The organism is Streptomyces tsukubensis, assembly GCF_003932715.1.
In the GTDB taxonomy this organism is placed as follows: Bacteria; Actinomycetota; Actinomycetes; order Streptomycetales; family Streptomycetaceae; genus Streptomyces; species Streptomyces tsukubensis.
Map to the genome: position 1 here is coordinate 1,684,914 of NZ_CP020700.1, position 113,257 is coordinate 1,798,170.

General features: G+C 71.7%; 96 protein-coding genes and 1 tRNA gene (2 of these 97 only partly in view). 38 read left to right on the forward strand and 59 right to left on the reverse strand.

Features of this window, described 5'->3' with window-relative positions; all coding sequences use genetic code 11:
- Positions 1–676, forward strand: partial view of an endonuclease/exonuclease/phosphatase family protein gene (locus B7R87_RS06065; protein ID WP_006349962.1) — the 3' end only. The gene continues 1,199 nt to the left of window position 1, outside the view; 676 of the gene's 1,875 nt are visible here — the last part of the coding sequence; its start codon lies off the left edge, out of view; it ends in the stop codon at positions 674–676.
- A 54-nt stretch (positions 677–730) separates the two neighbouring features.
- Here B7R87_RS06065 and B7R87_RS06070 read toward each other — a convergent pair whose 3' ends face one another.
- From B7R87_RS06070 to B7R87_RS06125, 12 genes are all read right to left on the reverse strand, one after another.
- Positions 731–1,525: an antibiotic biosynthesis monooxygenase gene (locus B7R87_RS06070; RefSeq protein WP_006349961.1), complete on the reverse strand. Its 795-nt coding sequence runs from the start codon at positions 1,523–1,525 to the stop codon at positions 731–733.
- Positions 1,526–1,758: 233 nt separating this feature from the next.
- Positions 1,759–2,748, reverse strand: a complete 990-nt coding sequence (dapD, locus tag B7R87_RS06075; protein WP_006349960.1) for a 2,3,4,5-tetrahydropyridine-2,6-dicarboxylate N-succinyltransferase — start codon at positions 2,746–2,748, stop codon at positions 1,759–1,761.
- An 88-nt stretch (positions 2,749–2,836) separates the two neighbouring features.
- Positions 2,837–3,397 carry a TetR/AcrR family transcriptional regulator gene (locus B7R87_RS06080; RefSeq protein ID WP_006349959.1) on the reverse strand — a complete coding sequence of 187 codons (561 nt, stop codon included), beginning with the start codon at positions 3,395–3,397 and terminating at the stop codon, positions 2,837–2,839.
- Positions 3,397–3,717 carry a DMT family transporter gene (locus tag B7R87_RS06085; RefSeq protein ID WP_006349958.1) on the reverse strand — a complete coding sequence of 107 codons (321 nt, stop codon included), beginning with the start codon at positions 3,715–3,717 and terminating at the stop codon, positions 3,397–3,399. Before B7R87_RS06085 ends, B7R87_RS06080 begins: the two co-directional genes overlap by 1 nt.
- Before the next feature lie 199 nt (positions 3,718–3,916).
- A complete protein-coding gene (locus B7R87_RS06090; protein ID WP_006349957.1) occupies positions 3,917–4,255 on the reverse strand; it encodes a metal-sulfur cluster assembly factor in 339 nt (112 codons plus the stop codon).
- Entirely contained in the window at positions 4,252–4,737 is a 486-nt protein-coding gene (gene sufU, locus B7R87_RS06095; protein WP_040916637.1) for a Fe-S cluster assembly sulfur transfer protein SufU, read from the reverse strand. Before sufU ends, B7R87_RS06090 begins: the two co-directional genes overlap by 4 nt.
- A 14-nt stretch (positions 4,738–4,751) precedes the next feature.
- Positions 4,752–6,011: a cysteine desulfurase gene (locus B7R87_RS06100; protein WP_006349955.1), complete on the reverse strand. Its 1,260-nt coding sequence runs from the start codon at positions 6,009–6,011 to the stop codon at positions 4,752–4,754.
- Complete coding sequence (gene sufC / locus B7R87_RS06105; RefSeq protein ID WP_006349954.1) at positions 6,008–6,772, reverse strand: Fe-S cluster assembly ATPase SufC; 765 nt, start codon at positions 6,770–6,772, stop codon at positions 6,008–6,010. The genes B7R87_RS06100 and sufC overlap by 4 nt, the downstream gene beginning before the upstream one ends.
- Before the next feature lie 7 nt (positions 6,773–6,779).
- On the reverse strand, positions 6,780–7,097 hold the full coding sequence (locus B7R87_RS06110) for a non-heme iron oxygenase ferredoxin subunit (protein ID WP_006349953.1): 318 nt from the start codon (positions 7,095–7,097) through the stop codon (positions 6,780–6,782).
- Entirely contained in the window at positions 7,094–8,275 is a 1,182-nt protein-coding gene (gene sufD / locus B7R87_RS06115; RefSeq protein WP_006349952.1) for a Fe-S cluster assembly protein SufD, read from the reverse strand. The genes B7R87_RS06110 and sufD overlap by 4 nt, the downstream gene beginning before the upstream one ends.
- A 96-nt stretch (positions 8,276–8,371) precedes the next feature.
- The gene (gene sufB, locus B7R87_RS06120) at positions 8,372–9,793 is read right to left on the reverse strand and encodes a Fe-S cluster assembly protein SufB (protein ID WP_006349951.1); all 1,422 of its coding nucleotides are present in this window, start codon (positions 9,791–9,793) and stop codon (positions 8,372–8,374) included.
- The gene (locus tag B7R87_RS06125; RefSeq protein WP_040916636.1) at positions 9,790–10,560 is read right to left on the reverse strand and encodes a helix-turn-helix transcriptional regulator; all 771 of its coding nucleotides are present in this window, start codon (positions 10,558–10,560) and stop codon (positions 9,790–9,792) included. Before B7R87_RS06125 ends, sufB begins: the two co-directional genes overlap by 4 nt.
- Positions 10,561–10,864: 304 nt before the next feature.
- Here B7R87_RS06125 and B7R87_RS06130 point away from each other — a divergent pair, with 304 nt between their 5' ends.
- From B7R87_RS06130 to B7R87_RS06140, 3 genes are all read left to right on the forward strand, one after another.
- Entirely contained in the window at positions 10,865–11,788 is a 924-nt protein-coding gene (locus tag B7R87_RS06130; protein ID WP_006349949.1) for an ABC transporter ATP-binding protein, read from the forward strand.
- Positions 11,788–12,564 (forward strand): ABC transporter permease, encoded by a 777-nt coding sequence (locus B7R87_RS06135; RefSeq protein WP_006349948.1) that lies wholly within the window; start codon positions 11,788–11,790, stop codon positions 12,562–12,564. Before B7R87_RS06130 ends, B7R87_RS06135 begins: the two co-directional genes overlap by 1 nt.
- A gap of 78 nt (positions 12,565–12,642) precedes the next feature.
- The gene (locus tag B7R87_RS06140) at positions 12,643–13,614 is read left to right on the forward strand and encodes a COX15/CtaA family protein (RefSeq protein ID WP_187144577.1); all 972 of its coding nucleotides are present in this window, start codon (positions 12,643–12,645) and stop codon (positions 13,612–13,614) included.
- Positions 13,615–13,701: 87 nt separating this feature from the next.
- Here B7R87_RS06140 and B7R87_RS06145 read toward each other — a convergent pair whose 3' ends face one another.
- Complete coding sequence (locus tag B7R87_RS06145) at positions 13,702–14,022, reverse strand: hypothetical protein (protein WP_006349946.1); 321 nt, start codon at positions 14,020–14,022, stop codon at positions 13,702–13,704.
- A gap of 168 nt (positions 14,023–14,190) precedes the next feature.
- Positions 14,191–15,171, reverse strand: coding sequence for a heme o synthase (locus B7R87_RS06150; RefSeq protein ID WP_161269886.1), 981 nt, complete (start codon positions 15,169–15,171; stop codon positions 14,191–14,193).
- Positions 15,172–15,543: 372 nt separating this feature from the next.
- On the opposite strand from B7R87_RS06150, the gene tkt reads away from it, so the two are divergent.
- From tkt to pgl, 5 genes are read left to right on the forward strand one after another with little or no spacing between them, the layout of a single operon-like run.
- Positions 15,544–17,631, forward strand: a complete 2,088-nt coding sequence (gene tkt / locus B7R87_RS06155) for a transketolase (RefSeq protein WP_006349944.1) — start codon at positions 15,544–15,546, stop codon at positions 17,629–17,631.
- Between the two features lie 35 nt (positions 17,632–17,666).
- The gene (gene tal / locus B7R87_RS06160; RefSeq protein WP_006349943.1) at positions 17,667–18,788 is read left to right on the forward strand and encodes a transaldolase; all 1,122 of its coding nucleotides are present in this window, start codon (positions 17,667–17,669) and stop codon (positions 18,786–18,788) included.
- Positions 18,789–18,793: 5 nt separating this feature from the next.
- Positions 18,794–20,326, forward strand: coding sequence for a glucose-6-phosphate dehydrogenase (zwf, locus tag B7R87_RS06165; RefSeq protein ID WP_006349942.1), 1,533 nt, complete (start codon positions 18,794–18,796; stop codon positions 20,324–20,326).
- Entirely contained in the window at positions 20,323–21,417 is a 1,095-nt protein-coding gene (gene opcA, locus B7R87_RS06170) for a glucose-6-phosphate dehydrogenase assembly protein OpcA (RefSeq protein ID WP_006349941.1), read from the forward strand. The genes zwf and opcA overlap by 4 nt, the downstream gene beginning before the upstream one ends.
- Positions 21,414–22,199, forward strand: a complete 786-nt coding sequence (gene pgl, locus B7R87_RS06175; protein WP_006349940.1) for a 6-phosphogluconolactonase — start codon at positions 21,414–21,416, stop codon at positions 22,197–22,199. Before opcA ends, pgl begins: the two co-directional genes overlap by 4 nt.
- 70 nt (positions 22,200–22,269) lie before the next feature.
- Here the strand turns inward: pgl and B7R87_RS06180 are convergent, their stop codons facing one another.
- From B7R87_RS06180 to B7R87_RS06250, 15 genes are all read right to left on the reverse strand, one after another.
- Entirely contained in the window at positions 22,270–23,142 is an 873-nt protein-coding gene (locus B7R87_RS06180; RefSeq protein WP_006349939.1) for a poly-gamma-glutamate hydrolase family protein, read from the reverse strand.
- A gap of 36 nt (positions 23,143–23,178) precedes the next feature.
- The gene (locus B7R87_RS06185; RefSeq protein WP_187144576.1) at positions 23,179–24,837 is read right to left on the reverse strand and encodes a PH domain-containing protein; all 1,659 of its coding nucleotides are present in this window, start codon (positions 24,835–24,837) and stop codon (positions 23,179–23,181) included.
- Positions 24,838–24,841: 4 nt separating this feature from the next.
- Positions 24,842–26,494 (reverse strand): glucose-6-phosphate isomerase, encoded by a 1,653-nt coding sequence (gene pgi / locus B7R87_RS06190; RefSeq protein ID WP_006349937.1) that lies wholly within the window; start codon positions 26,492–26,494, stop codon positions 24,842–24,844.
- A gap of 405 nt (positions 26,495–26,899) precedes the next feature.
- Positions 26,900–27,187 (reverse strand): RNA polymerase-binding protein RbpA, encoded by a 288-nt coding sequence (locus B7R87_RS06195; protein WP_019984039.1) that lies wholly within the window; start codon positions 27,185–27,187, stop codon positions 26,900–26,902.
- A 193-nt stretch (positions 27,188–27,380) separates the two neighbouring features.
- Positions 27,381–27,611, reverse strand: a complete 231-nt coding sequence (gene secG, locus B7R87_RS06200) for a preprotein translocase subunit SecG (RefSeq protein ID WP_040916633.1) — start codon at positions 27,609–27,611, stop codon at positions 27,381–27,383.
- 115 nt (positions 27,612–27,726) lie between these two features.
- Positions 27,727–28,503: a triose-phosphate isomerase gene (tpiA, locus tag B7R87_RS06205; RefSeq protein ID WP_006349934.1), complete on the reverse strand. Its 777-nt coding sequence runs from the start codon at positions 28,501–28,503 to the stop codon at positions 27,727–27,729.
- 8 nt (positions 28,504–28,511) lie between these two features.
- Positions 28,512–29,723 carry a phosphoglycerate kinase gene (locus tag B7R87_RS06210; protein WP_006349933.1) on the reverse strand — a complete coding sequence of 404 codons (1,212 nt, stop codon included), beginning with the start codon at positions 29,721–29,723 and terminating at the stop codon, positions 28,512–28,514.
- Positions 29,724–29,891: 168 nt separating this feature from the next.
- On the reverse strand, positions 29,892–30,899 hold the full coding sequence (gap, locus tag B7R87_RS06215) for a type I glyceraldehyde-3-phosphate dehydrogenase (RefSeq protein ID WP_006349932.1): 1,008 nt from the start codon (positions 30,897–30,899) through the stop codon (positions 29,892–29,894).
- A 213-nt stretch (positions 30,900–31,112) separates the two neighbouring features.
- Positions 31,113–34,073, reverse strand: a complete 2,961-nt coding sequence (locus B7R87_RS06220) for a M14 family metallopeptidase (RefSeq protein ID WP_006349931.1) — start codon at positions 34,071–34,073, stop codon at positions 31,113–31,115.
- A gap of 222 nt (positions 34,074–34,295) precedes the next feature.
- A complete protein-coding gene (gene whiA / locus B7R87_RS06225; RefSeq protein WP_006349930.1) occupies positions 34,296–35,285 on the reverse strand; it encodes a DNA-binding protein WhiA in 990 nt (329 codons plus the stop codon).
- Positions 35,276–36,343: a gluconeogenesis factor YvcK family protein gene (locus tag B7R87_RS06230; RefSeq protein ID WP_006349929.1), complete on the reverse strand. Its 1,068-nt coding sequence runs from the start codon at positions 36,341–36,343 to the stop codon at positions 35,276–35,278. Before B7R87_RS06230 ends, whiA begins: the two co-directional genes overlap by 10 nt.
- Positions 36,340–37,278 (reverse strand): RNase adapter RapZ, encoded by a 939-nt coding sequence (gene rapZ, locus B7R87_RS06235; protein WP_078902403.1) that lies wholly within the window; start codon positions 37,276–37,278, stop codon positions 36,340–36,342. Before rapZ ends, B7R87_RS06230 begins: the two co-directional genes overlap by 4 nt.
- Positions 37,275–39,362: an excinuclease ABC subunit UvrC gene (uvrC, locus tag B7R87_RS06240; protein WP_006349927.1), complete on the reverse strand. Its 2,088-nt coding sequence runs from the start codon at positions 39,360–39,362 to the stop codon at positions 37,275–37,277. Before uvrC ends, rapZ begins: the two co-directional genes overlap by 4 nt.
- Before the next feature lie 367 nt (positions 39,363–39,729).
- The gene (locus B7R87_RS06245) at positions 39,730–40,629 is read right to left on the reverse strand and encodes a hypothetical protein (RefSeq protein ID WP_233168774.1); all 900 of its coding nucleotides are present in this window, start codon (positions 40,627–40,629) and stop codon (positions 39,730–39,732) included.
- A gap of 5 nt (positions 40,630–40,634) precedes the next feature.
- Positions 40,635–41,264 carry a papain-like cysteine protease family protein gene (locus B7R87_RS06250; RefSeq protein WP_130584534.1) on the reverse strand — a complete coding sequence of 210 codons (630 nt, stop codon included), beginning with the start codon at positions 41,262–41,264 and terminating at the stop codon, positions 40,635–40,637.
- 371 nt (positions 41,265–41,635) lie between these two features.
- Between B7R87_RS06250 and B7R87_RS06255 the strand changes: the two genes are divergently transcribed.
- A complete protein-coding gene (locus tag B7R87_RS06255; RefSeq protein WP_040916632.1) occupies positions 41,636–42,559 on the forward strand; it encodes a hypothetical protein in 924 nt (307 codons plus the stop codon).
- A gap of 217 nt (positions 42,560–42,776) precedes the next feature.
- On the opposite strand, the gene B7R87_RS06260 is transcribed toward B7R87_RS06255, so the two are convergent.
- Positions 42,777–43,199, reverse strand: a complete 423-nt coding sequence (locus tag B7R87_RS06260; RefSeq protein ID WP_006349925.1) for a Rieske (2Fe-2S) protein — start codon at positions 43,197–43,199, stop codon at positions 42,777–42,779.
- A 195-nt stretch (positions 43,200–43,394) separates the two neighbouring features.
- Between B7R87_RS06260 and B7R87_RS06265 the strand changes: the two genes are divergently transcribed.
- Complete coding sequence (locus B7R87_RS06265; protein ID WP_130584535.1) at positions 43,395–44,297, forward strand: carbohydrate kinase family protein; 903 nt, start codon at positions 43,395–43,397, stop codon at positions 44,295–44,297.
- Between the two features lie 150 nt (positions 44,298–44,447).
- Here B7R87_RS06265 and uvrA read toward each other — a convergent pair whose 3' ends face one another.
- Positions 44,448–47,447, reverse strand: a complete 3,000-nt coding sequence (gene uvrA / locus B7R87_RS06270) for an excinuclease ABC subunit UvrA (protein ID WP_006349924.1) — start codon at positions 47,445–47,447, stop codon at positions 44,448–44,450.
- 263 nt (positions 47,448–47,710) lie between these two features.
- On the opposite strand from uvrA, the gene B7R87_RS06275 reads away from it, so the two are divergent.
- A complete protein-coding gene (locus B7R87_RS06275) occupies positions 47,711–48,430 on the forward strand; it encodes a maleylpyruvate isomerase family mycothiol-dependent enzyme (RefSeq protein WP_006349923.1) in 720 nt (239 codons plus the stop codon).
- Positions 48,431–48,497: 67 nt separating this feature from the next.
- The gene (locus tag B7R87_RS06280) at positions 48,498–49,154 is read left to right on the forward strand and encodes an MBL fold metallo-hydrolase (protein ID WP_006349922.1); all 657 of its coding nucleotides are present in this window, start codon (positions 48,498–48,500) and stop codon (positions 49,152–49,154) included.
- Positions 49,155–49,182: 28 nt separating this feature from the next.
- Here B7R87_RS06280 and B7R87_RS06285 read toward each other — a convergent pair whose 3' ends face one another.
- Entirely contained in the window at positions 49,183–50,535 is a 1,353-nt protein-coding gene (locus B7R87_RS06285; RefSeq protein ID WP_130584536.1) for a sensor histidine kinase, read from the reverse strand.
- Entirely contained in the window at positions 50,532–51,188 is a 657-nt protein-coding gene (locus tag B7R87_RS06290; RefSeq protein ID WP_006349921.1) for a response regulator transcription factor, read from the reverse strand. Before B7R87_RS06290 ends, B7R87_RS06285 begins: the two co-directional genes overlap by 4 nt.
- 350 nt (positions 51,189–51,538) lie before the next feature.
- Between B7R87_RS06290 and B7R87_RS06295 the strand changes: the two genes are divergently transcribed.
- The 4 genes from B7R87_RS06295 (at position 51,539) to B7R87_RS06310 (ending at position 55,416) form a co-directional block, all read left to right on the forward strand.
- Positions 51,539–52,108 (forward strand): hypothetical protein, encoded by a 570-nt coding sequence (locus B7R87_RS06295; protein ID WP_006349920.1) that lies wholly within the window; start codon positions 51,539–51,541, stop codon positions 52,106–52,108.
- Complete coding sequence (locus B7R87_RS06300; protein WP_233168775.1) at positions 52,101–53,417, forward strand: efflux RND transporter periplasmic adaptor subunit; 1,317 nt, start codon at positions 52,101–52,103, stop codon at positions 53,415–53,417. The genes B7R87_RS06295 and B7R87_RS06300 overlap by 8 nt, the downstream gene beginning before the upstream one ends.
- Entirely contained in the window at positions 53,414–54,130 is a 717-nt protein-coding gene (locus B7R87_RS06305; protein ID WP_130584537.1) for an ABC transporter ATP-binding protein, read from the forward strand. Before B7R87_RS06300 ends, B7R87_RS06305 begins: the two co-directional genes overlap by 4 nt.
- A 95-nt stretch (positions 54,131–54,225) precedes the next feature.
- Positions 54,226–55,416 carry an ABC transporter permease gene (locus B7R87_RS06310; RefSeq protein ID WP_130584654.1) on the forward strand — a complete coding sequence of 397 codons (1,191 nt, stop codon included), beginning with the start codon at positions 54,226–54,228 and terminating at the stop codon, positions 55,414–55,416.
- Between the two features lie 149 nt (positions 55,417–55,565).
- On the opposite strand, the gene B7R87_RS06315 is transcribed toward B7R87_RS06310, so the two are convergent.
- The 5 genes from B7R87_RS06315 to B7R87_RS06335 all read right to left on the reverse strand — a co-directional run bounded on the left by B7R87_RS06315 (position 55,566) and on the right by B7R87_RS06335 (position 62,910).
- Complete coding sequence (locus B7R87_RS06315) at positions 55,566–56,597, reverse strand: TerC family protein (protein ID WP_078902401.1); 1,032 nt, start codon at positions 56,595–56,597, stop codon at positions 55,566–55,568.
- 221 nt (positions 56,598–56,818) lie between these two features.
- The gene (locus B7R87_RS06320; RefSeq protein ID WP_130584538.1) at positions 56,819–58,792 is read right to left on the reverse strand and encodes a TerD family protein; all 1,974 of its coding nucleotides are present in this window, start codon (positions 58,790–58,792) and stop codon (positions 56,819–56,821) included.
- A gap of 226 nt (positions 58,793–59,018) precedes the next feature.
- Complete coding sequence (locus B7R87_RS06325; RefSeq protein ID WP_006349913.1) at positions 59,019–59,597, reverse strand: TerD family protein; 579 nt, start codon at positions 59,595–59,597, stop codon at positions 59,019–59,021.
- Positions 59,598–59,736: 139 nt separating this feature from the next.
- A complete protein-coding gene (gene uvrB / locus B7R87_RS06330) occupies positions 59,737–61,887 on the reverse strand; it encodes an excinuclease ABC subunit UvrB (protein ID WP_006349912.1) in 2,151 nt (716 codons plus the stop codon).
- Between the two features lie 90 nt (positions 61,888–61,977).
- Positions 61,978–62,910 carry an MHYT domain-containing protein gene (locus B7R87_RS06335; protein ID WP_006349911.1) on the reverse strand — a complete coding sequence of 311 codons (933 nt, stop codon included), beginning with the start codon at positions 62,908–62,910 and terminating at the stop codon, positions 61,978–61,980.
- A gap of 348 nt (positions 62,911–63,258) precedes the next feature.
- On the opposite strand from B7R87_RS06335, the gene B7R87_RS06340 reads away from it, so the two are divergent.
- The 3 genes from B7R87_RS06340 (at position 63,259) to B7R87_RS06350 (ending at position 66,314) form a co-directional block, all read left to right on the forward strand.
- Entirely contained in the window at positions 63,259–63,807 is a 549-nt protein-coding gene (locus B7R87_RS06340) for a methylated-DNA--[protein]-cysteine S-methyltransferase (RefSeq protein ID WP_006349910.1), read from the forward strand.
- 143 nt (positions 63,808–63,950) lie between these two features.
- A complete protein-coding gene (locus tag B7R87_RS06345) occupies positions 63,951–65,369 on the forward strand; it encodes an MFS transporter (protein ID WP_006349909.1) in 1,419 nt (472 codons plus the stop codon).
- Between the two features lie 42 nt (positions 65,370–65,411).
- A complete protein-coding gene (locus B7R87_RS06350) occupies positions 65,412–66,314 on the forward strand; it encodes a pseudouridine-5'-phosphate glycosidase (protein ID WP_006349908.1) in 903 nt (300 codons plus the stop codon).
- A gap of 48 nt (positions 66,315–66,362) precedes the next feature.
- Here the strand turns inward: B7R87_RS06350 and B7R87_RS06355 are convergent, their stop codons facing one another.
- Positions 66,363–67,016, reverse strand: coding sequence for a nucleoside/nucleotide kinase family protein (locus tag B7R87_RS06355; protein WP_006349907.1), 654 nt, complete (start codon positions 67,014–67,016; stop codon positions 66,363–66,365).
- A 123-nt stretch (positions 67,017–67,139) separates the two neighbouring features.
- On the opposite strand from B7R87_RS06355, the gene B7R87_RS06360 reads away from it, so the two are divergent.
- Positions 67,140–67,673, forward strand: coding sequence for an HAD domain-containing protein (locus B7R87_RS06360; RefSeq protein WP_006349906.1), 534 nt, complete (start codon positions 67,140–67,142; stop codon positions 67,671–67,673).
- A gap of 23 nt (positions 67,674–67,696) precedes the next feature.
- Here B7R87_RS06360 and B7R87_RS06365 read toward each other — a convergent pair whose 3' ends face one another.
- The 3 genes from B7R87_RS06365 to B7R87_RS06375 form a co-directional block, all read right to left on the reverse strand.
- Positions 67,697–69,016: an SWIM zinc finger family protein gene (locus B7R87_RS06365; RefSeq protein WP_130584539.1), complete on the reverse strand. Its 1,320-nt coding sequence runs from the start codon at positions 69,014–69,016 to the stop codon at positions 67,697–67,699.
- Entirely contained in the window at positions 69,013–72,045 is a 3,033-nt protein-coding gene (locus B7R87_RS06370) for a DEAD/DEAH box helicase (protein ID WP_130584540.1), read from the reverse strand. Before B7R87_RS06370 ends, B7R87_RS06365 begins: the two co-directional genes overlap by 4 nt.
- A gap of 162 nt (positions 72,046–72,207) precedes the next feature.
- On the reverse strand, positions 72,208–73,179 hold the full coding sequence (locus B7R87_RS06375) for a slipin family protein (protein WP_006349901.1): 972 nt from the start codon (positions 73,177–73,179) through the stop codon (positions 72,208–72,210).
- Between the two features lie 153 nt (positions 73,180–73,332).
- Here B7R87_RS06375 and B7R87_RS06380 point away from each other — a divergent pair, with 153 nt between their 5' ends.
- The gene (locus tag B7R87_RS06380; protein WP_006349900.1) at positions 73,333–73,638 is read left to right on the forward strand and encodes a DUF6343 family protein; all 306 of its coding nucleotides are present in this window, start codon (positions 73,333–73,335) and stop codon (positions 73,636–73,638) included.
- Positions 73,639–73,656: 18 nt separating this feature from the next.
- Here the strand turns inward: B7R87_RS06380 and B7R87_RS06385 are convergent, their stop codons facing one another.
- From B7R87_RS06385 to rpsA, 4 genes are all read right to left on the reverse strand, one after another.
- A complete protein-coding gene (locus tag B7R87_RS06385; RefSeq protein WP_006349899.1) occupies positions 73,657–74,070 on the reverse strand; it encodes a tetratricopeptide repeat protein in 414 nt (137 codons plus the stop codon).
- An 83-nt stretch (positions 74,071–74,153) separates the two neighbouring features.
- Complete coding sequence (gene coaE / locus B7R87_RS06390; RefSeq protein WP_006349898.1) at positions 74,154–74,762, reverse strand: dephospho-CoA kinase; 609 nt, start codon at positions 74,760–74,762, stop codon at positions 74,154–74,156.
- A 93-nt stretch (positions 74,763–74,855) separates the two neighbouring features.
- Positions 74,856–75,794, reverse strand: a complete 939-nt coding sequence (locus B7R87_RS06395; RefSeq protein WP_040916619.1) for a PAC2 family protein — start codon at positions 75,792–75,794, stop codon at positions 74,856–74,858.
- 189 nt (positions 75,795–75,983) lie between these two features.
- A complete protein-coding gene (gene rpsA / locus B7R87_RS06400) occupies positions 75,984–77,474 on the reverse strand; it encodes a 30S ribosomal protein S1 (protein ID WP_006349896.1) in 1,491 nt (496 codons plus the stop codon).
- 383 nt (positions 77,475–77,857) lie between these two features.
- Between rpsA and B7R87_RS06405 the strand changes: the two genes are divergently transcribed.
- Positions 77,858–78,751 carry a class I SAM-dependent methyltransferase gene (locus B7R87_RS06405; protein ID WP_006349895.1) on the forward strand — a complete coding sequence of 298 codons (894 nt, stop codon included), beginning with the start codon at positions 77,858–77,860 and terminating at the stop codon, positions 78,749–78,751.
- Positions 78,752–78,853: 102 nt separating this feature from the next.
- Positions 78,854–81,403, forward strand: a complete 2,550-nt coding sequence (gene hrpB, locus B7R87_RS06410; protein WP_130584541.1) for an ATP-dependent helicase HrpB — start codon at positions 78,854–78,856, stop codon at positions 81,401–81,403.
- A 47-nt stretch (positions 81,404–81,450) separates the two neighbouring features.
- Here hrpB and B7R87_RS06415 read toward each other — a convergent pair whose 3' ends face one another.
- From B7R87_RS06415 to polA, 4 genes are all read right to left on the reverse strand, one after another.
- On the reverse strand, positions 81,451–82,413 hold the full coding sequence (locus tag B7R87_RS06415) for a DUF3068 domain-containing protein (protein ID WP_006349892.1): 963 nt from the start codon (positions 82,411–82,413) through the stop codon (positions 81,451–81,453).
- A gap of 10 nt (positions 82,414–82,423) precedes the next feature.
- Positions 82,424–82,561 carry an SPW_0924 family protein gene (locus B7R87_RS06420; RefSeq protein WP_006349891.1) on the reverse strand — a complete coding sequence of 46 codons (138 nt, stop codon included), beginning with the start codon at positions 82,559–82,561 and terminating at the stop codon, positions 82,424–82,426.
- 169 nt (positions 82,562–82,730) lie between these two features.
- Positions 82,731–84,512, reverse strand: a complete 1,782-nt coding sequence (locus B7R87_RS06425) for a lytic transglycosylase domain-containing protein (RefSeq protein WP_006349890.1) — start codon at positions 84,510–84,512, stop codon at positions 82,731–82,733.
- A 240-nt stretch (positions 84,513–84,752) separates the two neighbouring features.
- A complete protein-coding gene (gene polA / locus B7R87_RS06430; protein ID WP_006349889.1) occupies positions 84,753–87,491 on the reverse strand; it encodes a DNA polymerase I in 2,739 nt (912 codons plus the stop codon).
- A 218-nt stretch (positions 87,492–87,709) separates the two neighbouring features.
- On the opposite strand from polA, the gene B7R87_RS06435 reads away from it, so the two are divergent.
- The 7 genes from B7R87_RS06435 to B7R87_RS06465 all read left to right on the forward strand — a co-directional run bounded on the left by B7R87_RS06435 (position 87,710) and on the right by B7R87_RS06465 (position 97,233).
- Positions 87,710–89,989, forward strand: coding sequence for an FdhF/YdeP family oxidoreductase (locus B7R87_RS06435; protein ID WP_006349888.1), 2,280 nt, complete (start codon positions 87,710–87,712; stop codon positions 89,987–89,989).
- 130 nt (positions 89,990–90,119) lie between these two features.
- Positions 90,120–90,617 (forward strand): PaaI family thioesterase, encoded by a 498-nt coding sequence (locus B7R87_RS06440; protein ID WP_006349887.1) that lies wholly within the window; start codon positions 90,120–90,122, stop codon positions 90,615–90,617.
- 970 nt (positions 90,618–91,587) lie between these two features.
- Positions 91,588–92,823 (forward strand): branched-chain amino acid ABC transporter substrate-binding protein, encoded by a 1,236-nt coding sequence (locus tag B7R87_RS06445; RefSeq protein ID WP_040916612.1) that lies wholly within the window; start codon positions 91,588–91,590, stop codon positions 92,821–92,823.
- 96 nt (positions 92,824–92,919) lie between these two features.
- A complete protein-coding gene (locus tag B7R87_RS06450) occupies positions 92,920–93,852 on the forward strand; it encodes a branched-chain amino acid ABC transporter permease (RefSeq protein WP_006349885.1) in 933 nt (310 codons plus the stop codon).
- 5 nt (positions 93,853–93,857) lie between these two features.
- Positions 93,858–95,591 (forward strand): branched-chain amino acid ABC transporter permease, encoded by a 1,734-nt coding sequence (locus B7R87_RS06455; protein WP_006349884.1) that lies wholly within the window; start codon positions 93,858–93,860, stop codon positions 95,589–95,591.
- Between the two features lie 5 nt (positions 95,592–95,596).
- Entirely contained in the window at positions 95,597–96,520 is a 924-nt protein-coding gene (locus B7R87_RS06460; protein ID WP_040916614.1) for an ABC transporter ATP-binding protein, read from the forward strand.
- On the forward strand, positions 96,517–97,233 hold the full coding sequence (locus tag B7R87_RS06465; RefSeq protein WP_006349882.1) for an ABC transporter ATP-binding protein: 717 nt from the start codon (positions 96,517–96,519) through the stop codon (positions 97,231–97,233). Before B7R87_RS06460 ends, B7R87_RS06465 begins: the two co-directional genes overlap by 4 nt.
- Before the next feature lie 187 nt (positions 97,234–97,420).
- Here the strand turns inward: B7R87_RS06465 and B7R87_RS06470 are convergent, their stop codons facing one another.
- On the reverse strand, positions 97,421–98,074 hold the full coding sequence (locus B7R87_RS06470) for an ANTAR domain-containing response regulator (protein ID WP_006349881.1): 654 nt from the start codon (positions 98,072–98,074) through the stop codon (positions 97,421–97,423).
- A gap of 99 nt (positions 98,075–98,173) precedes the next feature.
- Between B7R87_RS06470 and B7R87_RS06475 the strand changes: the two genes are divergently transcribed.
- A tRNA-Leu gene (locus B7R87_RS06475) sits at positions 98,174–98,246 on the forward strand.
- A gap of 93 nt (positions 98,247–98,339) precedes the next feature.
- On the opposite strand, the gene pyk is transcribed toward B7R87_RS06475, so the two are convergent.
- The 4 genes from pyk to pepN form a co-directional block, all read right to left on the reverse strand.
- Complete coding sequence (pyk, locus tag B7R87_RS06480; RefSeq protein ID WP_006349880.1) at positions 98,340–99,770, reverse strand: pyruvate kinase; 1,431 nt, start codon at positions 99,768–99,770, stop codon at positions 98,340–98,342.
- Positions 99,771–99,926: 156 nt separating this feature from the next.
- Positions 99,927–100,634, reverse strand: coding sequence for an SIMPL domain-containing protein (locus B7R87_RS06485; protein ID WP_006349879.1), 708 nt, complete (start codon positions 100,632–100,634; stop codon positions 99,927–99,929).
- Positions 100,635–100,759: 125 nt separating this feature from the next.
- Positions 100,760–102,148, reverse strand: coding sequence for a lysine N(6)-hydroxylase/L-ornithine N(5)-oxygenase family protein (locus tag B7R87_RS06490; protein WP_006349878.1), 1,389 nt, complete (start codon positions 102,146–102,148; stop codon positions 100,760–100,762).
- Between the two features lie 529 nt (positions 102,149–102,677).
- Positions 102,678–105,257 (reverse strand): aminopeptidase N, encoded by a 2,580-nt coding sequence (gene pepN, locus B7R87_RS06495; RefSeq protein WP_130584542.1) that lies wholly within the window; start codon positions 105,255–105,257, stop codon positions 102,678–102,680.
- A gap of 390 nt (positions 105,258–105,647) precedes the next feature.
- Here pepN and B7R87_RS06500 point away from each other — a divergent pair, with 390 nt between their 5' ends.
- Complete coding sequence (locus B7R87_RS06500; protein WP_006349876.1) at positions 105,648–105,965, forward strand: hypothetical protein; 318 nt, start codon at positions 105,648–105,650, stop codon at positions 105,963–105,965.
- A gap of 133 nt (positions 105,966–106,098) precedes the next feature.
- Here B7R87_RS06500 and B7R87_RS06505 read toward each other — a convergent pair whose 3' ends face one another.
- Together B7R87_RS06505 and B7R87_RS06510 are read right to left on the reverse strand one after the other, a co-directional pair.
- The gene (locus tag B7R87_RS06505; RefSeq protein WP_006349875.1) at positions 106,099–106,431 is read right to left on the reverse strand and encodes a chorismate mutase; all 333 of its coding nucleotides are present in this window, start codon (positions 106,429–106,431) and stop codon (positions 106,099–106,101) included.
- A 148-nt stretch (positions 106,432–106,579) separates the two neighbouring features.
- The gene (locus B7R87_RS06510; protein WP_006349874.1) at positions 106,580–107,338 is read right to left on the reverse strand and encodes a S1 family peptidase; all 759 of its coding nucleotides are present in this window, start codon (positions 107,336–107,338) and stop codon (positions 106,580–106,582) included.
- Positions 107,339–107,676: 338 nt separating this feature from the next.
- On the opposite strand from B7R87_RS06510, the gene B7R87_RS06515 reads away from it, so the two are divergent.
- On the forward strand, positions 107,677–108,594 hold the full coding sequence (locus B7R87_RS06515) for a hypothetical protein (protein WP_006349873.1): 918 nt from the start codon (positions 107,677–107,679) through the stop codon (positions 108,592–108,594).
- Positions 108,595–108,617: 23 nt separating this feature from the next.
- Entirely contained in the window at positions 108,618–109,346 is a 729-nt protein-coding gene (locus B7R87_RS06520; protein WP_006349872.1) for an ankyrin repeat domain-containing protein, read from the forward strand.
- Positions 109,347–109,401: 55 nt separating this feature from the next.
- Here B7R87_RS06520 and B7R87_RS06525 read toward each other — a convergent pair whose 3' ends face one another.
- Together B7R87_RS06525 and B7R87_RS06530 are read right to left on the reverse strand one after the other, a co-directional pair.
- Positions 109,402–110,283 carry an SDR family oxidoreductase gene (locus B7R87_RS06525; protein WP_006349871.1) on the reverse strand — a complete coding sequence of 294 codons (882 nt, stop codon included), beginning with the start codon at positions 110,281–110,283 and terminating at the stop codon, positions 109,402–109,404.
- Positions 110,280–111,056 carry an SDR family oxidoreductase gene (locus tag B7R87_RS06530; protein ID WP_006349870.1) on the reverse strand — a complete coding sequence of 259 codons (777 nt, stop codon included), beginning with the start codon at positions 111,054–111,056 and terminating at the stop codon, positions 110,280–110,282. Before B7R87_RS06530 ends, B7R87_RS06525 begins: the two co-directional genes overlap by 4 nt.
- A 54-nt stretch (positions 111,057–111,110) precedes the next feature.
- On the opposite strand from B7R87_RS06530, the gene B7R87_RS06535 reads away from it, so the two are divergent.
- The 3 genes in view from B7R87_RS06535 to B7R87_RS06545 are tightly spaced (each overlapping or abutting the next) and all read left to right on the forward strand, a layout consistent with a single transcriptional unit that may run on beyond the window.
- Entirely contained in the window at positions 111,111–111,938 is an 828-nt protein-coding gene (locus B7R87_RS06535; protein WP_006349869.1) for an enoyl-CoA hydratase family protein, read from the forward strand.
- On the forward strand, positions 111,935–112,777 hold the full coding sequence (locus tag B7R87_RS06540; RefSeq protein WP_006349868.1) for a CoA transferase subunit A: 843 nt from the start codon (positions 111,935–111,937) through the stop codon (positions 112,775–112,777). The genes B7R87_RS06535 and B7R87_RS06540 overlap by 4 nt, the downstream gene beginning before the upstream one ends.
- Positions 112,774–113,257, forward strand: the 5' portion of a protein-coding gene (locus B7R87_RS06545; protein WP_006349867.1) for a CoA-transferase subunit beta. The gene runs 269 nt beyond the window's last position; 484 of the gene's 753 nt are visible here — the first part of the coding sequence; it begins with the start codon at positions 112,774–112,776; its stop codon lies beyond the right edge, outside the window. Before B7R87_RS06540 ends, B7R87_RS06545 begins: the two co-directional genes overlap by 4 nt.

The window sequence follows — 113,257 nt, forward strand, 5'->3', positions numbered from 1 at the left end:
CGACCCGGAGAACAACAAGGACGGCGGCCAGCCCGGCGGCAATATCCGCCAGGTCTTCCTCTTCAACCCGGAGCGGGTGTCCTTCACCGACCGTCCGGGCGGCGACGCCACCACGGCGACCGGGGTGGTACGGGAGCGGGGCAAGGCGGCGCTGACGCTCTCCCCGGGCCGGGTGGCCCCGGGCCACGAGGCGTGGACGGACAGCCGCAAGCCGCTGGCGGGCGAGTTCACCTTCCGCGGCAAGCGGGTGTTCGTGATCGCGAACCACTTCGGCTCCAAGGGCGGCGACGAGGCCCTCACCTCGCACCGCCAGCCGCCGAACCGTTCCTCCGAGGTCCGGAGGCTCCAGCAGGCGCAGACCGTGAACGCCTTCGTCAAGGACATCCTCGCGGTCGACCGCAAGGCCGATGTCCTGGTCGTCGGCGATATCAACGACTTCGAGTTCTCGGCGGCCACAGAGGCGCTCACGGACGGCAGGGCGCTCTACCCGGCGGTGAAGTCCCTGCCGCGCGGCGACCGCTACTCGTACGTCTTCCAGGGCAACAGCCAGGTGCTGGACCAGATCCTGACCAGCCCCGGGATCGACGACTTCGAGTACGACAGCGTCCACATCAACGCCGAGTTCAACGACCAGAACAGCGACCACGACCCGCAGCTGCTGCGGTTCCGGCCGTAACCCTGCCCGAGCGGCGGCGGGGGCACGTCCATCGCGCCCCCGCCGCACCTCTTTTCAGCCGCCCGGCCGCAAGCTCACCCCGGGAGTAAAGCGCCGCACCTGCCCGGAGCGGACCCCGGGGAACGCATGCACCTTCCGCCACTCCTCGGTGTCCGATCCGATGCCCTCGCCCGGCCCGGCGAGCGCGGCGGCATGGGCCTCGGCGCTCTCCCACTCGGCGTAGTTGAGCATCCGGCTGCCGTCGGCCGTGAGGTGGAACCAGCCGGAGATCCCGCCGGAGTGCGGCCGGTCCGCGACGGCCGCGCCGCCCCGGATCCCGGGGTCGGAGGCCAGGGCGGCGAGCACCCCGTCCACCCAGGCCTCCGCCCGCTCCCGGTCCGGTCCGTCGAACTCGGCCTCGACGGCCACGACGGCCCCCGGAATCCTGCTGTCGGCCGGATCGGAGAGGCCGCCGCGGTACAGGTCGTACGTGTACAGGGCCACCCGCTCGATACCGGGGACGGCGGCGTCGATCTCGGCGTTGCGCTCGTCGCGGTAGTCCGCGCAGAACCGTTCGTACGCCTCCTCGTCGGTCCACTGCGAGTAGTGGAGCAGGGTGCGGCCGTCCTCCCCGATGTGGACGGTGTACGACAGCAGTCCGACGGCGGGCCAGGCGCGGGAGGTCCACGCGGTCTCGACGGCGGCGAGCGCGGCACGCTGCCGCTCCGGCGTACCCACGTCCCAGGTGGATATCTTGACCGCGCCGACACCGTCCCGTCCCGGGTCGGGGCGGGCATGGGGCACGGTGACGGCCTTCGGGGCCGCCGGGCGGGTGGTGGTACGAGCGGTGGTACGGCGCTGCTCGGCCATGGCGCTGCTCCCCTTCCGGTACGGCGGCCCGGGGCGGGCCGCCGTGGATCACCATCGTGGAACGTCAAGCGCGCTTGAGGTCAACTCCTCCGTCGGGTCCCGGGGCAACGCGCCGGACGCCATCGGGCGCCACCGGCTGCCGCGGGGAACGGGGGGACAAGCACGGCCCCGGCGCTCGCCGCCCGTCCGGACGTACGAGAGCCGGGGCCGCGGAGGATCCGCCCGGACCGTGCTCAGTTGTGGGCGTGCAGGATCTCGTTCAGCCCGCCCCAGACCGCGTTGTTCGGCCGGGCCTCGACCGCGCCCGTCACCGAGTTGCGGCGGAAGAGGATGTTGCTCGCGCCGGACAGCTCACGGGCCTTGACGATCTCGCCGTCGGGCATGGTGATCCGGGTCCCGGCGGTGACGTAGAGACCGGCCTCGACGACGCACTCGTCGCCCAGCGCGATCCCGACGCCCGCCTCGGCGCCGACCAGGCAGCGCTCCCCGATGGCGATGACGACATTGCCGCCGCCGGACAGGGTGCCCATGGTGGAGGCGCCGCCGCCGATGTCGGAGCCGTTGCCGACGACGACACCGGCCGAGATCCGGCCCTCGACCATGGAGGTGCCGAGGGTGCCCGCGTTGAAGTTGACGAAGCCCTCGTGCATCACGGTGGTGCCTTCGGCCAGGTGGGCACCGAGCCGGACCCGGTCGGCGTCGGCGATCCGGACGCCCTTGGGGACCACGTAGTCCGTCATCCGCGGGAACTTATCGACACCGACCACCTGGAGGTGCAGGCCCTCGGCCCGGGCGTTGAGCCGTACCTTCTCGATATCGTCGACGGCGACGGGCCCCAGCGACGTCCACGCCACATTGGCCAGCAGGCCGAACAGGCCGTCGAGGTTCTGGCCGTGCGGCCGGACCAGCCGGTGCGAGAGCAGGTGCAGCCGCAGATACGCGTCATGGGCGTCGAGCGGCTTGTCGTCGAGGGAGGCGATGACCGTACGGACGGCCACGACCTCGACACCGCGACGGGCGTCCACACCGAGCGCCTTGGCGGCACCGGCCCCCAGAAGCTGCACGGCACGGTCCGCGTCCAGCCGCTCGGTCCCGGCGGGGCCGGGCTCCGAGGTGAGTTCGGGGGCGGGGAACCAGGTGTCGAGAACGGTCCCGTCGGCGGCGATGGTGGCCAGGCCGGCCGCGACGGCTCCGGAGGTGCGAGGGGTGGTGGTATCGGTCATGAGGAGAACCTAACCGGCGCCGCCCTCCTCGGGCGAACTCGTCTCACCCGAAGGCCCGCGACCACCCGGAAGACCCCGCTCCGCGCCGCTACAGGGGATCCACCGGAGCCGCCGGGGCGACGAGCCGCGCCAGCATCGCCCGCGCGTACTCCTCGTCGTACGGCCGGTCGGTCAGCAGGACTTCCAGACAGAGGCCGTCCACCAGCGCGGCCACCGCCCGCGCGGTCCCCTCGTCCACCCGGTGGGCGAGCGCGCCGACGACCTCGTCGATCCACTCCCCCGCCACCGGACGCAGGGCGGGTCGGCGCAGGGCGGCGAGATACAGCTCGTAGCACCGCTCCACCTCGGCCCGGTCCGAGGTCAGCCAGTGGCCCACGATCCGGGCCAGCTCGGCCGCGAGGTCGCACTCCGGGTCGGTGAGGACCCGGGAGCCCATCACCGTCGCCCCGAAGCCCTCGTTGCTCTGCCGCAACGCGGCGACCAGCAGTTCGTCGAGGGAGGAGAAGTGGTACGTGGTGGAGCCCAGCGGCACATCGGCCTCCGCCGCCACCGTACGGTGACTGAGCCCGGCGATCCCGTCCCGGCCGACGACCCGGATCGCGGCGTCGATGATCCGGCGGCGGCGGTCGGGGTCGTAGCGGCGGACCATCAGTGCGCACCCCCCACGTTGAGCACCACGACCCCGGCGATCACCAGCGCTATGCCCGCGAACTTGGCGGCGCTGGTCGACTCGTTGAGGAAGATCATGCCGATGGCCGCGACCGCGGCCGTGCCGACGCCCGCCCAGATGGCGTAGGCGGTACCGACCGAGAGGGTCTTGAGCGTCTGCGCGAGCAGGCTGAAGGCGATCAGATATCCGGCGACCGTCAGCAACGACGGCCAGAGCCGGCTGAAGCCCTCGCTGTACTTCATGGCGGTGGTGGCGGCGACCTCGGCGACGATGGCCCCGGCGAGCAGTCCGTATCCCATGCGTACGACTGTACACAGTGATGCGTACGCGCGTACATATCACTGGGTGAAGGCGAGGGAACTCGGGGGACGCCAGGGGAAGACCGCAGCGGGAGCGTCCGCGGACGGAAAAACGGCCGTGCCCGCCGGAATCACCGGCGGGCACGGCCGCACTGTCGGAGCGCAGGGAAACGGCTCCGGAACCGCGAGGAACGAAGGCTCAGACGTTGAACCCGAGCGCGCGCAGCTGCTCGCGCCCATCGTCCGTGATCTTGTCCGGGCCCCACGGCGGCATCCAGACCCAGTTGATCTTCAGCTCGTTGACCAGGCCCTCCGTCGCCGATTTGGCCTGGTCTTCGATCACATCGGTCAGCGGGCAGGCCGCCGACGTCAGCGTCATGTCCAGCGTGGCGACATTGGTGTCGTCGACGTGGATGCCGTAGATCAGTCCGAGGTTGACCACGTCGATGCCCAGCTCGGGGTCGACGACGTCGTACAGCGCCTCGCGGATCTCTTCCTCGGAGGCCGGCTTCAGCGCGGCTCCTGCGTTCTCGGTCATGCCGTCTTCCTCTCGGTGGCACCGGCGGTGGCACCGGATCCCTCGCCCAGCGCCTGGGCGGTCGCGTCCTTCCAGGCCATCCAGCCGAGCAGCGCGCATTTGACCCGGGCCGGGTACTTGGAGACACCGGCGAACGCGACCGCGTCCTCCAGCACCTCCTCCATGGCGTCGTCCGGCTCGATCCGGCCCCGGGACTGCATCAGCTCCAGGAACGTCTCCTGGATCTTCTGCGCCTCGGCCAGCTCCTTGCCGACCAGGAGTTCGTTCAGTACGGAGACGCTGGCCTGGCTGATGGAACAGCCCTGGCCCTCGTACGAGACGTCCGCGACCCGCGTGCCGTCGTACTTCACCCGCAGCGTGATCTCGTCGCCGCACGTGGGGTTGACGTGGTGCACCTCGGCGTCGCCCTCGCGAAGACCCCGGCCGTGCGGGTTCTTGTAGTGGTCGAGGATGACGTCCTGGTACATCGAATCAAGCTTCACGAAAGGCTCCGCTTCTACCCGAAGAACTGACGGACATGCTCCAGCCCGTCGATCAGCGCATCGACCTCTGCGGGCGTGGAGTACAGATAGAACGACGCCCTGGTGGTCGCGGGAATTCCGTAGCGCAGGCAGACCGGCCGTGCGCAGTGGTGCCCGACACGGACCGCGATGCCCTGTTCGTCGAGGACCTGGCCCACGTCGTGCGGGTGGATATCACCCAGGGTGAACGAGATCGCGGCACCGCGCTCCTCGGCCGAAGCAGGGCCGATGATCCGCAGATCGGGGACGTCCGCGAGCCGCGCCAGAGCGTACTCCGTGATCGCGTGCTCATGAGCGGCGATCTTCTCCATGCCGATGGCGTTGAGGTAGTCCACCGCCGCGCCGAGGCCGACGGCCTGGGCGATCGGGGGCGTACCGGCCTCGAACTTGTGCGGCGCCGGGGCATAGGTGGAGGAGCTCATCGAGACGGTTTCGATCATCTCGCCACCGCCGAGGAACGGCGGGAGGTCCTCCAGCAGCTCCTGGCGTCCCCAGAGCACGCCGATACCCGTCGGTCCGCACATCTTGTGGCCGGTGAAGGCCACGAAGTCGGCGCCGAGGGCCTGCACGTCCAGCGGGGCGTGCGGAGCGGCCTGGGAAGCGTCGATCAGCACCAGCGCGCCGACCTCCTGGGCGCGGCGGACGATCGCGTCCACCGGGTTGATCGTGCCCAGGATGTTGGAGACCAGCACAAAGGAGACGATCTTGGTCTTCTCGGTGATGATCTGCTCGATGTTGCTCAGGTCGAGCCGGCCGTCGTCGGTGAGGCCGAACCACTTCAGCTTCGCGCCCGTGCGCTGCGCCAGCAGCTGCCACGGAACGATGTTGGAGTGGTGCTCCATCTCCGTGATGACGATCTCGGTGTCCTGGTCGACCCGGTAGGGCTCGTCGGCCCAGCCGAGCATGTTCGCCACGAGGTTCAGCGACTCCGAGGCGTTCTTGGTGAAGATCACCTCGTCGCGGCTGGGCGCGTTGATGAACTCCGCGACCTTGGTCCGGGCGTCCTCGTAGAGCGCCGTGGCCTCTTCGGCGAGCACATGGACACCGCGGTGCACATTGGCGTGGTGCTGCTCGTAGTAGGTGCTGACGGCCTCGATGACCTGGCGCGGCCGCTGCGAGCTGGCAGCGCTGTCCAGATAGACCAGCTTCTTGCCGTCGTGGATCACCCGGTCGAGGATCGGGAAGTCCTTGCGGATCGCCTCGGTGTCGAGTAGCCCCGGCGAGGAGAACGTCACGTGGTGGCACCACCCTTCACATACGCCTCGTAGCCCTCGGCCTCCAGCTTGTCCGCGAGCTCGGGACCGCCGGACTCGGCGATCCGGCCGGCCGCGAAGACATGCACGTGGTCGGGCTTGATGTACCGCAGGATGCGGGTGTAGTGGGTGATCAGCAGGGTGCCGACCTCACCGCTCTCGCGGATCCGGTTGACGCCCTCGGAGACCACACGCAGCGCGTCGACGTCCAGACCGGAGTCGGTCTCGTCGAGGATCGCGATCTTCGGCTTCAGCAGTTCGAGCTGGAGGATCTCGTGGCGCTTCTTCTCGCCGCCGGAGAAGCCCTCGTTCACATTGCGCTCGGCGAAGGCGGGGTCCATCTGGAGCCGCTCCATGGTCTCCCGGACCTCCTTCACCCAGGTGCGCAGCTTGGGCGCCTCGCCGCGGATGGCGGTGGCGGAGGTGCGCAGGAAGTTGGAGACGGAGACACCGGGGACCTCGACCGGGTACTGCATGGCGAGGAAGAGACCGGCGCGGGCGCGCTCGTCGACGGACATCTCCAGCACGTCCTCGCCGTCCAGGGTGACCTGGCCGCCGGTGATCGTGTACTTGGGGTGACCGGCCAGCGAGTAGGCGAGGGTGGACTTGCCGGAGCCGTTGGGGCCCATGATGGCGTGGGTCTCGCCCTGCTTCACGGTCAGGTCGACGCCCTTGAGGATCTCCCGGGAGCCGTTCTCGGCCTCGACGGAGACGTGCAGATCGCGGATTTCAAGCGTTGCCATGGGTAGCTCAGGACTCCTGGGTGAGGGAGACGAGCACATCGTCCCCTTCGATCTTTACGGGGTAAACGGGGACGGGGCGCGTCGCGGGCAGTCCGGACGGCTTGCCGGTGCGCAGGTCGAAGCTGGAGCCGTGCAGCCAGCACTCGATCCGGCAGTCCTCCACCTCGCCCTCGGAGAGCGAGACGTTGGCGTGCGAGCAGATGTCGTAGATCGCGAAGACCTCGCCCTCGGTGCGGACGACCGAGACCGGCAGGCCGTCGAACTCCACCCGCTTGGGGGTGTCCTCCTCCAGCTCGCTCAGCGCGCAGGCACGGACGAAGCTCATGCGACCGACGCCTCCAGCTCCTCTTCGATCTTGGTGATCAGACGCTCTTCGACATCGGGGAGGCCGATCTGCTGGACCAGCTCGGCGAAGAAGCCGCGGACCACCAGGCGGCGGGCGTCCTGCTCCGGGATACCGCGGGCCATCAGGTAGAAGAGCTGCTCGTCGTCGAAGCGGCCGGTGGCCGAAGCGTGGCCGGCGCCGACGATCTCGCCGGTCTCGATCTCCAGATTGGGTACGGAGTCGACCCGGGCGCCGTCCGTGAGGACCAGGTTCCGGTTCATCTCGTAGGTGTCGGTGCCCTCGGCCGCGACCCGGATGAGGACGTCTCCGATCCACACCGCGTGCGCGTTCTCGCCCTGGAGCGCGCCCTTGTAGACCACGTTGGACTTGTTGTGCGGCGCGTTGTGGTCGACCAGGAGACGGTGCTCCTGGTGCTGCCCGCGGTCGGTGAAGTAGAGGCCGAACAGCTCGGCCTCGCCGCCGGTGGCCGCGTAGGTGACCCGGGGGTGCAGCCGGACCAGATCGCCGCCGAAGGTGACGACCACGGACTTGAAGGAGGCGTCCCGGCCGACGAGCGCATCGTGCTGGGCGACGTGGACGGCCTTGTCGTCCCAGTCCTGGACGGAGACCACGGTCAGCTTGGCGCCGTCGCCGAGGACGTACTCGACATTGGCGGCCAGCACCGCGTCGCCGCTGTGGTCGATCACGACGACGGCCTCGGCGAACGCGCCGAGTTCGATCACCTGGTGGCCGTAGGCGACCCCGCCCTCGCCGTGGACGGTGATCCGGACGGGCTCGGTGAGCACGGTCTCCTTGGGCACGGTGACGACCGTCGCCTGCTCGAAGGAGCTGTACGCCTGGGCCGCCACCCGGTCCACGGGCTTGCCGGCCCGGCCGAGCCGGGCGTCGTCCCGGCCCACGGTCTCGACCGTGACGCCCTCGGGGGCCTCGACGGCCACCTTGACGCCGCCGGAGGCGACGGCGGTGCCGTCGTGGAGTCCCGCGAGCCGCTCCAGCGGGGTGAAGCGCCACTCCTCCTCGCGGCCGTGCGGCACGGGGAAGTCCGCCACGTCGAACGACGGGGGCGCACTCATACGAGTGGCTACGGTCGACTCGGCGGCCACCGCGATCGCGCCGGCGGTCGTGGAACCCGCCGGGATGTTCTGAGCCTCAGCCATGGCTGTCGTCGTGCTCTCTCTCTGCCTGTCGGTCAGGAAATCTGTCGGGGAGCGGGCGGGCACGGGCGTGCCCGCCCCGGGGGTGCGGCGGCCGGGTCAGCCGACCGAACCCTCCATCTGGAGCTCGATCAGCCGGTTGAGCTCCAGCGCGTACTCCATCGGCAGTTCCTTGGCGATCGGCTCGACAAAGCCGCGGACGATCATCGCCATCGCCTCGAACTCGGTCATGCCCCGGCTCATCAGATAGAAGAGCTGGTCCTCGGAGACCTTGGAGACGGTGGCCTCGTGGCCCATGGAGACGTCGTCCTCGCGGACGTCGACGTACGGGTAGGTGTCCGAACGGGAGATCGTGTCCACGAGCAGCGCGTCGCACAGCACGTTGGACTTGGCGCCGGGGGCGCCCTCACCGATCTCGATCAGACCGCGGTAGGAGGTGCGGCCACCGCCCCGGGCCACCGACTTGGAGACGATGTTGGAGGAGGTGTTGGGCGCCATGTGGACCATCTTCGCGCCGGCGTCCTGGTGCTGGCCCTCGCCCGCGAAGGCGATGGAGAGCGTCTCGCCCTTGGCGTGCTCGCCCATCAGATAGACGGCCGGGTACTTCATGGTGACCTTGGAGCCGATGTTGCCGTCGACCCACTCCATGGTCGCGCCCTCGTACGCCACGGCGCGCTTGGTGACCAGGTTGTAGACGTTGTTCGACCAGTTCTGGATGGTCGTGTAGCGGCAGCGGCCGCCCTTCTTCACGATGATCTCCACCACGGCGCTGTGCAGCGAGTCCGAGGAGTAGATCGGGGCCGTACAACCCTCGACGTAGTGGACGTACGCGTCCTCGTCGACGATGATCAGCGTCCGCTCGAACTGGCCCATGTTCTCGGTGTTGATCCGGAAGTAGGCCTGGAGCGGGATGTCGACGTGCACGCCCTTGGGGACGTAGATGAAGGAGCCGCCGGACCAGACCGCGGTGTTCAGCGAGGCGAACTTGTTGTCACCGACCGGGATGACGGTGCCGAAGTACTCCTGGAACAGCTCCGGGTGCTCCTTCAGCGCGGTGTCCGTGTCGAGGAAGATGACACCCTGCTCCTCCAGGTCCTCACGGATCTGGTGGTAGACCACCTCGGACTCGTACTGAGCGGCGACACCGGCGACGAGACGCTGCTTCTCCGCCTCCGGGATGCCCAGCTTGTCGTAGGTGTTCTTGATGTCCTCGGGGAGGTCCTCCCAGGACGCCGCCTGCTTCTCGGTGGAGCGGACGAAGTACTTGATGTTGTCGAAGTCGATGCCGGAGAGGTCGGAGCCCCAGTTCGGCATGGGCTTCCGGTCGAACAGCCGCAGACCCTTGAGCCGCAGCTTCAGCATCCACTCGGGCTCGTTCTTCTTGGCCGAGATATCGCGGACGACCTCCTCGGACAGGCCGCGCTTGGCCACGGCACCGGCCTCGTCGGAGTCGGCCCAGCCGAATTCGTAGGTGCCCAGACCCTCCAGTTCGGGGTGAGCAGTCTCCGTGGGGAGAGTCATGCGGGGTTCCTCCCGGCCGTACTTGCGGACGCTGATGATGTGGTGGTCGGTGTCTGCGGGGGCGGTGCCGCCGGTGGAGCGGCGCCCCGCGGGATGAACGTCGTGCACACCCCGTCGCCGTGGGCGATGGTGGCCAGACGCTGCACATGGGTCCCGAGGAGCTCGGAGAAGATCTCGGTCTCCGCCTCGCAGAGCTGCGGGTACCGCTCGGCGACGTGGGCGACCGGGCAGTGGTGCTGACAGAGCTGCTCGCCCTGCTGGGCGCCCGGCGCACTGCGCGCCACAGCAGCGTACCCGTCGGCACTGAGCGCTTTCGCCAGGGCTTCGGTGCGCTCCTCGGGGGGTGCCGCGGTGACGGCCTCGCGGTAGCTGTCGGCCTGGCTGCCGAGCCGGTCGCGGGCGAAGGCGGTGACCGCCTCCCCTCCCGCGTGCCGTTCGATCCAGCGCAGGGCGTCCACCGCGATCGCGTCGTAGGCGTGGTCGAAGGCGTCCCGGCCGCAGTCGGTCAGGGCGAAGACCTTGGCGGGACGGCCACGGGCACGGGCGCCGTAGACCCGCTTCTCCCGGGCCTCCACCGTCTTCTCCGCAGCCAGGGCGTCGAGGTGGCGGCGGACCGCGGCCTGGGTGAGGCCGAGGCGGCCCGCCAGATCCGCCACGGTGGACGGACCGTGGTCCAGGATGGAGCGCACGACCCGGTTGCGCGTCGATCGGTCCGACCGCACCCCGGCCGCGAGTTCCTCCCGAGGAGCCTCGCCGACGTTTTTCACAACGCCATTGTTGCGTAATTCACGGAGGCGTGACAACCGCCGCCCGGGGGTCCCTGCGGTGCCGTTCATCACTTAGGGTAACCTAAGCCGGTTGACCTCCTAAGCTCCTTCGTACCGCCTCCGACCAGGCAGAACGCCCCAGAGAGCGGCCTCGCGACCGGGTCCGTACACCCCCGTACACCCCCTTTTCCTGTCACCACCCGCCCCATGTACCAAAAACACCCGGATCCCCGGGCGCCCTACTTCGGCCGCCGCCGGGGGGTACGCCCCCGGGCGGCCGGGCGGGCCACTTAGACTTCGCGGCATGCAGAGCGAGCCCGCCGTCCGGATCCAGGGCCTGGTCAAGCGGTACGGATCCAAGGCGGCCGTGAACGGCCTCGACCTGACGGTCCCCCGGGGGACCGTCACCGCCGTCCTCGGCCCCAACGGAGCCGGTAAGACCACCACCATCGAGATCTGCGAGGGCTACCGCCGTCCCGACGCGGGCACGGTCCGCGTCCTCGGCCTCGATCCCGTCGCCGACGCCGGACGGCTGCGCCCCCGGGTCGGGGTGATGCTCCAGTCCGGCGGCGTCTACTCGGGTGCCCGGGCCGTGGAGATGCTCCGCCATATCGCGAAACTGCACGCCGACCCCCTGGACGTCGACTTCCTGGTCGAACGGCTCGGCCTCGGTGACTGCGGGCGCACCACCTACCGCCGGCTCTCCGGCGGCCAGCAGCAGCGGCTGTCGCTCGCGATGGCCGTCGTCGGCCGCCCCGAGCTGGTCTTCCTCGACGAGCCCACCGCCGGACTGGACCCGCAGGCCCGCCGCGCCACCTGGGACCTGGTCCGCGAACTCCGCTCCGACGGCGTCACCGCCGTCCTGACCACCCACTTCATGGACGAGGCCGAGAAGCTGGCCGACGACGTCGCCGTCGTCGACGGCGGCCGGGTGATCGCCCGGGGCAGCCCCGAGCAGCTCTGCCGCGGCGGCGCGGAGAACACCCTCCGCTTCACCGGGCGGCCCGGGCTCGACGTCGGCTCCCTCCTCAAGGCCCTGCCCGACGGCACCGAAGCCGCCGAGCCCCTCCCCGGCACCTACCGGATAACCGGTGACGTCGGCCCCCAGCTGCTGGCCACGGTCACCTCCTGGTGCGCCCAGCACGGCGTCATGCCGGACGGCATCTCGGTGGAGCGCCGCACCCTGGAGGACGTCTTCCTGGAGCTGACCGGCAAGGAGCTGCGCTGATGAGCACCGGTACGTACACCCCGCGCCCCGGCGCCGCGCCCCTCGGGCGCATGATCGCCGCCCAGACCGCGTTCGAGACCCGGATGCTGCTGCGCAACGGCGAACAGCTGGTGCTCACCCTGGTCATCCCGTCCCTGCTGCTGGTGCTCTTCTCCTCCGTCGACATCGTCGACACCGGCAGCGAGAAGGCCGTCGACTTCCTGGCACCGGGGGTGCTCGCGCTGGCGGTGCTGTCGACCGCATTCACGGGACAGGCCATCGCCACCGGTTTCGAGCGCCGGTACGGGGTCCTCAAGCGCCTGGGTGCGTCACCGCTCCCCCGCTGGGCGCTGATGTGCTCGAAGACGCTCTCGGTACTGGCGACGCAGGTCCTCCAGATCACCCTGCTCACGGGGATCGCGCTCGCCCTGGGCTGGTCGCCGCAGGGAGGCCCCGCCGGGTTCGCGGCCGTGCTGCTGCTCCTCGCGCTGGGGACCGCCGCGTTCAGCGGCCTCGGTCTGCTGATGGCGGGCACCCTCCGGGCCGAGGCCACCCTGGCCGCGGCCAATCTGGTCTTTCTGCTGCTCCTGGTCGGCGGCGGGGTGATCGTTCCGCTGGACCGCTTCCCGGACGGTGTCGCCGGTGTCCTCGGGCTGCTCCCGATCTCCGCCCTCTCCGACGGGCTGCGCGACGTCCTCACCGACGGCAGCGGCGTCCCCTGGTCCGCCCTCGGCATCCTCGCGGTCTGGGCGGCCCTCGGCCTGGGGGCGGCGGCCCGCTTCTTCCGCTGGGAGTAGCGCGTACGCCGGGGGCCGGGGGCCGCTCCCGGCCTGTCGGACCCCCCTCGTGAATCGGTGCACAAGGCCCCGCCTACGATGGAGCGCGTGCAAACCCCCATCGACCGCATCGCCCAGCGCTGGACGCCCGCCCCGGGAATCGTCCGGCGGGCCGCACTCTCCGCCGTCGTGATGACCGTGGTCATCATCGTCACCGGGGGCGCGGTCCGGCTCACCGGATCGGGCCTGGGCTGCGACACCTGGCCCAAGTGCACCGACGACAGCCTCTTCGCCACGCCCGAACAGGGGCTGCACGGGGCCATCGAGTTCGGCAACCGCATGCTGACGTACGTCCTGTCCGCGGCCGTCGGCTGGACGATCATCGCGGCCCGTTCGGCCAAGCCGAGGCGCCGTACGCTCAGCCGGCTCGGCTGGGCGCAGTTCTGGATCGTGGCGAGCAACGCCGTCGTCGGAGGCATCACGGTCTGGACGGGGCTGAACCCCTGGACCGTCGCCGGACACTTCATCCTCGCCAATGCCCTGCTCACCGTCGCCGTGCTGACCTGGCACCGGGCGGGCGAGGGCGACGGCGAACGCCGCCCCCGGGTGCCGCTCCCGGTGCGCAGGCTCTCCTGGGCCATCGTGATCACCGCCGGGCTCGCCATCGTGCTGGGCACGGGGGTCACCGGCGCGGGCAAGCACGCCGGTGACAGCAGCGATGTCCCGCGGATGCCGTGGGACTGGGTCAACGCGGCGCATCTGCACGCCGTCTCCGCATGGGTGATCTGTGCCCTCGCGCTGGCCATGTGGCTGGTGCTGCGGGTGGTGGACGCCCCGGGCGATATCCGGGCCCGCGCCCGCGATCTGCTGGTCGTGCTGCTGCTCCAGGGCGGGATCGGCTACCTCCAGTACTTCACCGGGGTCCCGGAGATCCTCGTCGGGGTGCACATGCTGGGCTCTTCGCTGATGTGGATCGCGGTGGTACGGCTGCTGCTGAGCATGCGCGAGCGGCCCGATGAGCCCTCCGCCGCGATTCCGGCGCAGGCCGACCCGGTGCTGAGCCGGGCCTGACCCGGCCACCGCAGGACGTACGGAAAAACGGGCGGGCCGGCCCACGGTGTATCCGTGGGCCGGCCCGCCCGTTTCCGTATCCGCAGGTCAGCCGTTGGCGGGCCCGCCGATCTGGATGCCCGCCATCCGGGTCCACTCGTACGGTCCCGTCCGCACCCTCGCCGCGAACTCCCCGTCGAAGCTCTCGTGGAGGGTGAGCCCGGCCTTCCCGGCCGCCGCCTCGGCCACCGCATGGGTGGGGGCCACCAGATCCCCCCAGGTGCCGTCGGAGCCGACGAGGACGATCCGGGTGCCCGTCTGCCCGAGGTACGCGAGCTGCCCCTCCGCGCCGCCGTGCTTCTTCGCGAAGGCGCCGATCTCCCGGGCGAGCCTGGCGGCCTTGCGGTCCGCGTGCTTGGTGTCTGCCATGGCCACGATGTTACGTACGGGTAATCGGCACTGACCATGCGTTCGGGGCGTGGCGTGAACCACGTACCGCGATCAGGAGCTACGTACCGCGGCCATCGGCGCAAAGACCCGGGGGCGGGCCCGTGACGGGCCCGCCCCCGGGGCGGTTCGGTGAGGTGCGGCAGCGGTTCAGCGCAGGAACGGGTCCACCGCGACGGCCACGAAGAGCAGCGACACATAGGTGATGGACCAGTGGAACAGCCGCATCTCCTTGAGCTTGGCGCCCGAGAGTCCGGCCTTGGCGCGCGCCTGGAGCGCATGCGCCTCCCAGAGCCACCAGCCGCCCGCCAGCAGGGCCACGGCGGTGTAGAACCAGCCGGTGTAGCCCATCGGGGTGAGCAGCAGGGAGACCGCGACCATCACCCAGCTGTAGAGGACGATCTGGCGCGCCACGACCTGGTTGGAGGCGACGACCGGCAGCATCGGGACGCCGACCCGGGCGTAGTCCTCGCGCACCCGCATGGAGAGCGGCCAGTAGTGCGGCGGGGTCCAGAAGAAGATGACGAGGAAGAGGACGACCGCGGCCCACGACATCGAGTTGGTGACCGCGGACCAGCCGATGAGCACCGGCAGACAGCCCGCGATCCCGCCCCAGACGATGTTCTGCTTGGTGCGCCGCTTCAGGATCATCGTGTAGACGACGACGTAGAAGAGCAGGGCGCCCAGGGAGAGCCAGGCCGACAGCCAGTTGACGAGCAGACCGAACCAGAGCGTGGAGACCACGGCCAGGACGAGGCCGAAGACCAGGCCCTCGCGCGGCGAGACCATGCCGGTGACCAGCGGGCGCTGGGCGGTGCGGTCCATCAGCGCGTCGATGTCGCGGTCGATGTACATGTTCAGTGCATTGGCGCCGCCGGCCGAGAGATAGCCGCCGATGCAGGTGGTCAGGACCAGCCAGAGGTCCGGCACCCCTTGCGCCGCGAGGAACATCACCGGCACGGTGGTGATCAGCAGCAGTTCGATGATCCGCGGCTTCGTCAGCGCCACGAACGCCATGACCCGGGCTCCGAAGGGCCTGCTGCCCGGGTTCGTCCCGGGTCCCCCCGCGGCCCGCTCGGGACGGGCGGTGCCCCCACCCGCTGGACGGGATTCGACGGCCGTCACGCACACCCCTGAGGAAGATTCCAGCAAGTCCCGGGCGCATGACAGCACAGTTGAGGCCCGGTGAGACTTGCGCGTACCACGCCACTGTAGAGGTTGCCCATCTCTCGCTTCGCACGGGGGTGGGTCGTGTTGTCGCGGGTGCGTCGCGAGCCGGACGGGGGCCGTACCCGGACGGCGGGCACCGGGGGCCGCCGCCGGGAGGCGAAGTGCGTCCGGGCGCGGCAGGCTGGCAGAGGACGCCGCCGGCCCGGGGTGTCCAGTGGCCGGATGGCCGAAAACCGCCGGGTGGCGGCGAGGGTAGGCTCGACGACGCCCGGTACATCTGCCGTCACCGGGACCTGACATGTGGAGACATGCGGAGAGGAGCCCTGACCCAGGGTGAGCACCAAGCCGACCACCACAGACCTCACGTGGACCGATCTGGACCAGCGAGCCGTCGACACGGCCCGAGTCCTGGCCATGGATGCCGTACAGAAGGTCGGAAACGGCCACCCCGGTACGGCCATGAGCCTCGCGCCCGCCGCGTACGTCCTGTTCCAGAAGCTGATGCGGCACGACCCGGCCGATGCGGACTGGACCGGCCGCGACCGGTTCGTCCTGTCCGCCGGGCATTCGTCGCTGACCCTCTACATCCAGCTCTACCTGGCCGGGTACGGTCTGGAACTGGACGATCTGAAGGCCTTCAGGACCTGGGGTTCGAAGACCCCGGGCCACCCGGAGTACGGCCACACCACCGGCGTCGAGACCACCACCGGCCCGCTGGGCCAGGGGGTGGCCAATGCGGTGGGCATGGCGATGGCCGCCCGCTACGAGCGCGGCCTGTTCGACCCGGACGCGGCCGTGGGCACGTCCCCGTTCGACCACACCATCTGGGCGATCGCCGGTGACGGCTGTCTCCAGGAGGGCATCTCGGCCGAGGCCTCGTCCCTCGCCGGCCACCAGAAGCTCGGCAATCTGGTGCTCCTCTGGGACGACAACCACATCTCCATCGAGGGCGACACCGAGACCGCGGTCTCCGAGGACACCCTCAAGCGGTACGAGGCCTACGGCTGGCACGTCCAGCGGGTGGCGCCCCAGGAGAACGGCGACCTCGACCCGGCGGCGCTGTACGCGGCGATGCGCGAGGCGCAGGCCGTGACCGACCGGCCGTCGTTCATCGCGGCCCGCTCCATCATCGCCTGGCCCGCGCCGCACGCCCAGAACACCGAGGCCGCGCACGGTTCGGCGCTGGGCGACGAGGAGGTCGCGGCCACCAAGAAGGTCCTCGGCTTCGACCCGGAGCAGAGCTTCGAGGTCACCGACCAGGTCATCGCGCACACCCGCGAGGCGCTGGACCGGGGCCGCGAGGCCCGCGGCGAGTGGGAGAAGACGTTCGCCGCCTGGCGGACGGCCAACCCGGAGCGCGCGGCCGAGTTCGACCGGATCCGCGCCGGTGAGCTGCCCGAGGGCTGGGAGGACGCGCTCCCCGACTTCGAGACCGGGAAGTCCGTCGCCACCCGCGCCGCCTCCGGCAAGATCCTCCAGGCGCTGGGCGCGGTGATCCCGGAGCTGTGGGGCGGTTCGGCCGACCTCGCGGGCTCCAACAACACGACGATCGACAAGACCTCGTCGTTCCTGCCCGAGGGCAACCCGCTGCCGGAGGCCGACCCGTACGGCCGGACGATCCACTTCGGTATCCGCGAGCACGCGATGGCCGCCGAGATGAACGGCATCGCGCTGCACGGCAACACCCGTATCTACGGCGGTACGTTCCTCGTCTTCTCCGACTACATGCGCAACGCGGTCCGGCTGTCCGCGCTGATGCATCTGCCGGTGACGTACGTGTGGACGCACGATTCGATCGGTCTCGGCGAGGACGGCCCGACCCACCAGCCGGTGGAGCACCTGGCGTCGCTGCGCGCGATCCCGGGTCTGAACGTGGTCCGTCCTGCGGACGCCAACGAGACGGTGATCGCCTGGCGCGAGATCCAGCGCCGCTGGACGAAGAAGTTCGGCACGGGGGCCCCGCACGGTCTGGCGCTGACCCGGCAGGGTGTGCCGACGTACCCGCTCAACGAGGACGCGGCGCGTGGCGGTTACGTCCTGGCGGAGGCCGAGGGCGGCGCTCCGGAGGTCGTGCTGATCGGTACGGGTTCCGAGGTCCAGCTGGCCGTCGCGGCCCGGGACGAGCTGCAGGCGGCCGGGGTGCCGACCCGGGTGGTCTCCATGCCGTCGGTGGAGTGGTTCGAGGAGCAGGACCGGGAGTACAAGGACTCGGTGCTGCCGCCGTCGGTGCGGGCGCGGGTGGCCGTCGAGGCGGGCATCGGGCTGACCTGGTACCGCTACGTCGGTGACGCGGGCCGGATCGTGTCGCTGGAGCACTTCGGTGCCTCGGCGGACGGCAAGGTCCTCTTCCGGGAGTTCGGCATCACCGCCGACGCGGTGGTCGCCGCCGCCCGGGAATCTCTTGACGCCGTCCGGCGCTGACGCCAACACACAGTGATTTCAGGAGTTGTTTTTCGATGACGAACGACGCGCTCAAGCGCCTCACCGACGAAGGCGTCGCCATCTGGCTGGACGATCTGTCCCGCAAGCGGATCACCTCGGGGAACCTCTCGGAGCTGATCGACCAGCAGCACGTGGTGGGTGTGACGACCAACCCTTCGATCTTCCAGAAGGCGATCAGCGGGGGTGACGGCTACGAGCAGCAGCTGCGCGAGCTGGCGACCCGCAAGGTGACCGTCGAGGAAGCCATCCGCATGATCACCACGGCGGACGTCCGGGACGCGGCGGACATCCTCCGCCCGGTCTTCGACGCCACCGAGGGCCAGGACGGCCGGGTCTCCATCGAGGTGGACCCGCGGCTGGCCCACCACACGGCGGCGACGGTCGCCGAGGCCAAGCAGCTGGCCTGGCTGGTCGACCGCCCCAACACCCTGATCAAGATTCCGGCCACCCGGGCGGGCCTGCCGGCGATCACCGAGACCATCGGTCTCGGTATCAGCGTCAATGTGACGCTGATCTTCTCGCTGGAGCGCTACCGCGAGGTCATGGACGCCTACCTGGCCGGTCTGGAGAAGGCCAAGGACCGCGGCCTGGACCTGTCGAAGATTCATTCGGTGGCTTCTTTCTTCGTCTCCCGGGTGGACACCGAGATCGACCAGCGGCTGGACGCCCTGGGCACCGACGAGGCGAAGGCGGCCCGCGGCAAGGCCGCCCTGGCCAACGCCCGGCTGGCCTACGAGGCGTACGAGGAGGTCTTCTCCTCCGACCGCTGGACCGCCCTGGACCGGGCGCGGGCCAACAAGCAGCGTCCGCTGTGGGCCTCGACCGGTGTCAAGGACCCGGCCTACAAGGACACGCTGTACGTCGACGAGCTGGTGGCCCCGGGCACGGTGAACACCATGCCGGAGGGGACCCTGGAGGCCACCGCCGACCACGGGTCGATCACCGGTGACACCATCCGCGGCACCTACGACGCCGCGCGCGCCGAACTGGCGGCGGTGGCGGCGCTGGGGATCTCGTACGACGAGGTCGTGCAGCTGCTGGAGGACGAGGGCGTCGAGAAGTTCGAGGCCGCGTGGAACGACCTGCTCAAGTCGACCGAGGCGGCGCTGGCCCGTCTCGCACCGTCGGAGGGCTGACCATCGTGTCCGGTTCAAGCGAGGCCAATCCGCTTCGCGACCCCGCCGACCGGCGGCTCCCGCGGATCGCGGGGCCGTCGGGCCTGGTGATCTTCGGGGTCACGGGCGACCTGTCGCGCAAGAAGCTGATGCCGGCCGTGTACGACCTGGCCAACCGCGGACTGCTGCCGCCGGGGTTCTCCCTCGTCGGCTTCGCCCGCCGCGAATGGCAGGACGAGGACTTCGCGCAGGAGGTCCACGACGCGGTCAAGGAACACGCCAGGACCCCCTTCCGTGAGGAGGTCTGGCAGCAGCTGAACCAGGGCATGCGCTTCGTCCAGGGCGATTTCGACGACGACGACGCCTTCGAGACCCTGAAGAAGACGATCGCCGAGCTGGACCAGGCCCAGGGCACCGGCGGCAACTTCGCCTTCTATCTGTCGGTGCCGCCGAAGTTCTTCCCCAAGGTCGTCCAGCAGCTCAAGAAGCACGGGCTGGCCGACCAGAAGGAGGGCTCCTGGCGCCGGGCGGTCATCGAGAAGCCCTTCGGCCACGATCTGGTGTCCGCCATGGAGCTCAACCAGGTGGTCCACGAGGTCTTCCCGCCGAACGAGGTCTTCCGGATCGACCACTACCTCGGCAAGGAGACCGTCCAGAACATTCTGGCGCTGCGCTTCGCCAACACCCTCTTCGAGCCGATCTGGAACCGGTCCTATGTGGACCATGTCCAGATCACCATGGCCGAGGACATCGGCATCGGCGGCCGCGCCGGGTACTACGACGGCATCGGCGCCGCCCGTGATGTCATCCAGAACCATCTGCTCCAGCTGCTGGCGCTGACCGCGATGGAGGAGCCCGCCTCCTTCGACGCCGATGCGCTGGCCGCGGAGAAGACCAAGGTCCTGGGTGCCGTGAAGCTGCCGAAGGATCTGGGCGCCACCACCGTGCGCGGCCAGTACGCGGCGGGCTGGCAGGGCGGCGAGCGGGCCGTCGGCTATCTCCAGGAGGACGGTATCGACCCGGACTCCAAGACCGACACCTATGCGGCGGTCAAACTGGAGATCGACAACCGCCGCTGGGCCGGGGTGCCGTTCTATCTGCGCACGGGCAAGCGGCTGGGGCGCCGGGTCACCGAGATCGCGGTGGTCTTCCAGCGCGCCCCGCACTCCCCCTTCGACCACACCGCGACCGAGGAGCTGGGGCAGAACGCCCTGGTCATCCGGGTGCAGCCGGACGAGGGCGTAACCCTGCGCTTCGGCTCCAAGGTGCCCGGTACCTCCATGGAGGTACGAGACGTCTCGATGGACTTCGCCTATGGCGAGTCCTTCACGGAGTCCAGCCCGGAGGCGTACGAGCGGCTCATCCTCGATGTGCTGCTCGGCGACTCCAACCTCTTCCCCCGGGTCGAGGAGGTCGAGCTTTCGTGGAAGATCCTCGACCCCATCGAGCAGTACTGGGACAGTCACGGCAAGCCCGCCCAGTACCCCTCCGGGACCTGGGGTCCGGTCGAGGCGGACGAAATGCTCGCACGAGACGGACGGAGCTGGCGCCGGCCATGAAGATCGACCTTACGGACACCACCTCCAGCAAGATCAACAAGGCGTTGGTGCAGGGGCGGCGGGCCATCGGCACGCCCGCCGTCGGCATGGTGCTCACCCTGGTCATCGTCACCGACGAGGAGAACGCCTACGACGCCCTGAAGGCCGCGAACGACGCGTCGCGCGAGCACCCCTCGCGCACGCTCGTGGTCATCAAGCGGGTTTCGCGGACCCCGCGGGACCGGGCGCAGACCCGGCTGGACGCCGAGGTCCGCGTCGGCGCCGACGCGGGCACCGGTGAGACGGTCGTGCTGCGGCTGTACGGCGAGGTCACCGAGCATGCCCAGTCGGTGGTGCTGCCGCTGCTGCTGCCGGACGCTCCGGTGGTCGTGTGGTGGCCGGTGAACGCCCCGCTCGACCCGACGAAGGATCCGCTGGGCGCGCTGGCCCAGCGCCGGGTGACCGACACCTATGCGGCCGAGGACCCCATCGGGGAGCTGAAGGCCCGCTCCGAGGCGTACACCCCGGGTGATACGGATCTGTCGTGGACCCGGATCACGCCCTGGCGGTCCATGCTGGCCGCCGCGCTGGACCAGGTGGCCTGCGAGGTCACCGAGGTCGAGGTGGAGGGCGAGGAGTTCAATCCGAGCGTGGAGCTGCTGGCGATGTGGCTGGCGGACCGGCTGGGGGTGCCCGTGCGGCGCACGCAGTCGCCCGGGCCGGGGCTCACCGCCGTACGGATGGAGACGGACTGCGGTCCGATCGTGCTCGACCGGGCCGACGGTGCCCTGGCGAACCTCTCCATCCAGGGTCAGCCCGACCGTGCGGTCGCGCTGAAGCGGCGGGAGACCGCCGAGCTGATCGCGGAGGAGCTGCGACGGCTGGACCCGGACGACACCTATGCCTCCGCCCTGCGGTACGGGGTGGACCGGCTCGGTGACGGCGGGCCCGGCGGTTCGGCGGACGTCTCCGAGATCGCGGCGGCCTCCCGGGCGGTCGCCGCCGCGCAGGCCGAGACCGAGGCGGAGGGGGCCGCCGCGGCGGCCCCGGCCACTCCCGCGGCCAAGAGCGCCGCCAAGAAGACGGCGGCGAAGAAGGCGGCCGCCAAGTGAGCGGCGCACCGCAGATCGTCGTCCACCGCGACAAGGAGCTGATGGCCCAGGCCGCGGCGGCCCGGCTGATCACCCGGATCGTCGACGCCCAGGCCGCCCGGGGCACCGCCTCCGTGGTGCTCACCGGCGGGCGGAACGGCAACGGTCTGCTGGCCGCGCTCGGGGCCTCTCCGGCCCGGGACGCGGTCGACTGGGGACGGCTGGACCTGTGGTGGGGCGATGAAAGGTTCCTCCCCGAGGGGGACCCGGAGCGCAACGTCTCCCAGGCGCGGCAGGCGCTGCTGGACCATGTGCCGGTCGATCCGGCCCGGGTCCGTCCGATGGCCGCATCCGACGGTCCGTACGGCAGCGACGTCGAGGCGGCGGCCGCCGCCTATGCGGCGCAGCTGGCCGCGGCGGCGGGCCCGGAGGACCACGGTCCGGTGCCGACGTTCGACGTGCTGATGCTGGGTGTCGGCCCCGACACCCATATCGCGTCGCTCTTCCCGGAGCATCCGGCGGTCCGGGAGACGGAGCGTACGGTCGTCGGTGTCCACGGCTCCCCGAAGCCGCCGCCGATCCGGATCTCGCTGACCCTTCCGGCGATCCGGGCGGCGCGTGAGGTGTGGCTGCTGGCGGCGGGCGAGGACAAGGCGAACGCCGCGGCGATCGCCCTGTCGGGCGCGGGCGAGCTCCAGGCCCCGGCCGCGGGGGCCCGGGGCCGGGCCAGAACCCTGTGGCTGCTGGACGCGGCCGCGGCGGCCCAGTTGCCGCGGGAGCTGTATCCCCCGGCCTCCGCGTAGCGCAGTGACGGCTCAGGGCCCGGACACCTTCACGGTGTCCGGGCCCTCGGTCGTGTCACGGCGTGGGAGGTCAGTCGACGGTCAGGCTCGCCTCGTGGAGGGCGATCGCGGCCCGGACCGCTCCCGTGAAGGCCCGGAACTTCGCGTTCGTGGTGTTCGCCCGGCCGGTCCGGGACGAGGGGTCGTCGAAGAGGCTGTTGCGCAGGGCCCCGGAGAGCTCCAGCTGGACACCCTTGTTGCGCAGAGTGCGGTTGCAGGGGTTGTCCGGGTCGGTTCCGCCGAGTGCCGGGACCTGGCTGCCGTCGATGATGCTGATGTTCCAGGGGTCGGGGCCGGCGGTCGCGAGCAGTTCCAGCTGCTGCCGGACCAGCGCCTTGAAGTCCTGGTCGAGCCCGCCGAGCACGACGTCGTAGCCCGGTACCTGGGTGTTGGCGAAGCCGTGGACGCTGACGACGCCCAGGCTGCCCTCGGCCAGGCCCAGGGCGTGCAGATCGTCGCATCCGGTGGAGGTGACGTGGAGTTCGGCGTTGAGGCCGGGCCCCCGCAGCCCCTCGAACAGCCAGTAGTCGTAGCGGGGGTCGCCCGCCGCTCCGGTGGGCGCGAGGTCCTTCGGGTGGTATCCGGCGATACCGAGGGCGACTTCGGAGGTGCCGGTTTCGATACCGCCGCCGTGCAGGGCGAGTACGGCGGTGCCGGGCAGCCGCACCTCGGCGGCGAAGGTCGGATCGCTGCGCTCGTGCCGTCTGAAGCGCCGGCCGTAGTCGGTGCCCTCCGTGTACTGCGGATTGCGGTAGATATGGCTGGTGTAGGTCGGGGCCGGAGGGTTGCCTGCCGTGGCCGCGGGCGCGGCGTGGGCCGTGGTGGGCACGGCGGCCAGTCCGGTGCTTCCGGCGGCGGCCGCCAGGGCGGCGGTCAGGACGGTTCGTCTGCTGCTGGTGGTCATCACAAGATCATGTCCGGGGCCGCGGTGCATATTCGATCACCGCGCTATCACCGGCGGCCGGTGCTCCGGCGCCTCCCCGGCCGCCGCTGCGGGTATCTCCACCAGGAACGGTGTCAGCAGGCCGGGGACCGCCGCATCGGCAAAGGCCAGCCCCTCGGAGGTGTCCGCGTCATGGACGGAGTAGCCCCCGGCCCCGGCGGCCGTGGTCGCGGTCAGTGTGATCAGCCCGGCCCGGCGCTGGGCGAGGGACTCCGTGACGGTCCAGCCGATGATTCCGGTCCGCTGGAGGGCGACCGTACGCCGCGAGGGGGTGCCGGAGCGGGCCAGCAGATAGCGTCCGGCGATCCCGTGACCGAGACTGCGGTACGCGTCGAGGGCGAGCGCCGTGCCGACGGGCAGCGCCACCAGCGCATACCCGGCGGCGACGGGCAGCAGCAGCGGTGTGAGCCAGGGCCCCGCGGCGGCGAGGGCGGCGGCGGGCAGCAGGGCCGCGGCAAGGGCCCAGTACAGCCGCCGGTTCCTCGCCCGGCGCGGATGGCGGGTCAGCGGTGCCCCGGTGGGCGGCCGGGGCTCGCGGAGCACCAGCGCCGCCACCTCGTCCGCGACGGCCCGGGGGACGACCGGGAGCAGCCCCCGGGCGTCCGTGTGCCGGTCGCCGTCGGCTTCGGCGAGCCCGGTGGCGACCGCGTCCACCCGGGCCCCGCCGATGGCCCGGACCCCGATCGGCTCCACCAGTTCGACCCCGCGGAGCCGGGGCTCCGCGACGGAGACGGAGCGGGTGGTGAAGAGCCCGCGCCGGACCCGGAGCACTCCGCCCGGCTCCCTCTCCAGGCGGTAGCCCCACCACATCTCCAGCCAGAGGCCGAGCGCCCCGACCGCGCCGGTCAGCAGGGTCCCGAGGACGAGCAGCGGGACGACGAGGACGAGCGGACGGTCCCGGACGAGGTCGCCGGTCCAGCCGATCAGATCCGCCTGGACACCGAACCAGTCGCTGATCTGGAGCGCGGCACCGGCCGCCGCGCTGCCGATGGCGAAGGTGAGGAAGGACGTCGGGGCGTAGCGGATCCACCGGAGGTCGAACCGGGCCAGGGTGCCCCCGGGCGGAGCGGCGGCCGGACCGGCGGGCCGGCCGAGCAGTTCGGCCCGGAGCCGGTCGCCCTCCGCGCGGGAGACCGGGTTCAGCTCCAGTGAGGATTCCCCGCCGCCGCTCTCGCCGGTCCCTATCCGGACCTTCACCAGACCGAGCAGCCGCAGCAGTGGATGGGCGGTCAGATCGACGCTGCGAATCCGCTCCCGGGCCAGGGAGCGGCGTTTCAGCAGCAGCAGTCCGCTGTGGAGGTCGACCCGCTCGGGGCCGATGCGGTAGCGCGTCCGGCGCAGGCCGACCCAGTCCGCGGCGACGGAGCCCACGACCAGCAGCACCCCCGCGGTGATCAGCAGGGTCAGCCCGATTCCCCGGCGGGGGCCGTTGCCGAACCAGGCGCCGGAGGAGAGCCCGAGCAGCACGGGCAGACAGATGCCCCCGGCGACCCCGCTCATGACGGCCCCGGTGGCCAGGAGCGACCGCGGGTCGAGCCGCCGCCACTCCCCGGGCGGGCCCGCGACGGCTTCCGGGCCGGCGCTCGTCGCGCCTCCGGCCACCGCCGGGACCGGCCGGTCGGCCGGTGCGGTCCGGCCGGTCTCCCCCGTGGCCATGGGATCAGCGTCCCCGCAGGTCCCGGTAGGCGGCCGTGAGCGCCGCCGTGGAGCTGTCGAGCTCCTCGCCTCCGGTGCCGTCGGTCAGCACCGGTTCGATCCGCCTGGCCAGGACCTTGCCCAGTTCGACGCCCCACTGGTCGAAGGAGTCGATGTTCCAGACGGCGCCCTGGACGAACACCTTGTGCTCGTAGAGGGCGATCAGCTGGCCGAGCACCGACGGGGTCAGCTCGTCGGCGAGGATCGTCGTCGTCGGGTGGTCGCCGCGGAAGGTCTTGTGCGGCACGAGCTCCTCGGGGACCCCTTCGGCCCGTACCTCGTCGGCGGTCTTCCCGAAGGCCAGGGCCTGGGTCTGGGCGAAGAAGTTGGCCATCAGCAGATCGTGCTGGGCGACCTGGGCGGGCGGCAGACCGGGCACGGGCCGGGCGAAGCCGATGAAGTCCGCGGGGATGGTCTTGGTGCCCTGGTGGATCAGCTGGTAGTACGCGTGCTGGCCGTTGGTGCCCGGGGTGCCCCAGACGACGGGCCCGGTCTGCCAGTGCACCGGCCGGCCGTCCCGGTCGACGGACTTGCCGTTCGACTCCATGTCCAGTTGCTGGAGGTAGGCGGTGAACCTGCTCAGATAGTGGGAGTAGGGCAGCACGGCATGCGACTGGGCGTCGAAGAACGCGCCGTACCAGATGCCGAGCAGTCCGAGCAGCAGCGGGGCGTTGGCCTCCGGCGGGGCGGTGCGGAAGTGCTCGTCGACGAGGTGGAAGCCGTCGAGCATCTCCCGGAAGCGCTCCGGGCCGATCGCGATCATCAGGGAGAGCCCGATGGCGGAGTCGTAGGAGTACCGGCCGCCGACCCAGTCCCAGAATTCGAACATGTTCACCGGGTCGATACCGAAGTCGGTGACCTTCTCGGCATTGGTGGAGAGGGCCACGAAATGCCGGGCGACAGCCTCCTGACCGGCGTTCAGACCGTCGAGCAGCCACTGGCGGGCGGACGTGGCATTGGTGATGGTCTCGATGGTGGTGAAGGTCTTGGAGGCGACGACGAAGAGCGTCTCGGCCGGGTCGAGGTCGCGGACGGCCTCGTGGAGGTCGGCCCCGTCGACGTTGGAGACGAAACGGAGGGTCAGTTCGCGGGAGGTGTAGGCGCGGAGCGCCTCGTACGCCATGGCGGGGCCGAGATCGGAGCCGCCGATGCCGATGTTCACCACGTTTCTGATGGGGCGTCCGGTGTGGCCGGTCCACTCGCCCGAGCGGATCCGCCCGGAGAAACCGGCCATCCTGTCGAGCACCGCGTGGACACCCGGCACCACGTTCTCGCCGTCGACCTCGATCACCGCGTCCCGGGGGGCCCGCAGCGCGGTGTGGAGGACGGCCCGGCCCTCGGTGGTGTTGATCTTCTCGCCTCGGAACATGGCGTCCCGCAGTCCGGCGACGTCGGTGGCCGCTGCCAGCTGCCGCAGCAGGGCGAGGGTCTCGTCGGTGACCAGGTGCTTGGAGTAGTCGAGATGGAGGTCGCCGACGCGCAGGGTGAGGCGGCGGCCGCGCTCCGGGTCCGCCGCGAACAGCTCGCGCAGTCCGGTGCCGCCCACCTGCTCGCGGTGCTTGCCGAGCGCGGTCCACTCGGGTGTCTGGTCGAGCCGGGTTCGGCCTGTCTCGTTCACTCGGACATCAGCTCACTTCGTCTTGTACCTGCCTGGTGCCCCACCGCGCCCAACCTAGTTGATCAGCCGGGGCGCGAGGCGTCGACGGCCGCACCGGACCCCCGGTCCGGTGACGTTCCGTGTTCGCCTAGGCCCTGTCCGGGCGATCTTGTCGGGCCCACGACGACAGCTACGGCACCTCGCTGCGTTGTCGGAGTCATCCGAGTACGCCCAGTACGAGGATGATCCTCCGCCTTGCGATGCACCGCATCTGACGCCGCGGGCTGATCCTCGAAGACCGCCCGGACAGGACCTGAACAGAACCGTAGGCGACGGCACTGACATCGGGGCATCGTGATCAACCCCGGAAGCCCGAGAAAAAATCCGGCCGGATCACCTTTTCGGTGATCCGGCCGGATCGAATGTCTAGATTTCGCCGCGGAGTTTGGCAAGGGCCTCGGCGAGGATCGCCTCGCCGTCCGCGTCGCTGCGCCGCTCCCGTACATACGCCAGATGCGTCTTGTAGGGCTCGGTGCGCGGCGGGTCCGGCGGATTGTCCTGGTCCTGACCGGCCGGGAACCCACAGCGCGGGCAGTCCCAGGTGTCGGGGACCTGCGCGTCGCTGGCGAAGCTCGGCTGCGTCTCGTGCCCGTTGGAGCACCAGAAGGAGATGCGCAGACGTGGCGCGGACTCGCCGCGCTCGGCCTCGCCCATCGGCCCCGCCCCGACCCGGCTCCCCCGGATCGCGTTGCCACTTGCCACGGTGTAACTCCCTGCGTGATGGTGCTGCACAGCGTCTCACAGCGGCTGCGCCGCGGTGCCCCAGTCTACGTAAGGCCCAACGCCCGTCCAGTCGTTGGAGTTACACCCTCGCCCCCACCGGCCTCCCGGAAGAGTGGCTCGGGTGTCAGTTGTCCATCTTCATCAGCAGGCCGAGCACCATGATGCAGGCGAACCAGAGCAGCCCGACCACCACGGTGATGCGGTCGAGGTTGCGCTCGGCGACCGAGGAGCCGCCGACGGAGGACTGCATGCCGCCGCCGAACATGTCGGAGAGACCGCCGCCCTTCCCCTTGTGCATCAGCACGAGCAGCATCAGCAGCAGGCTGAAGACGATCAGGGCGATCGAGAACCCCATAACCACGGCTTGGCCCTACTTCCTGGCAATTCTCTGGATGGTCTGGTGACTGCGGGGACCCCGGACAAGGCCCGGGGTCCCCGCAAGGGTACGACGGATCGGCGCTAGCGCATACTCACTGGTCGCGGAAGCGGACGATCTTGACGAACTCCTCGGTGTCGAGGGCGGCACCGCCCACCAGGGCGCCGTCGACATCGGGCTGGGCCATGATCGCGGCCACGTTCCCGGACTTCACGGAGCCGCCGTACTGGATGCGGACCTTGTCGGCCAGCTCCTGGGAGTACAGCTCGGCGAGCCGGCCGCGGATCGCCCCGCAGACCTCCTGGGCGTCCTCGGGCGTGGCGACCTCGCCGGTGCCGATGGCCCAGACGGGCTCGTACGCGATGACGATCGACTCGGCCTGCTCGGCGGGCACGTCCTTCAGACCGCCGTCGAGCTGCGCCAGGGTGTACGGGACCTGCTCGCCGGCCTTGCGGACGTCGAGGCCCTCGCCGACGCAGAGGATCGGCGTGATGCCGTTCCGGAAGGCGGCCTTCACCTTGGCGTTGCAGAGCTCGTCCGACTCACCGTGGTACTGGCGTCGCTCGGAGTGGCCCACGGCGACGTACGTGCACTTCAGCTTGGCCAGCATCGGGCCGGAGATCTCGCCGGTGTAGGCACCGGAGTCCTCGGCCGAGATGTCCTGGGCGCCGTAGACGATCTTGAGCTTGTCGCCGTCGACCAGGGTCTGGACGGACCGGAGGTCGGTGAAGGGCGGCAGGACCGCGACCTCCACGGCGTCGTAGTCCTTGTCGGCCAGGGCGAACGCGAGCTTCTGGACGTGTGCGATGGCCTCCAGGTGGTTGAGGTTCATCTTCCAGTTGCCCGCCATCAGCGGGGTACGGGTGGTCATAGCGGTGATCAGTCCTCCAGTGCGGCGAGGCCGGGAAGCGTCTTGCCTTCGAGGTATTCGAGGCTGGCGCCGCCGCCGGTCGAAATATGGCCGAAGGCGTTCTCGTCGAAGCCCAGGGTCCGGACGGCGGCGGCGGAGTCACCGCCGCCGACCACCGAGAAGGCCGGGGAGTCGACGAGGGCCCGGGCCACGGCCCGGGTGCCCTCGGCGTAGTCGGGGTGTTCGAAGACGCCCATCGGCCCGTTCCAGAAGACGGTGGCCGCGTCGGCGAGCTTCTCTGCGTACAGCTTGCGGGTCTCGGGACCGATGTCCAGACCCTCCTGGTCGGCCGGGATGGCGTCCGCGGCGACGGTGGTGGGGTTCGCCGGGGCCTTGGTCTTCAGGTCCGGGAACTCGGGGGCGACCAGCACGTCCACGGGGAGGACGAACTCCACGCCCTGCGCCTCGGCGCGCTTCAGATACTCCTGGACGACCGGGACCTGGTCCTCCTGGAGCAGCGAGATACCGACCTCGTGGCCCTGGGCCTTGAGGAAGGTGTAGGCCATACCGCCGCCGATCAGGATGCGGTCGGCCTTGCCCAGCAGGTTGTCGATCACGCCGAGCTTGTCGGAGACCTTGGCACCGCCCAGGACCACGGCGTAGGGCCGCGCGACGTCCTCGGTGAGCTTCTTGAGGACACCGACCTCGGTGGCGATCAGATCGCCCGCGGCGTGCGGGAGCCTGGCGGGCAGATCGAAGACGGAGGCGTGCTTGCGGTGCACGGCGCCGAAGCCGTCGCCCACGTAGACGTCGGCGAGGGCGGCCAGCTCGTCCGCGAAGGCACCGCGCTCGGCATCGTCCTTGCTGGTCTCGCCGGGGTTGAAGCGGAGGTTCTCCAGCACCGCCACCTCGCCGTCGGCGAGCGCGGCGGTCACGGACTTCGCCGCGTCTCCGACCGTGTCGGCGGCGAAGGCGACCGGGCGGCCGAGGACATCGCCGAGCCGCTCAGCAGCCGGGGCCAGCGAGAACGCCGGATCGGGGGCGCCCTTGGGGCGTCCCAGATGCGAGGCGACGATCACCCGGGCACCGGCTTCGGCCAGCCTGGCGATGGTGGGGGCGACGGCCCGGATCCGGCCGTCGTCGGTGATGGTGGTGCCGTCGAGGGGCACATTGAGGTCGGCGCGGACGAAAACCCGCTTGCCGCTGACGCCGTCGGCCAACAGGTCGTCGATCGTCTTCATGGACGGTCTCCTCGGAAGGGCAGGACGTGCGACAGGGCCCGGGCGGCGCTGCGCTGCGCCGTCCGAGCCCTCTCGCTCACATCGTGGTGCTCTGATTGCTGTTCTGTGCTGGGCTGTGCGGTGCCGAGCCGGGTGGAGCTGTCAGAGCCGTCGGAGCCAACTGAGTGCTCAGAGCTGGTTGCCGACGAAGACCGTCAGGTCGACGAGGCGGTTGGAGTAGCCCCACTCGTTGTCGTACCAGCCGAGGATCTTGACCGAGTTGCCCTCCTGGACCATCGTCAGCGACGAGTCGAAGGTGCAGGACGCCGGGTCGCTGACGATGTCCGAGGAGACGATCTGGTCCTCGGTGTACGTCAGGATGCCCTGGAGCTCGCCCTCGGCGGCCTTCTTGAACGCGGCGTTGACCTCGTCCTTGGTGACCTCGCGGGACAGCTCGACGACCAGGTCGGTGGCGGAGCCGGTGGGGACCGGCACGCGCATGGCGATACCGTCCAGCTTGCCCTTGAGCTGCGGGAGGACCAGCGCGGTGGCCTTGGCGGCACCCGTGGTGGTCGGGATGATGTTCTCCGCGGCGGCGCGGGCGCGGCGCAGGTCCTTGTGCGGGAAGTCCAGGATCCGCTGGTCGTTGGTGTAGGCGTGGACCGTGGTCATCAGACCGCGGACGATGCCGAAGTTCTCGTCGAGCACCTTGGCCATCGGCGCCACACAGTTGGTGGTGCAGGACGCGTTCGAGATGATGTTGTGCTGCGCAGGGTCGTACTTGTCCTGGTTGACACCCATGACGACGGTGATGTCCTCGTCGCTGGCCGGAGCCGAGATGAGGACCTTCTTCGCGCCGCCCGCGAGGTGCTTCTCGGCATCCGCCTTCTTGGTGAAGATGCCGGTCGACTCGATGACGATGTCGACGCCCAGCTCGCCCCAGGGGATGTCCGCGGGGTTGCGCTCGGAGAGAACCTTGATGGTGTGGCCGCCGACGGTGATGGTGTCGGCGGTGTGCGACACCTCGGCCTTGAGGCGGCCCAGGATGGTGTCGTACTTCAGCAGGTGGGCGGTGGTCGCGGTGTCACCCAGGTCGTTGACAGCCACGATCTCGATGTCTGCACCCTGCTCCAGCAGCGCGCGGAAGTAATTACGACCGATGCGGCCAAAGCCGTTGATGCCTACGCGGATCGTCACGAACCGATCTCCTCGTTGGTGTGCCGGCTCGTCGCCGGCGAGCTGTATGGGAAGTCCCCGACCGCTTACGACCCTACCTCCACGGGCGCCCCTGAGTGACATCGGACGGCCACTGGCACGACGACGGCGGCCCGTACCCCCCGGTAGAGGTACGAGCCGCCGCCCGCTGTCCGGAATGACTTATTCAGAATGACTTATTCCGGTCACGCTCGGTCACCGTCGCAGGGCGTTCAGCGCCTTCCCCACGATCTGTGCCCGCTCGGCCGCCGTGCGCACGTGCTCCAGGCCGAAGCCGAGGAGCAGCGTGTCACGGGTGATGACGGCCGAGGCCGACGGGAACCGGTCCTGGCTCCGCTCCCAGTTCCCGCGCGGTGCCGGGCTGCCCGCGGGCGGTGCCGTGGTGCTCCACGGGCCGAGGGAGGTCTCGAAACCGCCGTCCACCTGCTCGCCGCCCGCGGTGACCAGCCTGGTGTCGTCGACGAAGACGCCGCGACCGCCGTCACTCGGGTCGGTGATGTAGGAGACGTGGACTTCGATCTGCTTGCCCGCGTAGGCGCTCAGATCGAAGGATGCGGCCTTCCAGCCGTCGGAGGCTCCGGTGAAGGAGTTCCAGGCGCCGGTCGTTCCGGTCGCCGTGCAGCCGTCGGCGCCCAGCGTCAGATAGTTGCGCAGATGGGGGTGCTGGTTGAGGTAGAACGCCGCCTCGCACTCGGTCGGCACGGTGGTACGGGTACCGCCGTTCAGATCCGGCAGGGTGGTCCAGTCGTTCTGGCCCGCGGTACGGACCTCGACGACGGCGTTGTCGTAGCCGGGCTCCGTGTTGAAGCTCAGCCGCATGTTCAGCTTCGGGCCCTGGGCCGCGGTGGTGCCGCCGAGGTCGACGGTGCGGCTGAGCCGCTGCCACGAGCCGTTGCGGTGCGGCGCGACCGCGTAGTACTGGCCTTCGTACGGCGAGAACGGCATCCGTACGCCCGGGTAGTCGCCCGCCGCCGCGCTGCGGAACTGCGGGAACTGGGCCGACGGCAGCGTGTCGGAGGTGACGGTGTAGGCCCCGGCCGCGTTCAGCGGGTTCCCGGGCGCGTCACCGAGCCCGCCGGCGGCACCCGCGAGGCGTCCGGATCCGGCGAAGGCGTTCACTCCACCGAGTGAGGCCCGGCCGGAGGCTCCGAGGTAGTACTGCGCGAAGTCGTCGCTGACGGCCCGCCCGAGGTTGGCGTTGCCTCCGGCGCGCTCACCGGCGGTGACCAGCTTGCCGCCCTCGTTGAGATAGGCCCGTACCGCCTTGGTGGTGGCCCAGGACGGCGCGGCGGCACCCGTGTACCAGACGGCGGTGCCGAAGTGGCTCAGGACGCCCAGCGGGTGCGGGGTGCCCTGGGCGGCGACGTCCCAGACGGCGGCGCTCTTCTTGTTCTGCGCCAGGGCGGCGGTGTAGAGCCCGGCGTGCTGCGCGGGGGCGGTGCCGCCCTCCTCCGCGATCACCAGGGCGTCGGCCCGCGGCCGTTCGGCGACGGTGTAGCTGAAGGGCGTGCTGGAGACCTGCTTGCCCTGCTTGTTCCGGCCGGTGAACCAGACCTCGACGGTGTCGCCGACCTCGCCGTGCTCGACCTCGGCGCGGTACTCGTCGAAGCGGATGTTGTCCTCGCCGCCGAAGGTTTCGCCGCCCTTCCAGGCTTCGAGGTCCTCGTCGTGGACCCGGCCGCCGTTGACGCGGTAGTTCAGCTCCTTGTTCCGCAGGTTCTTGTTGGCGACGACGGACACCTCCTGGTCGCCACCGCGGGCGTACGAGACGGTGAACGGGTCGGGGGTGAAGTCGGCGGCCTTCAGACCGAGCGACGACGCCGGCTGGTCGGGCGTCAGGGAGCTCTCGGCGACCGCGAGCGCGAAGGGGATGTTCTTCGCGAACTCCTGCTGGATCAGCTTCTCGTCGTCCGGGAAGGTGAAGACGGAGGCGCAGTCGGCCGGATTCCACTGGTCGTTCGGGTCGATCCGGGAGATCGTGGCACAGGTCGACATCTCGGGGGTGAACATCATCATCCCGTTGACGTTGGCCGCATGGCCGTCCGCCTCGCCGTTGGTGATGTACAGCTCGGAGGAGACCTGGGGCCGGTAGCCGGGGATCGCGGAGTTCGCGGGCGTGCCGGCGATCGTCTCGTACGCCACATCGTCGGGGGTCTTGCTGGCGACCTGCCAGCCGACGCCGTAGAGGATCAGCTCGGCCGCCGAGTGGTAGTTGATGCCGTACTGGAAGCCGATCCGCTTCTGGAAGGCGTCGACGGCCTTGGTCTCGGGCTCCGAGCCGGGGCCGGTGCCGCGGAAGGTCTCGTCGAACGGGTCGGGGGACGAACCCTCGTTGTCGTAGCCCCACTTGTAGGAGAAGTTGCGGTTCAGGTCGACGCCGTCGCCGGCGGATATGGTGCCGTCGCCGTTGTTGTCCCGGAGGTTCTTCCGCCACTGGCGCTCGGACGTCCCGGTGAAGGTGTAGTCGTAGCCGTCCGGGTTGGCCGAGAGCACGAACCAGATCTCCGAGCTGTCCACCAGCTTGGTGATCTTGGGGTCCTTGCCGTAGCCGTCCAGGTAGTGGTGCATCAGCCGCCGGGTCATCTCCGGGGTGATCCACTCCCGGGCGTGCTGGTTGGACAGATAGAGCGTGGCGGGCTTGGCACCGTCCCGGACGGTCTTCGCGTTCTTGCTGACCTTGAGCGCGAGGATGTCCTGGCCCTTGACCGACTTCCCGATGCTGACGGCCTTGGTGATCGACGGATTGGCCTGGGCGGTGGCCAGGATCTCGTTCTTCAGCCCGTTCTCACCGCTGTACGGGCGGAAGACCCCGTCCCCCGCGGCGGCGACCCGCTTCAGGGCGGCGGCCGAGAGCTGGTGCTCCTTGAGGCTGATGCCCTGCCCGCGCAGCTCACCCGCCTGTTGGTCGGTCAGATACACCTCGACGGTGGCGGTTCCCTCTTCGGGTACCCGCTCGCTGAGTTCATGGCCGTCGGCGCCCGCCGCGAGCAGCAGCGGCACCTGGGCCTTGGTGACGGTGGCCCGCCACACGGACAGCCCGTCGTCGCCGGCTCCCCCGCCCCCGCCGTCGGACTGCGCCTGGGCGAACGGTGCCGCCGCGAGCGTCGCGGCCAGGAGTGATGCCGCGGCGAGCAGCGATCTCGCTCTTCGTCTCATGGAGCCCCCCTTGCTGGTTATGCGCCAGAAAGCGAACGGGAGCCAGACTGTTCATCGTGAATGACCATGTCAAGACATGGGGCCCCGCTATCTCAGGGGCCACACACGTGTACGGCCCCGGAGCGAAGGCTTCCGGGGCCGGGGCCGTACGGGCTACGGGCGGGGCGCCGCAGGTCGGCGGGGTGGTCCGCGCGCCGGGAGGCCCCCGGCGCGCGGTCCGGGTCAGACGGCGAGACCCTCGGCCATGTCCTCCGTGAGGCTGGACTCGGTGCCGGGGATGCCCAGATCCTGGGCGCGCTTGTCGGCCATCGCCAGCAGCCGGCGGATCCGGCCGGCCACCGCGTCCTTCGTGAGCGGCGGGTCGGCGAGCGCGCCCAGCTCCTCCAGGGACGCCTGCTTGTGCTCCATGCGGAGCCGGCCGGCGGCCGCGAGGTGCTCGGGGACCTCCTCGCCGAGGATCTCCAGGGCCCGCTGGACCCGGGCGCCCGCGGCGACCGCGGCCCGCGCCGAGCGGCGCAGATTGGCGTCGTCGAAGTTGGCCAGGCGGTTGGCGGTGGCGCGCACCTCGCGCCGCATCCGCCGCTCCTCCCAGGCCAGGACGGACTCGTGCGCCCCGAGCCGGGTCAGCAGCGCCCCGATGGCGTCGCCGTCCCGGACGACGACCCGGTCCACGCCCCGTACCTCACGGGCCTTGGCCGCGATGGAGAGCCGCCGGGCGGCGCCCACCAGGGCGAGCGCGGCCTCCGGGCCGGGGCAGGTGACCTCCAGCGAGGAGGAGCGGCCGGGCTCGGTGAGGGAGCCGTGGGCCAGGAACGCTCCGCGCCAGGCCGCCTCCGCATCGCAGGTGGCCCCGGAGACGACCTGCGGCGGCAGTCCGCGGATGGGGCGGCCGCGGCCGTCCACCAGACCGGTCTGCCGGGCCAGCTGGTCACCGCCCGCGACCACCCGCACCACGTAGCGCGAGCCGCGGCGCAGCCCGCCGGGGGCCATCACCATCAGCTCGGAGCCGTGGCCGAAGATCTCCAGGATGTCCCGCTTCAGCCGACGCGCGGCGATGCCGGTGTCCAGTTCGGCTTCGATCACGATGCGCCCGCTCACCAGATGCAGTCCGCCCGCGAACCGCAGGATCGCCGAGACCTCCGCTTTTCTGCAGCAGGTCCGGGTGACGGGAAGCCGGGAGATTTCGTCCTTCACCGCTGCCGTCATCGCCATGGGCCGATCCTTCCATGCATCCGAAAAATACGGTCGTACGCGGCGGCCAGCAGCTCCGGGTCGTGCTTCGGAACCCCTCCCCCCGGGCCTTCGCCCGCGCCGGAGGCCGTACCGGCGACCGCCACGGGCGCGAGCTCGACCGCGGCGCCGAGGCGCCGGGCGGCCTCGGCCAGGGAATCGCGGTCGGGCACGGCGGCCTCGTCGGCCAGCACCACGTCCAGAGCGAGTTTAGGCGCGTGTCGTCCCAAAACCTCCAAATGACGCTGCGGTGAGAACCCGTCCGTTTCGCCCGGTTGGGGCGCCAGATTGAGGGAGAGAACACGCCGTGCCTTGGTCTCCACCAGCGCGTCGAGCAGTTCGGGCACCAGCAGATGGGGGATGACGGAGGAGAACCAGGAACCGGGTCCCAGAACCACCCAGTCGGCGTCAAGAACGGCGGCCACGGCCTCCGGTACGGCGGGCGGATCGGCCGGGACGAGATGGACGGACTGCACCTCTCCGGGGGTGAGGGCGACCGTCGCCTGCCCCCGGACCGTACCCACCTCGTCGGGGCGGTCCGGATCATGGCCCCGGACCAGGGCCTGGAGCTCCAGCGGCACGGCGGACATCGGCAGCACCCTGCCGTGCGCCCCGAGCAGCCTGCCGACCAGGTCGAGGGCCTGGACATGGTCCCCGAGCTGTTCCCAGAGGGCGACGATCAGCACATTGCCCACGGCGTGGTCGTGCAGCTCGCCGCGGGACTGGAAGCGGTGCTGGATCACCCGGGACCAGGTGCGGCCCCAATCGTCGTCCCCGCAGAGCGCGGCCAGCGCCTTGCGGAGATCGCCGGGCGGCAGCACCCCCAGCTCCTCCCGGAGCCGGCCGCTGGAGCCGCCGTCGTCGGCGACGGTGACCACGGCGGTGAGATCACCGGTGATCCGGCGCAGGGCGGCGAGGGACGCGGACAGGCCGCGGCCGCCGCCGAGGGCGACGACCTTGGGCTGGGCACCGCGTTTGCGCGCGCCGGCCTGAGTGCCGAACCGGCGCAGCCGCCGCAGACGCAGGGAGTGTCCGGTCACTCGCGCCCCATGTCCCGGTGGACGACGACGGTCTCGACGCCCTCGGAGGAGAGCCGGGCCGCGAGCTTCTCGGCCGTGGCGACGGAGCGGTGCTTGCCGCCGGTACAGCCGACGGCGACGGTGACGTACCGCTTGCCCTCGCGGCGGTACCCGGCGGCGATCAGCTGGAGCAGTTCGGTGTAGCGGTCGAGGAACTCCTTGGCGCCGGGCTGGTTGTAGACGTAGTTCGACACCTCCTCGTTGAGTCCGGTGAACGGGCGCAGCTCGGGGACCCAGTGGGGGTTCGGCAGGAAGCGCATGTCGACCACGAGGTCGGCGTCGACGGGCAGGCCGTACTTGAAGCCGAAGGACATCACGGTGGCCCGCAGTTCGGGCTCCTCGTCGCCGGCGAACTGGGCGTCCATCTTGGCCCGCAGCTCGTGGACGTTGAGGCTGGAGGTGTCGATCACCAGATCGGCGTCCCCGCGCAGCTCGCGCAGGAGATCGCGTTCGGCGGCGATGCCGTCGACGATCCGGCCGTCGCCCTGGAGGGGGTGCGGCCGGCGGACCGATTCGAACCGGCGCACCAGGGCCTCGTCGGAGGACTCCAGGAAAACGATCCGGCGCGTGACCTGCTTGGAGTCGAGGTCCGCGAGGGACTCGCGCAGATTGTCGAAGAAACGCCCGCCGCGGACGTCGACGACGACCGCGATCCTGGCCACATTGCCCTGGGAGCGCGCGCCCAGCTCCACCATGGTGGGGATCAGGGCGGGCGGGAGGTTGTCCACCACGAACCAGCCGAGGTCCTCCAGGCATTTGGCGGCGGTACTGCGCCCGGCGCCGGACATGCCGGAGATGATGACCAGCTCGGGGATGGCCGCTTCCACGGCCCCTCCGGGCTCGTTGACACTGCCCGTACTCACGTCTGCCGCTCCGTCTGTGTGGTGCTCGTTCATTCTGTGCTTCCCCCGTCGTTCTCTTCCATGATCTCTCCGGTTGCCGTGTTCACGGCAGGGGCGGCCGGGGCCGCCCGGGTGAGGGCCGCGACGACCGACTCGGCGGTCTTGCGGCCCATGCCGGGAACTTCGCAGATCTGCTCGATTGTCGCGCCTCTCAGCCGTTTCACCGAGCCGAAATGCTTGATCAGCGCCTGCTTGCGGGCGTCACCGAGACCGGGGATCTCGTCGAGGGGGCTGCTGCGGAGGCGTTTGGTGCGCTTGCTGCGCTGGTAGCGGATGGCGAAGTCGTGTGCCGTGTCACGGACCCGCTGGAGCAGATAGAGCCCTTCGCTGGAGCGCGGGAGCACCACCGGATCGTCCTCGCCGGGCAGCCAGACCTCCTCCAGGCGCTTGGCGAGCCCGCAGACGGCGACGTCGTCGATCCCCAGCTCGTCGAGGGCCCGGCGGGCCGCCGCGACCTGCGGGGCGCCGCCGTCGACCACCACGAGCTGCGGGGGGTACGCGAAGCGGCGGGGGCGTCCCTCGTCGTCGCGGGTCCCGCCGCCGTGGGCACCGTCCGGGTCCGTACGGGCACCCTCCGCACCGTCTGCCGCTTCGGGGCCGGGCGGGCCGACAGGGCCGTCGAGCGGGTCCGGGCCGGACACCGGGGCGTCGTCCGCGCCGATCCACTCCCCCGTCCGGTCCTTCTCCGCCAGATAGCGGCGGAACCGGCGGGAGACCACCTCGTGCATCGCCCGGACATCGTCCTGACCGGCGAAGGATTTGATCTGGAAGCGGCGGTATTCGCTCTTGCGGGGCAGTCCGTCCTCGAAGACGACCATGGACGCCACCACGTCCTCGCCCTGGAGGTGCGAGATGTCGAAGCACTCGATGCGCAGGGGTGCAGATTCGAGGCCGAGGGCCTCGGCGATCTCCTCCAGCGCCCGGGAGCGGGTGGTGAGGTCACTGGCCCGCTTGGTCTTGTGGAGCGCCAGCGCCTGCTGGGCGTTGCGCTCGACGGTCTCCATCAGGGCCCTCTTGTCGCCGCGCTGCGGCACCCGCAGGGAGACCTGGGAGCCGCGCCGCCCGGCCAGCCACTCCCCGACCGCCTCCGGGGCGGCGGGCAGGGCGGGCACGAGGACCTCCTTGGGCACGGCGTCGCCGCGTTCCTCCCCGTACAGCTGCTGGAGGGCGTGCTCGACCAGCCCGGCGGTGGAGACGGCCTCGACCTTGTCGGTGACCCAGCCGCGCTGGCCGCGCACCCGGCCGCCGCGGACGTGGAAGATCTGGACGGCCGCCTCCAGCTCGTCCTCGGCGACGGCGATCAGATCGGCGTCGGTGGCATCGGCGAGGACGACGGCATTCTTCTCCAGGGCGCGCCGCAGGGCCGCTATGTCGTCGCGGAGCCGGGCGGCCCGCTCGTACTCCATCTCCTCGGCCGCCTCGGCCATCTGCTGTTCCAGCCGGCGCAGATAGGTGCCCGTGCGCCCGGCCATGAAATCGCAGAACTCCTCGGCCAGTTCACGGTGTTCCTCGGGGGTGACCCGGCCGACGCAGGGGGCCGAGCACTTGCCGATGTACCCCAGCAGACAGGGGCGGCCCTTCTGCCGGTGGTTGCGGAAGACCCCGGCGGAGCAGGTGCGGACGGGGAAGACCCGGAGCATCAGGTCGACGGTCTCGCGGATGGCCCAGGCGTGGCCGTACGGGCCGAAGTAGCGCACGCCCTTGCGCTTGGCGCCGCGCAGCACCTGGACGCGGGGGAACTCCTCGTTGAGGGTGACCGCCAGATAGGGGTAGCTCTTGTCGTCCCGGTACTTGACGTTGAACCGGGGGTCGTACTCCTTGATCCAGGTGTACTCCAGCTGGAGCGCCTCGACCTCGGTGCCGACGACCGTCCACTCCACGGAGGCCGCCGTGGTGACCATGGTGGCGGTGCGCGGATGGAGGTTCGCCACGTCCTGGAAGTAGTTGGCGAGGCGGGCGCGGAGGTTCTTGGCCTTGCCCACGTAGATCACGCGGCGGTGTTCGTCGCGGAAGCGGTAGACCCCCGGAGAGTCGGGGATCTCTCCCGGCTTGGGGCGGTAGCTGGAGGGGTCGGCCATACCGTCCACCCTACTGGCGGGCACCGACACCGCGGGGGCCGGAGGGGCCCGGCGAGAGGGGTACGGCAGACGGCTGCGGCGGGCCGCTCCCGCGGACGGGCCGGGCGGTGCGGACGGGCGCCCGCCGCCGGGGCGGGCGGCGGGCGCCACGGGCCCCGGGCCGGTGCGGGGACCGGCCCGGATCCTCCCCCGCGCCGGGAGCGCGGGGCCGGCCGCCCACCGCCCGGGAGGTCCCGCCCGTGGGGTGTCCGGGCGGCCGGGCGCGGGCGGATGCCCACCGTCCCCCGGAGGCCGTGGGGGCCTTCGGGGGACGGCCGGGACGAGGGCCGGGAGCGGCGGCCGGGAAGAGCGCCGCGGACCGGCTGCCTCAGACCTCCCGGGTCCGGCGGTGCAGGCGCCGGGCGGTGAATCCGCCGAGCAGGAGGACGGTCAGCCCACCGGCTCCGGCGGCCGCGACGGCGGCGGAGACGGCCGGACCGTCCGCGGGTGCCGCCGGTGCCGGTGCGGCCTGTGCTGCCTGTTCTGGCTGCTCGGGGGCCGCCTGGGCGGGGCCCCCGTAGCCGCCCGCCGCGCCCTTCTTCGCATAGGCGGAACCGGGGAGCTTGTCGCCGTAGGCGGCCGCCACCCGGGCACGGTAGGCGGCCAGGGTGGTGCCCTTCGTGCCCACGGCCCGTACCGCGTCCTCGTCGAGCGGCAGCACCCTGCTGCCTCCGGTGACGTACCAGGCGTCCGTCTGCGGCTCGCGGAAGACGGTTCCGCCGTGCAGCTTCGCGGCGCCCGCCTTCGCGTACCGGAACTCGTCGTCGCCGGTGGCTATGTTCACGACCTGCCAGCCGGAGCCCGTATCGGCCGCCCAGACGGACGCCTTCTGCCCGTCGGAGGAGACCGCCGGGGTGGCGAGGAACTCGCTGCGGGCGACCGGGGCGCCCTTCTTCCCGGCCACGAAGTCCGGCGACAGGACGTACACCGCCACGGTCGCGCCCCCGGCGCGCGGCTCGGCGGTAGAGCGGGCCACGGCCCCGTCCCGGGCGAAGAACCGGGACAGGGTGGAGAGGGTGGCCGGTGAGGTGGCGGCGGCCCGGGCGGCCGCGAGGTCCGCTGCGGCGGCCGGGACCGGAGCCGGAGCCTGGGCGGGTGCGGGTGCGGCGGCGGCCTGGCCGGAGAGGGTGCCGAGGGCGCCCAGGGCGAGGCAGACGGCGGCGCCGGCGAGGGCGGCCTCGCGTGCGGCGCCCGTCCGGGCCGGTGCGGTGCGGGGGTTCCGCTTCATGGCGCTCACGCTCCGATCCGGTACAGCGAGTGGGTCCACGAGAAGCTGTTGTTGTTCACGTACCAGGCGTGGGAGGCCCAGTTGTAGCGGGAGCTGGAGGGCCAGGGATCGCCCCAGTAGACCCAGCTGTTGGCGGTGTCGTAGCCGTAGATGACGTGCATGTGACCGCCGCCGCTCGACCACTGGATCCGGGTCTCGACGGGCCGGTTGGCGTTGATCTCGGTCTGCACGGCGGTGTAGCGCAGCCAGTCGGCGATGTACGTACCGGGGCTGACGCCCGTCCACCGCAGTCCGGTCTGCACATTGGCCAGGGTGGCCTGCGAGTTGGGGCACTCGCTGTTCTGGGAGCGGTTGAAGGCGGCGTTGCAGAACTGGTTCTGGGAGTAGGTGCGGCCGTAGTAGGTGGAGATGGTGTTTCCGGCGGCGGCCCAGCACCAGTTGGTCTTCAGCTGTGCTTGCATGGTGATGTTCAGCCGCTTCGAGGCGAGTGCGCCGACGTCACCGGGCCCGGGGGAGGCCGGTGCCACGGCGGCCGGGGCCGCCGTCGGAGCCGCCTGTGCGGTCGACAGGGGAAGGGTGAATACCGCGGCGAGGACGGCCGCCGCGGAGGCGAGCCGTCTCGTGGTGTTGCTCATCGCGTTCCTCCCGAAGGAAAAGAGGGTGGGGGTGGAGGAGCGCGTCCGGACGCTGCCCGTCGAGCATCAGTCCTTGTCGGGAGCAGGTCAACACGCTTCAATGCGGGGGAACACGGCGCTGTGAACGCCCCGACCGGGTTGTGAACGGACCGCCCGGCCCCACCTGCGCCGCCACCGCGGCCCGGCACCGGGGTCGGGCCGCGACCGTGAACGTTCACCCGCCGGCCGGCTCCCGCGCGGGGCCGGACGCGGCAGCGGACCGGCAGCGCCCCGAAGCCGGCCCGCGCGGACCCGGCGGGCGCGTCGCGCCGTACCGCGGCCCGCCCGACGCGATGCGACGCCGCTGGAGGTTCCCCATGGGTCACACCGAGATGGGTCACACCGAGGCCGATCTGGCACAGGTGCTGCACACCGGCCCCTTCCATCTGGCGCTGCGGGCCGCGCTCTCCGTGCGCGGGCTGCCGCTCCAGCGGGTGCAGCACCATCTCGCCCACCGCGGTATCAAGGTCGGGGTCACCAGCCTCAGCTACTGGCAGCAGGGGGCCCGCCGCCCCCAGCGGCCCGAATCGCTGCGGGCGGTACGCGCCCTGGAGGAGGTGCTCGACCTGCCGGGCAACTCGCTGACCCGGCTGCTGGGCGCCGGTGAGCAGTCCGAGGTCGAGCGGCCGCCGTCCCGTTCGTACCGCTCACTCCTCGATGTCTCGGACACCGTGGAGGCGCTGCTGGCGGATCTGGAGTCACCCGCGGACGGCGGGCTGCACACGGTCGGCCACCACGAGCGGGTCCGCATCGGGGCCGCCCGCGAACTGCTCGGCCGGGACTCCCAGCACGTCGTACGGGCCCATCGCGACGGGGTCGACCGCTGTCTCGCCATCCACCACGGCGACCCGGGCTGCGATCCGGCGCGGGTGCAGGTCAGCGCGTTGGAGAACTGCCGTACGGGGCGGGTGCGGCGCGACCGGGAGAGCGCGATCGTGGTCGCGGAGCTGCTCTTCGACACCCGGCTGCGCGCGGGTGAGACGTACTTCTTCGGCTACGGCTTCGAGGACGGCACGGGCGGTCCCAGCGCCGAGTACGTCCGCGGCTTCACCTACGCGGGCGGGCAGTACGTGCTCCAGGTCCGCTTCGACGAGGGCGCGCTGCCGGTGCGCTGCCGCCGGTTCTCCCAGGCGACCACCGGGGCGCCGCGGGGCGGCCGCTCGGAACTGACGCTCAGCGGCCGCCACCGTACGGTCCATCTGGTCGAGCAGGGGGTCCGCCCGGGGATCCTGGGCATCGACTGGGACTGGGACTGAGCGGGCCCGGGCAGGCCCTCTGCGGTACGGGACCTCTGCGGTACGGGCCTCAGGCCTCGGGAGTTTCTTTCGGATCAGGCCGGATCAGCGAGCGGGGTCTGGCGCGTTCGATCGCAAGGCGGAGGATGGAGCCCACGCGGAGCGTAGGCGACTGACGACAACGCAGCGAGCGGGCGTGCCAGGGCACGCGAGCCCGGCAAGATCCGAAAGAGACGACCTAGGGGCCCGCGATCAGCTTCCCGTCGCGGACCACGACCGGGACCTTCGGCAGCGGTACGGTCGCCGGGCCCTTGAGCGCCTCGCCGGTGGTGACGTCGAAGCGGCTGCCGTGGCAGGGGCAGTTGCCCTCGTTGCCCTCGACCTTGTCGAGCGCGCAGCCCGCGTGCGTGCACTGGGCGCTGAACGCCAGGTATTCGCCCTTCGCCGGGCAGCTCACTACCAGCCGCTGCTCCCGGTAGAGCCGGGCGCCGCCGACCGGGACCGCGTCCGCCGCGCCCAGATCGACGGGTGCGGTGGGCGTGGGGGTCTTGGCGTGGCCGAGCTTGGACTCGGTGGAGCAGGCGGCGACCCCCAGGCCCGCGGCCCCGGCGAGGGCCGCGCCTTTCAGCACGGTACGGCGGGCTGCGGGCGTGGCGGACATAGGGGGCTCCACGGGTTCGGGGGCGGTCGTACGGGGCCGGGGCCCGGCTGACCGGGTACGCGCCGGGCCCGGGCGGCCCGGGTCCGGCGCCGGTCCGGGCCGGCGGCGACGGATCCGACGATACCGGCGCGCAGCGGACGGCCCGCGGCCGGGCTCCCTCCCCCGGGGCCCGGCCCATGGACTACGTTCGGGGCCATGATCGTCGTCGCCGGAGAGGCCCTGATCGACCTGGTCCCGATCGCCCCGCCGGAGCCCGGTGCACCGCTGCCGGTGCTGGCACCCCGGCTCGGCGGCGGCCCGTACAACACCGCGATCGCCCTGGGGCGGCTCGGCGGTCCGACCGCGTTCTGCTCCCGGATCTCGGCGGACGGTTTCGGGGACGCGCTGGTGGCGGGGCTGGCGGCGGCCGGGGTGGACACGGCGTACGTGGCGCGGGGGCCGGAGCCGACGACGCTGGCGGTCGCCGCCGTCGGGCCGGACGGTTCGGCGGGCTACTCCTTCTACGCCGGGGGCACCGCGGACCGGCTCTTCGAGTTGCCGCCGCCGCTGCCGGGCGGGACCCGGGCGGTGGCGTTCGGGACCTGTTCGCTGGTTCTGGAGCCGGGCGCGTCCGCGTACGAGGCGCTGCTGCGGCGGGAGGCCCGGGCGGGCAGGTTCGTTCTGCTGGACCCCAATGTGCGGCCCCCGCTGATCCCGGACGCCGAGGCCTACCGCGAGCGGTTCCGCTCCTGGCTGCCGTACGTCTCGCTGCTGAAGCTCTCCGAGGAGGACGCGGAGTGGCTGGGCGGGGTGCCGGAGGGGCCGGGGGCGGTGGTGCTGACCAGGGGCGCGGCGGGGCTGGAGGTCCGTACCCGGGGCGGTGTACGGGTCCTGGTCCCGGCGGTCCCGGTGGCGGTCGCCGACACCATCGGCGCGGGCGACACCGTGAACGCGGCCCTGCTCCACGGACTGGCCGCCCGGAACGCCCTCTCGCCGGCCGGGGCGGCGGCCCTGGGCCCGGACGGCTGGCGCGAGGTGTTGACCCTGGCCGCCCGCGCCGCCGCCCTGACCTGCTCCCGCCCGGGCGCCGAGCCCCCGTACGCCGCGGAACTGGCGTAGGGCCTCCCGGCGGGCCGGACGGCCGGGAGGCTTCGGCAAGCGGCCCTCCCCTGGCCGGGACGCAGGAGACCGGCCCCGTACCGGCGCGGAAATGCGCGGGCAAGGGGCCGGTCTCCGGCCGTAGCGACGGGTTCACGGCCCGTCCGATGGCTACGCCTTGCGGGCGCGGGCCGTCGTGGTCTTCGCCGCCGTCTTCTTGGCGACCGTCTTCTTCGCGGCCGTCTTCTTGGCAGCCGCTGCCGTCGTCGCGGTGCGCTTCCGGGGCGCCGTACGCGACCGGGCCGGGGCCGCGGCGTCGCTGACCCGCTCCGGGTCGAGGATGTCCCGGAGGAACTTGCCGGTGTGGCTGGTGGTGACGCCCGCGACCTCCTCCGGGGTGCCCTCGGCGACCACCAGACCGCCGCCGCTGCCGCCCTCGGGGCCCATGTCGACGACCCAGTCCGCGGTCTTGATGACATCGAGGTTGTGCTCGATGACGATGACCGTGTTGCCCTTGTCGACGAGCCCGGACAGCACCGTGATCAGCTTGCTGATGTCCTCGAAGTGCAGACCCGTGGTCGGCTCGTCGAGGACGTACACCGTGCGCCCGGTGGAGCGCTTCTGGAGCTCGGAGGCGAGCTTGACGCGCTGCGCCTCGCCGCCGGAGAGCGTCGTCGCGGGCTGGCCGAGCCGGACGTACCCGAGGCCGACCTCGTGCAGCGTCCGCAGATGGCGGGCGATCGTCGGTACGGCCTCGAAGAAGTCCAGCGCCTCCTCGATGGGCATGTCGAGGACCTCGGCGATGGACTTGCCCTTGTAGTGGACCTCCAGCGTCTCGCGGTTGTAGCGCGCTCCGTGGCAGACCTCGCACGGGACGTAGACGTCCGGCAGGAAGTTCATCTCGATTTTGATGGTGCCGTCGCCGGAGCAGTTCTCGCAGCGGCCGCCCTTGACGTTGAAGGAGAACCGGCCGGGCTGGTAGCCCCGGACCTTCGCCTCCATCGTCTCGGCGAACAGCTTGCGGACATGGTCGAAGACACCGGTGTACGTCGCCGGGTTGGAGCGCGGCGTACGGCCGATGGGCGACTGGTCGACATGGACGACCTTGTCGACCAGATCGTCGCCCTCGACCCGGGTGTGCCGTCCCGGGACCGACTTGGCGCCGTTCAGCTCGCGGGCGAGATGGGTGTAGAGGATGTCGTTGACCAGGGTGGACTTACCGGATCCGGAGACTCCGGTGACCGCGGTGAACACCCCGAGCGGGAACGACACGTCGATATCGCGGAGGTTGTTCTCCCGGGCGCCGCGGACGGTGATCCGCCGTGTCGGATCGGCCGGCCTGCGCAGCTCGGGGGTGGCGATGGCCTTCTTGCCCGAGAGGTACTGGCCGGTCGCCGACTTGTCGTTGGCCAGCAGCTCCGCCAACGGCCCCGAGTGGACGACCTTTCCGCCGTGCTCACCGGCGCCGGGGCCGATGTCGACGACCCAGTCGGCGACCTTGATGGTGTCCTCGTCGTGCTCGACGACGATCAGGGTGTTGCCCATGTCACGGAGGCGGACCAGGGTTTCGATCAGCCGGTGGTTGTCCCGCTGGTGCAGCCCGATGGAGGGCTCGTCGAGGACGTAGAGCACACCGACGAGACCGGAGCCGATCTGGGTGGCGAGCCGGATCCGCTGGGCCTCGCCGCCGGACAGGGTGCCCGCGGCGCGGTTCAGCGAGAGGTAGTCCAGGCCCACGTCGACCAGGAACCGCAGCCGCTCGTTGACCTCCTTCAGCACCCGCTCCGCGATCTTCTTGTCCCGGGCGGTCAGCTTCAGCCGCCCGAGGAACTCGGCGCACTCGCTGATCGACATGCCGGAGACGTCGGCGATGGAACGGTCCATCACCGTCACCGCGAGGACGACCGGCTTGAGGCGGGTGCCCTCGCAGGTCGGGCAGGGCACCTCGCGCATATAGCCCTCGAAGCGCTCGCGGCTCGCGTCGCTCTCGGCCTCCTGGTGCCGCCGCCGCACGAACTGGACGGCGCCTTCGAAGGCCGGGGTGGTGTAGGCGCGCTCGCGCCCGTACCGGTTGCGGTAGCGGACCTCGACCTGGGTCTTGTGGCCGTACAGCAGGGCCTTCTTGGCGCGCTGCGGCAGCCCGGCCCACGGCATGTCGGTGGCGAAGCCGAGGGCTGCCGCCAGTCCGCCGATCATCCGGCCGAAGTACTCCTTGGTGTGGCCGTGGGACCAGGGGTGGATCGCGCCCTCGTCGAGGGACTTGTCCGGGTCCGGGACGATCAGCTCGGCGTCGACCTCCATCCGGGTGCCGATACCGGTGCAGTCGGGGCAGGCGCCGAAGGGCGAGTTGAAGGAGAAGGAGCGGGGCTCCAGCTCCTCGAAGGACAGATCGTCGTAGGGGCAGTACAGATGCTCCGAGAACATCCGCTCGCGCTCGGGGTCGTCCTCGGGGAGGTCGACGAAGTCGAGCACGACCATGCCGCCGGAGAGTCCGAGCGCGGTCTCCACGGAGTCCGTCAGCCGCCGCTTGGCGCTCTCCTTGACCGTCAGACGGTCGACGACCACCTCGATCGTGTGCTTCTCCTGCTTCTTCAGCTTCGGCGGCTCGGCCAGCTGAATCGTCGCCCCGTCGACCCGGGCCCGGCTGTATCCCTTGGTCTGGAGGTCGGCGAAGAGGTCGATGAACTCTCCCTTGCGCTCGCGCACCAGCGGCGAGAGCACCTGGAAGCGGCTGCCCTCGGGCAGCTCCAGCACCCGGTCCACGATGGCCTGCGGCGACTGCCGGGAGATGGGCCGGCGGCACTCGGGGCAGTGCGGCTTGCCGATCCGGGCGAACAGCAGCCGCAGATAGTCGTAGACCTCGGTGATGGTGCCCACGGTGGAGCGGGGGTTGCGCGAGGTCGACTTCTGGTCGATCGACACGGCCGGGGAGAGGCCCTCGATGAAGTCGACGTCGGGCTTGTCCATCTGGCCCAGGAACTGCCGTGCGTACGACGACAGGGACTCCACGTAACGGCGCTGGCCTTCGGCGAAGATCGTGTCGAAGGCGAGCGACGACTTGCCCGACCCGGAGAGACCCGTGAACACGATGAGCGAGTCACGGGGGAGGTCCAGCGAGACGTTCTTCAGATTGTGCTCGCGAGCGCCACGGACGATGAGACGGTCGGCCACGCCGGGTCCGCACCTTTCTTGAGTGAACCGGTCCTGAACGGAGGCACCGGCCGGGAAACGGCCGTGGACCGGACCTTCCCAGCCTACGGGGGTCGCCGCGGTAACGGACCGGATCCGCCGGACGCCCGACGGAGTACCCGGCAGGGTGCCCGACAACCAGGATGCCTCGCCCCAGGCTATAGCACGTACATTCGATTTATTGCCGCCCGGCGATACCTTCACCCGATCGTGTGGCGGCAGGGGTGCGCACTATCGTCGGCCGCATGACCGATCCCTTGCGCGACCTCGCCTCCCTGCGTGCGGCCACCGAGCGGCTGCTCACCACCGCCCACACCCTGGAAAACGCAGCCGTGACCGGCCCGTCACGGCTTCCGGGCTGGACCAGGGGGCATGTCCTGACGCATCTGTCCCGGAACGCCGACGCGCTCGTGAACGTCCTGGAGGGGCGTCCGATGTACGCGAGCCCCGAGGCGCGGGAGGCCGATATCGAGAGCGGCGCCTGCCGCCCGCTGGACGTCCAGCTCGCCGATGTCCGCGACAGCGCCGCCCGGCTGCACGCGGTGGCCTCGCTGCCCTCGGACTGGGAGCGGACGGTCGCCCTCCGTAACGGCGTCACCGACCGGGCCGCGCGGATCCCCTTCCGCAGGCTCGTCGAGGTCGAGCTGCACCATGTGGACCTCGGCGCCGGACACGAGCTGGAGGACCTCCCGGAGGAGTTCCTGGTGCGCGAGACCGCGTTCCTCGCCGACCGTTTCGCGGGCCGTGCGGACGTACCGCCCACCCTGATCACGGTCTCCGGCGGCCACGGCACCCTGCGGACGGGCCGCGAGGGCGACGGCGACAGCACGGACGCGGTATCCGTGGCGGGTCCGCCGGCGTCCCTGGTCGGCTGGCTGGCCGGACGGCGTACGGGCGATCCCGCCCTCACCGCGACGGGCGCGGACGGCGCCCCGGCGGCCCTGCCCGTACTGCCCGCCCTGTAGGCCCCGTAAGCCCTGCAAGCCTGGTAAGCCCCGGCCCCGGGGCGGGCGGAAGCCGTAGGCTTCAGGCATGACGTACAGCGGAGCGGTGAAGGTCGGCGGACCGGCGGACGTGCACGAGCTGACGGACCTGATGATCTCCAAGGTCGCGGTCGGCCCGATGGACAACAACTCCTATCTGCTGCGCTGCCGGGCCACCGGGGAGCAGTTGCTGATCGACGCGGCGGCCGAGCCGGACACGCTGCTCCGGCTGATCGGGGACGATTCCATCGCGTCCGTGGTGACCACCCACCGGCACGGCGACCACTGGCAGGCGCTGGCCGAGGTGGTCGCCGCGACCGGTGCCCGGACGTACGCCGGCCGGTACGACGCCGAGGGCATCCCGGTGCCGACCGATGTACCGGTCGAGGACGGGGACGAGATCGCGGTCGGCCGGGTCCGGCTCACCGCCCGGCATCTCGTCGGCCACACCCCCGGGTCGATCGCCCTGGTCTACGACGATCCGCACGGTCCGCCCCATGTGTTCACGGGCGACTGCCTCTTCCCCGGCGGGGTGGGCAACACCCACCAGGACGCCGAGGCCTTCGCCCGGCTCCTCGGGGACGTCGAGACCAAGCTGTTCGACCTGCTGCCGGACGAGACCTGGGTCTACCCGGGCCACGGCAACGACACCGCACTCGGCGCCGAGCGCCCCCACCTCGCGGAGTGGCGCGCCCGGGGCTGGTGAGCCCGCCGCCCCCGGGCCGGGCCGGTGGTCACGGCGGCAGGACCGCGGTGACCACCAGCCCGCCGCCCTCGCGGGGGCGGGCCGTGACCGTTCCGCCGTGGGCCCGGGCCACCGCCCGGACGATGGAGAGTCCCAGCCCGGCCCCCTTGGCGCTGATCACCCGGTCCCGGCCGAGCCGCCGGAAGGGTTCGAAGAGCGTCGGCACGTCGAACGGGGACACCGGGGGGCCGGTGTTGGCCACCTCCAGCACCGCCCCGCCGCCGGGCGCGGGGCGGCTGGTGACCCGTACGAAACCGCCGGGACCGCTGTTGTGCCGGATGCCGTTCTCCACCAGATTGTGGACGAGCCGTTCCAGCAGCAGGGCGTTGCCGCTGGTCGGCGCCTCGGCCGCGGACTCGTCGACGGTGACGCCCGCGGACCGTGCCTCGGCCGCTGCCTGGGCGGCCACATGGGTCACCACATCCGCCAGGTCGAGCGGGATGCGTTCGGTGACCTCGTTCTCCGAGTCCGCGAGCAGCAGCAGACCGCCGATCAGCCGCTCGTGCCGCAGGTTGATCTCCAGCAGGTCCTCCCCGAGCTGCTTCACGTCGTCGGAGGCGGTTCTGCGATGCATCGCCACCTCGACCAGGGCCCGCCCCAGGGTGAGCGGGGTGCGCAGTTCGTGGGAGGCGTTGGCGACGAACCGGCGCTGCCCGTCGAAGGAGCGGTCCAGCCGTTCGATCATGGTGTCGAAGGTATCGGCGAGGTCCTTGACCTCGTCCCGGGGCCCGGCGAGGGCGATGCGTTCGTGCAGCCCGCGCCCGGCGGCGGGGGCGGCGGCGATCCGGCGGGCGGTCTCGGTGACCCGGCGCAGCGGGGCCAGTACGCGTCCGGAGACCAGCCAGCCGAATCCGGCGGCGCCCCCGCCGACGACCACCAGGACCAGCCCGCCCAGGCTGAGCAGGCTGGTGGCGGCCGCGTTCCGGAGCGCCTCCCGGTGCTCTTTCAGCGCGACGGCCCCGTCGGGCGGTATCTCCTCGCCGTCGGGGAGGGTGAAAGTGGTCTCCGGGGGCCGGGGCGATCCTGAGGGTGTTCCCGGTGGCCCGGCGGTCGGCGCCTGCTGCACCTTGCCGATGAACTTGGCGCCGTCCGGCATCTGCTGCTCGAAGAGCACGTAGGTCACCCCGAGCAGAACCACTCCGGCGACCATGAACAGCCCGCTGTGGATCAGGGTCAGCCGGGCCCGCAGGGGCAGCCTCGCGGGCCGGAACCGCCCGGTCCACCGCCGTCGCCCGCGCGGGGCCCTGCGGCCGCGGGACCGGGTGCCGGCCGGGTACGGCTCCGGGGCCGCCGGTCCCGCGGCCGGTTCACCGGGCGGTACGGGGGCGGGGCCCGAGGTCATGAGATGCGGTACCCCACTCCCGTGACGGTCTCGACCACGGGCGGATCGCTGAGCTTCCGCCGGAGCTTGAGGACGACGAGCCGTACCGCGCCCGTGAACGGGTCCGCGTTCTCGTCCCACGCCTTCTCCAGCAGTTGTTCGGTGGAGACGGCGGCCCCGTCGGCGCGCAGCAGTTCGGTGAGGACCGCGAACTCCTTGGGCGACAGGGGGACGTACCGCCCGTCGCGGAACACCTCGCGGCGGGCCGGGTCGAGGGTGATGCCCGCCCGGCGGAGCACGGGCGGCGCGGCGGGCCGGGAGCGCCGGCCCAGCGCCTGGACCCGGGCGGCCAGTTCGGGGAAGGCGAAGGGTTTGGTGAGGTAGTCGTCGGCGCCGAGGCCGAGTCCGCCGACCCGGTCGGCGATCTCCGCGGCGGCGGTCAGCATCAGGACCCGGGCGGTGGCCCCGGTGCCCGTGATCGCACGGCACACCTCGTCGCCGTGGACGACGGGCAGATCGCGGTCGAGGACGACGACGTCGTAGTCGTTGACGCCCACGCGCTCCAGCGCCGCGGCGCCGTCGTGGGCGATGTCGACGGCATGGGTGTCCTCGCGCAGCCACTCCGCGATCGCGTCGGCGAGCCTCGGCTCGTCCTCCACCACCAGTACCCGCATCTGCCGGCCCCCTCTTCCCCGTGTCTTCCCCGTGTCTTCCCCGTGTCCGGGCGCCGGTGCGCCCGTGTCCCGCCCGGTCCGGCGCTGCGGCGCCGGGGCGGTGCGGCGTCCCCGGCCCGCCGTGGCGCCGGATCACTCCGTCATGGTGAACACCCGGACGTTTCCACCGCGTTAGTGCGGCGCGTCGTCACGGCGGTGATAACCGGCACCGGGCCGCCCGCGGGGCCGTAACGCCGGATTCGTACGCCCGGAATCCCCCCGGCCCGGAAACGGCGCGGAAACGGCGGTGCGCGTTCCATCGGTCGTCGAGGGGCCGGAACCGTCCGGCCCGCGGCACGAGGAGATGAACGATGCGATCACTCACCCGCCGGGGCCGGGCCGCCGGAGCACCGGCCGCGCTGGCCCTGGTGCTGGGGCTGGCACTGGCCGGATGCGGTTCGGACGGCGGCGGCGAGAAGGTGGCCGCGGCGCCGTCCGCCGCGGGGACGGCCGGTACGCCGAAGGACGGCGGCGCGTCGGGGGACGGTGCGGTGCCGAAGGACAACGAGGAGAAGGCCAGGAAGTTCGCGGAGTGCCTGCGGAAGCACGGTCTGAACGTGGGGGACCCGCGGGAGGGCAAGTTCACCATGGACGGGAACGGGCTGCCCAAGGACAAGCTGGACAAGGCGACGGAGGCGTGCCGCGCGTTCCAGCCGCAGGGCGTGGGCAAGGGGAAGCCGGACCCGAAGATGGCCGAATCCATGCGGAAGTTCGCCGAGTGCATGCGGACCAACGGGGTGGAGAAGTTCCCCGACCCGGGCTCCGGCGGCGGTATCCAGATCGACGGCAGCATCGCCGGGGACCCGGACTTCAAGGCCGCCGAGAAGAAGTGCCAGGCCGGTATGCCCAAGGGCCCCGGGAAGAAGAACCTCGATGGCTGAGCCGTCGGCGCGGGGGCGCGCGGGGGGCGGAGAGCCGGGCGCCGCGGAGCCGGTGCTCGCGGAGGCCGGGCCGTCCCTCGTGGACCGTACGGGGCTGTCGTACGAACCCCGGGACGAGCTCCGTGCGCAGGCACGGCAGGAGCCGGACGGCGGCGGGGGCCCGGACGGTACGGAGGGCATGGACGGTACGGACGGTCCGGAGGATCCGCCTCCGCCGCCCTTCCGGAGCCAACGGCGCCGCAGGCGGCGCGGCCGCCGGGCCGCGGCCGTCCTCGTGGTCCTCGCCGCGGGCGGCGCCGTGGCCGTGGCGGGGCTCGGTCTCGGCGGCGACGCGGACGCGGGCGGCGGGGACTCCGGCGGGCTGCCGCCGAACACGGCGAAGGTGACCCGGCAGACCCTGCGCGATCTGCACACGGCGGACGGCACCCTCGGGTTCGGCGACACCGCCGAGATCGTGAGCCGGGTGGCCGGCACGGTCACCGCCGTACCGGAGACCGGGGAGCGGATCACCCGCGGGGAGGAGCTGTACGCGGTGGACGATCTGCCGGTGACGCTGATGTACGGCTCCCTGCCCGCGTACCGCCCCCTGAAGGAGGACACAGAGGGTCCGGACGTCCGGCAGCTGGAGCGGAATCTGCGGGACCTGGGATACACCGGGTTCACCGTCGACGAGAAGTTCACCGGGGCGACCACCTCGGCGGTGAAGGCGTGGCAGGAGGACCTCGGACTGGAGGAGACCGGGGTCGTGGACCTCGGGCGGGTGGTGTTCGCCCCGTCCGCGATCCGGGTCGAAGCGGTGGAGACCGCGAAGGGCGGCACCGTGCAGATGGGCGCCAAGGTCCTTTCGTACACCGGCACCGCGAAGGCCGTCACGGTCGAGCTGGATCCGGAGTATCTGCGGCTGGCGAAGAAGGGCACGGCGGTCACCGTCACCCTGCCCGACGACACCCGCGCGGCGGGCCGGATCGACCAGGTCTCCACCGTCGTCCAGCCCGCCAGCGGCCAGCAGGAGGCGACCACGAAGGTCGAGGTGATCGTGGCGCTGACCGGGGCGAAGGCGCAGAAGGCGGCCGCCAGGTTCGGATCGGCTTCGGTGGACGCGGACTTCGTCGCCGGCACCCGGCCCAACGTACTGACCGTCCCGGTCGCGGCCCTGCTGGCGTTCTCCGGCGGCGGCTTCGGCGTGGAGGTGGTCTCCGGCGCCACGTCCACCTATCTCCCGGTGACCACGGGGCTCTTCGCCGAGGGCCGGGTGGAGATCTCCGGCGAGGGGGTCGCCGAGGGCGCGGTCGTGGGGATGCCCAAGTGATCGAACTGACGGAGGTCACCAAGGTGTACCCGGGCGGGGTGGCCGCACTCGCCGGGGTGTCGCTGCGGATCGACCGGGGCGAACTGGTCGGGATCGTCGGGCCTTCCGGTTCGGGGAAGTCGACGATGCTGCATGTCCTCGGCACGCTGGACCGGCCGTCGTCGGGCCGGGTGCGGATCGACGGGTACGACGTCGGGGCACTGCCCGACCACCGGCTCTCCGCGCTGCGGGCGAGCCGGATCGGCTTCGTCTTCCAGCACTTCCATCTGGCGGCCGGGACGACGGCGCTCGACAACGTCGCGGACGGACTGCTCTACAGCGGGCTGCGCCCGGCTGAGCGGCGCCGGCGGGCGGCCGCGGCGCTGGAGCGGGTCGGCCTCGGGCACCGCATGGACCATGAACCCCACGAGCTGTCGGGTGGCGAGAAACAGCGGGTGGCGATCGCCCGCGCGGTGGCCGGGGATCCCCCGCTGCTCCTCGCCGACGAGCCGACGGGCGCCCTGGACTCGGTTTCGGGCGACGGGGTGATGGCGCTGCTGCGGGAGCTGAACCGGGCGGGCACCACCGTCCTGGTGATCACGCACGACCGGGAGATCGCGGCTTCGCTGCCGCGGCAGGTGCTGATGCGGGACGGGCTGATGGTGGCCGACACCCGGGACGGCGGGACGGGCGCCCACGCGGCGGGCGGTACGGGTACGGGGGCGGCCCGGTGAGCCCGCGCGCCACGGCCCTCGCCCCGGGGGCCCCGTCCGGGGGGACACGGCCCCGCACCCGCTCCCGGGGCGGGCGGCGGGGGGCCGCCCAGGAGCTGCGGCCCGCCCGGCTCGGTCCTGGCGATGTGCTCAAGGTCGGTGCGGTGGGGCTGCGTACCCGCCCCCTGCGCGCCTTCCTCTCGGCCCTGGGCATCGCGATCGGCATCGCCGCGATGGTCGCCGTGGTGGGCATCTCCTCGTCGTCCCGCGCCGAGCTGGACCGGCGGCTGAGCGCCCTCGGCACCAATCTGCTCACCGTCTCGCCCGGCTCCACGCTGACCGGCGGCGAGGCCCGGCTGCCGGTGGAGTCGGAGGCCATGGTGGGCCGGATCGGTCCGGTGCAGAAGGTGTCGGCGATCGGGGAGATCTCCGATGTCAAGATCTTCCGGACCGGGAAGATCCCGAAGACGCAGACCAACGGTCTGGCGGCCTATGCCGCCCGCACCGGTCTGCTGAGGACCGTGGCGGCCGAGCTCGCCGCCGGGACCTGGCTGAACGAGGCCACCGGCCGCTATCCGGCGGTGGTGCTCGGGGCGGAGGCAGCCGAGCTGCTGGGCATCGGGCGGCCGGGGCCGGATGTGCGGGTGCTGGTCGGGGAGCGGCTGTTCACCGTCGTGGGCATCCTGGAACCCGCCGCGCTGGCGCCCGAGCTGGACGACGCGGCACTGGTCGGCTGGCCGGTCGCGGTCTCGGCGCTGGGCTTCGACGGGCATCCGACGACGGTCTACACCCGGTCCGCGGACTCGGCGGTGGAGAGCGTCCGGGACGTCCTCGGGTCGACGGCCAATCCGGAGGCGCCCAACGAGGTGGAGGTGTCCCGCCCCTCGGACGCGCTGGCGGCCCAGCAGGCGGCGGACCAGGCGTTCACGGCCCTGCTGCTGGGGCTGGGCGCGGTCGCGCTGCTGGTGGGCGGGGTCGGGGTGGCCAACACCATGGTCATCTCGGTGCTGGAGCGGCGGGCCGAGATCGGGCTGCGGCGGTCACTGGGAGCGACCCGGGGGCAGATCCGTACGCAGTTCCTCGCGGAATCGCTGCTGCTGTCGGCGCTCGGCGGGCTCGGCGGTGCGGTGCTGGGCACCGGTGTCACCGTCGGGTACGCGGTCTACCAGGGCTGGCCGTCGGTGGTGCCGCTGTGGGCGGTGTCCGGGGGGATCGGTGCCACGCTCGCCATCGGCGCGCTGGCCGGTCTCTATCCGGCGGTACGGGCCTCCCGGCTCTCCCCCACCGAGGCACTGGCCACGCCCTGACCGTGCCCTGCGCCCGCGCGGCGGGCGGGCCCCGGGCACGGGGCCGACGGCCCGCCCGCCCCGGGCGCGGGTACGCGGAAAGGGTGGGTACGGCGGCCGTCCCGGCCGTCGTACCCACCCTTCCGTCAGTTGCTTCCCGCAGGGAGGCGTCAGGCGTCGACGCTGTCCTTCGGGGTGTCGCCACCACTGCCGTCGGTGCCGTCGCCGGAACCGGCGGCCGCTTCCTCGGCCTCCAGCTTCGCCTGCTTCTTGGAGGCGATCAGGCTGGTGATGGTGGTGATGACCAGCACACCGCCGATGACGGACAGCGAGAACGGGATGGAGATCTCCGGAACGTTGACACCGCTCTCGTGCAGTGCGTGCAGCACCAGCTTCACACCGATGAAGCCGAGGATCACCGACAGGCCGTAGCTGAGGTGGACCAGCTTCTTCAGCAGTCCGCCGATCAGGAAGTACAGCTGGCGCAGACCCATCAGGGCGAAGGCGTTGGCGGTGAAGACGATGTACGGGTCCTGGGTCAGACCGAAGATCGCGGGGATCGAGTCCAGGGCGAACAAGATGTCCGTGGTGCCGATGGCGAGCATGACCACCATCAGCGGGGTCATGATGCGCTTGCCGTTCTTCTGGATGAACAGCTTCGTGCCGTGGTACTGGTCGGCGACCCCGAACCGCTTCTCGGCGGCCTTGAGGAGCTTGTTCTCCTCCCAGTCGTCCTCGTCCTCGCCGGCACGCGCCTCCTGGATGAGCTTCCAGGCGGTGTAGATCAGGAAGGCACCGAAGATGTAGAAGACCCAGGAGAAGTTGGAGATGATCGCGGCACCGGCGGCGATGAAGATAGCACGCAGGACCAGGGCGATCAGCACACCGATCAGCAGCACGCGCTGCTGGAGGTGGGAGGGTACCGAGAACTTCGCCATGATCAGGACGAAGACGAAGAGGTTGTCGACGCTGAGCGACTTCTCGGTGATGAAGCCGGCGAAGAACTCTCCGGACGCCTGCCCGCTGCCCCAGACCGCGAGGCCGATACCGAAGAGCACGGCCAGCGCAATCCAGACGATCGTCCAGATTCCGGCTTCCTTGATCGACACGTCATGGGGCTTGCGCCCGATGAAGAAGTCGACCGCGATCAGGGCTGAAAGACCGAGAATGGTCAACAACCACACGGTAAACGTGATGTCCACTGCGCCTCCGGCGTCGTACGGCTACTTGATCAGCGTCGTCGCTGCCGGAGGTCTCCTCCACCCGACCGGCCATACGGCCGCGGGCCGGCGCCCCGGGACCTGAGGGTCCGTATTGACGGGCACGCCACATTAGGGAGTACTCCCCTCCGCTTCAAAACGAGCGTACAGGAGCACCCAAGCACTGGTAAAGCAGTTGGTAAAGAAGTACCAAAATCTGCTGGTCAGTGCCCCCATGAACGGCGTGCGGCAGTGACCTGATCCAGCACCTGGCGCAGAACCTCACTGCCCTCGGGCACGGTCGGCGGCTGATACGTCCAGGAATGCCGTACCCAGGGATCCGCCAGATGGTCGTCCGGCACCGGGGTGATCCGCAGCAGGGAGCGCCACAGCGGGTCGAGTACGGGACCGTACGCACTGGCGTCCTCACGGTCGGCCACCATCAGCAGATGGACCCCGACCTGAGGGCCTTCGTCGGCCAGATAGCGCAACTGGGTGACGGCCCGGTCGTCGAAGCCGTGCGGGAAGTCGTTGACGATCAGGAGCTGCTCGGAGGTGTCGAGGTCCGGCGGCAGCGCGTCCGGGGCGCCCCCGCGCATCGCCATGGTCACCAGGTCAACGCGCTGGGTGAGCCGGGCGAGGGTGGTGGTCACCCCCTGGGCTCCGGTCGCCGGAGGGGCCGCCAGGGCCCCGGACCGGACGAGCGGAGCGAGCGAAGCCGCGCCGGTCCCGGCCGGGTCGATCACCTGGACCGTATAGTCGCCCGCCGGATGGACAGCGAGCAGCCGGGCCGCGTGGGAGACCGCGCAGTCCATGGCCAGCCTGCGCATCCGGGCCTCGTCGACCATGATCGCCGCCTCGGAGCCGGCCCGGCCGCTGTCCACCCAGAGGCCGCGCTCCAGCGGCAGCCGGATCAGGAACGGGATCCGCAGCTCCGGGGACTCGGGCAGCTGGAGATCGCCCAGCCGGACCGCCATCGGTGACTCCATGGGCACGCGGTAGGCGTGCCAGGCGGGGTTGTCCCAGCGGGCGTAGGCGGGCGGGAGCGCGGGCTCCACCACGTCCGATTCGGCGGTGAGCTGCGCCAGATCGCGGTCGAGGGACTGCCGGGCCAGGGCCGTCAGCTGCTCGCATTTGGCCCGGGCCGCGGCGCGGGCGGCATCACCGGCACCGCCGATCCGGCTGCGCGGGTCGGAGAGCGCCCGGTCCAGCTCCTGGTCCAGCCGGGACTCTGCGAACTCGACGGCGTTGCGGTAGGCCGCGACGGTCCGGGCCAGATCCTCGAACATGCCCCAGATCTGGTTGTACAGCCGCTCCTCCATGGACCAGCCGGTGGCATCACCGGCCACCGGGCGGGCCGGCTGGCCGGGGGCCGCGGCCGGTGCGGCGGGCGGCGGCACGGGCGGGGCGGAGCGGCGGGGGTGCGCATAGTCGATCCGGCCGCCGGGGACGGTCGGCGGGCCCGCGGCGCCCTCCGGGCCGTCGCCGGAGGCGGCTGCCGCCGGGGCGTTCCGGTCGTCGCCGCCCGTGGGTACCGGGGTGTCCGGACCGGGGCGGGCGGCGGGCTGCGGGCCGCCCCGGGGGCCGGCGGGCGGGCGGACGCCGTCCGGCGCCGCCGGGGTCCGGAGCCGGGCGGGTTCGGTACGGGGTGCCGTACGGGCGGTCGCGGACCGGATCCGGTCCGCCGCCTCACGGGCGCGGTCGAGACCGTGGTCGGCGAGCAGCTGGGCCAGACCGCCCGCGTACCCCTGGCCGACGGCCCGTACCTTCCAGGCGCCCTGCCTGCGGTACAGCTCCAGGGCGACGACGGCGGTCTCGCTGTCCAGTCCGGTGATGGTGAAGCTTGCGATCTCGGCGCCGTCCGAGCTGATCACGGCGAGGAAGGGGGCGGCGGTGGCACCGAAGTGCGCCGGTCCTCCGGCGCCCTCGGGGAGGGCGATCAGCAGATGGATCCGGTGGACCGCCTCCGCGACGGCTCCGAGGTCGACGGCGAACCGGGGCGTCTGTACGGCCTCGGCGGGCACCTCTACCCCGGGCACGGCCGGAGCTCCGGGGTGCGCGAGCCAGGCCTCGCGTACGGAGCCGCCCTCGTCGGCGCCGGCGGCGCAGGCCACCACCGGATGGCCGGCGGACACCCGCACCTCCAGGAGGGTCTCGGGCAGCGGATGGTTCTGCCCACGGACCAGCTCGGCCGTCATCGCCTCGTCCCCTCGGTTCTGCTGTCGTCGGGCGGGTTCCGCACGGTGGTGCGCTGGTGCGCGGATACGGCGGCGGTGCCGTGCGGTGCCCGCGGGTGGCAAGCGGTACAGCTCCCGGCGGCCTGCTGCCGCCGGGAGCTGTGTTCGTCCGTCGTACATCCGCCCGGTGCCGGGCGGTCGCGCGCTCAGGGGTGCCGCGTCCCGGCCCCCGGGAGCTGCTCCGCGCTCAGAGGTGCGGCAGGATCGAGGGCATCAGGTCCTGGAAGGTACGGCCATTGGCGGGGTTGCCCAGGGCCGTCATCTTCCAGCCGTCGCCGACGCGGTGGACCTTCGCCATGATCTGCGCGGTGTAGTTGCCGCCGCCGTCCAGCGTGTAGCGCGCCATCTCCTGACCGTTGGTCTCGTCGACGATCCGGCAGAAGGCGTTCTTCACCTCCTGGAACGTCTGGCCGGTGAAGGAGTTCACCGTGAAGACGATCTGGTCGATGTGGACGGGAATCCGCGCCAGGTCGACGAGGATGGCCTCGTCGTCGCCGCCCGAACCGGCGCCGCCGACCAGATTGTCACCGGTGTGCCGGACCGAGCCGTCGTCGCTGACGAGGTGACGGAAGAAGACCACGTCCACCGGCTGCTTCTCGGCGAACAGCACCGCCGAGGCGTCCAGGTCGATCTCCTTGGTCCGCGAACCGAACAGACCGCGGCGGGCGGCCGCCTGCCAGCCCAGTCCCATCCGCACAGCCGTGAGGGTGCCCCCGTCGCTCTTCTGCAGGCTGATGGCCTGACCCTTGGTCATATTGACCGTCACGCGCTGTCCCCTTCTCATTCTCACTGAAGTGCCGCCGCTCCGGTGAGCGGCTGCCCCGCACCCTACGCAGTCTCGTCAACGCTGCGGCACGATTGGCCGATTATTGTGTCGGTCTTGCAACACATATGGTCCGCGGGGCTTATGCCAGCCCCGCTTCCTTCATTTGACGCAGTTCCTTCTTGAGTTCCCCGACCTCGTCGCGGAGCCGGGCGGCCACCTCGAACTGGAGGTCGGCGGCCGCCGCCCGCATCCGGGCGGTCATCTCCTCGATGATCGCGGACAGCTCGGCGGCGGGGCGGTCGGTGGGCGGGGCGGCCGCCGCCCGGCCCTTTGCACCCTTGCCGACGGCCCGGTTCGGGCTGCCGTCCGTGGTCCGCAGCGCGGGCACCGGCGCCTTGGCACCCTTGCCGTCCTTGCCCTTGCGGTATCCGGAGCCGAGCAGCTCCTCCGTGTCGATCTCCTCGCGCGCGATGGTCGCCACGATGTCGTTGATCTTCTTGCGGAGCGGCTGGGGGTCGATGCCCTTCTCGGTGTTGTACGCGATCTGCTTCTCGCGGCGGCGGTTGGTCTCCTCGATGGCCTTCTCCATGGCCGGGGTGATCTTGTCCGCGTACATATGGACCTGGCCGGAGACATTGCGCGCCGCCCGGCCGATGGTCTGGATGAGGGAGGTGCCCGAGCGCAGGAAGCCCTCCTTGTCGGCGTCGAGGATCGCCACCAGCGACACCTCGGGCAGGTCGAGCCCTTCCCGCAGCAGGTTGATGCCGACGAGGACGTCGTATTCACCGGCGCGCAGTTCGCGCAGCAGCTCCACCCGGCGCAGGGTGTCGACGTCGCTGTGGAGATAGCGGACCTGGATACCCATCTCCAGGAAGTAGTCCGTGAGGTCCTCGGCCATCTTCTTGGTGAGGGTGGTGACGAGGACCCGCTCGTCCCTTTCGGTGCGCAGCCGGATCTCGTGGACCAGGTCGTCGATCTGGCCCTCGGTGGGCTTGATGACGACCTCGGGGTCGACCAGGCCGGTGGGGCGGATGATCTGCTCCACGAAACCGTCGCCGCGGGCGAGTTCGTAGGCGCCGGGGGTGGCCGACAGATAGACGGTCTGGCCGATGCGCCGGGTGAACTCCTCCCACTTCAGCGGACGGTTGTCGAGGGCTGACGGCAGCCGGAAGCCGTGGTCGACCAGGGTCCGCTTGCGGGAGGCGTCGCCCTCGTACATCGCACCGATCTGCGGGACGGTGACATGGGATTCGTCGATGACCAGCAGGAAGTCCTCGGGGAAGTAGTCGAGGAGGGTGTTGGGGGGCGAGCCGGGCTCCCGGCCGTCGAAGTGCATCGAATAGTTCTCGATACCGGAGCAGGAGCCGATCTGGCGCATCATCTCGATGTCGTAGGTCGTCCGCATCCGCAGCCGCTGGGCCTCCAGGAGCTTGCCCTGTTTGTCCAGCTCGGCCAGGCGCTGCTCCAGCTCGGTCTCGATGCCGTTGACCGCCTTCTCCAGTCGTTCGGGCCCGGCCACGTAGTGGCTGGCGGGGAAGACGTGGAGGGACTGGTGGTCGCCGATGATCTCGCCGGTGAGGGGGTGGAGGGTGGAGAGGGCTTCGATCTCGTCCCCGAACATCTCGATCCGGACGGCCAGCTCCTCGTAGACCGGGAAGATCTCGATGGTGTCGCCGCGGACCCGGAAGGTGCCCCGGGCGAACGCGGTGTCGTTGCGCGTGTACTGGATGTCGACGAAGCGGCGCAGGAGCGCGTCGCGGTCTGTCTCCTCTCCGACCTTGAGCTGGACCATGCGGTCCACGTACTCCTGCGGGGTGCCGAGGCCGTAGATGCACGAGACGGAAGCGACCACGATCACGTCGCGCCGGGTGAGCAGGGAGTTCGTCGCGGAGTGCCGCAGCCGCTCGACCTCCTCGTTGATCGAGGAGTCCTTCTCGATGTAGGTGTCGGACTGCGGGACGTACGCCTCGGGCTGGTAGTAGTCGTAGTACGAGACGAAGTACTCCACGGCGTTGTTCGGGAGGAGCTCGCGGAACTCGTTCGCCAGCTGGGCGGCCAGGGTCTTGTTGGGTGCCATGACCAGGGTGGGCCGCTGGAGCTTTTCGATCATCCACGCGGTGGTGGCCGACTTGCCGGTGCCGGTGGCGCCGAGCAGGACGACATCCTTCTCCCCTGCGCGGATGCGTCGCTCCAGGTCGGCGATGGCCGTGGGCTGGTCGCCGCTGGGCTGGAAGGGGCTGACGACCTCGAAAGGCGCCACCGTACGTTCGATATCGGAAACGGGCCGCATGGCATCCACCGTACGACCCGCCACCGACAATCGGGGTCCGGACCGCCCCGGGCACCCGTCGGGGCGGTGCTCAGGGCGGCGGACCGCAGGTCACCAGCCGTCGTAGTACGGCGACCGAGACTCGTGGCGCGCCCCCGGCCCGGGGTCCCCGGGGGCCGGGCCCCAGGCCTGGGCTCCGGCGTCGGCGGCACCAGCACCGGTACCGGCACCGGAGGTGCGGCGCGGACCGGCGTCGGGGAGGCCGGACACGGGGACGGAGACCCGGCCGGAGCGGCGCTCCCACTCCGGCTCGCCCATCACCAGGAGCGGGTCGAACATCACCACGACCCCGGCGACGATCAGGAACACCAGCGGGCCGATCAGCATCGGCAGCAGCAGGGACGCGGCCGACTCGCCGGCCCGTGCCGCGCCCGCCGAACCGTGCAGATGGACGCTGACGGCGGCCATGCCCGTGTAGTGCATTCCGGTCACCGCGACGCCCATCACCAGGCTGGCGCCGAGGCTGGCGAGGAAGCCGTGGATGGACACGGCGGCCCACAGGGCGGCCGTGGCGGCGACGACCGCGATCACGACGGAGAGGGTGACGGTCACGGTGTCGTACGCCAGGGTTCCCGGGAGCCGCATTCCGGCCATGCCGAGGTAGTGCATGGACGCGACCCCGAGGCCGGTGATCGTGCCCCCGGTCACCAGGGCCATGGGCGTCGCGCCGCGGTGACCGACGATGAAGATCCCGATACCGACCATGACGATCGCGACGCCGAGACTGGCGAAGGTGATCGGCGGATCGTAGGTGATCGACACCTCGTCGACCGTGAATCCGATCATGGCGATGAAATGCATGGTCCAGATGCCGGACCCGATCGCCGCGGAGCCCAGCGCCAGCCATCCGGCCTTGAACGAGCGCGCATTGCGGACCGACCGGGTCGTGCAGCGCAGCCCGAGGGCACTGCCCAGGCAGGCCATCAGAAATGCGGTCAAGGGCGTGACGATTCCGTAGCTGAATCCGTCGATGGTTCCCTGCATGTCGTGCGTCCCTGCTCCTGCCTGGCGCGATCCCCTGGTGTGATCCCGTGATCCCCCGGTGGAACGTCTGTTCAGGCAATGAGCCTATGACCTCGGAGAACGTCGATGAACAGCCGGGGGCGAATTATCGGAGCGGAAGCGTCCGGGTGCCGTTTTCTGCGCGCTCGGGTACGGTTTCCGGTCGTTTTTCCACACGACGGCGTTGGTTTTTGCGTACTGCGGCGGACGAGGCCGAAAACAGGCGGTACGGCTCCGGGGTGCGCCGGGTCCGGTGGGCCGGGGAATTCGGCCGGACCGGGCGATCCCCTGGGCCGGGGCGTTGTCGGTGCCCGGTCGTACCGTGGCGGTATGAAGAGCTTCGAGTGGACGGTCGTGGACTCGCCCGTCGGGCCGCTGCTGCTGGCAGCGACCGACCGCGGGCTGGTCAATGTCGTGTTCCATGCCGACGAGCAGGTCCGGGACGCCGCGGTGCGGAGACTGGCCGCGCGCCTCGGGGCGGCTCCGGTCGGGGTGAGCGCCGCGGCGATCCCCCCGGCGGGGTGGCTCGCCGAGCCCGTACGCCAGATCGCGGCGTACTTCGCGGGCGGTCTGACGGAGTTCTCGCTGCCGCTCGACTGGTCGCTCTCCGGCGGATTCAACCGGGAGGTGCTGCGGCGACTGGCCGAGGACGTCCCGTACGGCACGGTCGTCGGGTACGGGGAGCTGGCCGCCCGGGTGGACCGGCCGGGCGGTGCGCAGGCGGTGGGCGCGGCGATGGGGTCCAGTCCGCTGCCGGTGGTCGTGGCCTGCCACCGGGTGGTGGAGACGGACGGCAAACTGGGCGGCTTCGGCGGGGGACTTGAGGCCAAGCGGAGACTGCTGGCCCTGGAAGGGGTGCTGCCGGAGCCCCTGTTCTGAACCCCTCGCCGGGCCGCGGAAGGGCGGAACAGCAGGTGAGAGGGGTACGGACGGTTCCAAGCCGACGGGTGAACTGACACACTGCGTCGGTGAGCCCAAGCCCTGATCCGCCCGAGATATCTGAGATATCCGAGACATCCGAGATGCCCCCCGCCGAGGCGACCGTCGGCGGAACCGCCGCGGGTGCCGTACCCCCGCCGGGGACACCGGGGACACCGGGGACACCGGGGACACCGGAAGGCTGGGCCGCGACCGGGGCGGTGCCGGGGCCGAAGTCGGAAGCGGAGTCGGAAGCGGGGCCGGCCGCGGTATCGGCGGCGGAACTGCCCGCCCTGCGGCGGCGGGTCACCGTCGCCCTGGTGATCAGCCAGATCCTCGGCGGTCTGGGGATCGCCACCGGTGTCGCCCTGGCCTCGGTGCTGGCTCAGGAGGTCAGCGGTACGGACGCCCTCTCCGGGCTCGCGTCCACGGCGTCCGTGGTGGGCACGGCCCTGCTGTCGGTGCCGCTGGCCGCGCTGATGACCGCGCGCGGGCGGCGGGCCGGACTGGTCCTGGCCTATGCCATCGGGGTCCTGGGGTCGGGCGTGGTGGTCCTGGCGGCCGTCGTCGGCAGCTTCCCGCTGCTGTTGCTGGGTCTGGCCGCGTTCGGCGCCGCGAGTTCGGCGAATCTCCAGGCCAGGTTTGCCGCTGCCGACCTGGCGCTGCCGGAACGGCGCGGCCGGGCCATCTCGCTGGTGGTGTGGGCGACCACGATCGGTGCCGTCCTCGGCCCGAACATCGCGGCGCCCGCGGGCCGCAGCGTCTCCGGACTCGGCATCCCGCGCGAGGCAGGTCCGTTCCTCTGGGCCGCGGGCGTCTTCCTCCTGGCGGCCGTGGTGCTCCAGGCAATGCTGCGGCCCGATCCGCTGCTGACGGCCCGGGCGCTGTCCCGGGAGACCTCCGACCGTACGGAGGGCTCGCTGCGGTCCGCGGTCCGCGCGGTCCGGGAGTCCCCGGCCGCGCTGCTCGCCCTGGTGTCCCTCGCCGTCGCGCACACCGTCATGGTGTCGATCATGTCGATGACCCCGGTCGCCCTGAAGCACCACGGCGGCGGGATCGAACTCATCGGCCTGGTGATCAGCGGGCATATCGCGGGCATGTACGCGTTCTCCCCGGTGATGGGCTGGCTGGCGGACCGGTACGGCCGGATCACCGTGATCGGGCTCGCCGTCGGCCTGCTGGCGGTGGCCGCGCTGCTCGCCGGGACGGCCGGATCGAGCCACTCCCGGGTCGCCGCGGGACTGTTCGTCCTGGGGCTGGGCTGGTCGGCGGGCGTGGTCGCCGGCTCCGCGCTGCTGACCGACTCGGTACCGCAGGCCGCCCGCGCGCCCGTCCAGGGCTTGTCCGATCTGGCGATGAACGCGTCGGCGGGCGTCGGCGGCGCCCTGTCGGGGCTGGTGGTGTCGCAGCTCGGCTACGGATATCTGAACCTCATGGGCGCACTGCTGCTGCTCCCGCTCCTGGTGCTCGCGGTCCGCCGCGCGTTCACCCGGACCGGGAACGGCACACCGCTGCCGTCCTGAGGCGGGGTTTGCGCACTCCCGTCCCGTGCCAGGGATGGGGACATGGTGCTCACGGAGGTTTCCGAGGAAGTACGCGACGCCCTCGCCGCCGGACGGCCGGTCGTCGCGCTGGAGTCCACGATCATCGCGCACGGTCTGCCACGGCCGCGGAATCTGGCCGTCGCCGCCGAACTGGAGGCGATCGTACGCTCACTGGACGCCGTCCCGGCCACGATCGCCGTCCTCGGCGGCCGGGCCCTGATCGGGCTCGACGGCGCGCAGCTGGAACGGATCGCGAGCGGCGACGGCGTGCGCAAGCTGGGCCGCCGGGATCTGGCGCCCGCGCTGGCGGCGGGCGCCGACGGGGCGACGACCGTGTCCGCCACGGCCTTCCTCGCCGCCGGGGCCGGGATCCGGGTCTTCGCGACGGGCGGTCTGGGCGGGGTGCACCGCGACTGGACACACACCCAGGACGAATCGGCTGATCTGCCGCAACTGGCCCGGACCGGGATCGCCGTGGTCTGCGCGGGGGTGAAGTCGGTTCTGGACGTGCCGGCCACGCTCCAGCGGCTGGAGACGCTCGGGGTCGGCGTCGTCGGCTACCGGACGGACCGCTTCCCGGGCTTCTATCTGACGTCCTCGGGGGAACCCGTCGACTGGACCGTCGGCTCACCGGAGGAGGCCGCCGCGGTGATCCGCGCCCGTGAGGGGCTCGGGGGCACGGCGTCCGCACTGATCGTCGCGAACCCGGTGCCGGAGTCGGAGCAGCTCGACCCCGCACTGCACGACCGGGTGCTGAACGAGGCGCTCGACGCCTGTACGGAGCACGGGATCACGGGCCAGGCCGTCACCCCGTTCCTGCTGGACTTCCTGACCCGGCACACCGACGGCGCCTCCCTGGAGGCCAATGTGGCGGCGGTACGGGGCAATGTCCGGCTGGCCGCGCTGATCGCGGCGGCTCTCTGACCCCGGGGCACCACCGCCACCCGGTGCCGCCGTCCGGTGCGCAACCGGTCAGCCGGGAACCGTCCACGCCGGGTGGCGGGGATCGTCGACCCGGACCAGGACATCGGCCGTCTCCTCCGGACCCACCTCCTCCTCGTACCGGCGGAACGCGGGCAGCGTCCACTGCTCGGACCGCTCCGTCCGCCGGCCGAGCGCAGCCGGTGAGAGCCGCAGATGGACCGTCAGATCGAACGGGAAGCCGTGGCCGAGCAGAAACGGGCCGTGCAGCAGGAGCACTCCGCCGGGCAGCAGTTCCACCCGGGGGCTGCGGGTCGCCCGGTCGGTCGCCGGATCCCACAGATCGGGCAGCACCCGCCCCGTACCGCCGCTCTCCAGGGGACCGAACACCTCCCGCCACAGGGCGCCCGTGTCGAACCAGTCGCCGTAGTAGGCGTCGGGGTCCTCGCGCCCGTACTCGTACCGCAGGGACGCGGGGCGGAGGAACCCGCCGGTGCCGACGACGATTCCGCGCCGCCCGCGCAGCCGCAGCGCCTCCCCGATCCGGACGGCGAACTCCCCTCCGCCCGCGGCGGGGGCCCCGTCGATGCCGATGCGCACCCGGGGAGCCGTTTCCTCCGCCCCTGCGGACGCGTCCCCTGCCGCCAGGGCCCGTTCGGTGACGGCCTCGGTCAGCCTCTCCCAGGTGATCGGTTCGAGTCTCATCGGTTCATCATCGTCCAGGTCCGCCGCCGCCCCTTTTGGCGGCTACTCGCCATCACGCCGACGGGCGGCGCGTGCGGGCCCGGGTGGGCCGGGTCCGGCGGGGGGGTGGGAGAGTTCTCCGTCATGACGGACCGCCCGCTGCTGCTCCTCGATGTCGACGGCCCCCTGAACCCCTTCGCGGCCCGCTTGCCCCGGTTGCGCGGCTATACCAGCCACCGGCTCCGTCCCGCCGTGTGGCTGTCGCGTCAGACGCCCGGGTCCCGCCGCCACCGGCGGGGGCTGCGGGTCCGGCTGAACCCCTCGCACGGGGCGCGGTTGACGGGGCTGCCGTACGAAACCGTATGGGCGTCGGCCTGGGCGCACGAGGCCAACAGCCTGATCTCGCCGAGGGTCGGCCTGCCGGAGGACCTGCGGGTGGTGGAGTGGCCCACTCCCCCGGCCGCGGACCCCGGCGGTCTGTGCTGGAAGACGCGTCCGCTGCTGGAGTGGGCAGCCGGGCATCCGTTCGCCTGGGTGGACGACATGCTGACGGAGCGGGACGCCGCGCATGTTGCGGAACACCACGACGCCCCGGCGCTGTTGCTGCGGATACCGCCCCAGTGGGGTTTGCGGAACGCGGACTTCGCCCGCCTCCGCTCCTGGGCCGAAACCCTCTGAGCCCGGACCGGGCGGGGCCGGGCTCAGCGGCCGAGGAGTCCCGTGGCCGCCGTCACCGGGTCGCTGGCCGGTATTCCGCGCGGCCACCACTCCTCGCGGCCCGGGTCGGATTCGTATCCGTACCACCATCCGTCCCGGCCCAGGCGCAGTTGCAGGGCGGGGGTGGACAGCCGGTTGCGCCGGGGCCGGAAACCGGCGAGCCCGGCTGCCACCAGCGCCGGTCCGGCCCGGTCGAAGGGGCCCGCGGGCGGGTCCCAGGGCTCTTCCAGTACGGCGAGGGCCGCCGGCCCGCCCTGGCGCCAGGCGGCGACGGCCCGGGCCAGTTCGCCGGAGGTACGGCCGGTGGCCGCGGCCAGGTCGCGGTAGAGGGTGCGGCTGGAGGCGGTGAGTCCGGCGCCGGGGTGGGCCGCGGCCAGCCGCACGGTGTCCTGCCACGGGGTGAGCCCGGCGACGGGGTCCGTGCCGGTGGTGAGCAGGGCGTGGGCGCGGTGGACCGCCTCGGTCGCCAGCAGGTCGAGTGCCAGGGGGTCGGGGGCGCCGGGCAGTTCGGGACAGGCGGGGGCCCGGCCCGGCTGCGGTGGCGGGGGAAACGGCGGGGGCAGCGCGCCCGGCCGCCTGCGGGCGTTCAGCACCGACTCCGCCGGTACGGCCGGCAGGGGCTCGGGCACCACGGCTCCCCCGACGGCGGGGGCGGGGCGTCCGGCGGCCGACGCGCGGGCGTGGCGCCGGGCCAGTTCGGCCAGGATCTCCTGCTCGCCCCGGCCGCGCAGCAGGAACAGCACGAACGGATCCCGGTCCAGCAGCCCTGCCGTCCGGTAGCAGAGGGCGGCGGCGTGCTTGCACGGGAAGCCGTCGTCGGGGCAGGAGCAGTCGGGGATCAGATCGCCCCGGCCCGGCAGCAGGTCGACGACGGCCGCGAGCGCCCGGGGCACGTCCCGGTCGAGGAGGGCGGCGAGGTGCTCGGGCCGAGCCGCGGCCGTGTCGAGGAAGTCCTCCCACTCGCTGTCGGCGAGGGTCCGCAGCCCGACCCGGGTGCGGTAGGGGCGGGGCCGGGCGCCGTGGACGTAGGCGGTGATCCGGCCCGGGGTGACGGTGATCGCGTCGACCAGACCCCGGCGGGCGTACGCCTGTCCGCGGGCCAGCCGGGCGGGGTCCAGGGCGCTGTCCTCCAGCGCCCGTACCCAGGCCTCGCCCCACCAGCTCTCGCCGGAAACGCCGTCCGGTCCGGGGACCGCGGCGGGGTAGGTGCGTCTGCGGTCGTCGGACAGCGGGGGCCGTCTGCCCGCGGACCGGGCGCGGGACACGGCGGCCGTCCCGGGTCCGGTGGGGAGCGGCGGGGTCATGGGCGCCTCCGCAGGGATACGAGGTCGGCCAGCTCGCGGTCGGTCAGTTCGGTGAGGGCGGTCTCGCCGGAGCCGAGTACGGCGTCCGCGAGGGCCCGTTTGGCGGCGAGCATGGTGGCGATGCGGTCCTCCACGGTGCCTTCCGTGAGGAGCCGGTGCACCTGCACCGGCCGGGTCTGGCCGATCCGGTACGCGCGGTCCGTGGCCTGTTCCTCCACGGCCGGGTTCCACCAGCGGTCGAAGTGGACCACGTGTCCGGCGCGGGTGAGGTTGAGTCCCGTGCCCGCCGCCTTGAGGGAGAGGACGAAGACGGGGACCTCGCCCGCCTGGAACCGGTCGACCATGCGGTCCCGTTCGGCGACGGGCGTTCCGCCGTGGAGGAGCTGCGCGGGGACGGCACGGCCGGCCAGATGCCCCATCAGCAGCCGGGCCATGGTCACGTACTGGGTGAAGACGAGCACCGAACCGTCCGAACCGTCTTCGGCGAGGATCGTGTCCAGCAGCTCGTCGAGATGGGCGAGCTTCCCGGAGCGGCCCGCGAGCCGGACCGGACCGCCCGTGCCGCCCGCCGCCCGCGCCGGGCTCCCGCCGCCGTACTCCTTCAGATACTGCGCCGGGTGGTTGCAGATCTGTTTGAGGTCGGTGAGGAGCTTCATCACCAGGCCCCGGCGGGCGATGCCCTCGGCGGCGCCGATGGCCGCCATCGCCTCGCGGACCACCGCCTCGTAGAGCGACGCCTGCTCCCGGGTGAGGGCGACGACATGGTCCGACTCGGTCTTGGGCGGCAGCTCGGGCACGATCCCGGGGTCGCTCTTGCGGCGGCGCAGCAGGAAGGGCCGGACCAGCCGGGCGAGCCGTTCGGCGGCGCCGTCCTCCTCTCCGAGCTCGACGGGGCGGGCGTGCCGGGCCCGGAACGCCTTGAGGGGGCCCAGGAGTCCGGGGGTGGTCCAGTCCAGCAGGGCCCACAGCTCGGAGAGGTTGTTCTCGACGGGGGTGCCGGTGAGGGCGACCCGGGCGGGCGCGGGGATGCGCCGCAGGGCTCTGGCGGTCGCGGAGTAGGGGTTCTTGATGTGCTGGGCCTCGTCGGCGACGATCATGCCCCAGCGCTGTCCGGCCAGCCGCTCCGCGCTGGTGCGCATGGTGCCGTAGGTGGTGAGGACGAAGCCGCCGGGCACCTCGGGGAGGGACCGGCCCGCACCGTGGTAGCGGTGGACGGGGGTGCCGGGGGCGAAACGGGTGATTTCGCGCTCCCAGTTGCCGAGCAGGGACGCCGGGCAGACCACCAGGGTGGGGGCGGTCCGGTCGCGGTGGAGATGGAGGGCGATCACGGTGATCGTCTTGCCCAGGCCCATATCGTCGGCGAGGCAGCCGCCGAGGCCCAGGGAGGTCATCAGGTCCAGCCAGGCCAGACCGCGGAGCTGGTAGTCGCGGAGGGTGGCGGCCAGGGCCGGGGGCTGGGGCACGGCTTCCGGTCCGTTGACGATCCGGTCGCGCAGGGCGGCGAGGGCACCGGCAGGGACGGCTTCGACGGTCTCGCCGGCGGCCTCGACGGTGCCGGTCAGGGCCGCGCCCAGGGCTTCGGCGGGGCGCAGCAGCCCCAGCTCACGGGCGCGGACCTTGCGGACGAGGTCGGGGTCGACGACCACCCACTGGTCGCGCAGGCGCACCAGGGGGCGGTGCGATGCGGCCAGCTCGTCCATCTCGTGTTCGGTCAGCGGATCGCCGCCCAGGGCGAGCTGCCAGCCGAAGCGGAGCAGTTCGCCGCTGTCGAAGAAGGGGGTCCCGTCGGTCGCCGAGCCCGGGGCGGGCCGGACCACGGCCGTGGCCGTCAGTCCGCGGGCGAGTTCCCGGGGCCAGTGAACGGCCACCCCGGCCGCGTCAAGGCGCGGAGCCCCGGGGCCCAGCAGGTCGTACAGCTCCTCTTCCGAGAGCGGGAGGACGTCGGGGACGTCCCGGTCGAGCAGGGCGGCGAGGGGCGGCCAGGCCCGGGCCGCGGACCGCAGGGCCAGGACCGTGTCGATCCGGGACCGGGGCCCGAAGCCGGGCCCGCCCTCCCCCGCCCAGAGCCGGGCGGCATCGGTGACGAGGGTGGGATCGCCGAGGCTGTGCACCTGGACCACGGCTGCGCCCGCCCGGCGCACCGCACGCGGCGTCCGCGCACGGCTCTCCTCGGCGGTCCCGGCCGAATCCGCAGCCCCGGCCGCTCCACCGGCGCCTCCGGTGCCTGCCGTGCCGGTCGTCTCTGTCGTGCCGGTTGTGACGGTTGTGTCGGTCGCGTCAGCCGTATCGGTCGTGTCGAAGAGTGCGAAGGCAGACAGGTCGAGCCGGAGGGAGACCCTGACCCCGGCGTCCATGCCTTCGGCGGTCCGCTCCGCCCAGACCCGGGCCCCGGGCAGATGGTGGGCTCCCGGCGCCGCGAACGGGCCGCCCGCCGCGTGGGCCGCGGCCGGGCTTCTGGGCAGGGTGTCGGCGACCGCGTCGAAGAAGGCCCGCACCAGGGCTTCGGGCCGGGGCAGGGCGAAGGGGCCAGGTCCCGGCAGCGGCGCCGCATACGCCTCGTACGGCATGGCGGCGGCGATCGCCTGCAGTTGGGCGGTGTCCGCCGCGTCGAGGGGGCCGGCCCGCCAGACGTCGTGGTCGGCGGCGGTCAGCCCGGGGAGCAGCCTGCCGCGCGCCACCAGGTGCAGGGCGTGCAGCGCCGCGGCGCCCCAGCAGGCCGCGGCGGGGTGCGCGGCTGCGAGCCCCCGGGCGCGGATCAGTGACGGCAGGGCGTCGGCGACGGGGAGCAGCAGCGCGGGGACCGTACGGCTCCGGATGCCCGGCGGGCCGTCGGCGGAGGTGGGGGCGGGCCCGACGACCGTGAGGGTGTCCGAGGCCCCGTGCGGCGGGTCTCCGTCGGGCGCCCAGAAGGCGACCCTGCCCTCGCGCGGCAAGGCCCCGGGCAGGAAGACCGCGGCCCAGGTGGGCGAAGGCTCCCTCACTGCTGTCGGCCGGCTCACCGGTGGCCTCGCCGCGGTCGCGGACGTCATGGGTCACCTCCCGCCCTGGTCGCCGTGGGTCCGAGTGTCTCGGAGTGTCTCGGACTGTTCTTGAGTGTCGTCGTCTCCGACGATACGGGTGGGGTACGACAACGAGCCGTGGCGCAGGCCGCCCGACGCCCCGGAACGGCCGTACAGCGGGAGACAGGGGGCTCAGACGGCGGGTGGCAGTCTGCGCAGCCGGGGTGCCCGGCCCTCGGGCAGCTCGGGGTCAGGTCCGGTGGGCGGGGGCGGCACCGTACTGTCCGGCGGAACCGGCGGCTCCACCTCGGCTGCCGCACCGGAGCCGACCTGCGGCGGGGCGGGTTCCCCGGCAACGGGCGGCGCCGGGTGGGCCGGGTCCTCCGGGGCCGACCGTCCGGGCGGCTGGGCCGACCGTTCCAGGAAGCGCAGCAGTTCGACGGGGAACGGCAGCACCAGGGTGGAGTTCTTCTCCGCGGCGACGGCGACGACGGTCTGGAGCAGTCGGAGCTGCAGCGCGGCCGGTTCCTGAGACATGACCCCGGCGGCTTCGGCCAGCTTCTTGGAGGCCTGGAGTTCGGCATCGGCGTTGATCACCCGGGCGCGCCGCTCCCGGTCGGCCTCCGCCTGCCGTGCCATGGAGCGCTTCATCGCCTCGGGCAGGGACACGTCCTTGATCTCGACGCGGTCGATCTGGACGCCCCAGCCCATGGCCGGGCTGTCGATCATCAGCTCCAGGCCCTGGTTGAGCTTCTCCCGGTTGGAGAGCAGATCGTCGAGGTCGCTCTTGCCGATGATGGAGCGGAGGGAGGTCTGGGCCATCTGGGAGACGGCGAAACGGTAGTCCTCCACCTCGATCAGGGCGTCCGCCGCTTCGACGACCTTGAAGTAGACGACGGCGTCGACCCGGACGGTGACGTTGTCCCGGGTGATGCCCTCCTGGGCGGGCACGGGCATGGTCACGATCTGCATATTGACCTTGTGCAGCCGGTCGACCATCGGGACGATCATGGTGAATCCGGGGCCGCGGATCCCGCCGTGCAGACGGCCGAGCCGGAAGACCACGCCCCGCTCGAACTGTTTGATCACCTTGGCCGCTGCGGTCGTGTAGACGGCGAAACCGGAGGCGGCGGCCACTACACCGATCACCAGCTCTTCGACCATGGGGCACCCCCTTCCGGTACGCCCGTTCTCCACGGTATGCCCGGACGACGGCTCGGGCGAGGCCCGCCCCCGGTGCCCGGGACCCGCCCGTGCGGCCGGGCCTTCCCGGCCGGTCCGGCGGCGGGTGCATGCTGGAGAAGGAGAGGCGATGCGATGCGTACGGGCAGTGAGCCGGTGACCGCACGCAGTCCGCTGCGGATGCGGTTCTGGCTGAGTATCTGGGGTCTGATCTGGGCCGGTGGCGGCCTGGTGGTCTTCCTGCTGACCTCGCACCCCCACTGGGCGGCGCTCTGCGGGGTGCTGCTGCTGATCGTCGTCGTCGATCTGGTGGTCGTGGTGCGGCATATCCGGCAGGGCCCGCACTATCAGCCGGGGCGGGACATCCCTCCGTACGAGCCCGTGCACGAGGATCACCGGTCCGGACCGAAGGGTCGGGACCGGGAGCGGGACACTCCGTGAACCCGGCCGCCGGCCGGGTCAGTCCTCGGTGGACCCGGGGTCCGGCGTGCCGCCGGGGTCCGGGTGCGGGTCGGTGTCGAAGCGGGCCGCCTGGAGGTACTCGGGTCTGGGATCGAGCGCGGCGGCCAGCCTGAAGTGCCGTTTCGCCTGCTCGGGGCGGCCGGACCGTTCGAAGGTCCGGGCCAGGGCGAAGTGGGCGAAGGCGTTGTCGGGTTCCCGCTCCAGCACCAGCTCGAATTCGAGTTCGGCCGGGCGCAGTTGGGCGGCGGCGAAGAAGGCTCTGGCACGCAGCAGACGTGCGGCCGTGTTCTCGGGGTGGGCAGCGATGACCGAATCCAGCAGCTTCACGGCACCGCGGGGATCCCTCGCGGCGAGCAACTGCTCCGCCGCGCGGTAGTCGATGACATGCGTGTGCGGATCGCTTGTGGGCACGGTCGGATCCTTCCCCTCGCCGCACGGTTCCAACACCGGTCGCCCCGGAGCTATTCCGGGGCGGCGCACGGCCGGGGTACGTCTTAGCCGGACCCGGTGGCGGCCCGGCGGGCCAGCTCCGCCCACACTGCGCGCACCTTGGGCTCCAGTTCATCGCGCGGACCGTCATTGTCGATGATCAGGTCCGCGACGGCGCGCCGCTCCTCCCGGCCGGCCTGGGCGGCCATCCGGGCCCGTGCATCGGACTCCGTCATCCCCCGGAGCCGTACCAGACGGTCGACCCGGGTCGCGGGCTCGGCGTCGACCACGACGACGAGGTCGTACCGGGGGGCGAGTCCGTTCTCGGTCAGCAGGGGGACCTCGTGGACGACAACGGCATCCGCGGGTGCCGCGTCGGCAAGCTCCTTGGAACGGGCCGCGACCAAGGGGTGCACGATGGCGTTGAGCGCGGCCAGCCGGTCGGGGTCGGCAAAGACGACGGCGCCCAGTTTCGGCCGGTCCAGGCTTCCGTCGGGGCGGAGGATTCCGTCGCCGAACTCCGCAACGACGGCGGCGAGCCCTTCGGTGCCCGGCTCCACGACCTCCCGGGCGATCCGGTCGGCGTCGATGCGCAGCGCGCCGTACGACTCCAGCAGTCGGGCGACTTCGCTCTTGCCGGCGCCGATTCCACCGGTCAGGCCTACAGACAGCATGAGCAGCAGCTTAAGTCATGGCCTAGAGGTCCCGGCGGAGTTGTACCGGGGCGGTCCCGGGCCCTGCACCGCCTCCCGGCCCGCCGTAGCACCTCAGGTGTCTCCCTCACGCTCCGCGAGGAAGCGTTCGAACTCCAGCCCGATCTCGTCGGCGGACGGCAGATCGACCGGTTCCGCGACGAGGTTGCCGCGGCTCTCGGCGCCCGCCATCGCGTCGTACTGGTGCTCCAGTCCCTGGACGAGGGCCGTCAGCTCTTCGTCGCCCTCGCCGATCTGGCGCTCGATTTCGTTCTGCGTGCGGTGGGCCGCGGTGCGCAGGGCGTGCGCCACCCCCGGGAGCACCAGACCGGTGGCGGCGGTGATCGCCTCCAGGGCGGTGAGCGCGGCGTCGGGGTAGGCGGAGCGGGCCACGTAGTGCGGCACATGGGCGGCGACGCCGAGGACGTCCTTCCCCGCCTTCATCAGCCGGTACTCGATGAGGGATTCGGCGCTGCCGGGAACCTGGGCCTCGTCGAAGGGGCTGCGGTGGCCGGGCATGAGATCCGTGCGGTTGCCGTGGGGGGTCAGCCCGACCGGGCGGGTGTGCGGCACGCCCATGGGGATGCCGTGGAAGTTGACCGACAGCCGGACGCCGAGGCGCTCCGCGATCTGGGCGACGGCGGCGGCGAAGAGCTCCCACTCGACGTCCGGTTCGGGGCCGGAGAGCAGCAGGAACGGCGCGCCGGTGGTGTCCTGGACCAGCCGGACCTCGATGGCCGGGGTCTCGTAGGCCGTCCAGCGGTCGCGCCGGAAGGTCAGCAGGGGGCGGCGGGCCCGGTAGTCGACCAGCCGGTCGTGGTCGAAGCGCGCCACCAGCTGATGCGGCAGGGTCGCCAGCAGATGGTCGACGATCTGTTCACCGGTCTCGCCCGCGTCGATGTAGCCCTCGAAGTGGTACAGCATGACCAGACCGGCCGACTCCTGCGCGAGCGCAATGTCGACAACGGCGAGGCCCTTGGGGTCCCATGTGTACAAATCCTGCGGATCAGCCACGATCACCGCTCCTCCTCGTGTTCTACGTGAACAACGCGAGGTGACGGACGGGCATTCCCCCGGTACGGATCGAACACGCCGGGAAAACCGGTGCGGGGACGGCGCGGAGCGTCCGTACTCATGCCACCGGGCCCGCCCCCCGAGGGGGACGGGCCCGGTGTTTCAGCCGTGGATCAGCGGGTCAGAGCCTCAGCTCTGGCCGCCGGCCAGCTTCTCGCGCAGGGCCGCAAGGGCCTCGTCCGACGCCAGGGCGCCGGAGTTGTCGTCCGACTCCGAGGAGTACGAACCGCCGGTCGGCGCAGCGGCCGGAGCGGCAGCGCCACCCTCGGCAGCGGCGGCCTCGTCGGCCTCGCGGGACTTGATGACCTGGGCCTGGTGCTGCTCGAAGCGCTGCTGCGCCTCGGCGTACTGGGTCTCCCACGCCTCGCGCTGGGTCTCGAAGCCCGCCAGCCAGTCGTTGGTCTCCGGGTCGAAGCCCTCGGGGTAGATGTAGTTCCCCTGGTCGTCGTACGACGCGGCCATGCCGTAGAGGGTCGGGTCGAACTCGACCGACGCCGGGTCGGCACCGAAGGACTCGTTGGCCTGCTTCAGCGACAGCGAGATCCGGCGACGCTCCAGGTCGATGTCGATGACCTTGACGAAGATCTCGTCGTTGACCTGGACGACCTGCTCCGGGATCTCCACGTGGCGCTCGGCCAGCTCGGAGATGTGGACCAGGCCCTCGATGCCCTCGTCGACGCGGACGAACGCACCGAACGGAACCAGCTTGGTGACCTTGCCGGGGACGACCTGGCCGATCTGGTGCGTACGGGCGAACTGCTGCCACGGGTCTTCCTGGGTCGCCTTCAGCGACAGGGAGACGCGCTCGCGGTCCATGTCGACGTCCAGGACCTCGACCGTGACCTCCTGGCCGACCTCGACAACCTCGGACGGGTGGTCGATGTGCTTCCAGGACAGCTCGGAGACGTGGACCAGACCGTCGACGCCACCCAGGTCCACGAAGGCACCGAAGTTGACGATCGAGGACACCACACCGGACCGGACCTGGCCCTTCTGGAGGGTGGTGAGGAAGGTCTGGCGGACCTCGGACTGGGTCTGCTCCAGCCAGGCACGGCGGGACAGGACCACGTTGTTGCGGTTCTTGTCCAGCTCGATGATCTTCGCGTCGAGCTCCTTGCCGACGTACGGCTGGAGGTCGCGAACACGGCGCATCTCGACCAGGGAGGCCGGGAGGAAGCCGCGGAGGCCGATGTCGAGGATGAGACCACCCTTGACGACCTCGATGACGGTACCGGTGACGATGCCGTCCTCTTCCTTGATCTTCTCGATGGTGCCCCAGGCACGCTCGTACTGGGCGCGCTTCTTCGAGAGGATCAGGCGGCCTTCCTTGTCCTCCTTCTGAAGGACAAGGGCCTCGATCTCGTCGCCGACCTTGACGACCTCGTTCGGGTCGACGTCGTGCTTGATCGAGAGCTCGCGGCTCGGGATAACACCTTCGGTCTTGTAACCGATGTCGAGCAGGACCTCGTCCCGGTCGACCTTCACGATGACGCCGTCGACGATGTCGCCGTCGTTGAAGTACTTGATCGTCTCGTCGATCGCGGCGAGGAAGGCTTCCTCGTTACCGATGTCGTTGACCGCTACCTGCGGAGTGGCGGTGGTCTCGGTGCTGCTCGTCATGTGGGAAAGGGCTCCGGTACGGACATTGAAGTCGTAGGTACTGCTACGCCGAGAGCCCGTATCGCATGCTGCAAGAAGCCGAACCGCGTAGAGACGCCGGACCGGTCGCCGTCCGGGGGCCCGAAAGCTCCCGGACGAAACGACTCCGTCTGGAGGCGCCTCGTGAACCGAGGGGACATACATCACAGATGCGAGCGGCCTACTCCGTCCGAGGCACGCAGGCCCGCAGCGCAACTTGTAGCATACGGGGGCAGCCGAAGGCGGTCAATGCGCGAAGGCGCACACCGGGGGCGGATCGCCCCAATCCCGGCACAACTGAGGTTTGCGGAGGCCGTCATGGCCGCCGAACGGCAATCCGAACGCAAACTACAACGACGGTGAACATGAGCCAAGACGTCCGAGATCCCGCATACCCGTCCGGCGAGCCGGAAGCAGACCGGGGGCCGGGAACGGCCGGTTCCGCGGGCACACCGGAACCGGAGCCCGAGGCCACCCGCCGTGACGCGGGGGTCACCGAGAGCAGCCGGGCGAACCGGGGCTGGTGGGACCGGAACGCCGACGAGTACCAGCACGATCACGGCGCGTTCCTGGGGGACGACCGCTTCGTCTGGGGTCCCGAGGGGCTCGACGAGGAGGACGCCGCGCTGCTCGGCCCCCGTGAGTCGCTCAAGGGCCTGGACGTTCTGGAGATCGGGGCCGGCGCGGCGCAGTGCTCCCGCTGGCTCGCCGCGCAGGGGGCGCGCCCGGTGGCGCTGGACCTCTCCCACCGCCAGCTGCAGCACGCGCTGCGGATCGGCGGCGGGCCGGTGCCGGTAGAGCTGGTAGAGGCCGACGCGGGCGCCCTGCCCTTCCGCGACGGCTCCTTCGACCTGGCGTGCTCCGCTTACGGAGCGGTGCCGTTCGTCGCGGATCCGGTGGCCGTCTTCACCGAGGTGCACCGGGTGCTGCGACCGGGTGGGCGGTGGGTCTTCTCGGTCACGCATCCGATCCGCTGGGCCTTCCCGGACGAGCCCGGACCCGAGGGGCTGAGCATCTCGGCGTCGTACTTCGACCGGACGCCGTACGTCGAGCAGGACGAGGAGGGGCGCGCGGTGTACGTGGAGCACCACCGGACGATCGGCGACCGGGTCCGGGACGTGGTGGCGGGCGGCTTCCGGCTCGTGGACCTGGTGGAGCCGGAGTGGCCGGCGTGGAACGCCCAGGAGTGGGGCGGCTGGTCTCCGCTGAGGGGGAATCTGATTCCGGGTACGGCGATCTTCGTCTGCGTCCGGGACTGAGCACCGAGGCCCGGCCCCACCCCTTGTCCTATAAACCGATGAACCCGTCGGAGCGGTGGACAACCCGCGGCGCGGTGCTCGGGGAACGACCAGACTGAGCGCATGATCCGAACCGAGGCACTCGACCGGCTCCCGGTCCGCCACTGCGTCCCCGAGCTGCTGGCCGCGCTCGACGAGCACGGCACCGCGGTGCTGCACGCGCCCCCGGGCACGGGCAAGACGACGCTGGTGCCGCTGGCGCTGGCCGGGCTGGTCGGGACCGGCAGACGGCGGCGGGTGCTGGTCGCGGAGCCGCGGCGGATGGCGGTGCGCGCGGCGGCCCGGCGGATGGCCTGGCTGCTGGGTCAGGAGGTCGGTGAGGCCGTCGGCTATACGGTCCGGGGCGAGCGGCGGGTCGGGGCGGGGACCCTGGTCGAGGTGGTGACCACGGGGGTGCTGCTCCAGCGTCTCCAGCGCGATCCCGAATTGCCCGGGGTGGACACGGTCCTGCTCGACGAGTGTCATGAGCGCCATCTCGACGCCGATACGGCACTGGCCTTCCTGGTGGACGTCCGGGCCGCGCTCCGGCCGGAGCTGGAGCTGATCGCGGCCTCGGCGACGACCGACACGGATTCCTGGGCACGATTGCTGACCTCGTTGGACGGCTCCGGTCCCGCCCCCGTGGTCCGGGGGCGGGGCGAGGGCTTCGGCTGCGAGGTGCACTTCGCACCGCCGCCGGCCGGGATCCGCCCCGCCCACGGGACCCGGGTGGATCCGGCCCTGCTGCGGCATATCGCGGCGACCGTGCGTCTGGCGCTCGCCCGGCACGAGGGGGACGTGCTCTGTTTTCTGCCGGGTACGGGAGAGATCGCCCGGACGGCCGGGCTGCTGGACGGGGTGGCTGCGGAGGTCCTCCAGCTGCACGGGCGGGCACCGGCCGCGGTCCAGGACGCGGTGCTGCGGGGCGGGGGTGAGCGGCGCAGAGTGGTGCTGGCCACCTCGGTCGCGGAGTCGAGCCTGACGGTTCCCGGGGTGCGGATCGTGGTGGATTCGGGGCTGGCCCGGGAGCCGCGGACCGATCATGCGCGGGGGCTCGGATCGCTGACGACCGTTCCGGTGTCGGCGGCGGGGGCGGCCCAGCGGCTCGGCCGTGCCGGGCGCGAGGCCCCCGGCACGGTGTACCGCTGCTGGGCGGAGGCCGAGGACGGCCGGCGGGCCCGTTTCCCCGCGCCGGAGATCAGTGTCGCGGATCTGACGGGGTTTGCCCTGCGGGTGGCCTGCTGGGGCGATCCGTCGGCGGAGGGGCTGGCTCTGCTGGACGCGCCGCCCGGTGGCGCGATGGCCGCTGCGGGCAGGGTGCTGCGGGCCGTCGGCGCGGTGGACGGGGAGGGCAGGGTGACGGAGCGCGGTGTGCTGATGGCCCGGCTCGGGGTGCATCCCCGGCTCGCCCGGGCCCTGCTGGACGGCGCGGGGAAGGTCGGTGCGGGCCGGGCGGCAGAGGTGGTGGGGCTGCTGAGCGAGGAGCCGCCCCGGGATTACGGGGACGATCTGGCGACCGCCTGGCGGACGGCCCGGCGGGGCGGGGACGGCTATGCGGGTCGCTGGCGCGCCGAGGTGCGACGGCTGGAGTCGGCGCTGGCGGCGGTGGAGCCGATCGGTCGCGGGGGCGCTCGGCGGGCGGGCGGCGGACTGTCGGACGATGCGGTCGCCGGGCTGGTCACGGCACTGGCGTTTCCCGAGCGGGTGGCGCGTTCCCGGGGAGAGGGGTCGTTTCTGATGGCCTCGGGCACCCGTGGGGAGGTCGGGGCGGGATCGGTGCTGCGGGGCGCCCCCTGGCTGGCGGTGGCGGTGGCGGACCGGCCCGTTTCGGCCGCCTCGGCCCGGGTGAGGCTGGCGGCGCTCGTCGATGAGGAGACCGCCCGGGTGGCCGCCGGTCATCTGCTGGTCTCGGAGGAGCAGGTGCACTGGGAGGACGGGGAGGTCGTCGCCCGGAGCGTGCGGAGACTGGGGGCGGTGGAGCTGTCGGTGCGACCGCTGCCGGATCCCGATCCGGGACTGCTGCGGGCCGCGGTGCTCGACGGGCTGCGCAGGGAAGGGGTCGGGCTGCTGCACTGGACGCGGGAGGCCCGGGGCCTGAGGGAGCGGCTGGCCTTTCTGTACCGGGTGGTGGGTGACCCCTGGCCGGACACGGGGGACGCGGCCCTGCTGGAGCGGGCCGGGGAGTGGCTGGAGCCGGAGCTCTCCCGGGTGCGGCGGCGGGCCGATCTGGGCCGGATCCACGCGGAGCCGTGTCTGCGGAGGCTGCTGCCGTGGGCGAGCGGTGAGGCGGCCCGTCTCGACCGGTTGGCACCGGAGCGGATCGCCGTGCCGAGCGGCTCCCTGATACGGGTGGACTACGGCGGGGACCAGCCGGTGCTGGCGGTGAAGCTCCAGGAGCTGTTCGGGCTGGAGTCGACGCCGGAGGTGGCCGGGGTGCCGGTGCTGGTGCATCTCCTCTCACCGGCCGGGCGGCCGGTCGCGGTGACCGCGGATCTGGCTTCGTTCTGGCGGGACGGCTACCGCTCGGTGCGGGCGGAGCTGCGGGGCCGGTATCCGAAGCACCCCTGGCCGGAGGATCCCTCGAAGGCCGAGCCCACCCGGCACACACGGGCCCGTGCGGCCCGGGGCGGCTGACGGCGCGCCGGTTCGGGGAGGCCCCGGGCGGGGTCATCCGGCAGGGCTCATCCGGCGGGGGCGGCCGGGCGGCGGGCGCGGGCCTCCAGGAGGAAGGCCAGGGCCAGCAGCATCACCGCCAGGGCGAGAAGGCCCCGGGGCAGATAGGAGGTCATCAGCAGGACGAGCAGCCGCTGTTCCTTGACCAGTTCGACGGTGTGGTCGAGGTAGTCGGGGCGCATCTTCACATGGCCTTCGAAGGCGGTGACCCGGTCCCGGCCGCCGAGGAGGGTACCGCCGCGCAGCTCCTCCTGGTGGATCTCCTCGCCGTTGACGGGCGCCCCGGTGACGGGGTCCACCCAGAACATGCGCTTGGTGGTGTACCAGCGGGTGGTGCCGGTCTGCTTCTCCAGGGTCGTGGCGTCGACTCCGGGAATGGGCATCTTCTTGGGGAAGGGGACCTTGGTCCAGGGCACGGTCTGTTCGAAGTAGTAGACGTCGAGCCCGCGGAAGGTGCGGGTGCCCCGGTAGTGGATGGGGGCGGAGGCGCGGGTCTGTGCGTCGAAGTACTGGTAGTCCCGTTTCTCCGTGAGGAAGGGCCATTTGTAGGCGATGCCCTCCCGCCGTACGGGGTCGCCGTCGACGGATGTGCCACCGGCGTGGACGGGCGCCTGGCTGTGGGCGTCGAAGACATAGCGTTCGGGGATCTGGGAGACCATCTTCCCGTCGGGTCCCTGGATATGGGTGAGGGCGTCCCAGACGACGACATCGCGGCCGGCGTCGCGTTCGATCCTCTCGGACTCCTCCACATTGCCCTTGAGGGTCTGGACGATGGTGATCTTCTCGACCCGTTCGGCCTGGAGGGTGCCGTAGTTCAGCAGGGTCGCGGGCCGGGCTTCGAGGACGGTCTCCTGGTACTGGCCCGGGGGGACCTTGACGAGCCGGGGGAAGGCGTAGAAGCGCAGCAGAGGGGAGAGCGCGGCGAAGAAGACGGCGAGGGAGAGCAGCACGAGTCCGGCGCGGCGGCGCATGACCGGCCCCTTACTTCTTGGGGCCGGGGACGGTGGTCAGCAGGGGACGGGGCGAGGTCTCCCCCGGTGGCGCGCCGATCGCGGTGACGGTGAGGACGAGGGCAAAGGCGGCGGCCAGTCCGATGGCGGCGGCGACGAGGGCGCGCATGCTCGGCCTCCCGGTGGTCGGATCCCAGAGACCTGATGCATCGTCAGGTCCGGGGCACCGTAGCAATCGGGCCGCGAGATGAGAACCCGCGGGCCGGACCGGGGCGGAGCAACGGCATCGCCCCTCCGCCGGGTGCGGCGAAGGGGCGACGGGTGCCGGGGAGCGGGCGTCAGGGAGTTGTCGCCGTGGCGGAGGGGCTCGGGGACGTTGTCGGTGCCGGGTCCGCGGTGACCGTGAGGTCGATCGTCAGTACGGCGCCGCCCACCAGCGCCAGCTTCAGCTGGAAGGGGCCGGTCAGATCGTCGGCGTACAGCTCGGGGAGGGTGAGCGTTCCGTCGGCGGCCGTGGTCAGTCCGCCGAGGACGTTCAGCCGGGTGCCGTCGGGGCCCTTGAAGTAGGGGCCCTTCTCGGCGGGCACGGGTTCCCCGTCGGCACCGGTGGTGACGACGGAGGCAACGGCGGTCACCCCGGGGGCGACGGTGTCGCGGTAGGTCGCCTTGACGGCGATCCGGTGGGCGAACGCGGTACCGGGAGCGGCGGTCAGCGGCTTCTCGTCGGCCCGGACGACCTTGTCCGCGGCCCGTACGGTGATCTTGCCGCGGAAGCCGACGGCGGACGGCTTCGGGGCGACGGTCGTGGCGCGCACGATGAAGGTTCCGGTGCGGTCACCCGCCTCCAGCACCGGCGCGGTGACCGTGCCGTCGGCGGCAGTACGGAGGACAACGCTCCGCTTGCCCCCGGCGAAGACGGTCGCGGTCGTGCCGGTGATCTCGAAGCGGACCTGCTGCCCGGCGGTGGGCCGGCCCTCGGTCTTCACCCGGACGGTGACCCGTTCCGTCAGGTCCCGGCCCGCCATGGCGGTCAGGGCGCCGGTGCCGGCGTTCTCCAGGACGGGGACCGGAGCGGGCTTTGCCGGCGGGGTGGTCGGGGGCTTGGGCTTCCCGGGCGGCTGGGCGGGGCCCGGCGGGGTCTTCCCGGGCTGCTTGCCACCGGGCGCCGCGGGCTCCTTGACGGGCGCGCCGGTGTCGCCGCCGCCCTGGGACGGTGCAGTCGTACCGCCGCCCGTACCACTGCCGTTGCCGGGGCTGCCGCTGTCCGGGGTGTTGGAGCCGGGCTGGACTCCGCTGCCGTCGGGGACCTGGTGGGTGCCCTTCTTGTAGTACTCGAACCAGGACAGGACCGTGTTCAGATACGCGCGGGAGCGGTTGTAGCCCAGGATCGCCCGTTCGAGGTCGTTCGCCTGGGTCAGGTCCCGGTCGTTGGCGCAGAGGTAGCGGCCCGCGGCGAGGGCCGCGTCATAGATGTTGTTGGGGTCCTTGCGGCCGTCGCCGTTGGCGTCCTGGCCCCAGGTGGCCCAGGTGGAGGGGATGAACTGCATCGGCCCGACGGCCCGGTCGTAGACGGTGTCGCCGTCGTAGGCACCGTTGTCGGTGTCCGGGATATTGGCGAAGCCCACGCCGTTGAGGACCGGTCCGCGGATCGGGGAGAGCGTGGTGCCGTTGGCGTCGACACGGCCGCCGCGTGCCTGTCCCGACTCCACCTTGCCGATCGCGGCCAGCAGTTGCCAGGGGACCTTGCAGCCGGGGTCCGAGGAGGCGATCGTCTGCTCGGCACGCTTGTAGGCGGCGAGAACGGTCGCGGGTATGCCCGCTTCGGCGGCGCCGGACGGGGCGGTGCCGCCCGGGGTGCCTGCCGTGCCGGGCGCAGTGCCCGTCGGGGTGGGGGACTTCAGCGGCGGAAGGTCGGTGTAGTAAGGAGAGTCTCCGGTGACGGGAGTGCCGGGCGGCGGGGTCGCTTCATCGGTCACATCGTCCTGCGCCCCGTGGCTGTCACCCGAAACGGTGTGCGTGACGCCCGGCGCCTGTGAGGCCGAGAGCGCGGCCACTGCGGCGGCGGCCACGGCTGTGGTGGTCGCCCCCCTGCGCAGTCTGCGGCCGAAGTGCGCTGCCATACCTGGTCCCCTCCCCGAGACGGTTCTCCCTGCTCCGCGTACGCGTCAACCCAGCCGACCCTACGTCACCCATGGCCCCCGGGGTACCGGGCCCTGACCGTTTTTCACCACTTCGCCACCTGGTGATGATGCTCCCCCACGGCGAAGTCCGGACTGCGGCCCATGGGCCGGCACCCGCCGGAACGCGGAAGCCCCGGCCGTACCCTGCCAACGGGTACGGCCGGGGCTTCCGGTGGCAGCTCAGTGCGCCGCGGACTCCCAGTCGCCGCCCACGCCCACGGAGACGTCGAGCGGGGCGCTCAGCTCCGCCGCGCCGGACATCTCCCGGCGCACCAGGGCCTCCACGGCCTCGCGCTCGCCGGGGGAGATCTCCAGCACGATTTCGTCGTGGACCTGGAGCAGCAGACGGGACGTCAGTCCGGTCTCCCGCAGCGCGGCGTCCACCCGGAGCATGGCGATCTTCACGATGTCCGCGGCGGTGCCCTGGATGGGGGCGTTCAGCGCCATCCGCTCGGCGGCCTCGCGGCGCTGGCGGTTGTCGCTGGTGAGGTCGGGCAGATAGCGGCGGCGGCCGAACATGGTGGCCGTGTAGCCGGTGGCCCGGGCCTCGTCCACGACATGGTGGAGATAGTCGCGGACGCCGCCGAAGCGCTCGAAGTAGGTGTCCATCAGGGCCCGGGCCTCGCCCGCCTCGATGTTCAGCTGCTGGGAGAGGCCGAAGGCGGAGAGTCCGTACGCCAGGCCGTAGGACATGGCTTTGATCTTGCGGCGCATCTCGGCGTCGACCTCGGAGGTGGCGACGCCGAAGACCTGGGAGGCCACGGTGTTGTGGAGGTCCTCGCCGGAGGTGAAGGCCCGGATGAGGCCCTCGTCCTGCGAGAGATGGGCCATCACGCGCAGTTCGATCTGGCTGTAGTCGGCGGTCATCAGGGACTCGAAGCCCTCACCGACGACGAAGCCGCGGCGGATGGCCCGGCCCTCGTCGGTCCGCACCGGCACGTTCTGGAGGTTGGGATCGGTGGAGGAGAGCCGGCCGGTGGCGGCCACCGTCTGGCTGAAGGTGGTGTGGATCCGGCCGTCGGCGGCGACGGTCTTGATCAGTCCCTCGACGGTGGAGCGGAGCCTGGCCTGCTCCCGGTGGCGGAGCATGATCACGGGCAGTTCGTGATCGGTCTGCCCGGCGAGCCAGGCCAGCGCGTCCGCGTCGGTCGTGTAACCGGTCTTGGTCTTCTTGGTCTTGGGCAGGTTCAGCTCACCGAAGAAGACCTCCTGGAGCTGCTTCGGCGAGCCGAGGTTGAACTCGTGGCCCACGGCGGCGTGCGCCTCCTTGACCGCCTGCTGGACGGCCCCGGCGAACAGCTGCTCCATGGCCTCCAGATGGGCGCGGTCGGCGGCGATGCCGTACCGCTCCATCCGGGCCAGCAGGAGGGAGGTGGGCAGCTCCATGTCATGGAGGAGATCGGCGGCACCCACCTCGGTGAGCCGGGTGCCCAGGGCGTCGCCGAGGTCGAGGACGGCACGGGCCTGGGCCATCAGGGCGTCGGCCTCGGCGTGCTCGTCGGTGCCGAAGGCGAGCTGGCCGTCGGCGGCGGCCGGGGTCAGCTCCCGTCCCAGATATTCGACGGAGAGGGCGTCGAGGGCGAAGGAGCGGCGCCCGGGCTTGACCAGATAGGCCGCGAGGGCGGTGTCCATGGTGATGCCGTCGAGGGGCCAGCCGTGCTCGGGGAAGACCCGCAGGGCCTCCTTGGCCCCGTGCAGCACCTTGGGGCGGGCGGGGTCCCCCGCCCAGTCGGCAAAAGCGCGTTCGTCGGCCTCGTCGAGACGGGTGGGGTCGAACCAGGCGGCCTTGCCGTCGGCGGCGGCCAGGGCGACCTCGGTGACGCTGCCGGTGCCGAGGGACCAGCTCGCGACGGTCGTCATACCGAGCGGCCGGTCGCCGTGGGCGGCGAGCCAGGGGGCCAGTTCACCGGTGGCGAGGACGGAGCCGTCCAGTTCGATACCGGCGGCGGGGGCCGGGGCCTCCTCCTCCGCCGTACCCGGGTCGACCGCCAGCAGCCGCTCGCGCAGGCTCGGATTGCGGATCTCCAGGACTTCGAGGAAGCCCTGGAGCGCCGCACGGTCGTAGGGGGCGCGCTCCAGCTCGGCCACGGCCTTCGGCAGCTCGACGTCCCGGACCAGCTCGGTGAGGTGCCGGTTGAGCTTGACGGCCTCCAGATGGTCCCGCAGGGACTGGCCGACCTTGCCCTTGACCTCGTCGGCCCGCTCGACCAGCTCGGCGAAGGAGCCGTACTGGTTGATCCACTTGGTGGCGGTCTTCTCACCGACGCCCGGGATACCGGGGAGGTTGTCCGACGGGTCGCCGCGCAGCGCGGCGAAGTCGGGGTACTGCGCGGGGGTCAGTCCGTACTTCTCCTGCACCTTCGCGGGGGTGAAGCGGGTCAGCTCGGAGACGCCCTTGGTGGGGTAGAGCACGGTGGTGTGCTCGCTGACCAGCTGGAAGGAGTCCCGGTCGCCGGTGACGATCAGCACCTCGAACCCGGCGGCCTCGGCCCGGGTGGCGAGGGTGGCGATGATGTCGTCGGCCTCGAAGCCGTCGACGGCGAACCGGACCGCGTTCATCGTGTCGAGGAGTTCGCCGATCAGCTCGACCTGGCCCTTGAACTCGTCGGGGGTCGAGGAGCGGTTCGCCTTGTACTCCGGGAAGTCCGCGGAGCGCCAGGTCTTGCGGGACACGTCGAACGCGACGGCGAAGTGCGTGGGCGCCTCGTCGCGCAGCGTGTTCGCCAGCATCGACGCGAAACCGTAGACGGCGTTGGTCGTCTGGCCGCTCGCGGTGGTGAAGTTCTCCGCGGGCAGCGCGAAGAACGCCCGGTACGCCAGGGAGTGCCCGTCCATGAGGAGCAGGCGCGGACGCCCCGCACTGCCGTCCTGGGTGCCGTCGGGGGTCCGGGGGGTCTTCTTCGATGCCGTCTCAGCCACGGAGACGATCCTGCCACGCCCCACTGACAATGACGGCCACGGCGTGCTCGCCGGGCCGCGGCGCCGTCACCGGTCCGTGACAGGATGACACCGGACCGGAACCACCCGGCCGCCGGGCCCCCACCGGGGCGGTGTCCCGGCCCGGCTCCGACGGCGCAGGGTTCCGGCCCCGCCGGAGCCCGCCGTGGAAGGGCCCGGCCCCGACCGAGGGGAGCACGATGGTCACCAAGCCGCCCGCGGACGACCCGGCGCAGGACGCACCCGTGATCGGCCCGCCCGGCCGGGCCGCGGCAGGTCTCCCGGCCGTCGCCCACACGGTGCGGGTCGCCGGGGAGCAGATGGGCGCGGCCCGCTCCCTGCGGACCCTGCTCAAGGTCAATCAGAAGGACGGTTTCGACTGTCCCGGCTGCGCCTGGCCGGAGGAGTCCGGCAAGCGCCACCGCGCGGAGTTCTGCGAGAACGGCGCGAAGGCCGTAGCCGAAGAGGCTACCCTGCGCCGGGTGACGCCGGAGTTCTTCGCGGAGCATCCGGTGACGGAGCTGGCCGGGCGCAGCGGCTACTGGCTGGGGCAGCAGGGCCGGATCACCGAACCGATGTACCTCGCCGAGGGCGCTGATCACTACACGCCGGTGAGCTGGGAGCAGGCCTTCGCCGTCGTCGCGGAGGAGCTGGCCGCGCTCTCCTCCCCCGACGAGGCCGTGTTCTACACCTCGGGGCGGACCAGCAACGAGGCCGCGTTCCTGTTCCAGCTGTTCGTCAGGGAGTTCGGTACGAACAATCTGCCCGACTGCTCGAACATGTGCCACGAGTCGTCGGGTTCGGCGCTGACCGAGACCCTCGGCGTCGGCAAGGGCAGCGTCTCGCTGGAGGATCTCCACCGGGCGGATCTGATCGTGGTCGCCGGGCAGAATCCCGGTACGAACCATCCCCGGATGCTGATCGCGCTGGAGAAGGCGAAGGCGGCGGGCGCGCGGATCATCTCGGTGAACCCGCTGCCGGAGGCGGGTCTCCAGCGGTTCAAGAACCCCCAGAACCCGCTGAGCCTGCTGCGGGGCACCCCGCTGGCCGATCTGTTCCTCCAGATCCGCATCGGCGGCGACCAGGCGCTGTTCCGGCTCCTCAACCGGCTGATCGTCGAGACCGAGGGGGCGGTGGACGAGGAGTTCGTCCGTGAGCACACCCACGGTTTCGAGGAGTTCGCCGCCGCCGCCCGGTCGGCGGACTGGGCCGAGACCCTCACCGCGACCGGTCTGGACCGGGCCGAGATCGAACGGGCGCTGGAGCTGGTGCTGGCGTCGGAGCGGACCGTGGTCTGCTGGGCGATGGGCCTGACCCAGCACAAACATGCCGTGGCCACCATCCGCGAAGTGGTGAACTTCCTGCTGCTGCGGGGTGCGGTGGGCAGGCCGGGCGCCGGGGTGTGTCCGGTGCGGGGGCACTCCAATGTGCAGGGCGACCGGACGATGGGCATCTTCGAACGGCCCGCGCCCGCGTTCCTCGACGCGCTGGAGAAGGAGTTCGGCTTCGCCCCGCCGCGGCACCACGGCTTCGACGTGGTGCGGTCGATCCGGGCGCTGCGGGACGGGGACGCGAAGGTGTTCTTCGCGATGGGCGGCAACTTCGTCGCCGCCTCGCCCGATACGGCGGTGACCGAGGCGGCGCTGCGCCGCGCCCGGCTGACGGTCCAGGTGTCCACCAAGCTCAACCGCTCCCATGTGGTCACCGGCCGGCGGGCGCTGATCCTGCCGACCCTCGGCCGTACGGACCGGGACGTGCAGTCCGGCGGACGACAGTTCGTCACCGTGGAGGACTCGATGGGGATGGTGCACGCCTCGCGGGGCAATCTGCCGCCCGCGAGCCCTTCGCTGCTGTCGGAGCCGGCGATCGTGGCCCGGCTGGCGCGGGCGGTCCTCGGCAGTGGATCGGGGACGCCGTGGGAGGAGTTCGAGCGGGATTACGGCGCGATCCGCGACCGCATCGCGCGGGTGGTCCCCGGTTTCGAGGACTTCAATACGAAGGTGGCCCGCCCGGGTGGTTTCACCCTGCCGCACGCGCCCCGCGACGAGCGCCGCTTCCCGACGGCCACGGGCCGGGCCAATTTCACGGCCGCTCCCGTGGAGTACCCGCGGGTGCCGGAGGGGCGGCTGCTGCTGCAGACCCTGCGCTCCCACGACCAGTACAACACCACGGTGTACGGGCTGGACGACCGCTATCGCGGGGTGCGGGGCGGGCGCCGGGTCGTGCTGGTGCATCCGGAGGACGCCGGCCGGCTGGGGCTTGCGGACGGGGCGTACGTGGATCTGGTGGGCGAGTGGCGGGACGGGGTGGAGCGCCGGGCGCCCGGTTTCCGGGTGGTGCACTATCCGACCGCGCGGGGCTGCGCGGCGGCGTACTACCCGGAGACGAATGTCCTGGTGCCCCTGGACTCGACGGCGGACACCAGTAATACGCCCGCGTCGAAGTCGGTCGTGGTGCGGCTGGAGCCGCGCGACGACTGATGCACCGCGGGCGCTGCGGGGTGTGGTCAACCGCACGCCAGGCGCACTAAGCGCCCGCTCAGGCATCTGATATGACGGTGCATGCAGCAGCAGCCAATGCACTGGAACGACCGAGATCGGAGCCGGACCCATGGGCGAGCACCACACCGCGCAGTTCCCGCAGGACATCGTCGACGAGTACGCGGCGCTGGGGGTGGACCTGCCCGCGCTGTTCTCGGCGGGGCATCTGGGCGACCGGATGGGCGTACGGATCCTGGAGGCCTCGGCGGAGCGGGTCGTGGGCACGATGCCGGTGGAGGGGAACACCCAGCCGTACGGGCTGCTGCACGGCGGGGCGTCCGCGGTGCTGGCGGAGACGCTCGGGTCGGTCGGCGCCATGCTCCACGGCCGCAGCGACCGGATGGCCGTGGGGGTGGACCTCAACTGCACCCACCACCGGGGGGTCCGTTCCGGGCTGGTCACCGGGGTCGCGACGGCCGTCCACCGGGGCAGGTCGACGGCGACGTACGAGATCGTGATCACCGACGAGCAGGAGAAGCGGGTCTGCACGGCCCGGCTGACGTGCATGCTGCGGGACGTCGTCCCCGCGGATGCCGACCGGGTCCCGGAGCGGGGCCGTACCGTCTGACCGTCGCACACCGGGGCGCACCGGGTGATTTCCCGGGCGCCCCACCTCTGCACATTCTGCGCTTTTTACGGTATTTCCCCACGCCCGCCGCCCGGATGCGCGCCCTGCTGGACCCCCGGCGAGGCTCCGTCCCGGGCGCCCCCGCAGCCTCCCCTTCCCCACCCTTCGCGGGCCGCGGGGGCCCCGTCGGGACCGGCGCGGCCGTGGCGGCGCCCGCACTCTCCGTGATCTTCGAAGGCTGCAGCCTCCGCCGCCCTTCGGATGCCCGACACACAGACGTCATACCGCCGTCACCGCCGTCGCCCGATGCCGCCTCCGGCCGCCGACCGATCGTCACCCGCGGGGCGCCCGCGGGAAGGACGGCGGGGGCGCGGCCCGGCGCCACCCCGGTCATGACAGGGACATCTCACCAGTCGTGATGCGTCTACGCGGGTCGATCGCCGCGCCCCGAGGGCCGGCTGACGGACCGCCGCGGGAGCGCCCGCGAACACCCGTACCCCGTCGCGGTGTTCACACCGCCCCCCGCGCCAGGGTGCATGCATATGCCATATAAGAGATCGCGCCCCCGCGGAGAATTTCACTCTCGGTAACCGGCCTCGGCGTCCGAAAAGCGCCCTTCCGCCCCTCACCGACTATCGGACGGTCAGCGGGCCCGGAAAGACGTGATAGTGGGCCTGACAGGACCAAGATTGCCTCAAGGGCCTTAGCGGAACAGGGCGTTCTCACGATGTGGTCACCGACGACCGGGCAGGAACACCTCACCGGGCCCTCATTCGGGCACACCGATATTCGACCTCGATAACAAGAACGTCACATCCTGACTTCCCTAGTGCCCTGCCCAACCCCCTCCCCTTAGAGTCACGGCCAGTTACCGCGCCGCCGGGCGCATATCAGCACCGCGCATTCCCGTTCGGCCCGGCGACCAAACGGCACCTCTAGGGGGAGGGCCGTGCCAGGGAGAGGACATATCGTGCGAAACCGTTCCTTGCTCATACTTACCGCCGTGGTCACGACGGGAGCACTCACCCTCACCGCCTGCGGATCGCGCGATGACGACAAGAAGGGCAGCGACAGCGGCGGTGGCAAGACCACCGTGGTCATCGGCATCGACGCCCCGCTGACCGGCTCGCTCTCCGCGCTCGGCCAGGGCATCAAGAACTCCGTGGACCTCGCGGCCAAGACCGCGAACAAGGAGAACGTGGTCCCGGGCGTCGAGTTCAAGGTCGAGTCCTACGACGACCAGGCGCTGCCCGCCTCCGGCCAGCAGAACGCGATCAAGCTGGTCGCCAACAAGGACGTCCTCGGCGTCGTCGGCCCGCTGAACTCGGGCGTCGCCCAGTCGATGCAGGGTGACTTCGCCAAGGCCAACCTGGCGCAGATCTCGCCCGCCAACACCAACCCGGCCCTGTCCCAGGGCGACAACTGGGGCTCCGGCGACAAGAAGCGTCCGTTCAAGACCTACTTCCGTACCGCCACCACGGACGTCATCCAGGGCAAGTTCGCCGCCCAGTACCTGTTCAACGAGGCGAAGAAGAAGAAGGTCTTCGTCGTCGACGACAAGCAGACCTACGGTGCCGGCCTCGCGGCGATCTTCGCGGACGAGTTCAAGAAGCTCGGCGGCACCGTGGTGGGCACCGACAAGGTCACGGTCAAGGAGACGGACTTCTCCCCCGCGGCCGACAAGATCAAGGCCTCGGGCGCCGACTCGGTCTTCTTCGGCGGTCAGTACCCCGAGGGCGGTCTGCTGGCCGACCAGATCAAGAAGGCCGGCGCCAATGTGCCGACCATGGGCGGCGACGCGCTCTACGACCCGGCGTACATCAAGGCCTCCGGCCAGTCGAACGACGGCGACCTGGCCACCTCCGTCGGCTACCCGATCGAAATGCTGCCGACCGCGAAGAAGTTCATCGACGACTACAAGGCGGGCGGCTACAAGGACCCGTACGCGGCCTACGGCGGCTACTCCTACGACGCCGCCTGGGCCATCATCCAGGCAGTGAAGGCAGTCGTCGCGGAGAACGACGGCAAGGTCCCGAGCGACGCCCGCGCCAAGGTGACCGAGGCGCTCTCCAAGGTCTCCTTCGACGGAGTGACCGGCAAGGTCTCCTTCGACGAGTTCGGTGACACCACGAACAAGCAGCTCACCGTGTACCGGGTGGAGAAGGGCGAGTGGAAGTCCATCAAGAACGCCACTCTCCAGGACTGAGCCGACCGGCCCCCAGCATCTGACCCCAGCCGCGCGAGGGTGCAAACAGCGCCCTCGCGCGGAGTCATATCCGACACGCTCATCGGAGGCTCTGCGGTGAACGAACTGCCGCAACAGCTGGCGAACGGCCTTGCCCTCGGTGCCCTCTACGGCCTCATAGCCATCGGGTACACCATGGTCTACGGCATCGTCCAGCTCATCAACTTCGCCCACGGCGAGATCTTTATGATCGGGGGCTTCGGCGCCCTCACCGCCTATCTGATCCTCCCCGACGGGAGTTCGCTGATCGTCGCGATCCCGGTGATGATCATCGGTGGAGCCATCACGGCGGTCGCCGTCGCGACCGCGGCGGAAAGGTTCGCCTATCGGCCTCTCCGAGGTGCCCCCAGGCTGGCCCCGCTGATCACCGCGATCGGCCTGTCCATCGCCCTCCAGCAGATCGTCTGGGCCTGGTACCCGGACGCCAAGAAGGCCCGCAGCTTCCCCGAGTTCGCGGGCAAGTCCTTCGAGATCACCGAGAATCTGCACCTCCAGCGGGCGGATCTCTTCGTGCTGGTCCTCGCCCCGCTCTGCATGCTCGCGCTCGGGCTGTTCGTCTCCAAGAGCCGCAGCGGCCGCGCCATGCAGGCCACCGCGCAGGACCCGGACACGGCCAAGCTGATGGGCATCAACACCGACCGCATCATCGTGATGGCCTTCGCCATCGGTGCGGGCTTCGCCGCGATCGCGGCCGTCGCCTACGGTCTGGACAAGGGCCAGATCCAGTTCGAGATGGGCTTCATCCTCGGGCTGAAGGCCTTCACGGCCGCTGTCCTCGGCGGTATCGGCAATATCTACGGGGCCATGGTCGGCGGGATCGTCCTCGGCGTCGCGGAGGCACTGTCCATCGCGTACGTCGCCGAGATCCCCGGGATGCAGCAGCTCGGCGGCGGCGCCTGGGCCAACGTCTGGGCCTTCGTCCTTCTCATCCTTGTGCTCCTCGTGCGGCCCCAGGGCCTGCTCGGTGAGCGCGTCGCGGATCGGGCGTGAGAGAGATGACCACACAGACCTCCCCCACCGCCGGCTCCACCGCACCCGCGGACGCCGAGTCCCGCGCCCGGATGCTGCGCACGGTCGTGGCGGCCGGCGGTGTCGCCACCGTCATCAGCACCCTGCTCGCCTGGACCTACACCGACGAGTTCCCCGGCGATCTGACGGTCTACGGCTACCCCGGCGGCCTGCAGATCCTCAGCCTCGTCGCCGGCCTGCTGGTCACCGTGTTCGCGCTGGCCGGTCTGGGCGTCAAGGGCCTCGGCTGGCTGGTGCCCGCCGGTTCGGCCCGGGCCCTGCGCATGCTCGCCCTCGGCGCCTTCGGCACCACCGGTTACACCATCGTCGCCATCGCGTACAAACTCGGCGGACTGGCCAATCTGGAGCCGGGCGGCTTCGTGGCCCTGGTCGTCTCCGCCGTACCGCTGGCCGCCTTCGCGCTCCCCGACGACACCCGTCAGGTCACGCGCCCCAAGGAACTGCCCTCCTGGGCCGAGATCCTGATCATCGTGGGCGTCTTCGCGCTGGGCCTGTACGTGATCACGTACGGCATCGACACCGAGTACGCCGAGCTGTTCACCGGCTATCTGATCCTCGTCGGCTTCGCCATGGCCGGTCTGAACAGGTCCGGTCTGCTGGCCCGGCTGTCGGCCCTGACGGCCCGCTACCGCCAGATCACCGTGATCTCGGCGTTCGCCGCCGCGGCCGCGTTCCCCTTCACCCAGAACACCGACACGTACACCCTGATCGCGGTCAACATCCTGATCTTCGCGACGGTGGCCCTGGGTCTGAACATCGTCGTCGGTCTCGCCGGTCTGCTCGACCTGGGCTACGTCGCCTTCCTCGGCGTCGGCGCGTACACCGCGGCCCTGGTCTCCGGCTCCACGGCCTCGGCGTTCGACATCCACTTCCCGTTCTGGGCCGCCGTCATCACCGGCGGTGTGGTCTCGCTGGTCTTCGGCGTCATCATCGGTGCCCCCACCCTGCGGCTGCGCGGCGACTACCTCGCCATCGTGACCCTGGGCTTCGGCGAGATCTTCCGGATCGCCATGCTCAACCTCGACGGCGACTCCGGCCCCGACATCACCAACGGCCCCAACGGCATCCCGAACATCCCCGATCTGGAGTTCTTCGGGTTCAACTTCGGCGAGCCGCACACCGTCCTCGGCTTCGAGCTGGGCTCCTACGCCAACTACTACCTGCTGATGCTGCTGGTCACCGTGGTCGTGGTGATGGTGTTCAAGCGGGCCGAGGACTCCCGGATGGGCCGGGCCTGGGTCGCCATCCGCGAGGACGAGACCGCGGCGACGGCCATGGGCATCAACGGCTTCCGGGTCAAGCTGATCGCCTTCGCGCTCGGCGCCTTCCTCGCCGGTCTGGCCGGCACCGTCCAGGCCCATGTCCAGCACACCGTCGTCCCGGAGATGTACCAGTTCGCCGGGCCGGTCCCGCCGAACTCGGCCTTCCTGCTGGCCGCGGTGATCCTCGGCGGTATGGGCACGGTCAGCGGTCCGCTGCTGGGCGCCGCGCTGCTGTACATGATCCCGGCGAAGCTCGACTTCCTCGCCGACTACCAGCTCCTCGGCTTCGGCATCGCGCTGATCCTGCTGATGCGCTTCCGGCCGGAGGGCCTGATCGCCAACCGGCGGGCCCAGCTGGAGTACCACGAGGGCGATGACGACCCATCCGACCAGGGCGGCTCCGGCTCGGGTGTCGGCCTCAGCAAGGCGGGGGCGTGACCGTCATGACGACCACCACCACGACCACGGCCGAGACCGTGCTGGACGCCAGCGGTGTCACCATGCGCTTCGGCGGACTGACCGCCGTGCGCTCGGTCGACCTCACCGTCAACTCGGGCGAGATCGTCGGACTGATCGGCCCCAACGGCGCCGGGAAGACGACCTTCTTCAACTGTCTGACGGGGCTGTACGTCCCCACCGAGGGACGGGTGAGCTACAAGGGCACCGTCCTGCCGCCCAAACCGCATCTGGTCACCCAGGCGGGAGTGGCCCGGACCTTCCAGAACATCCGGCTCTTCTCCAATATGACCGTCCTGGAGAACGTCCTCGTCGGCCGGCACACCCGGACCAAGGAGGGCCTGTGGTCCGCGCTGCTCCGCGGCCCCGGCTTCAAGCGGGCCGAGGCCGAGTCCCGCGAACGGGCCATGGAGCTGCTGGAGTTCACCGGTCTCGCGGCGAAGGCCGACCATCTGGCCCGTAACCTCCCCTACGGTGAGCAGCGCAAGCTGGAGATCGCCCGCGCGCTGGCGAGCGACCCCGGGCTGCTGCTGCTCGACGAGCCGACCGCGGGCATGAACCCGCAGGAGACCCGGGCGGCCGAGGATCTGATCTTCGCCATCCGGGACCAGGGCATCGCGGTGCTCGTGATCGAGCACGACATGCGGTTCATCTTCAACCTCTGCGACCGGGTGGCCTGTCTGGTCCAGGGCGAGAAGCTCGTGGAGGGTTCGCCGGAGGTCGTCCAGGGCGACGACCGGGTGGTCGCCGCCTATCTGGGGACGCCCTTCGAGGGCGCGCCCGGTGCCGAGGAGGTGGCCGAAGTGGAGGCGGCGGAGGCCGAGGCCGCCGCGAGCACCCCGGCCGACGCCGTATCCGAGGGCCGCGAGAGCACCACCCGTACCACCGGCCCGGAGAAGGAGACCCCGTGACCGCACTGCTTGAGGTCGAGGACCTCCGGGTCGCCTACGGCAAGATCGAGGCCGTGAAGGGCATCTCCTTCAGCGTCGAGGCCGGTCAGGTCGTCACTCTGATCGGGACCAACGGCGCGGGGAAGACCACGACCCTGCGCACCCTGTCGGGGCTGCTGAAGCCGGCCGGCGGCCGGATCGTCTTCGACGGCAAACCGCTCGACGGCATCCCGGCCCATAAGATCGTGGCGCTGGGGCTGGCCCACTCCCCCGAGGGGCGGCATATCTTCCCCCGGCTGTCGATCGCGGAGAACCTCCAGCTCGGAGCGTTCCTCCGGTCGGACAAGGCGGGCATCGCCCAGGACATCGAGCGGGCCTACGAGCTCTTCCCGATCCTGCGGGAGCGGAGCAAGCAGGCCGCGGGCACCCTGTCCGGCGGTGAGCAGCAGATGCTCGCCATGGGCCGGGCGCTGATGTCGCGGCCGAAGCTGCTGATGCTCGACGAGCCCTCGATGGGACTGTCGCCGATCATGATGCAGAAGATCATGTCGACGATCACCGAACTGCGGTCGCAGGGCACCACGATCCTGCTGGTCGAGCAGAACGCCCAGGCGGCGCTCTCGCTGGCCGACCGCGGTCATGTGATGGAGGTCGGCAAGGTGGTGCTGTCGGGCTCCGGTGAGCAGCTTCTGCACGACGAGTCGGTCCGCAAGGCGTATCTCGGCGAGGACTGATCGCCGCCGGCGGTACGGATCGGCGGGTGAGCCGAAGGGGCGCGTTGCGCCCCGGAGGCGAACCGGGCCGTGGTACGGCGAAGGGCCCGCGTCCCCGAGGGGATGCGGGCCCTTCGCCGTGGGGTGGGCCGGTCGGTGCCGGGGACCGGGCCGGGTGCCGGGCGGGTGCGCCGGAACCGTACCGCCGCTACTGTCCCTTCGCGGCCTTCTTCTCTTCGGAGTCCGCGATGACCGCCTCGGCAACCTGCTGCATCGAGAGCCGCCGGTCCATGGAGGTCTTCTGGATCCAGCGGAAGGCGGCGGGCTCGTTGAGTCCGTACTCGGTCTGGAGCACGCTCTTGGCGCGGTCGACGACCTTACGGGTCTCCAGCCGCTGGGAGAGGTCGGCGACCTCCTTCTCCAGCGCCTTCAGTTCGGCGAAGCGGGAGACCGCCATCTCGATGGCGGGCACCACGTCGCTCTTGCTGAACGGCTTGACGAGATAGGCCATCGCCCCGGCGTCGCGGGCGCGTTCGACCAGTTCGCGCTGGGAGAAGGCGGTCAGCATCAGCACGGGGGCGATGGATTCGCCGGCGATCTTCTCGGCGGCGGAGATGCCGTCGAGTACGGGCATCTTCACATCGAGGATGACGAGGTCCGGGCGGTGCTCACGGGCCAGGTCGACGGCCTTCTGGCCGTCTCCGGCCTCACCCACGACCGTGTAGCCCTCCTCCTCCAGCATCTCTTTGAGGTCGAGCCGGATGAGGGCCTCGTCCTCCGCGATGACCACGCGGGTGGTCTGCGGCGGGACGTGCGACGTGTCGTCTTCGGGGACGGAGGTCGGCTGGTCGGGGGCGGTCACGGGACTCCTCATTCCAAGGCAGGCTACTCCCCACGAGACTACCCAGCTCCTGTATGGTTGGGGCACGAAGGGGGCTAGCTTCCCTTTGTTTCCAAGGATGCCCCGGTAGCCCAGCGGTAGAGGCAATGGTCTCAAACACCATCCAGCGTGGGTTCGAATCCCACCCGGGGTACTTTAACTTTGATTCCAAGGTCACGTATCGGGCCCCTCTTCGGAGGGGCCCGAGGCGTTTCCGGGGGCGTCCGGCGGGCGCCCCCGGGGCCGGTCAGACGGTCTCGGACTCACCGATCCGGTGCACCCGGACCAGGTTGGTGGAGCCGGACACCCCGGGCGGGGACCCCGCCGTGATCACCACGGTGTCGCCGGGCCGGCAGCGGCCGATCTTCAGCAGCTCCTCGTCGACCTGGGCCACCATCGCGTCGGTGGAGTCGACCTGCGGTCCGAGGAAGGTCTCCACCCCCCAGGTCAGGTTGAGCTGGGAGCGGGTCGCCGGGTCGGGCGTGAAGGCGAGCAGCGGGATCGGTGAGCGGTAGCGCGACAACCGGCGGGCGGTGTCTCCGGACTGGGTGAACGCGACCAGGAACTTCGCTCCGAGGAAGTCGCCCGTCTCGGCCGCCGCGCGGGCCACCGCACCGCCCTGGGTCCGGGGCTTGTTCCGCTCGGTCAGCGGGGGCAGGCCCTGGGCGAGGACGTCTTCCTCGGCCGCCGCGACGATACGGCTCATCGTACGGACCGTCTCCACCGCGTACTTGCCGACGCTGGTCTCGCCGGACAGCATCACGGCGTCCGTGCCGTCGATGACGGCGTTGGCCACATCGGAGGCCTCGGCGCGGGTGGGCCGGGAGTTGTCGATCATCGAGTCCAGCATCTGGGTGGCGACGATCACCGGCTTGGCGTTCCGCTTTGCCAGTTTGACCGCGCGCTTCTGGACGATCGGGACCTGCTCCAGGGGCATTTCCACACCCAGGTCGCCGCGGGCCACCATGATGCCGTCGAAGGCGGCCACGATCTCCTCGATGTTCTCGACCGCCTGCGGCTTCTCGACCTTGGCGATCACCGGAAGGCGGCGGCCCTCCTCGTCCATGATGCGGTGGACGTCCTCGATGTCCCGGCCGCTGCGGACGAACGACAGGGCGATCACATCGGCTCCGGTGCGCAGCGCCCAGCGCAGGTCGTCGATGTCCTTCCCGGAGAGCGCGGGCACGGAGACCGCGACCCCGGGGAGGTTGAGCCCCTTGTTGTCGGAGACCATGCCGCCCTCGACGACGGTGGTGCGGACATGCGGGCCGTCGACGGAGGTGACCTCCAGGGCGACCTTGCCGTCGTCGACGAGGATGCGCTCGCCGGGGGTGACGTCGCCGGCCAGTCCGGAGTAGGTGGTGCCGCAGAGATGGCGGTCGCCCTCGGTCTCCTCGACGGTGATGGTGAACAGATCGCCGCGTTCGAGCAGTACGGGTCCCTCACGGAACCGGCCGAGACGGATCTTCGGCCCCTGGAGGTCGACCAGGACCCCGACGCTGCGCCCGGTCTCGTCGGACGCCTTGCGGACGTGGCGGTAACGCTCCTCGTGCTCGGCGTACGAACCGTGGCTGAGGTTGAGGCGGGCCACATCCATTCCGGCCTCGACCAGGGCCTTGATCCCCTCGTAGGAATCGGTCGCTGGGCCCAGGGTACAAACGATCTTTGCTCGGCGCATGGGCCCGACCCTACGCCGTACCGATGGGTAGCGACGGACGTCCGGATGACTCCTCAACAACTTCTGCGTTAAAGGGTATTGACAGTAGGAGAAGTGTGCGAGGGGCTGCTCCGATGAGCGGTCGGCGGGGGCTCGCGGCGGCCGGGCAGCGGTCGGCTAGAGGGCGGGCGGGGTGATCACGAACCGGGCGTTCACCTGGGCGTGGACGGTCTGGCGACGGGGTTCGAGGTCCAGTTCGGGGGCGGCCTCCGCGAGCGCGTACCCCGCACCGCCGGAGCGGCCCGCGGAGGCGATGGAGACGTCGTACGGATGCACCGAGCCCGCTCCCTCGTCGGCCAGCTCGACCAGGGCGACCGGCCGCGCGTCGAGCGCCTCGGCGTACTCCCGGGCCCGCTTGACCGCTTCCAGTACCGCCTGCCGCCGGGCCGCGCCGTGCGCGGGGGAATCCGGCCGCAGCTCCCACCAGAGGCCGCTGACGGCGGTCAGCTCCAGATCGCCGAGCCGGCCGGTCAGCTCCCCGAGAACGGTGAAGTCGGCCACAACGGCGTTGATGTGCACGACACCGTGGTACGTCCTGACCCCGTCGCCCCGGCCCCGCCGGGACAGCTCGGGGGTGATGGAGAGCATCCCGGTCTCCAGCTTCTCCACCGACTCCCCGTAGGACCGCAGCAGGTCCAGTGCGGCCTGGTTGCGCCGGGTCAGATCGTCCAGGGCACCGCGCCGGTCGGCGCCGCGGGCCCTGACCACGACGGTGATCCGGGCGATCTCGGGATCGACCTCCAGCCGGGCCTCGCCGCAGACGGCGACCCGGGGGGTCTGAGGGGTGCCGTACGGCTGGAACGGTACGGGGGACACCTCGGTCATGGGGCGGGCTCCTTCGGTACGGCGCGCGGGGGCGCGCTCCGGACGGCGTGCTCCCAACTCTCCCATCCGGCCCGGGAAACCGCCGCCCGCGGAAAGGGAAGGGGCGCGTGCGGGGTCGGACGGGGTCAGATCTGGGCCAGGGGCGTCAGCCGCCGGTCCTGTCCGGGGATCCGGGGCGCATCGCGCGGTTCCAGGCCGAAGCCGGTGAACGCGGTCCGGTGCGGCAGCCGGTAGGGCTCGCGGCCGGTGAGGGTGTTGAGGATGCTCGCGCTGCGCCAGGCGGCCGGTCCGGGTCCCGCCGCGTCGGCGCTCTGCACGAACACGGTCCCGGTCACCGACGGGTCGAGGAGCAGCCGGAAGTCCTCGTCGATCCGGGGCCGGCCCGCGGCGTCCCGCCGCAGATAGGGGTCGAGCCCGGTCAGCACCCGGGCGAGGGGCCGCTCCCGGTAGCCGGTGGCGAGGACGACGGCGTCGGTGGTGAGCCGGGAGCGGGTGCCCTGCTGGACGTGTTCCAGATGGAGTTCGACGCGGGTGGTGGCGACCCGGCCCGCGGTGCGGACCCGGACACCGGGGGTGAGCACGGCGTCCGGCCAGCCGCCGTGCAGGGAGCGGCGGTACAGCTCGTCGTGGACGGCGGCCAGGGTGGCCGCGTCGATGCCCTGGTGCCGCTGCCGCCTGCGGGGTGCCGGTCCGTCGCGGACGTCCTGGGGCAGGGCGTGGAAGTAGCGGGTGTAGTCGGGGGTGAGGTGTTCGAGGCCGAGTCCGGAGTGCTCTCTCGGTGCGAAGGCCTCGGTCCTGGTGATCCAGTGGAGCCCTTCCCGGCCCTCGGGGCGGGTTCTGAGCAGGTCGAGGAAGACCTCGGCGCCGGACTGTCCCGAGCCGACGACCGTGATGTGTCCGGCGGCGAGGAGCGTGTCGCGGTGGCGGAGGTAGTCGGCGGAGTGGACGACGGGGACGGTCGGGGTGTCGGCGAGCGGGCGCAGCGTTTCGGGGACGTACGGTTCGGTGCCGATGCCGACGGCCACGGAGCGGGCGCGGGTACGGCCGGGGGCGGTGGTCTGCCCGTCGGCGCCGGTCCGGGTGAAGTCGATCTCGAAGAGTTGGTGTTCGGGGTTCCAGCGGACGGCGTCGACCTGGTGGCCGAAGTGGAGACCGGGCAGCGCTTCGGCGACCCAGCGGCAGTAGGCGTCGTACTCGGCGCGGTCGATGCGGAACCGCTCCGCCGCGCAGAAGGGGAAGAGCCGGTCGCGGGAGCGGAGGAAGCGGAGGAAGCTCCACGGGCTGGCCGGGTCGGCAAGGGTGACCAGATCGGCGAGGAACGGCACCCGGAGCGCGGCGTCCTCGACGGGCGGCCCGCCGGGCCGGCCGAAGTGGGGTCTCTGCTCGTAGAAGGCGGTGTCCAGACCGCCGGGTACGCCGTCGGCGAGAGCCGCGAGGGAGAGGTTGGCGGGGCCGATGCCGATGCCCACGAGGTCGAGTGCGCCTGGCTGGTCGGGTGCGGGCGTGCCGGTCATCGGGGCCTGCCTTCCACGAGGGCGATCGGTGCGGTCCGATCGCGCGGAGTGCCGCGGAGGTCGAGGAAGGGGTCCTGGGCCGGGGCCGTCCCCCGGCGCGTCCGGCCGCTCCGGCTCGTACGGCACGGCCGTGGCGCTGCTCCTCGGGCCCGTCGGCGGTGCCCCCGGGCCGGGGGCACCGCCGTGCTCAACGACGGGGAGGCCGACTGGTTGCCGGGGCGCACGGCAGCGCCTTGCGGCGCAGTGCCGGGGTGGCACCCGGCCCCGGGTCCGGAAGCGCGGCTCGGGGCCCCGGCCCGGGGGGCGGACCGCGGCCCGGGGCAACTCGCCCCGGGGCCGGACCGCAGCCAGGGAGGGCCACCCGGCCCGGGCCCGATCGCGGACCGGAAGGACCACCCCGCCCGGGCCCGATCACGGACCGGAAGGACCACCCCGCCCGGGCCCGATCGCGGACCGGAAGGACCACCCCGCCCGGGCCCGATCGCGGACCGGAAGGACCACCCCGCCCGGGCCCGATCGCGGATCGGGGTCAGACCGCGGCTCCCTCCGTGGCGGCGCGGACCGTCAGCGCACGGCCGAGGTCGTCGAGCCGGTCGGCAAGGCCTCGGCGGAGAGCCGGGGTCACCTCAGGATCGGCGAGTGCGGCCTCGCCGAGGGCGAGGGTCTCCCCGGACACGGCGTGCGCGGGGAAGGCGTGGCGTCCCGCGGCGGCGGCCAGGGCGGGGCCGCGGCGGGCGGCCAGCCCGATGACGTCGGTGAAGAAGCGGGGGACGTACTCCCGTACCAGCGCGTCCTGCTCCGGGTGCCAGAAGCCCTGGGCGACCGCGGTGAACAGGTAGTTCGAGAGGGTGTCGGAGCCGAAGAGGAGGTCCCAGGCGGCGGCCTTGGCCTCGGCGGTCGGCAGAGCGGCGCGGCAGCGGGCGGCGCCCTCCCGGCCGGTGGCTCCGGGGTCGGCGGCCAGTTCGGCCGCGATCGCCGTGTCGTCGACGGCGCCGAGTACGGCGAGCCGGTGCAGGATCCGCCAGCGCAGTTCGGGGTCCAGTTCGGGGCCGCCGGTGACGGAGTCGTCGCTCAGCCATTCCCGGATGGTCTCGGGCTGGGAGGTGGCGTCGATGATCTGCCGGACGGCGATCAGGCGGAGTCCGGCGGCGCTGCCGTCCTCGGTGCGGCGGAGGATGTCGCGGCAGACCGCCCGGATCGTGGCGAGCGCGGCGGGCCGTTCGGCCTCGGGCAGCAGCCGGTCGGCGATCTCCGTACGGCAGAAGGCGAGGACGCTCTGGACGACGGCGAGGTCGCTCTCGCGCGGCAGATGGGCGCGGGCGGTCTCCAGATAGGCGGCGGGCGCCAGCTCTCCGTCGCGGACCATGTCGCGGGCGGCGTTCCAGACGACGGCGCGGGTCAGCGGGGAGGGCAGACAGGACAGCGAGGTCCGGACGGTCTCCCAGGAGACGGAGTCGAAGCGGACCTTGGCGTAGGTGGTGTCGTTCTCGTTGAGGACGACGAGGGAGGGCCGGCGGCCGGTCCTGGGCCCGTCGGGGGTGTCGCCCGCGGGGACGTCGGTGTCGAAGCGGTCGCGGAGGACGAGCCGGGCCGGGTCGACGGGGTCGGTGTCGTACGCGGCGACCGCGACGCGGTGGGGGCGGCTGCCGTCGCGGGTGATGCCCAGGGTCCAGCTGCCGCTCTCGTCGGTGACGGCGGGCCGTAGGGTGTCGACGCCGCTGGTGCGCAGCCAGGATTCGGCCCAGGCGTGCACGTCGCGCTCGGTGGCGCGGGCGAGGGAGTCGATGAAGTCGGCGAGGGTGGCGTTGCCGAAGCGGTGCCGGGCGAAGTGGAGGTTGATCCCGGCGAGGAAGTCCTTCTCGCCCATCCAGGCCACGAGCTGGCGCAGGGCGGAGGCGCCCTTGGCGTAGGAGATGCCGTCGAAGTTGAGCAGCGCGGAGGCGGTGTCGGGGACGGCCTCGGCGTCGGGGGCGACGGGGTGGGTGGTGGGCCGCTGGTCGGCCTCGTACCCCCAGCGCTTGCGGTTGGCCGCGAAGTCGGTCCAGGTGTCGGTGAAGCGGGTGGCTTCGGTGAGGGTCTGGTAGCCCATGTACTCGGCGAAGGACTCGTTGAGCCAGATGTCGTCCCACCAGGTGAGGGTCACCAGGTCGCCGAACCACATATGCGCCATCTCATGGGCGACGACCATGGCCCGGGTCTGCCGCTCGGTGTCGGTGACGGCGGAGCGGAAGACGAACTCGTCGCGGAAGGTGACCAGACCGGGGTTCTCCATCGCGCCCGCGTTGAACTCGGGGACGAAGGCCTGGTCGTACGAGTCGAAGGGGTACGGCTCCTCGAACTTCTCGTGGTAGCGGTCGTAGCACTGGCGCGTGATCTCGAAGAGTTCGTCGGTGTCGGTGTCGAGGTGCTCGGCGAGGGAGCGGCGGCAGTGCAGGCCGAAGGGGAGACCGGCGTGCTCGGTGCGTACCGAGTGCCAGGGTCCGGCGGCGACGGCGACGAGGTAGGTGGAGATCGGCGGGGTGGGGGTGCAGGTCCAGACGCCGTCGCCCTGGTGGGTGGCGATGCCGTTGCCGAGGACGGTCCAGCGTTCGGGGGCGGTGACGGTCACCTCGAACACGGCCTTGAGGTCGGGCTGGTCGAAGGCGGCGAAGACGCGCTGGACGTCGTCCATGAAGAGCTGGGTGTAGACGTACGTCTCGCCGTCACCGGGGTCGGTGAAGCGGTGCATGCCCTCGCCGGTGCGGGAGTAGCGCATATCGGCCTCGACGGCCAGCTCGTGCTCTCCGGCGGCGAGTCCGGGCAGCGGATAGCGGTTGCCGTCGAGGGCCGTCGGGTCGAGCGGCTCCCCGTCGAGGGTGATGGAGCGCAGGGCGGCCGGCTTCAGCTCGACGAAGGTGTCCCCGGCGGTCCTGGTGGTGAACCGTATGACGGTCCGCGACCCGAAGAGCTCCTCCTCCGCGGTGCCCGCCGTGCCCCCGCCGCCCGTTCCCGGCTCCTGTCCGGTGCCGGGTGCGGCGGCACGCGCGGTCAGGTCGAGACCGATCGTGTAGTGGTGGACATCGAGGAGGCGGGCTCGGTTCCGGGCTTCGTCACGCGTCAGTACGGGCATGGAGGCCATGCTGCCTGATGGGGGGCGGTTCGCACACGGGGTGGGTGTTGCGCTCTGAGCGCACGGGCCCGGGAGTGCGCTTCGGGGGCGGCCGGGGGCGGTGCGGGGTGCGGCCGGGGGCTGCGACTCCGCGGCCCCAGGGGCTCTATGGCGTGAAATCGCCGTTTGCTGTTGTATGCAGGACGGCATTACTCGGCTTATCCCGCCGTAATACGCGTCCGGCCGTATTCATCGGCGGGGAGCACGCCCGAGCGTTCCGACCGCGAACGCGGAATGCGGGGATAAGCCTGAAGCACCGATGCCTCGGGTAGGTCATCGCCGGCCGGGAAAAGCCCGGCACCGTTCGACCGTGACAACGGATTGCACTCGTCCCCGAAAAGGAGAACCAGCATGGTTGTTCGCAGGCTGCTCGCAGGCGCAGGTGTCGGAGCCCTGGTCGCCTTCGGCGCACTGGCCGTTCCGGCGCAGGCAGCGCCGGTCCAGGCGGCCCCGGTGGCCCAGGTCGCCCCGGCGGCGTTGCCGGACGTGGGGATTCTGTCCTGTCCGAACGGGGCACCCGCGGCGGCGCCGGGCTTCCGCTGTCTGTCGTCGTACACATCGAACGCGGAGTGCGTCCGGGGGGTTGCCCGCAATATCGAAGTCACTCCGGCGACCGAGGGCTACTGCACCTACTACAACGGCCGCTACTGGGGCTTCGTCAACCACTGAGCCCCGAGCCGAAAGGCCCCGGACCGTGGCGGTCCGGGGCCCCATTCACGATCACCGGAAATCGACGGAAAAGGAAATGTGCCCGATACAGGTCCGAGGCGTCCTTGTTTCCCCGGAGTTCACCTCGGAATCTTCACTCGACGGCGGTGCCGTCGGCCGGGGAATCACCCGCGATCTGCTCGTGGTGGCGGATGACCTCGGCAATGATGAAGTTCAGCAGCTTCTCGGCGAAGGCCGGGTCCAGTTTCGCCGATTCGGCGAGTTCGCGGAGGCGCTGGATCTGGCGGGCCTCACGGGCCGGGTCGGCCGGGGGCAGCTGGTGGCGGGCCTTGAGATGGCCGACCTGCTGGGTGCATTTGAACCGTTCGGCAAGCATATGGACCACGGCCGCGTCGATATTGTCGATGCTGCCCCGCAGGCGGTCCAGTTCGGCCCGGACGTTCTCGTCGATGTCGCTGGTGGTCATGGTCGTCGAGCTTACGCGGGGCCGGACGGGGGCGGCCCGGGGCGTTCAGGGTGCGGACGGAAGGCCCCGGGCGGGGGGACGGGGTGTACGGGAGGGGCGGGCGGGACCCCGGAAGGCCGCCGCCCGCCCCGTAGCCGTACCCCGGTCGCTACAGCGTCGCCGCCGCGGCCTTGATCTGGGCGGCGAAGGTCGACACCTCCGCGTAGACCCCCGGCAGACCCGGCCGGGCGCAGCCCTCGCCCCAGCTCACGATGCCGACCTGGACCCACTCGTTGGCGTTGTCGCGGCGGAACATGGGACCGCCGGAGTCGCCCTGGCAGGTGTCGACGCCGCCCTGGGGCAGCCCGGCGCAGATCTCCTCGGAGTCCACGAGACCGGGGTAGGCCTGGCGGCACGAGGCGTCGGAGACGAACGGGACCTGGGCCTTGAGCAGATAGCGCTGCTGCGCGCCGCCCTCGCGGGCCGCGCCCCAGCCGGCGACCTGGAAGGTGCCGCTGTTGTACGCGGTGGACTCGGCGATCTTCAGGAGGGGCAGGTTGATCGGCTGGGCGAGCTTGACCAGGGCCCAGTCCTTGCCCGTGCCGTTGTAGCCCGGGGCCCGGTAGATCTTGGTGGAGCGGACCTTCACCGCGCTGGGGCTCTGGAGGTCCACGACGCCCGCGGTGGCGGTGATGCTGGTGTTGTTCCCGGTGGGGCCGACGCAGTGCGCGGCGGTCAGCACGATCTGCTGGGTGATCAGGGAGCCGCCGCAGCCCATGGAGAGCCGGACCATGAAGGGGAACTCGCCCTGGGCGGCCCGGACGCCGCCGACGACGGGCGGGGGCGCGGCGAAGGCGGACGCGGGCTGGAGGCTGAGGGCCGCGAGGGCGACGGTGGCGGCTGCAACGACTCTCTTGAGCGTACGCATGAGCTTCAAGGGACAGCCTTTCGTGGGGGGGTAGCCAGGGGAAGTGCCCTGCCGGGACCGGCACCGAAGCGCCAGACATGTCATGGTCCCGACAAGACCTGACCGGATTATGGACAGGGCTCACCGGACGCCACAAGGAGCGGTTTCCGGCCAGTGGCCAGGGTGCGGCCGGGCCGGGTGGCCGGGATGCACGGGGCACCGGGGTACGGCCGGGCCATGGCCGGGATACGACCGGCGGAGTCCGGACAGCCGGCCGCCGGATCCCGGGGCGCCCCCGGAAGCCGCGCCGTACAGTGGATTGCGGGCGTCCCGACGTCGCACGAGGGGTAGGGAACGTGGTGGCGAAGGACGGAGTGGGCAGCAGGGACGGCGGCCCGGTCGTTCATGGATTCCCGCACCTCGACACCGTGCGCGCGGCGATCACCGCCCTGCACCGCAGGCTCTCCCCCGAAGCACTGGGCCGCTACGCCCCCAGCGTCCTCCCGGCCGATGTCGCCTTCGCCGACGCCGACGACCTCCATCTGGGGACCCAGCGGATCGCCCGGGCGCTGGTCCGGCATCTGAAGCTGCCGGACGCCCGGATGATCGTCGGCTTCCGGGAGATGGAGTACGCGGCGAGCGTCGAACTCACCGCGGGCCCGGAGTACTTCATCGAGCTGAACAACCGCTTCCGGACCCACCGCCGGGACATCGGGGCGGCCCTGGCCCACGAGGTCACCCATGTCCTGCTGCACCGGCTGGGCCTGTCCTTCCCCGGCACCGGCGACAACGAGATCCTCACGGACACCGTGACCACGTATCTGGGCGCGGGCTGGCTGCTGCTGGACGCGTTCCGCGAGGACGCGGTCTCCCGGCAGAAGCTCGGCTATCTCACCCCGGAGGAGTTCGGCTACGTCCTCGCCAAGCGGGCGCTGGTCTTCGACGAGGACCCGTCGCCGTGGTTCACCTCCCCGCAGGGGTACACCGCGTACACCCGCGGCCGTGACCGGGCCCGGCGCGACGCCAACAGACCGCCGCTCACCGCCGCGGGCTGGACCGGCCGCCACCGCTATGCCCGCGACCGGCGGTACGCGCGCGAGCATCCGTCGGCCGGGGCCCCGGGATCGGGCGCCTACGCCTTCGAGCACGGGCCGGACGGCGGAATGCGGGTCTCCTTCCCCTGCCCCACCTGCCACCAGCGGATCCGTCTCCCGGTCCGGGGGCGGGTCAGGGCCCGCTGCGGGCTCTGCCGCACGATTCTCGAATGCGAGACCTGAGGCCCCTCTCCTAACCTCGGCGTATGACGGAACTGCTCACGGCGGTGTACGAGGGCGATGCGGACGCGGTCGCCGGGCTGCTGGCGGCGGGGGCGCCCGCGGATTCCTCCGACGAGGAGGGCACGACCGCGCTGTATCTGGCGGCCGTCCTGCTCGGTGACGTACGCCTCGTCCGTCCGCTGCTGGCGGCGGGCGCCGATCCGGAGCGACCGGGCGGCGACGGCGCGCTGCCGTTGTGCGGGGCCGCCGTTCACGGTGGTACGGAGGTGGTCCTGGCCCTGCTGGCGGCGGGTGCCCGGCCGGACGGGCGCGAGTCGGACGGCTGGACTCCGCTGGCCTGGGCGGTCCGCAACGGCCATGTGCCGGTGGTACGGATCCTGCTGGAGCACGGCGCCGATCCGTCGCTGCCCGCCCCCGACGGCACCCTCCCCCTGGTCGCCGCGGCGATCCGCGGTTCGGTCGGCACCGTACGCGCGCTGCTGGACCGGGCCGCCCCCGGCCGTACCGCGGCCCTCGCCGAGGCCCGCGCCCGCCGGGACCGCGATCCGGAGGCCGAGCTGCGCGCTGCGCTCCTCGCACGGTACGACGAACCCCTCGCCACCAGGACCCGGCGGGTGCCGGGAGACGACGGTGTGACGGTCGTCGTCGAACTCCTCCGGAACGGCAACCTCGTCGCGAGCGACGAGTGCGGGACGGGCCATGCGGAGATCGCCGCGCTGCTGGAAGCCGCGGACCGAACGGCCGAGGACTGAAGGGGCTGCGGGTTGAGGGGGCCGCGGGCTCCCCGGGCCACCTCGCGGCGCGGCCTCAGCCCGCCCCGTACACCGCCCCCGGCTCCTGCGCACGCGACAGCAGTTCGCGTACGGCCCGGCCCGTCGCCCGGGGCGTGCGGCGGGCCGGGGAGTCGGCGGTGGGGCCCGGCCGCCAGCCCTGCATCACCGTCAGCCGGCCCGCCTCCGCCTCGATGACCCGGCCCGTGACGCCCGCGCTCTCCGCCGAGCCCAGCCAGACCACCAGCGGCGCCACGTCCTCCGGGAGGGCGGCGAGATCCGCGAAGACGTGCTCCGTCATCCGGGTGCGGGCGGCGGGGGCGATCGCGTTCACCAGGACGCCGTAGCGGGCCAGTTCCGCCGCCGCGACCAGGGTGAGGCCGACGATGCCCGCCTTGGCCGCGGCGTAGTTCGCCTGGCCCACGCTGCCCAGCAGGCCCGCGCCCGAGGTGGTGTTGACCACCCGCGCCTCGGCGGGCCGGCCCGCCTTGGCCTCGGCGCGCCAGTGGGCCGCCGCGGCGCGCAGTGGCAGGAAATGGCCCTTGAGGTGGACCCGTACCACCGCGTCGAAGTCGTCCTCGGTCAGATTGACCAGCATCCGGTCCCGTACGAAGCCCGCGTTGTTGACCAGGGTGTCGAGCCGTCCGTAGGTGTCGAGTGCGGTGGAGATCAGTGAGGCGGCGCCCGCCGCGGTGGTGATGTCGCCGCCGTGGGGGACCGCTTCGCCGCCGCCCGCGCGGATCTCCGCGACCACATCGGCCGCCGGGCCCGCCGAAGCGCCCGCGCCGTCGGGGCCCGCGCCCAGGTCGTTGACCACGACCTTCGCCCCTTCGGCGGCGAAGGCGACGGCGTGGGCCCGGCCCAGTCCCCGGCCGGCGCCGGTCACCACCACGACCCGGTCCGCGCAGATACCCGTCATCCCGCTTCTCCCCTCTCCGGGCCGGAGGTCCGGTTCACCGTGGCGGCGGCGAGGAACGCCGGGCGCTCCCCGCCGCCGTGGACGTGCAGGGACGCCCCGCTGATGTACGCCGCCCGGTCCGAGGCCAGGAACACGGCCGCGTCGCCCACGTCGGCCGGTTCCGCGAGCCGTCCCAGCGGGACCGTGCGCCCCACGGCCGCGACGCCCTGCTCGTCGCCGTAGTGGCGGGCGGCGAGTTCGGTTCTGACCGCGCCGACGACCAGGGTGTTCACCCGTACCTCCGGCGCCCATTCGACCGCCATCGACCGGGCCAGGCTCGCCAGCCCCGCCTTCGCGGCGCCGTAGGCGGCCGAGCCCGGCGACGGCCGGTCCCCGCTCACGCTGCCGATCATCAGCACCGAACCGCGGGCGGCCCGCAGATGCTCGTACGCCGCGATGCTCGCGGTCAGCGGCGCCGTCAGATTGAGGGCGAGGACCCGGGCGTGCCGGGCCGCTCCCCCGTCCGCGAGCGGCCGGTAGGGCGTTCCGCCCGCGTTGTTGACCAGGCAGTCGAGGCGTCCGTACCGGCGGACGACCCCGGTGAAGAACTCCCCCACCGCGTCCGTGTCCCGCAGGTCGAGGGGGAGGTAGACCGCGCCGTCCACCGGGGTGGCGGGGGGCCGCCGGGCGCAGACGACGACCGTCCCGCCCGCTGCCAGGAACGCCCGGGCGATGCCCGCGCCCACCCCCCGGGTGCCGCCGGTGACGACCGTGACTCTCCCGTCCGGCTCCATCCGCTGCTACCTTCCACCTAACAAACGTTTGGTGGAAAGGTAGCTGATCCTGTCATGGGTGTCTCCACCACGGACCCGGCCTCGGACCCGGCGGCCGGGGTCCGCGTCGTCACGGCGGCCTATCCGCCCGTCAACGCCCTGCCCGTACAGGGCTGGTACGACCTGGCCCGCGCGGTCCGTGCCGCCGGGGCCGATCCGGATGTGCGCTGTGTGGTGCTGGCCGCCGAGGGCCGCGGTTTCAACGCGGGCGTCGACATCAAGGAGCTCCAGCGCGACGGAGGCCCCGACGGTCCCGGAGGACGCAGCGGGCCCCGGACGGCGCTGCTGGGCGCCAACCGGGCCTGCGCCGAGGCCTTCGCGGCGGTGTACGAGTGCGAGGTGCCGGTGGTCGCGGCGGTCGGCGGCTTCTGTCTGGGCGGCGGGATCGGGCTCGTCGGCAACGCGGACGCGATCGTCGCCGCCGACGACGCCGTCTTCGGGCTGCCGGAGCTGGACCGCGGCGCCCTCGGGGCCGCGACGCATCTGGCCCGGCTGGTGCCGCCCCATCTGATGCGCGCCCTGTACTACACCTCGGCCACGGTCACCGCCGGGGAGCTGCACGGCCACGGTTCGGTGTGGCGGGTCGTCCCGCGCGCGGAACTGGCCGCCGCGGCGCTGGAACTGGCGGTGGACATCGCCCGTAAGGACGGCACCCTGATCCGGCTCGCCAAGGCCGCGATCAACGGTATCGACCCCGTCGACGTCCGGCGCAGCTACCGCTTCGAGCAGGGGTTCACCTTCGAGGCGGCGCTCGGCGGGGCCGGTGACCGGGTCCGCAGCACCTTCGGCCGGGGCTCCGGCCGCGCCTCGGGCCAAGGCCTCGGCCAGGACGGTGAGGCATGAGCGGCGGGAAGGTGATGTCGGCCGACGAGGCGATCGGCGGGCTGCGCAGCGGGATGACGGTCGGGATCGGCGGCTGGGGCGCGCGCCGCAAGCCGATGGCGCTGGTCCGGGCGCTGCTGCGGTCGGAGGTGACCGATCTGACGGTGGTCTCGTACGGCGGTCCCGATATCGGTCTGCTGGCCGCCGCGGGCCGGATCCGGAAGCTGGTGACCGCGTTCGTCACCCTGGACTCGGTGCCCCTCGAACCCCACTACCGGGCCGCCCGTGAGCGCGGCGCCTTCGCCCTGAGCGAGATCGACGAGGCGATGTTCCTGTGGGGGCTGACGGCCGCGGCCAACCGGCTGCCGTTCCTGCCGGTACGGGCCGGGCTCGGCTCGGATGTCATGCGGGTCGATCCGGAGCTGCGGACGGTCCGTTCGCCGTACGGGGACGGGGAGGAGTTCGTGGCGATGCCCGCGCTGCGGATGGACGCGGCGCTGGTCCACCTCGACCGCGCCGACCGGCGGGGCAACGCCTGCTATCTGGGCCCCGATCCGTACTTCGACGATCTGTTCTGCGAGGCGGCCGACACGGCGTACGTCTCCTGCGAACGGCTCGTCGACGGCTTCGGGGACGTACCGGCGCAGCGGCTGCTGGTCTCCCGGCACGCGGTGACCGGCGTGGTCGAGGCACCGAACGGCGCGCACTTCACCTCGTGCGCCCCCGGCTACGGGCGGGACGAGGCGTTTCTTCGGATGTACGCGAGCACGCCGTGGGAGGAGTTCGCCGGACGGTTCCTGGGCGGGGACGAGCAGGCGTACCGGTCGGCTGTCGAGGCGTGGCGGGAGGAGACGCGATGAGCGGCGGTACGGCGGCGGTGACCCGGGCCGAGTACTGCGTGGTCGCCTGTGCGGAGGCGTGGCGGGGCGCCGGGGAGGTGCTGGCCGCCCCGATGGGGCTGATCCCCTCCCTCGGGGCCCGGCTGGCCCGGCTCACCTTCGCCCCGGACCTGCTGCTGACGGACGGTGAGGCGCTGCTCGTCGGACCCGACGGGGCGGCCGAGGGCTGGCTGCCGTACCGCAGGCATCTGACGATGGTCACGGGCGGGCGGCGGCACGTGATGATGGGCGCGAGTCAGCTCGACCGGCACGGCAACCAGAACATCTCCTGCATCGGCCCGTGGGAGCGCCCGGACCGGCAGTTGCTGGGGGTGCGCGGGGCGCCGGTGAACACCCTCAACCATCCCGTCAGCTACTGGGTGCCGCGGCATTCCCGGCGGGTGTTCGTGGAGCGGGTCGACCTGGTGTGCGGGGTGGGCTACGACCGGGCCGCGGCGGCCG

What these genes read in the sequence shown, in the direction of transcription:
- B7R87_RS06490 (WP_006349878.1), bottom strand. Translation starts at nt 102,148, where the DNA reads ATGACCGGCACGCCCGCACCCGACCAGCCAGGCGCACTCGACCTCGTG.
- B7R87_RS06085 (WP_006349958.1), bottom strand. Translation starts at nt 3,717, where the DNA reads ATGGGATACGGACTGCTCGCCGGGGCCATCGTCGCCGAGGTCGCCGCC.
- B7R87_RS06340 (WP_006349910.1), top strand. Translation starts at nt 63,259, where the DNA reads ATGAAGAGCTTCGAGTGGACGGTCGTGGACTCGCCCGTCGGGCCGCTG.
- tpiA (WP_006349934.1), bottom strand. Translation starts at nt 28,503, where the DNA reads ATGACCACCCGTACCCCGCTGATGGCGGGCAACTGGAAGATGAACCTC.
- B7R87_RS06245 (WP_233168774.1), bottom strand. Translation starts at nt 40,629, where the DNA reads ATGAAGCGGAACCCCCGCACCGCACCGGCCCGGACGGGCGCCGCACGC.
- B7R87_RS06510 (WP_006349874.1), bottom strand. Translation starts at nt 107,338, where the DNA reads ATGCGTACGCTCAAGAGAGTCGTTGCAGCCGCCACCGTCGCCCTCGCG.
- B7R87_RS06320 (WP_130584538.1), bottom strand. Translation starts at nt 58,792, where the DNA reads ATGACGGCCGAGCTGGTCCGTGGGCAGAACCATCCGCTGCCCGAGACC.
- B7R87_RS06375 (WP_006349901.1), bottom strand. Translation starts at nt 73,179, where the DNA reads ATGGTCGAAGAGCTGGTGATCGGTGTAGTGGCCGCCGCCTCCGGTTTC.
- B7R87_RS06350 (WP_006349908.1), top strand. Translation starts at nt 65,412, where the DNA reads ATGGTGCTCACGGAGGTTTCCGAGGAAGTACGCGACGCCCTCGCCGCC.
- B7R87_RS06505 (WP_006349875.1), bottom strand. Translation starts at nt 106,431, where the DNA reads ATGACCACCAGCGACATCGACGAGAACGTCCGGGCCGAACTGGACCGC.
- pepN (WP_130584542.1), bottom strand. Translation starts at nt 105,257, where the DNA reads ATGCCCGTACTGACGCGTGACGAAGCCCGGAACCGAGCCCGCCTCCTC.
- B7R87_RS06250 (WP_130584534.1), bottom strand. Translation starts at nt 41,264, where the DNA reads ATGAGCAACACCACGAGACGGCTCGCCTCCGCGGCGGCCGTCCTCGCC.
- rapZ (WP_078902403.1), bottom strand. Translation starts at nt 37,278, where the DNA reads ATGAACGAGCACCACACAGACGGAGCGGCAGACGTGAGTACGGGCAGT.
- tal (WP_006349943.1), top strand. Translation starts at nt 17,667, where the DNA reads ATGACGAACGACGCGCTCAAGCGCCTCACCGACGAAGGCGTCGCCATC.
- B7R87_RS06360 (WP_006349906.1), top strand. Translation starts at nt 67,140, where the DNA reads ATGACGGACCGCCCGCTGCTGCTCCTCGATGTCGACGGCCCCCTGAAC.
- B7R87_RS06455 (WP_006349884.1), top strand. Translation starts at nt 93,858, where the DNA reads ATGACCACACAGACCTCCCCCACCGCCGGCTCCACCGCACCCGCGGAC.
- B7R87_RS06380 (WP_006349900.1), top strand. Translation starts at nt 73,333, where the DNA reads ATGCGTACGGGCAGTGAGCCGGTGACCGCACGCAGTCCGCTGCGGATG.
- B7R87_RS06520 (WP_006349872.1), top strand. Translation starts at nt 108,618, where the DNA reads ATGACGGAACTGCTCACGGCGGTGTACGAGGGCGATGCGGACGCGGTC.
- B7R87_RS06370 (WP_130584540.1), bottom strand. Translation starts at nt 72,045, where the DNA reads ATGACGTCCGCGACCGCGGCGAGGCCACCGGTGAGCCGGCCGACAGCA.
- B7R87_RS06420 (WP_006349891.1), bottom strand. Translation starts at nt 82,561, where the DNA reads ATGCGCGCCCTCGTCGCCGCCGCCATCGGACTGGCCGCCGCCTTTGCC.
- B7R87_RS06255 (WP_040916632.1), top strand. Translation starts at nt 41,636, where the DNA reads ATGGGTCACACCGAGGCCGATCTGGCACAGGTGCTGCACACCGGCCCC.
- sufD (WP_006349952.1), bottom strand. Translation starts at nt 8,275, where the DNA reads ATGGCTGAGGCTCAGAACATCCCGGCGGGTTCCACGACCGCCGGCGCG.
- opcA (WP_006349941.1), top strand. Translation starts at nt 20,323, where the DNA reads ATGAAGATCGACCTTACGGACACCACCTCCAGCAAGATCAACAAGGCG.
- whiA (WP_006349930.1), bottom strand. Translation starts at nt 35,285, where the DNA reads ATGGCGATGACGGCAGCGGTGAAGGACGAAATCTCCCGGCTTCCCGTC.
- uvrB (WP_006349912.1), bottom strand. Translation starts at nt 61,887, where the DNA reads ATGCGGCCCGTTTCCGATATCGAACGTACGGTGGCGCCTTTCGAGGTC.
- B7R87_RS06440 (WP_006349887.1), top strand. Translation starts at nt 90,120, where the DNA reads ATGGGCGAGCACCACACCGCGCAGTTCCCGCAGGACATCGTCGACGAG.
- B7R87_RS06290 (WP_006349921.1), bottom strand. Translation starts at nt 51,188, where the DNA reads ATGCGGGTACTGGTGGTGGAGGACGAGCCGAGGCTCGCCGACGCGATC.
- B7R87_RS06365 (WP_130584539.1), bottom strand. Translation starts at nt 69,016, where the DNA reads ATGACCCCGCCGCTCCCCACCGGACCCGGGACGGCCGCCGTGTCCCGC.
- B7R87_RS06295 (WP_006349920.1), top strand. Translation starts at nt 51,539, where the DNA reads ATGCGATCACTCACCCGCCGGGGCCGGGCCGCCGGAGCACCGGCCGCG.
- B7R87_RS06535 (WP_006349869.1), top strand. Translation starts at nt 111,111, where the DNA reads ATGGGTGTCTCCACCACGGACCCGGCCTCGGACCCGGCGGCCGGGGTC.
- B7R87_RS06180 (WP_006349939.1), bottom strand. Translation starts at nt 23,142, where the DNA reads ATGACCACCAGCAGCAGACGAACCGTCCTGACCGCCGCCCTGGCGGCC.
- B7R87_RS06275 (WP_006349923.1), top strand. Translation starts at nt 47,711, where the DNA reads ATGACCGATCCCTTGCGCGACCTCGCCTCCCTGCGTGCGGCCACCGAG.
- B7R87_RS06265 (WP_130584535.1), top strand. Translation starts at nt 43,395, where the DNA reads ATGATCGTCGTCGCCGGAGAGGCCCTGATCGACCTGGTCCCGATCGCC.
- rpsA (WP_006349896.1), bottom strand. Translation starts at nt 77,474, where the DNA reads ATGACGAGCAGCACCGAGACCACCGCCACTCCGCAGGTAGCGGTCAAC.
- B7R87_RS06460 (WP_040916614.1), top strand. Translation starts at nt 95,597, where the DNA reads ATGACGACCACCACCACGACCACGGCCGAGACCGTGCTGGACGCCAGC.
- B7R87_RS06070 (WP_006349961.1), bottom strand. Translation starts at nt 1,525, where the DNA reads ATGGCCGAGCAGCGCCGTACCACCGCTCGTACCACCACCCGCCCGGCG.
- B7R87_RS06260 (WP_006349925.1), bottom strand. Translation starts at nt 43,199, where the DNA reads ATGTCCGCCACGCCCGCAGCCCGCCGTACCGTGCTGAAAGGCGCGGCC.
- B7R87_RS06405 (WP_006349895.1), top strand. Translation starts at nt 77,858, where the DNA reads ATGAGCCAAGACGTCCGAGATCCCGCATACCCGTCCGGCGAGCCGGAA.
- B7R87_RS06525 (WP_006349871.1), bottom strand. Translation starts at nt 110,283, where the DNA reads ATGACGGGTATCTGCGCGGACCGGGTCGTGGTGGTGACCGGCGCCGGC.
- B7R87_RS06415 (WP_006349892.1), bottom strand. Translation starts at nt 82,413, where the DNA reads ATGCGCCGCCGCGCCGGACTCGTGCTGCTCTCCCTCGCCGTCTTCTTC.
- B7R87_RS06185 (WP_187144576.1), bottom strand. Translation starts at nt 24,837, where the DNA reads ATGGCCACGGGGGAGACCGGCCGGACCGCACCGGCCGACCGGCCGGTC.
- B7R87_RS06530 (WP_006349870.1), bottom strand. Translation starts at nt 111,056, where the DNA reads ATGGAGCCGGACGGGAGAGTCACGGTCGTCACCGGCGGCACCCGGGGG.
- B7R87_RS06425 (WP_006349890.1), bottom strand. Translation starts at nt 84,512, where the DNA reads ATGGCAGCGCACTTCGGCCGCAGACTGCGCAGGGGGGCGACCACCACA.
- sufB (WP_006349951.1), bottom strand. Translation starts at nt 9,793, where the DNA reads ATGACTCTCCCCACGGAGACTGCTCACCCCGAACTGGAGGGTCTGGGC.
- B7R87_RS06500 (WP_006349876.1), top strand. Translation starts at nt 105,648, where the DNA reads ATGGTTGTTCGCAGGCTGCTCGCAGGCGCAGGTGTCGGAGCCCTGGTC.
- dapD (WP_006349960.1), bottom strand. Translation starts at nt 2,748, where the DNA reads ATGACCGATACCACCACCCCTCGCACCTCCGGAGCCGTCGCGGCCGGC.
- B7R87_RS06140 (WP_187144577.1), top strand. Translation starts at nt 12,643, where the DNA reads ATGGAGCGCGTGCAAACCCCCATCGACCGCATCGCCCAGCGCTGGACG.
- B7R87_RS06285 (WP_130584536.1), bottom strand. Translation starts at nt 50,535, where the DNA reads ATGACCTCGGGCCCCGCCCCCGTACCGCCCGGTGAACCGGCCGCGGGA.
- hrpB (WP_130584541.1), top strand. Translation starts at nt 78,854, where the DNA reads ATGATCCGAACCGAGGCACTCGACCGGCTCCCGGTCCGCCACTGCGTC.
- B7R87_RS06300 (WP_233168775.1), top strand. Translation starts at nt 52,101, where the DNA reads ATGGCTGAGCCGTCGGCGCGGGGGCGCGCGGGGGGCGGAGAGCCGGGC.
- B7R87_RS06335 (WP_006349911.1), bottom strand. Translation starts at nt 62,910, where the DNA reads ATGCAGGGAACCATCGACGGATTCAGCTACGGAATCGTCACGCCCTTG.
- B7R87_RS06280 (WP_006349922.1), top strand. Translation starts at nt 48,498, where the DNA reads ATGACGTACAGCGGAGCGGTGAAGGTCGGCGGACCGGCGGACGTGCAC.
- sufC (WP_006349954.1), bottom strand. Translation starts at nt 6,772, where the DNA reads ATGGCAACGCTTGAAATCCGCGATCTGCACGTCTCCGTCGAGGCCGAG.
- B7R87_RS06210 (WP_006349933.1), bottom strand. Translation starts at nt 29,723, where the DNA reads ATGAAGACGATCGACGACCTGTTGGCCGACGGCGTCAGCGGCAAGCGG.
- pyk (WP_006349880.1), bottom strand. Translation starts at nt 99,770, where the DNA reads ATGCGCCGAGCAAAGATCGTTTGTACCCTGGGCCCAGCGACCGATTCC.
- B7R87_RS06485 (WP_006349879.1), bottom strand. Translation starts at nt 100,634, where the DNA reads ATGACCGAGGTGTCCCCCGTACCGTTCCAGCCGTACGGCACCCCTCAG.
- B7R87_RS06355 (WP_006349907.1), bottom strand. Translation starts at nt 67,016, where the DNA reads ATGAGACTCGAACCGATCACCTGGGAGAGGCTGACCGAGGCCGTCACC.
- B7R87_RS06135 (WP_006349948.1), top strand. Translation starts at nt 11,788, where the DNA reads ATGAGCACCGGTACGTACACCCCGCGCCCCGGCGCCGCGCCCCTCGGG.
- B7R87_RS06220 (WP_006349931.1), bottom strand. Translation starts at nt 34,073, where the DNA reads ATGAGACGAAGAGCGAGATCGCTGCTCGCCGCGGCATCACTCCTGGCC.
- B7R87_RS06345 (WP_006349909.1), top strand. Translation starts at nt 63,951, where the DNA reads ATGCCCCCCGCCGAGGCGACCGTCGGCGGAACCGCCGCGGGTGCCGTA.
- B7R87_RS06145 (WP_006349946.1), bottom strand. Translation starts at nt 14,022, where the DNA reads ATGGCAGACACCAAGCACGCGGACCGCAAGGCCGCCAGGCTCGCCCGG.
- B7R87_RS06195 (WP_019984039.1), bottom strand. Translation starts at nt 27,187, where the DNA reads ATGGGCGAGGCCGAGCGCGGCGAGTCCGCGCCACGTCTGCGCATCTCC.
- uvrC (WP_006349927.1), bottom strand. Translation starts at nt 39,362, where the DNA reads ATGGCCGACCCCTCCAGCTACCGCCCCAAGCCGGGAGAGATCCCCGAC.
- B7R87_RS06110 (WP_006349953.1), bottom strand. Translation starts at nt 7,097, where the DNA reads ATGAGCTTCGTCCGTGCCTGCGCGCTGAGCGAGCTGGAGGAGGACACC.
- B7R87_RS06080 (WP_006349959.1), bottom strand. Translation starts at nt 3,397, where the DNA reads ATGGTCCGCCGCTACGACCCCGACCGCCGCCGCCGGATCATCGACGCC.
- secG (WP_040916633.1), bottom strand. Translation starts at nt 27,611, where the DNA reads ATGGGGTTCTCGATCGCCCTGATCGTCTTCAGCCTGCTGCTGATGCTG.
- coaE (WP_006349898.1), bottom strand. Translation starts at nt 74,762, where the DNA reads ATGCTGTCTGTAGGCCTGACCGGTGGAATCGGCGCCGGCAAGAGCGAA.
- B7R87_RS06540 (WP_006349868.1), top strand. Translation starts at nt 111,935, where the DNA reads ATGAGCGGCGGGAAGGTGATGTCGGCCGACGAGGCGATCGGCGGGCTG.
- B7R87_RS06090 (WP_006349957.1), bottom strand. Translation starts at nt 4,255, where the DNA reads ATGACCGAGAACGCAGGAGCCGCGCTGAAGCCGGCCTCCGAGGAAGAG.
- B7R87_RS06130 (WP_006349949.1), top strand. Translation starts at nt 10,865, where the DNA reads ATGCAGAGCGAGCCCGCCGTCCGGATCCAGGGCCTGGTCAAGCGGTAC.
- B7R87_RS06435 (WP_006349888.1), top strand. Translation starts at nt 87,710, where the DNA reads ATGGTCACCAAGCCGCCCGCGGACGACCCGGCGCAGGACGCACCCGTG.